This is a genomic window from Kitasatospora sp. NPDC088160 (assembly GCF_044741445.1).
In the GTDB taxonomy this organism is placed as follows: domain Bacteria; phylum Actinomycetota; class Actinomycetes; order Streptomycetales; family Streptomycetaceae; genus Kitasatospora.
Map to the genome: position 1 here is coordinate 154,740 of NZ_JBIUSS010000006.1, position 84,873 is coordinate 239,612.

At 71.4% G+C, this 84,873-nt stretch carries 83 protein-coding genes and 5 pseudogenes; 45 read left to right on the forward strand and 43 right to left on the reverse strand.

The window, feature by feature from the left end:
- The 3 genes and pseudogenes from ACIOGZ_RS11115 to ACIOGZ_RS11125 all read right to left on the reverse strand — a co-directional run.
- Positions 1-1,626, reverse strand: a pseudogene (locus tag ACIOGZ_RS11115) (hypothetical protein); the annotation flags it as partial.
- A 55-nt stretch (positions 1,627-1,681) separates the two neighbouring features.
- Entirely contained in the window at positions 1,682-1,957 is a 276-nt protein-coding gene (locus tag ACIOGZ_RS11120; protein ID WP_363627717.1) for a hypothetical protein, read from the reverse strand.
- Between the two features lie 5 nt (positions 1,958-1,962).
- Positions 1,963-2,223, reverse strand: coding sequence for a hypothetical protein (locus ACIOGZ_RS11125; RefSeq protein WP_400985651.1), 261 nt, complete (start codon positions 2,221-2,223; stop codon positions 1,963-1,965).
- A gap of 464 nt (positions 2,224-2,687) precedes the next feature.
- On the opposite strand from ACIOGZ_RS11125, the gene ACIOGZ_RS11130 reads away from it, so the two are divergent.
- Positions 2,688-3,674, forward strand: coding sequence for a LuxR C-terminal-related transcriptional regulator (locus ACIOGZ_RS11130; RefSeq protein ID WP_363584338.1), 987 nt, complete (start codon positions 2,688-2,690; stop codon positions 3,672-3,674).
- 61 nt (positions 3,675-3,735) lie between these two features.
- Here the strand turns inward: ACIOGZ_RS11130 and ACIOGZ_RS11135 are convergent, their stop codons facing one another.
- Positions 3,736-4,683, reverse strand: coding sequence for an NAD(P)H-binding protein (locus ACIOGZ_RS11135; protein ID WP_400985824.1), 948 nt, complete (start codon positions 4,681-4,683; stop codon positions 3,736-3,738).
- Positions 4,684-4,778: 95 nt separating this feature from the next.
- A complete protein-coding gene (locus ACIOGZ_RS11140; protein ID WP_400985652.1) occupies positions 4,779-5,822 on the reverse strand; it encodes a helix-turn-helix transcriptional regulator in 1,044 nt (347 codons plus the stop codon).
- A gap of 96 nt (positions 5,823-5,918) precedes the next feature.
- Between ACIOGZ_RS11140 and ACIOGZ_RS11145 the strand changes: the two genes are divergently transcribed.
- Together ACIOGZ_RS11145 and ACIOGZ_RS11150 are read left to right on the forward strand one after the other, a co-directional pair.
- Positions 5,919-6,317 carry a VOC family protein gene (locus ACIOGZ_RS11145; protein ID WP_363584334.1) on the forward strand — a complete coding sequence of 133 codons (399 nt, stop codon included), beginning with the start codon at positions 5,919-5,921 and terminating at the stop codon, positions 6,315-6,317.
- Between the two features lie 184 nt (positions 6,318-6,501).
- Positions 6,502-6,975 carry a nucleoside deaminase gene (locus ACIOGZ_RS11150; RefSeq protein ID WP_363584332.1) on the forward strand — a complete coding sequence of 158 codons (474 nt, stop codon included), beginning with the start codon at positions 6,502-6,504 and terminating at the stop codon, positions 6,973-6,975.
- 311 nt (positions 6,976-7,286) lie between these two features.
- Here the strand turns inward: ACIOGZ_RS11150 and ACIOGZ_RS11155 are convergent, their stop codons facing one another.
- Positions 7,287-7,655 carry a hypothetical protein gene (locus ACIOGZ_RS11155; protein ID WP_063352503.1) on the reverse strand — a complete coding sequence of 123 codons (369 nt, stop codon included), beginning with the start codon at positions 7,653-7,655 and terminating at the stop codon, positions 7,287-7,289.
- A gap of 116 nt (positions 7,656-7,771) precedes the next feature.
- Positions 7,772-8,224, reverse strand: a complete 453-nt coding sequence (locus ACIOGZ_RS11160; protein ID WP_363584330.1) for an SRPBCC family protein — start codon at positions 8,222-8,224, stop codon at positions 7,772-7,774.
- Positions 8,225-8,603: 379 nt separating this feature from the next.
- On the opposite strand from ACIOGZ_RS11160, the gene ACIOGZ_RS11165 reads away from it, so the two are divergent.
- Entirely contained in the window at positions 8,604-9,638 is a 1,035-nt protein-coding gene (locus ACIOGZ_RS11165; protein WP_400806772.1) for a mechanosensitive ion channel family protein, read from the forward strand.
- Between the two features lie 37 nt (positions 9,639-9,675).
- Here the strand turns inward: ACIOGZ_RS11165 and ACIOGZ_RS11170 are convergent, their stop codons facing one another.
- Positions 9,676-10,446 (reverse strand): maleylpyruvate isomerase N-terminal domain-containing protein, encoded by a 771-nt coding sequence (locus tag ACIOGZ_RS11170; RefSeq protein ID WP_363584326.1) that lies wholly within the window; start codon positions 10,444-10,446, stop codon positions 9,676-9,678.
- Between the two features lie 204 nt (positions 10,447-10,650).
- Here ACIOGZ_RS11170 and ACIOGZ_RS11175 point away from each other — a divergent pair, with 204 nt between their 5' ends.
- Together ACIOGZ_RS11175 and ACIOGZ_RS11180 are read left to right on the forward strand one after the other, a co-directional pair.
- Positions 10,651-10,956: a GNAT family N-acetyltransferase gene (locus ACIOGZ_RS11175; RefSeq protein WP_350878943.1), complete on the forward strand. Its 306-nt coding sequence runs from the start codon at positions 10,651-10,653 to the stop codon at positions 10,954-10,956.
- Positions 10,957-11,072: 116 nt separating this feature from the next.
- Positions 11,073-11,813, forward strand: a complete 741-nt coding sequence (locus tag ACIOGZ_RS11180; protein ID WP_400985654.1) for an SDR family oxidoreductase — start codon at positions 11,073-11,075, stop codon at positions 11,811-11,813.
- Between the two features lie 85 nt (positions 11,814-11,898).
- Here ACIOGZ_RS11180 and ACIOGZ_RS11185 read toward each other — a convergent pair whose 3' ends face one another.
- From ACIOGZ_RS11185 to ACIOGZ_RS11195, 3 genes are all read right to left on the reverse strand, one after another.
- Positions 11,899-12,882, reverse strand: a complete 984-nt coding sequence (locus ACIOGZ_RS11185; RefSeq protein ID WP_363584320.1) for an alpha/beta hydrolase — start codon at positions 12,880-12,882, stop codon at positions 11,899-11,901.
- Positions 12,883-13,332: 450 nt separating this feature from the next.
- Positions 13,333-13,767: a hypothetical protein gene (locus tag ACIOGZ_RS11190; RefSeq protein ID WP_363627711.1), complete on the reverse strand. Its 435-nt coding sequence runs from the start codon at positions 13,765-13,767 to the stop codon at positions 13,333-13,335.
- A gap of 47 nt (positions 13,768-13,814) precedes the next feature.
- On the reverse strand, positions 13,815-14,237 hold the full coding sequence (locus ACIOGZ_RS11195) for a hypothetical protein (protein WP_363622628.1): 423 nt from the start codon (positions 14,235-14,237) through the stop codon (positions 13,815-13,817).
- Positions 14,238-14,462: 225 nt separating this feature from the next.
- On the opposite strand from ACIOGZ_RS11195, the gene ACIOGZ_RS11200 reads away from it, so the two are divergent.
- On the forward strand, positions 14,463-15,812 hold the full coding sequence (locus ACIOGZ_RS11200; RefSeq protein ID WP_400985655.1) for an LGFP repeat-containing protein: 1,350 nt from the start codon (positions 14,463-14,465) through the stop codon (positions 15,810-15,812).
- Between the two features lie 413 nt (positions 15,813-16,225).
- On the opposite strand, the gene ACIOGZ_RS11205 is transcribed toward ACIOGZ_RS11200, so the two are convergent.
- From ACIOGZ_RS11205 to ACIOGZ_RS11215, 3 genes are all read right to left on the reverse strand, one after another.
- Positions 16,226-16,393, reverse strand: coding sequence for a hypothetical protein (locus ACIOGZ_RS11205; RefSeq protein ID WP_363627709.1), 168 nt, complete (start codon positions 16,391-16,393; stop codon positions 16,226-16,228).
- A 97-nt stretch (positions 16,394-16,490) separates the two neighbouring features.
- Positions 16,491-17,297, reverse strand: coding sequence for an alpha/beta hydrolase (locus ACIOGZ_RS11210; RefSeq protein WP_363627708.1), 807 nt, complete (start codon positions 17,295-17,297; stop codon positions 16,491-16,493).
- Between the two features lie 159 nt (positions 17,298-17,456).
- Positions 17,457-17,819 carry a MerR family transcriptional regulator gene (locus ACIOGZ_RS11215; protein ID WP_363584314.1) on the reverse strand — a complete coding sequence of 121 codons (363 nt, stop codon included), beginning with the start codon at positions 17,817-17,819 and terminating at the stop codon, positions 17,457-17,459.
- Between the two features lie 77 nt (positions 17,820-17,896).
- On the opposite strand from ACIOGZ_RS11215, the gene ACIOGZ_RS11220 reads away from it, so the two are divergent.
- Both ACIOGZ_RS11220 and ACIOGZ_RS11225 read left to right on the forward strand, forming a co-directional pair.
- The gene (locus ACIOGZ_RS11220; protein WP_400985656.1) at positions 17,897-19,162 is read left to right on the forward strand and encodes an MFS transporter; all 1,266 of its coding nucleotides are present in this window, start codon (positions 17,897-17,899) and stop codon (positions 19,160-19,162) included.
- Positions 19,163-19,569: 407 nt separating this feature from the next.
- Positions 19,570-20,214: a restriction endonuclease gene (locus tag ACIOGZ_RS11225; RefSeq protein WP_400985658.1), complete on the forward strand. Its 645-nt coding sequence runs from the start codon at positions 19,570-19,572 to the stop codon at positions 20,212-20,214.
- 83 nt (positions 20,215-20,297) lie between these two features.
- Here ACIOGZ_RS11225 and ACIOGZ_RS11230 read toward each other — a convergent pair whose 3' ends face one another.
- Entirely contained in the window at positions 20,298-21,167 is an 870-nt protein-coding gene (locus ACIOGZ_RS11230; RefSeq protein WP_400985659.1) for a C40 family peptidase, read from the reverse strand.
- A 294-nt stretch (positions 21,168-21,461) separates the two neighbouring features.
- On the opposite strand from ACIOGZ_RS11230, the gene ACIOGZ_RS11235 reads away from it, so the two are divergent.
- From ACIOGZ_RS11235 to ACIOGZ_RS11255, 5 genes are all read left to right on the forward strand, one after another.
- On the forward strand, positions 21,462-22,340 hold the full coding sequence (locus ACIOGZ_RS11235; protein WP_400985660.1) for a phosphotransferase: 879 nt from the start codon (positions 21,462-21,464) through the stop codon (positions 22,338-22,340).
- Positions 22,341-22,536: 196 nt separating this feature from the next.
- Entirely contained in the window at positions 22,537-23,739 is a 1,203-nt protein-coding gene (locus tag ACIOGZ_RS11240; protein ID WP_400985661.1) for a hypothetical protein, read from the forward strand.
- Between the two features lie 185 nt (positions 23,740-23,924).
- Complete coding sequence (locus ACIOGZ_RS11245) at positions 23,925-24,854, forward strand: ADP-ribosylglycohydrolase family protein (RefSeq protein ID WP_400985662.1); 930 nt, start codon at positions 23,925-23,927, stop codon at positions 24,852-24,854.
- Between the two features lie 127 nt (positions 24,855-24,981).
- Positions 24,982-25,758 carry a hypothetical protein gene (locus ACIOGZ_RS11250; protein ID WP_400985664.1) on the forward strand — a complete coding sequence of 259 codons (777 nt, stop codon included), beginning with the start codon at positions 24,982-24,984 and terminating at the stop codon, positions 25,756-25,758.
- Positions 25,755-27,062, forward strand: a complete 1,308-nt coding sequence (locus ACIOGZ_RS11255; RefSeq protein WP_400985666.1) for a nucleotidyl transferase AbiEii/AbiGii toxin family protein — start codon at positions 25,755-25,757, stop codon at positions 27,060-27,062. The genes ACIOGZ_RS11250 and ACIOGZ_RS11255 overlap by 4 nt, the downstream gene beginning before the upstream one ends.
- A gap of 151 nt (positions 27,063-27,213) precedes the next feature.
- On the opposite strand, the gene ACIOGZ_RS11260 is transcribed toward ACIOGZ_RS11255, so the two are convergent.
- Positions 27,214-28,092 carry an alpha/beta hydrolase gene (locus ACIOGZ_RS11260; protein WP_363584298.1) on the reverse strand — a complete coding sequence of 293 codons (879 nt, stop codon included), beginning with the start codon at positions 28,090-28,092 and terminating at the stop codon, positions 27,214-27,216.
- A gap of 204 nt (positions 28,093-28,296) precedes the next feature.
- On the opposite strand from ACIOGZ_RS11260, the gene ACIOGZ_RS11265 reads away from it, so the two are divergent.
- On the forward strand, positions 28,297-30,306 hold the full coding sequence (locus ACIOGZ_RS11265) for a BTAD domain-containing putative transcriptional regulator (protein WP_400985826.1): 2,010 nt from the start codon (positions 28,297-28,299) through the stop codon (positions 30,304-30,306).
- Positions 30,307-30,380: 74 nt separating this feature from the next.
- Here ACIOGZ_RS11265 and ACIOGZ_RS11270 read toward each other — a convergent pair whose 3' ends face one another.
- Positions 30,381-32,537, reverse strand: a complete 2,157-nt coding sequence (locus ACIOGZ_RS11270) for a HelD family protein (RefSeq protein WP_400985668.1) — start codon at positions 32,535-32,537, stop codon at positions 30,381-30,383.
- A gap of 448 nt (positions 32,538-32,985) precedes the next feature.
- Between ACIOGZ_RS11270 and ACIOGZ_RS11275 the strand changes: the two genes are divergently transcribed.
- Positions 32,986-33,756: an oxidoreductase gene (locus tag ACIOGZ_RS11275; RefSeq protein ID WP_400985670.1), complete on the forward strand. Its 771-nt coding sequence runs from the start codon at positions 32,986-32,988 to the stop codon at positions 33,754-33,756.
- A gap of 146 nt (positions 33,757-33,902) precedes the next feature.
- Positions 33,903-34,475, forward strand: coding sequence for a dihydrofolate reductase family protein (locus ACIOGZ_RS11280; RefSeq protein WP_363627697.1), 573 nt, complete (start codon positions 33,903-33,905; stop codon positions 34,473-34,475).
- A 48-nt stretch (positions 34,476-34,523) separates the two neighbouring features.
- On the opposite strand, the gene ACIOGZ_RS11285 is transcribed toward ACIOGZ_RS11280, so the two are convergent.
- The 4 genes from ACIOGZ_RS11285 to ACIOGZ_RS11300 all read right to left on the reverse strand — a co-directional run bounded on the left by ACIOGZ_RS11285 (position 34,524) and on the right by ACIOGZ_RS11300 (position 38,051).
- Entirely contained in the window at positions 34,524-35,165 is a 642-nt protein-coding gene (locus ACIOGZ_RS11285; protein ID WP_400985671.1) for a nucleotidyltransferase domain-containing protein, read from the reverse strand.
- Between the two features lie 61 nt (positions 35,166-35,226).
- Positions 35,227-37,071: an ABC transporter ATP-binding protein gene (locus ACIOGZ_RS11290; protein WP_400806738.1), complete on the reverse strand. Its 1,845-nt coding sequence runs from the start codon at positions 37,069-37,071 to the stop codon at positions 35,227-35,229.
- Between the two features lie 193 nt (positions 37,072-37,264).
- The gene (locus ACIOGZ_RS11295; protein WP_363627695.1) at positions 37,265-37,480 is read right to left on the reverse strand and encodes a hypothetical protein; all 216 of its coding nucleotides are present in this window, start codon (positions 37,478-37,480) and stop codon (positions 37,265-37,267) included.
- A 226-nt stretch (positions 37,481-37,706) separates the two neighbouring features.
- Positions 37,707-38,051, reverse strand: coding sequence for a hypothetical protein (locus ACIOGZ_RS11300; protein ID WP_400985673.1), 345 nt, complete (start codon positions 38,049-38,051; stop codon positions 37,707-37,709).
- 360 nt (positions 38,052-38,411) lie between these two features.
- Here ACIOGZ_RS11300 and ACIOGZ_RS11305 point away from each other — a divergent pair, with 360 nt between their 5' ends.
- Positions 38,412-39,092, forward strand: a complete 681-nt coding sequence (locus ACIOGZ_RS11305) for a hypothetical protein (RefSeq protein WP_363584281.1) — start codon at positions 38,412-38,414, stop codon at positions 39,090-39,092.
- A gap of 115 nt (positions 39,093-39,207) precedes the next feature.
- Here the strand turns inward: ACIOGZ_RS11305 and ACIOGZ_RS11310 are convergent, their stop codons facing one another.
- The 3 genes from ACIOGZ_RS11310 to ACIOGZ_RS11320 form a co-directional block, all read right to left on the reverse strand.
- Positions 39,208-40,476 carry a ParB/RepB/Spo0J family partition protein gene (locus ACIOGZ_RS11310; protein ID WP_400985674.1) on the reverse strand — a complete coding sequence of 423 codons (1,269 nt, stop codon included), beginning with the start codon at positions 40,474-40,476 and terminating at the stop codon, positions 39,208-39,210.
- A complete protein-coding gene (locus ACIOGZ_RS11315; RefSeq protein ID WP_331744983.1) occupies positions 40,476-41,114 on the reverse strand; it encodes a ParA family protein in 639 nt (212 codons plus the stop codon). The genes ACIOGZ_RS11310 and ACIOGZ_RS11315 overlap by 1 nt, the downstream gene beginning before the upstream one ends.
- Before the next feature lie 519 nt (positions 41,115-41,633).
- The gene (locus ACIOGZ_RS11320; RefSeq protein WP_400985675.1) at positions 41,634-42,722 is read right to left on the reverse strand and encodes an alpha/beta fold hydrolase; all 1,089 of its coding nucleotides are present in this window, start codon (positions 42,720-42,722) and stop codon (positions 41,634-41,636) included.
- A gap of 245 nt (positions 42,723-42,967) precedes the next feature.
- Between ACIOGZ_RS11320 and ACIOGZ_RS11325 the strand changes: the two genes are divergently transcribed.
- The 3 genes and pseudogenes from ACIOGZ_RS11325 (at position 42,968) to ACIOGZ_RS11335 (ending at position 44,871) form a co-directional block, all read left to right on the forward strand.
- Positions 42,968-43,579, forward strand: coding sequence for a TetR/AcrR family transcriptional regulator (locus ACIOGZ_RS11325; protein WP_400985828.1), 612 nt, complete (start codon positions 42,968-42,970; stop codon positions 43,577-43,579).
- 133 nt (positions 43,580-43,712) lie between these two features.
- Positions 43,713-44,108 carry a hypothetical protein gene (locus ACIOGZ_RS11330; RefSeq protein WP_363627692.1) on the forward strand — a complete coding sequence of 132 codons (396 nt, stop codon included), beginning with the start codon at positions 43,713-43,715 and terminating at the stop codon, positions 44,106-44,108.
- Positions 44,109-44,352: 244 nt separating this feature from the next.
- Positions 44,353-44,871: pseudogene (locus tag ACIOGZ_RS11335) on the forward strand (winged helix-turn-helix domain-containing protein).
- A 260-nt stretch (positions 44,872-45,131) separates the two neighbouring features.
- Here the strand turns inward: ACIOGZ_RS11335 and ACIOGZ_RS11340 are convergent.
- The 3 genes from ACIOGZ_RS11340 to ACIOGZ_RS11350 form a co-directional block, all read right to left on the reverse strand.
- Positions 45,132-45,635, reverse strand: coding sequence for an SMI1/KNR4 family protein (locus ACIOGZ_RS11340; RefSeq protein ID WP_400806722.1), 504 nt, complete (start codon positions 45,633-45,635; stop codon positions 45,132-45,134).
- Between the two features lie 2,123 nt (positions 45,636-47,758).
- Positions 47,759-48,040, reverse strand: a complete 282-nt coding sequence (locus ACIOGZ_RS11345) for a hypothetical protein (protein ID WP_363584271.1) — start codon at positions 48,038-48,040, stop codon at positions 47,759-47,761.
- Positions 48,041-49,024: 984 nt separating this feature from the next.
- Positions 49,025-49,342, reverse strand: coding sequence for a hypothetical protein (locus tag ACIOGZ_RS11350; protein ID WP_400806719.1), 318 nt, complete (start codon positions 49,340-49,342; stop codon positions 49,025-49,027).
- 770 nt (positions 49,343-50,112) lie between these two features.
- Here ACIOGZ_RS11350 and ACIOGZ_RS11355 point away from each other — a divergent pair.
- Positions 50,113-51,618 carry a hypothetical protein gene (locus ACIOGZ_RS11355; RefSeq protein ID WP_363584267.1) on the forward strand — a complete coding sequence of 502 codons (1,506 nt, stop codon included), beginning with the start codon at positions 50,113-50,115 and terminating at the stop codon, positions 51,616-51,618.
- A 239-nt stretch (positions 51,619-51,857) separates the two neighbouring features.
- Complete coding sequence (locus tag ACIOGZ_RS11360) at positions 51,858-52,391, forward strand: hypothetical protein (protein WP_363584265.1); 534 nt, start codon at positions 51,858-51,860, stop codon at positions 52,389-52,391.
- A 66-nt stretch (positions 52,392-52,457) separates the two neighbouring features.
- Here ACIOGZ_RS11360 and ACIOGZ_RS11365 read toward each other — a convergent pair whose 3' ends face one another.
- From ACIOGZ_RS11365 to ACIOGZ_RS11375, 3 genes are read right to left on the reverse strand one after another with little or no spacing between them, the layout of a single operon-like run.
- A complete protein-coding gene (locus tag ACIOGZ_RS11365; protein ID WP_063352543.1) occupies positions 52,458-52,862 on the reverse strand; it encodes a DUF6009 family protein in 405 nt (134 codons plus the stop codon).
- Positions 52,859-54,463, reverse strand: a complete 1,605-nt coding sequence (locus tag ACIOGZ_RS11370) for a phage/plasmid primase, P4 family (RefSeq protein ID WP_363584263.1) — start codon at positions 54,461-54,463, stop codon at positions 52,859-52,861. The genes ACIOGZ_RS11365 and ACIOGZ_RS11370 overlap by 4 nt, the downstream gene beginning before the upstream one ends.
- Positions 54,460-55,545 carry a bifunctional DNA primase/polymerase gene (locus ACIOGZ_RS11375; RefSeq protein ID WP_363584261.1) on the reverse strand — a complete coding sequence of 362 codons (1,086 nt, stop codon included), beginning with the start codon at positions 55,543-55,545 and terminating at the stop codon, positions 54,460-54,462. The genes ACIOGZ_RS11370 and ACIOGZ_RS11375 overlap by 4 nt, the downstream gene beginning before the upstream one ends.
- Positions 55,546-56,549: 1,004 nt before the next feature.
- Between ACIOGZ_RS11375 and ACIOGZ_RS11380 the strand changes: the two genes are divergently transcribed.
- The 3 genes from ACIOGZ_RS11380 to ACIOGZ_RS11390 all read left to right on the forward strand — a co-directional run bounded on the left by ACIOGZ_RS11380 (position 56,550) and on the right by ACIOGZ_RS11390 (position 58,376).
- Entirely contained in the window at positions 56,550-56,792 is a 243-nt protein-coding gene (locus tag ACIOGZ_RS11380) for a plasmid mobilization protein (RefSeq protein ID WP_063352545.1), read from the forward strand.
- Complete coding sequence (locus ACIOGZ_RS11385; protein ID WP_400985677.1) at positions 56,789-57,160, forward strand: fic family toxin-antitoxin system, toxin component; 372 nt, start codon at positions 56,789-56,791, stop codon at positions 57,158-57,160. Before ACIOGZ_RS11380 ends, ACIOGZ_RS11385 begins: the two co-directional genes overlap by 4 nt.
- A gap of 262 nt (positions 57,161-57,422) precedes the next feature.
- Complete coding sequence (locus tag ACIOGZ_RS11390; protein WP_400985679.1) at positions 57,423-58,376, forward strand: ankyrin repeat domain-containing protein; 954 nt, start codon at positions 57,423-57,425, stop codon at positions 58,374-58,376.
- Positions 58,377-58,653: 277 nt separating this feature from the next.
- Here ACIOGZ_RS11390 and ACIOGZ_RS11395 read toward each other — a convergent pair whose 3' ends face one another.
- The gene (locus ACIOGZ_RS11395) at positions 58,654-60,267 is read right to left on the reverse strand and encodes a bifunctional 3-(3-hydroxy-phenyl)propionate/3-hydroxycinnamic acid hydroxylase (protein ID WP_400985680.1); all 1,614 of its coding nucleotides are present in this window, start codon (positions 60,265-60,267) and stop codon (positions 58,654-58,656) included.
- A 130-nt stretch (positions 60,268-60,397) separates the two neighbouring features.
- On the opposite strand from ACIOGZ_RS11395, the gene ACIOGZ_RS11400 reads away from it, so the two are divergent.
- Positions 60,398-61,318, forward strand: coding sequence for a LysR family transcriptional regulator (locus tag ACIOGZ_RS11400; protein WP_363584251.1), 921 nt, complete (start codon positions 60,398-60,400; stop codon positions 61,316-61,318).
- A 104-nt stretch (positions 61,319-61,422) separates the two neighbouring features.
- Here ACIOGZ_RS11400 and ACIOGZ_RS11405 read toward each other — a convergent pair whose 3' ends face one another.
- The 3 genes from ACIOGZ_RS11405 to ACIOGZ_RS11415 all read right to left on the reverse strand — a co-directional run bounded on the left by ACIOGZ_RS11405 (position 61,423) and on the right by ACIOGZ_RS11415 (position 63,373).
- Positions 61,423-62,367, reverse strand: coding sequence for an NADP-dependent oxidoreductase (locus tag ACIOGZ_RS11405; protein ID WP_400806700.1), 945 nt, complete (start codon positions 62,365-62,367; stop codon positions 61,423-61,425).
- A gap of 124 nt (positions 62,368-62,491) precedes the next feature.
- Positions 62,492-62,911, reverse strand: coding sequence for a VOC family protein (locus ACIOGZ_RS11410; RefSeq protein WP_363584449.1), 420 nt, complete (start codon positions 62,909-62,911; stop codon positions 62,492-62,494).
- Between the two features lie 111 nt (positions 62,912-63,022).
- Positions 63,023-63,373, reverse strand: coding sequence for a hypothetical protein (locus ACIOGZ_RS11415; protein ID WP_363584247.1), 351 nt, complete (start codon positions 63,371-63,373; stop codon positions 63,023-63,025).
- Positions 63,374-63,424: 51 nt separating this feature from the next.
- On the opposite strand from ACIOGZ_RS11415, the gene ACIOGZ_RS11420 reads away from it, so the two are divergent.
- Positions 63,425-63,796 (forward strand): hypothetical protein, encoded by a 372-nt coding sequence (locus ACIOGZ_RS11420; RefSeq protein WP_400985682.1) that lies wholly within the window; start codon positions 63,425-63,427, stop codon positions 63,794-63,796.
- Positions 63,797-64,023: 227 nt separating this feature from the next.
- Positions 64,024-64,452, forward strand: a complete 429-nt coding sequence (locus ACIOGZ_RS11425) for a hypothetical protein (protein ID WP_363584244.1) — start codon at positions 64,024-64,026, stop codon at positions 64,450-64,452.
- Between the two features lie 315 nt (positions 64,453-64,767).
- Here ACIOGZ_RS11425 and ACIOGZ_RS11430 read toward each other — a convergent pair whose 3' ends face one another.
- A complete protein-coding gene (locus ACIOGZ_RS11430) occupies positions 64,768-65,703 on the reverse strand; it encodes a LysR family transcriptional regulator (RefSeq protein ID WP_400985683.1) in 936 nt (311 codons plus the stop codon).
- Between the two features lie 702 nt (positions 65,704-66,405).
- On the opposite strand from ACIOGZ_RS11430, the gene ACIOGZ_RS11435 reads away from it, so the two are divergent.
- From ACIOGZ_RS11435 to ACIOGZ_RS11445, 3 genes and pseudogenes are all read left to right on the forward strand, one after another.
- Positions 66,406-67,518 (forward strand): DUF6192 family protein, encoded by a 1,113-nt coding sequence (locus ACIOGZ_RS11435; RefSeq protein WP_363584769.1) that lies wholly within the window; start codon positions 66,406-66,408, stop codon positions 67,516-67,518.
- A gap of 3 nt (positions 67,519-67,521) precedes the next feature.
- Positions 67,522-67,950, forward strand: a complete 429-nt coding sequence (locus ACIOGZ_RS11440) for a RacP protein (protein WP_363629849.1) — start codon at positions 67,522-67,524, stop codon at positions 67,948-67,950.
- A gap of 65 nt (positions 67,951-68,015) precedes the next feature.
- Positions 68,016-68,414: pseudogene (locus tag ACIOGZ_RS11445) on the forward strand (transposase); the annotation flags it as partial.
- A 20-nt stretch (positions 68,415-68,434) separates the two neighbouring features.
- Here ACIOGZ_RS11445 and ACIOGZ_RS11450 read toward each other — a convergent pair.
- Entirely contained in the window at positions 68,435-69,694 is a 1,260-nt protein-coding gene (locus ACIOGZ_RS11450) for an IS110 family transposase (RefSeq protein WP_400985684.1), read from the reverse strand.
- Between the two features lie 349 nt (positions 69,695-70,043).
- Here ACIOGZ_RS11450 and ACIOGZ_RS11455 point away from each other — a divergent pair.
- Together ACIOGZ_RS11455 and ACIOGZ_RS11460 are read left to right on the forward strand one after the other, a co-directional pair.
- Positions 70,044-70,445, forward strand: a pseudogene (locus tag ACIOGZ_RS11455) (transposase); the annotation flags it as partial.
- A 238-nt stretch (positions 70,446-70,683) separates the two neighbouring features.
- Positions 70,684-71,082, forward strand: a complete 399-nt coding sequence (locus ACIOGZ_RS11460) for a hypothetical protein (protein WP_363584775.1) — start codon at positions 70,684-70,686, stop codon at positions 71,080-71,082.
- Positions 71,083-71,092: 10 nt separating this feature from the next.
- Here the strand turns inward: ACIOGZ_RS11460 and ACIOGZ_RS11465 are convergent, their stop codons facing one another.
- The gene (locus ACIOGZ_RS11465; protein ID WP_400985686.1) at positions 71,093-71,617 is read right to left on the reverse strand and encodes a hypothetical protein; all 525 of its coding nucleotides are present in this window, start codon (positions 71,615-71,617) and stop codon (positions 71,093-71,095) included.
- A 158-nt stretch (positions 71,618-71,775) separates the two neighbouring features.
- On the opposite strand from ACIOGZ_RS11465, the pseudogene ACIOGZ_RS11470 reads away from it, so the two are divergent.
- From ACIOGZ_RS11470 to ACIOGZ_RS11485, 4 genes and pseudogenes are all read left to right on the forward strand, one after another.
- Positions 71,776-72,177: pseudogene (locus ACIOGZ_RS11470) on the forward strand (transposase); the annotation flags it as partial.
- A gap of 343 nt (positions 72,178-72,520) precedes the next feature.
- Positions 72,521-72,859 carry a hypothetical protein gene (locus ACIOGZ_RS11475; protein ID WP_400985687.1) on the forward strand — a complete coding sequence of 113 codons (339 nt, stop codon included), beginning with the start codon at positions 72,521-72,523 and terminating at the stop codon, positions 72,857-72,859.
- A 625-nt stretch (positions 72,860-73,484) separates the two neighbouring features.
- Positions 73,485-74,930 carry an NF041680 family putative transposase gene (locus tag ACIOGZ_RS11480; RefSeq protein ID WP_400985689.1) on the forward strand — a complete coding sequence of 482 codons (1,446 nt, stop codon included), beginning with the start codon at positions 73,485-73,487 and terminating at the stop codon, positions 74,928-74,930.
- 25 nt (positions 74,931-74,955) lie between these two features.
- Positions 74,956-75,567 (forward strand): cysteine hydrolase, encoded by a 612-nt coding sequence (locus tag ACIOGZ_RS11485; protein WP_400985691.1) that lies wholly within the window; start codon positions 74,956-74,958, stop codon positions 75,565-75,567.
- Between the two features lie 461 nt (positions 75,568-76,028).
- On the opposite strand, the gene ACIOGZ_RS11490 is transcribed toward ACIOGZ_RS11485, so the two are convergent.
- The 4 genes from ACIOGZ_RS11490 to ACIOGZ_RS11505 form a co-directional block, all read right to left on the reverse strand.
- Complete coding sequence (locus ACIOGZ_RS11490; protein WP_363584238.1) at positions 76,029-76,754, reverse strand: dienelactone hydrolase family protein; 726 nt, start codon at positions 76,752-76,754, stop codon at positions 76,029-76,031.
- Positions 76,755-76,986: 232 nt separating this feature from the next.
- Entirely contained in the window at positions 76,987-77,517 is a 531-nt protein-coding gene (locus tag ACIOGZ_RS11495) for a hypothetical protein (RefSeq protein ID WP_400985693.1), read from the reverse strand.
- Between the two features lie 165 nt (positions 77,518-77,682).
- The gene (locus ACIOGZ_RS11500; RefSeq protein ID WP_363625665.1) at positions 77,683-78,195 is read right to left on the reverse strand and encodes a protein phosphatase; all 513 of its coding nucleotides are present in this window, start codon (positions 78,193-78,195) and stop codon (positions 77,683-77,685) included.
- A 139-nt stretch (positions 78,196-78,334) separates the two neighbouring features.
- Positions 78,335-79,477, reverse strand: coding sequence for an AI-2E family transporter (locus ACIOGZ_RS11505; protein ID WP_400985694.1), 1,143 nt, complete (start codon positions 79,475-79,477; stop codon positions 78,335-78,337).
- A 413-nt stretch (positions 79,478-79,890) separates the two neighbouring features.
- On the opposite strand from ACIOGZ_RS11505, the gene ACIOGZ_RS11510 reads away from it, so the two are divergent.
- Together ACIOGZ_RS11510 and ACIOGZ_RS11515 are read left to right on the forward strand one after the other, a co-directional pair.
- A complete protein-coding gene (locus ACIOGZ_RS11510; RefSeq protein ID WP_400985696.1) occupies positions 79,891-80,472 on the forward strand; it encodes an STAS domain-containing protein in 582 nt (193 codons plus the stop codon).
- A gap of 12 nt (positions 80,473-80,484) precedes the next feature.
- Positions 80,485-80,991 (forward strand): ATP-binding protein, encoded by a 507-nt coding sequence (locus ACIOGZ_RS11515; RefSeq protein ID WP_363584230.1) that lies wholly within the window; start codon positions 80,485-80,487, stop codon positions 80,989-80,991.
- A gap of 8 nt (positions 80,992-80,999) precedes the next feature.
- Here ACIOGZ_RS11515 and ACIOGZ_RS11520 read toward each other — a convergent pair whose 3' ends face one another.
- A complete protein-coding gene (locus ACIOGZ_RS11520) occupies positions 81,000-81,284 on the reverse strand; it encodes a hypothetical protein (protein ID WP_363627680.1) in 285 nt (94 codons plus the stop codon).
- A 10-nt stretch (positions 81,285-81,294) separates the two neighbouring features.
- A complete protein-coding gene (locus ACIOGZ_RS11525; protein WP_363584226.1) occupies positions 81,295-81,618 on the reverse strand; it encodes a plasmid stabilization protein in 324 nt (107 codons plus the stop codon).
- A gap of 284 nt (positions 81,619-81,902) precedes the next feature.
- Here ACIOGZ_RS11525 and ACIOGZ_RS11530 point away from each other — a divergent pair, with 284 nt between their 5' ends.
- The 5 genes from ACIOGZ_RS11530 to ACIOGZ_RS11550 form a co-directional block, all read left to right on the forward strand.
- Positions 81,903-82,916 carry a SigB/SigF/SigG family RNA polymerase sigma factor gene (locus ACIOGZ_RS11530; protein WP_363584224.1) on the forward strand — a complete coding sequence of 338 codons (1,014 nt, stop codon included), beginning with the start codon at positions 81,903-81,905 and terminating at the stop codon, positions 82,914-82,916.
- Positions 82,917-83,020: 104 nt separating this feature from the next.
- The gene (locus ACIOGZ_RS11535) at positions 83,021-83,167 is read left to right on the forward strand and encodes a hypothetical protein (RefSeq protein WP_400806672.1); all 147 of its coding nucleotides are present in this window, start codon (positions 83,021-83,023) and stop codon (positions 83,165-83,167) included.
- Positions 83,168-83,216: 49 nt separating this feature from the next.
- Positions 83,217-83,579 carry an STAS domain-containing protein gene (locus ACIOGZ_RS11540; protein ID WP_363584222.1) on the forward strand — a complete coding sequence of 121 codons (363 nt, stop codon included), beginning with the start codon at positions 83,217-83,219 and terminating at the stop codon, positions 83,577-83,579.
- A gap of 197 nt (positions 83,580-83,776) precedes the next feature.
- Positions 83,777-84,013: a hypothetical protein gene (locus tag ACIOGZ_RS11545; protein ID WP_400985698.1), complete on the forward strand. Its 237-nt coding sequence runs from the start codon at positions 83,777-83,779 to the stop codon at positions 84,011-84,013.
- Positions 84,010-84,873: ANTAR domain-containing protein (locus ACIOGZ_RS11550; RefSeq protein ID WP_400985700.1), on the forward strand; the 864-nt coding region annotated here is incomplete at its 3' end. The genes ACIOGZ_RS11545 and ACIOGZ_RS11550, both read left to right, overlap by 4 nt.

Sequence of the window (84,873 nt, forward strand, 5' to 3'; positions counted from 1 at the left end):
GGCACCGGCGACGTTGCCGCTGGCAGACGTCACATAGACCGCGATGGTGCCGGACTGAGTGAACACCACACTCGGATCACTGGCCACACCCGTCGGGTCACCCGCATCAGCAACCGTGCCCCACGACCCGAACGGACCACCCGGAGTGTTCTGGTTGGTGCCCTGAATGGTCCCGGCGGTGGTGCGGGCGTAGACCACCATGAGGCCGCTCGGTGTCTGGAGCGCAGCGGGCGTGCCGACGAACCCACCACCCGTCGAAAGCTGCGCCCACGGAACGAAGGGACCACCAGGCGTGCCCTGACTGGCACCGGCGACGTTGCCGCTGGCAGACGTCACATAGACCGCGATGGTGCCGGACTGAGTGAACACCACACTCGGATCACTGGCCACACCCGTCGGATCACCCGCATCAGCAACCGTGCCCCACGACCCGAACGGACCGCCCGGAGTGTTCTGGTTGGTGCCCTGAATGGTGCCCGCGGTGGTGCGGGCGTAGACCACCATGAGGCCGCTCGGTGTCTGGAGCGCGGCCGGCTTGCCGACGAACCCACCACCCGTCGAAAGCTGCGCCCACGGAACGAAGGGACCGCCGGGGGTGTTCTGGTTGGTGCCGTACACGTTGCCGTCCGCACCGACCCGGTACAGGGCGATGGTGCCGTTGCTGGTGAGCACCGTCGAGTCGGCGGAGCCCCGGGCGGTGGAGGCCTGCGGCGCGATGGTGAAGACGCCGCCCTGGTAGGTGTGCTCCTGGCCGTCGATCTCGTTGGCGATCATCGAGATGTTGAACGTGCCCGCCGCCAAGGGGGCGGTGTCGAAGGGGACTTGGTAGTTGGTGGCGCCGCCGCTGGTGGCGCGGAAGCGGTTGTAGTAGCCGTTCGGGCCGGTGACCACGTAGTCGAGCCAGTTGATGACGCCGCTCTGCGTCGGGTGTGCCGTGAGGTTCAGCGTGCCGGACACGGTCTGGCCCGAGTTGAAGCCCCACAGCAGGACGTTGAAGTCGGCGGGAATGGCGGGAGCGAGGTTCTTGGAGCGCAGCAGCTCGAAGGAGGAGGTGGGGTAGCCGTCGATGGAGGACCAGTGGGTGTTGGCCGAGTACTCCTTGGTCGGGACGCTGCTGTTGTCCTCGGCGATGTACGTGAAGTCGCCGGCGGCCTGGTTGGTCCAGCCTGCGAAGAGGTTGATGTGCTTGCCGGCGACGGCGAGGGCGTCGCCGGGCTGGAGCTGGGACCAACTGCTGAGCTTGGTGCTGTACTTCGGGTCGTCGATACCGGGTGCGGGGTACGTGACCGGCGGGCTGCCGGGGAGTTGCCAGGCCATGTCGACGAGACCGCCGCAGTCGGTGCGGTACGGGCCGCCGACCGCGCTGTCGGAGAACGACTGCCCCTGGTTGTAGGTGACCCCGTGGGCGACCCAGTCCCGGGCGCGCCGGACCATCTGGGCGCCGGTGAGCTTGTTCCCGACACCGGTGCCGAGGGTGCCGGTGGAGGTCGGCGTCCTGTTGCCGTCCGGGTAGTAGGTGCCGTCCGCCGAGGCGGGGGAGGCGGTGAGAAGACCGGCGGCCACGGCGGTCGCGGCGAGCACGCAGACGCGGCGCAGGGCACGGGCAGGACGGGGCGTGCTGGGCATGGGGGTCCCCTTGGATGTGGGCGGGCGAGCGAGGGTCGGTGCGGGTCAGCGAGGGTCAGTGCGGGTGGACGGCGGCGGCGTACCGGCCGGCCGTTGCTGCGGTGAGGGCCCGGGCCAGCAGGTTCTCGGCCAGGGCGTGCGCGGTGGTCGGGCCGTCCGCGCGGACGAAGAGCACCAGGGCGATGCGGCCCCGGTCCGGTACGGCGCGGACGTGTTCGAGCCCGTGCTCCGGGGTGGCGTGCGCCCACAGGACGTCCTCGACGATCCGCGCCGCGGCGGTCGTGGTGGGCGCACCGCTGGTGTCCACGACGGTGGCCCGGACGGGGAGCACGGCGATCAGTCCCAGCCGATGCCGCTGGCGGACGGGCCGGCCACGACCGGCGGCACGGTGGTGGTGGAGCCGTCCCAGCCGATACCGTCCGCCGCCCCACCGTCCGCCGCCACGACCGCCACGACCCCCGGCACGGTGGTGGGACCGTCCCAGCCGATGCCCGCCGGCGCCGTGGTCGCGGCGGTGGCCGAGGCCGCGGGCGCCAGGATCCCCGACAGGGCGACGGTGACGGCGGCGGTGGCGAGCAGGCGGACGGTCTTGGACATGGCGGCACCCCAGGCGGCTTGTGTGGTGGGAGATCTGATCGAGGACCAGAACTTCGGGGAGGCTGTTCGGCGGTTGCCCCGCCGCTCTCCCGGTGACCACCATCCTGCTGGCACCGCCCGCGCCCCGGAAGGTGAGAACCCCGTCAGCAACCGGCCTGGCCGCTTCAGGACCCGGCGCCCCGGCGCCCGTCGCGTTGTTCGTGAGATCCCCGTGCCCACCACCGGCTCACAGCGGTCATGGTCACGGACTCCTTCGACAACCGCTTCCACTACGGACTGTCACGGCTGCTGCCCCCGAGAGCCTGAACCCGAGACCGGGAGGCGAGCGCGGGAGGCGAGCGCATCGAATCGGCCGGACCCCGCCCGGGGCAGGACTGCTTGTGGAGTCGAAGCCGGACTGGGATGATCCCGATGTGTCGCACGGCGGCACGGCACGTTCGACATCGCACCGGGGGGCTGCGCGCATGCTGGACATGCTGGGGTTGGACCGTGTCTCGGAGGCCGTCTACCGGGCCATGCTCGCCGATCCGCAGGGCGGCGTCAGGGAGTTGTGCGACCAGCTGGGCCTGCCCGAGCCCGCCGTACGGGAGGCCCTCGACCGGCTGGCCGATCTGCAACTGCTCCGGGCCTCCCGGGAGGCACCCGGGGTTCTGCTGCCGGTGAGCCCCGCGCTCGGCCTGGAGCTGATCCTGCGCCGCCAGGAGCAGGAACTGCTGCGCCGCCAGCAGGATCTGGAGATCGGCAAGGCCGCGGCCGCCCGGGCGATCGCCGAGTACGCCGACCTGCGGCCGAACACCCCGGTCGAGACCGCCGAGCGCCTGGTGGGCCTGGACGCGATCCAGGCCAAGCTGGAGATCCTCGCCCAGGCGGTCACCGGGGAGTGCCTGTCCGTGATGCCCGGCGGAGCACAGTCCCGGGCCAGCCTGGACGCCTCCCGGCCGCTGGACGAGGCGGCCATGCGGCGCGGGGTGGCACTGCTGACGCTCTACCAGGACAGCGTGCGGCACGATCCGGCGACGCTCGCCTACGCCCGCTGGATGACCGAGGAGAGCGGCCTGGTCCGCACCTGCCCGACGCTGCCGCCCCGGATGCTCATCTTCGACCGCCAGGTCGCCGTGGTCCCGATCGACCCGGCCCACACCCGGCTCGGCGCCCTGTGCACGCGCGAGCCCGGGATCGTCGCCTCCCTGGTCGCCCTCTTCGAGCGGACCTGGCAGGCCGCCGTCCCGCTCGGCGCCGACCGGCGCAAGGACACCGAGACCGGCCTCAGCGCCACCGAGCAGGAACTCCTGCGGCTGCTCGCGTCCGGCCTCACCGACGAGGCCGCCGGCCGGAACCTGGGCCTGTCGGCACGCAGCGTCCGCCGCCAGATGGCCGGGCTGATGGAGCGCCTCGACGCGTCGAGCCGCTTCGAGGCCGGCCTCAAGGCGGCGCAGCGCGGCTGGCTCTGAGCGGCCGCTCCCCCGGCACCCGGCCGGCTACGGTCGCCGGGCGGCTACGGTTGCAGGCCGGCTACGGTCGCCGGGCGAGCAGGTCCTTGATCACGGTGTCGAACCCCCGTGGGGGGCGACCGAGAAGCTCAGCGACGTCGTTCGTCGCCCGGTCGTACCGGTTCTCGCCGTGCAGCCTGGCCATCGTGGCGATGTGGTCGAACACGTGGTCCGGCAGGCCTTGGCTCTTGAGGTCGTGCTCCAGCCACTCCTGGTAGGGCACGTCGACGTAGGTCACCTCGCGGCCCAGGGCGGCGGAGAACTCGGCCGCGATGGCCGTCATGTCGCGGGATCGAGCCCCGGTCAGTTCGTGGACGCGGCCGGTCCGGGGGGCAGGATCGAGCAGGAGTGCGGTGACGACCTCGGCCACGTCGGCGGCCGCGACCGGTGAGGTCCGGGCCGAGCCGAAGGGGAGGCGGATCGTGCCGTCCCGCCGGATCGAAGCCGCCGCCACCTTGGTGAAGAGCGGATTCTCCATGAACACGGTGGGCCGGACGTGGACGACCGGCGCCCCGGACCAGTCGAGGACGTGTTCGGCGAGGTAGTGCAGTCGCTGCTGCCGGGACTCGGCGTCGCTGGTGAGGTCCATCTGCGAGACGGTCATCTGCGAGATGCTGACCAGCAGTTCCAGGCTGACGCTCTCCCGGGCGGCGACCGCCACCGTCGCCGCGGCCTCCAGGTAGGCGGACGACACGCTCATCCCGAAGTAGGCCCGGTGGCAGCCGGCCAGCGCCTCGACCACGTCCGCACCACGGGTGAGGTCACCGACCATCACCTCCACGCCGCCCATCGTCCTCAGGTCCGAGGCCCGTTCGTCGTCGTGGTGTACGAGAGCCCTGACGGGCACGTTGTGCGCCCGCAACCCCTCCAGGACCCTTCGCCCGACTCCGCCGACCCCACCGCCGGCGCCGGTGACAAGGACAGGTTCTACGAGCACGACGATTGCCTCCCACCTACCTGACCGGGACATCCGGTGCACTGCCAACGCTCCCGCGCCGGGAAGGTTCCGCGGGTCCTTGACGCCAGGGCGGGCGCGTCGGCGTCCGTGAGGGCAGGGCGGGCGCATCAGCCTCCGATCCGGTCCGGATCGCGGGCCTGGCGAGCGGAGGCGGCGAGCCGGTCGGCGAGCGCGATGACGAGGCCGCGGAGTTCGTCCGGCCGCTCGATGACGAACGGCCGGTCGAGCGAGGCGAGGACGGGGGGCAACCAGTCGAGCCGCTCCGCCCGCAGTTCGACGTGCAGCCACCGCTCGGTGTGCGGATCCGCTCCGTCCACGGACGCGGGCGCGAGCTCCTCGATGCTCGCGACACTGGCGGGGAGCCGGGCGCGGATCTGCTCGACCGTCCCGTGGATCCGCAGGGTCACTTCGTACCGGTACGCGGCCTTGGCGATCCCGGACAGGACGCGCTGGGCCGGATCGAGCCCGGCGGGCGGCTCGAACGAGCCCGGCAGGGGCCTCGCGTCCGCGATGCGATCGAGCCGGAAGGTCCGGTCCTGGCCGGCCCCGGGATCGATCTCGGGATCGGCGCCCGTGACGTACCACCGGCCCGCGTGGGTGACGATCCCGTACGGGTGCAGCGTGCGTTCGCTCCGCCGGCCGTCCCGGGCGGTGTACCTGATCGAGATCGGGCGGCGATGGCGCACCGCGTCGGCGACGGCGAGCAGGACGCCCGTCTCCGGGGTGGCCGCCTCGCCGGGCTCAGCCGTGAAGGCGAGGGATTCCAGGACGGCGTCGAGCCGACGGGCGAGGCGCTCGGGCAGTGCCCGGCGGATCTTGGCCGCCGCCGTCTCGCCCGCGGTCTCGGTCGCGGTCCCGGTCGCCGTCAGCAGCCCCGCCCTGCGGCCCGCGACGAGGCCGAGCAGCACGGCGAGCGCCTCGTCGTCGTTGAGCATGAGCGGAGGCAGGCGGTACCCGGGGGCGAGCCGGTACCCGCCGTAGCGGCCGCGGACCGCCTCGACGGGGATGTCGAGGTCGACCAGGTGGTCCACGTACCGCCGCACGGTGCGCCCGTCGACGCCGAGCCGGTCGGCGAGTTCGGCCACCGTCCTGATGCCGCCCGACTGCAGGAGTTCCAGGAGGGTGAGCACACGGCTGGTAGGTCGGCCCATGTCCACGAGCCTAGCGCTGATACCGGACCGATTCTGTCCACTATTTCCTCTACCGTCCGGAGTGCAACGACTTCACCGACCCGAGGAGAGAGCACCATGGACTTCGTTTCGATCCGGATCATCACGGACGACATCGCACGCCTCGTCGGCTTCTACGAGCGGGCCACGGGGGTACAGGCGCACTGGTCCACCGAGGACTTCGCCGAACTGCGGACCGCCGGCGGGACCCTCGCGATCGGCAGCACCCGGACCGTGGCGCTGTTCGCGCCCGGCTCCGCCCGTCCGGCCGACAACAACAGCGTGATCTTCGAATTCCTCGTCGCCGACGTGGACGGCGTGTACCGGAACCTGACCGGCTTCGTCACCGACTTCGTGACCGAGCCCACCACGATGCCCTGGGGCAACCGGTCGCTCCTGCTCCGTGACCCCGACGGCAACCTGGTCAACTTCTTCACACCCGTCACGCCGGCGGCCGTCGAGAGGTTCGCCCGCTGACGACAGCACGGCCGCCCCGGGCGGGAGCCGGTCCCCGCGGCACGCTCCGCACCGGCTCGCGGGCCCGGGCCGCCGCCGGGGGTGGTCGCGGGCGCAGGGCGGGTGCGGCAACCTGGTACCACCGCCCCGCCCGACCGCGACACCATGGGGCCCGCCCCACCGCCGATCCCCTGAGGAGCACGTCATGAACGACCGCACCCGCGAGCACCTGCTCGCGGCCATCGAGATCGCGGCCGACGCCCGGGCGCACGGCAACCACCCCTTCGGAGCGCTGCTGACCGACTCCGCCGGGAACGTCCTGCTCACGGCCGAGAACTCGGTGCTGACCGACCGCGACGTCACCGCCCACGCGGAGACCAATCTGGTGCGGCAGGCCTCGCGCACCCTGGCCCCGACGCAGCTCGTCGACGCCGTCCTGTACACGAGTACCGAACCGTGCGCGATGTGCGCCGGGGCGATCTACTGGAGCGGCATCCGCAAGGTCGTCTACGCGCTCGCGGGGGCGGAGCTGAACGCCATCGCGGGAGTGGACCCGGAGGAGCCGGTGCTCGACCTGCCGTGCCGCCAGGTCTTCGCCGCCGGCGGCAGCACCGTGGAGGCGTCCGGCCCGCACCTCTTCGAGGAGGCCTCCGCGGTGCACACGGGGTACTGGGGGTAACGCTCTGGCCCACCCCGGGACTCCTCTGTCCGGCTCCTCTGTCCGGCCCGTCAGTCCGGCGGCTCGGGCGGGCGGGGCAGGCCCGGCTCGGGCGGGCGGGGCAGGCCCGGCTCGGGCTCGGGCTCAGGCCCGGGCGGCGCGGGTGACGGCGTAGCGGGGCCCGGGAGCACCGGATCCGGCGGCGGCTCGGGCACGCCGGGCGGCAGCGGAGGATCCGGCACCACCGGCGGACTGACAGGTCCGACGGACTGGGACTGCGGCTGGGGCTGGAGCTGCGTGGAACCGTACGGCATGACTGCTGCTCCCTTTCGTCAGAAGATCCGACCGCCGTAGAACGGGTCGTAGTAGAGCCCGTAGCGGTCGCGGACGTCGGCCGACACGTCGGCCGCGCCGTCGTCGAGGCCGGGACCGTTCCTGATGTCGTCCTTGGACCGGTCGACGTACACCTTCTGCTCGCCGATCTCGATCCGGATCACGGTGCCGGCGGGCAGGAGCACCCGCCTGCCGAGGATCCACGGACCGGTGTCGACGACCAGGTGCTGGGCGCCGACCGCCTCGGACAGCTTGTCGATCTTGCCGATCGCTCCGTCGGTGGCCTCGACGTGGAAGCCGATGAGGTCGGTGCCCGCCGTGTGACCGGCGGTGTCCCGGAACTCCCAGATGTTGACGCGATCACTCACGACCGTCTCCTTCCGTCGTCGGGTCTGGCTGTCGGGTCCGGCTGTCAGGTCTGACTGCCTGATCGGGCTGTCGGATCGGGCTGCCGGTACGCTTCGGCTGCCCCCGATCCGGAGGTTCATGCCACCGTGTCGTCGACCGTGGCCCCGACCGGTCCGCCGCCCTCCTCGACGTGGCGCTTGAAGTCGGTCAGGTCGTCGATCACCCGGCGGTCGACGAACCCGAGCGCCTCGGCGAGGTGCTCCCAGAGCCCGTGCGGTTCGACCTCCAGCTGGAACATCACCCGGGTGGCGGCGTCGCCCACGGCGTGGAAGGTGACCACGCCCTGGTGCCGCACCGGGCCAGGGCCGCTGTCCCACGCCACGCGATCGTTCTCCACCAGCTCCGTGGTCACGGCGGTGAACTCGCGCGGGCCGGCGGCGGTCCGGACCACCCAGCTGGTGTCCTGGCCCGACCGGTCGACCCTGACCACACCCCGCATGAACTGCGGGAACTCCTCACACCTGACCCAGCTCTCGTAGACCGTGCCGAGCGGCGCCGCCACCTCGACGGACTCCTCGATCCGGTGCATCGCTCCTCCTGACATGTCGGTGCCCGCCCGGGCCGGCGGGCCTTCAGGCTCCGGCTGCCCCGTTCCCGGCCCGGTATGCACCCCGGCTGAACCCTCGACGCGGCCCCTCGGCTCGCCCCCCCTCACCCGTCTCCCCCGCCTCGTCCCCCTCGTCCCCCTCACCCGAACGGCCCATCGCCGTGACCGGGCCCCCACCTCACCTCCGGCAGGTGTGAATCCCGCCGAACGGGAAAACGGGCTCCGGGAAGCGGGCCCGGGGAAAGCCCGCCCACAGCGCCGGCCCGGGGAAGGCCGGCCCACAGCGCCGCGCTGCGGCCGTCGCGGAGGGAGAGCGAGCGTGTGGTGGAGCCTGTTCCGTCTGCTCCTGGCAGGTGCGGGGGTGGCCCTGACCACCTACGTCCTGGACCGGACCGCCGAACGGCTGGTCCGCAGATTCGCCCCGCACCGGCCGGGCAGCGTCATGCCGGGGATGCTGCGCAGTTGCCGGCGACCCCTGGTCACCGTGCTCGCCACCTCGCTGTCCCTCGCCGTCCAGCCGTGGGTCGGCGGTTCGCCGGAGACCCGGGAGCAGCTGCACCACCTCCTGGTCCTGCTGGCGATCGCCTCCGGCGGATGGCTCGGCGCCCGGGTGGTCGGGCTCGTCGTCGAAGGCGCCGTCCGCCTCGCCGTCCACCGCCGCGACCCCTCCTCGGCTGGCCGCGCCCGCACCCAGGCGGGCCTGCTCGGCCGGATCTGCCAGGCGATCATCGCGATCGCCGCCCTGGGCGCGATGCTGATGACCTTCCCCTCCGTGCGCGGCATCGGGACCAGTCTGCTCGCGTCCGCGGGCCTGGTCGGCGTGGTCGCGGGCATCGCCGCTCAGAGCGTGCTGGCCAACCTCTTCGCCGGGGTGCAGCTGGCCTTCGGCGACCTGGTCCGGATCGGCGACGTGGTCGTGGTGTCCGGCGAGTGGGGCACCGTGGAGGAGATCACCCTCACCGCGGTGGTGATCGCGACCTGGGACCAGCGCCGCCTGGTGATGCCGATGTCCTACTTCGCCGGCCGCCCGTTCGAGAACTGGTCGCGCCGCTCCAGCCGGATCACCGGCACCGCCTTCCTCCACCTCGACCACCGGGCCCCGGTCCCCCTGCTGCGCAAGGAGTTCGACGCGTTCCTCGCCGACAGCCCCCTCTGGGACGGCCAGGGCAGCGCCCTACAGGTCGTCGACACCACGCCCACCACCATCGTGGTCCGGCTCCTGGCGACCGCCGCCAACGCCGACGACGCGTTCTCCCTCCGCTGCCAGCTCCGCGAACACCTGGTGACGCACATCTGCGAACACCACCCCGAAGCGCTCCCCCGGGTGTCCGTCACCCCGGCGCCCCGGACCGAGCCTGACACCCCGCGCGCCCCCTTCCCCCCACCCGCCCAGTAGTCACTCAGTGGTCACTCAGTAGCCGCTCAGTAGCCGCTCAGTAGCCGCTCAGCAGGGCACGCACCCGTCGCAGCTCCTCCGGACCGACCGTGCTGTGCCAGCGGCCCGGGTCCGCCGGACGCCGCCCCCACAACAGCAGGACGCGCACCGCGGCGTCGCTCTCAATGGTGGCCGGGCCCTCGGGCGGGGCCAGGGCGATGGACGCGCCGCCGGCGTCCGCGGTCACCAGGACGTCGTCGGTCCCGGGGACGCGCAGGCGGGCCTCGACGCGCCCCCCGGGCCCGAGGTCGAGTCCGGCCACGCCCCGGGCCAGCAGCGGCCGGCCGACCAGCCGCACGCTGTGCGACGTCATCCACGGTTCGGCGAGCGCCTCCCGGGCCGTACGGTCGTCGCCGGTGAGGTCCCACCGGTGGAGGATCAACTCCTCGCGCAGGTGCTCGGCGAAGAACGGCACCGTCACGGTCCGGCCGGTCCACCGCACCTCGGTGTCCGGGGGCAGGTCGCTCTCCGCGGCCGCGGCGACCTCGGCCAGTTCGGCGCAGCGGGCGGCGAAGGCCTCCCACAGCTGCGCGTCGGACATCCGCCGGTACGGCTCCTCCCGATCGAAGCCGCGGGTCTCCACGGGCTCGCCCGCGTGGAAGGCGCGCAGGACGCGGGCGAGTTCCTCGGCGTTGCCGGTCTGGTGGGCGAGGACGTCCCGCACCGTCCACGCCTCGCACCACGTCCCGTCGTCGGGCCTGCGTTCCTGGACCGCCCGCACGAACGGGACGAGTTCCGGCAGGACGTCACTGACCTCAGCGGGAATCATGCGCCATGGGTATCCCGGCCGCCGCGCCGGGCAAACCTGCCGCCCGACTGTTCGGCTGCCGGATGCTCACCTGGCGCCCCAGCCTGTGTCCGTCGGCCCTCGTGGTGACCAGACGACAAATGTTGATTCTTAAACTATAGTAGCGGTGCCGCGCCACCCCGCCACCGGCCCTCCCGGGCCGCCCCCCACCTTGCGGAGGAAACCATGGACCAGCTCGTCACCGACAACACCGAGAAGTCGCGCTTCGAGATCCAGGACGGCGGAGAACTCGCCGGCTTCGCCGAGTACCACCGCTCCGACGACGAGATCGCCTTCATCCACACCGAGATCGACCCCCGCTTCGAGGGCCGCGGCCTGGCCGGCCGACTGGCACGCGCGGCACTGGACACGGCCCGCGAGCAGGCACTCGCCGTCCTCCCCTACTGCCCCTTCATCCGCGGCTGGATCACCAAGCACCCCGAGTACACCGACCTGGTCCCCGCCTCCCACCGCGCCCGCTTCGGCCTCTGAGCCGCCCGCCGGCCGGCGCCCCGGCGAGAAGCGGGAGGCCCCCGGCCCCGGATTGCCAACTCCCCTGCCGGAGAGGCGGCTTGCCGGACGCGACGACGCCTCGCACAATCGCTGTTATGTCCACAACCAACTCGGGAAGTCACTCCGCGCCGCCCCCGGCCCCGGCCCCAGGCAGGCGCGTGCTCCTGATCGGCGCGTCCCGGGGCCTCGGGCTCGCCCTCGCCCAGGAATGGGCGAGAGCCGGCTGGCAGGTCGTGGCCACCGTACGCGGCTCGGGCCGGACCGGGCTGCACGAGCTCGCCGACGCCCACGCCGGGCAGGTCGAGATCGAGACCGTCGACATCACCGAGCCCGAACAGGTCGCGGCGCTGAGCGCTCGCCTGGCCGGCCGGACCTTCGATCTGCTCTTCGTGAACGCCGGCGTCACGAACCAGCCCGAGGGCACGGTGGCGCAGACCTCCACCGAGGAGTTCGTCCGGGTCATGGTCACCAACGCGCTGAGCCCGCTGCGCGTCATCGAGGCCCTTCAGGACCTCGTCGAGCCCGCGGGCACGATCGCGGCGATGTCCTCGGGCCAGGGCAGCGTGGCCAACAACGAGCGCGGCGGCCACGAGGTGTACCGCGGCAGCAAGGCCGCGCTCAACACGTTCATGCGCAGCTACGCGGCGCGGCACAGCGGCGAACCCCGGCCCCTGGTCCTCATGGCCCCCGGCTGGGTGCGCACCGACCTGGGCGGCTCGGACGCCCTGCTCGGCATCGACGAGAGCATCCCGAACGTGGTCAGGACGCTCGACGCCCTCCGGAGCAGCCCGGGCCTGCACTACGTCGACTACCTCGGCCGAACCGTGGCCTGGTGAGCGCGGCGCTCCGGAGCACCACGGCGCGGATGGGCCGCGAGTTCGACCCGACCGTCGAGCCCGCGCAGCACCCTGCTCCCCTCGCTCAGGAGGGAAGGGACGCGAGCCAGTCGGTCAGGATCCGGTTGACCTCGGTGGGGCGTTCCTGCTGGACCCAGTGCCCGCAGCCGTCGAGGATGTGGCAGGAGAGCAGGCCGGGCAGGGTCGCGGGGTAGGCCGCGATCGCATCGGCCAGCCAGGTGGTGGAGGCGTCCCGGCTCCCGCCGATGAACAGGGACGGCTGGGTGACGGGGGCGCCGTCGAAGTCGGCGAGGTCCTCCCAGTCCCGGTCCATGTTCCGGTAGCGGCCCAGCGCTCCGCTCATGCCGGTTCGCTCGAACTCTCCGGCGTAGACGTCGAGTTCCTCCGCGCTGAGCCAGCCGGGCCGCCGTCCGACGGGGAACCGGTCACGAAGTGTCCCGCCACGGCTGACGAAGTGCGGGTCGGGCGCGCCGGGCGCCGGCATGGTGTCGGCGGACAGCGCGGCGTAGAAGCCCGCGAGCCAGCCGCGCACGTCCGGTTCGATCTCGGCCTCGGCCCGACCCGGCTCCTGGAAGTAGGAGACGTAGAACTCCTCGTCGCCGCCCAGTTGGGCGAAGACCTCGCCGGGCCTCGGTCCGCCCCGCGGGAGGTAGGGAACGCTCAGCAGCCCCACGGCGCGGAAGACGTCCGGTCGGATCAGGGCGGAGTCGGCGGCGATGGTCGATCCCCAGTCGTGGCCGACGATCACCGCGGACCGTTCACCCAGGGCGTGCACCACCGCGACGTTGTCCTCGACCAGGTCGAACATCCGGTACGCGGCCACCTCCTCGGGCCTGGAGGAGCGCCCGTACCCGCGGACATCGATGGCGACCGCGCGGTATCCGGCAGCGGCCAGCACCGGCAACTGGTGGCGCCAGGAGTACCAGGACTCCGGGAACCCGTGCAGCAGCAGGACCAGCGGCCCGGTGCCCTGCTCCACCAGGTGGATCCGGCCGGCGGGCGAGGGGACCAGCCGGTGAGTGGGGCCCGTGGTCCGCGACGGTGACATGTGTCCTCCTGGTATCTCGATCCGACGTACACCAAGTTCGGTTCGGCAAGCTGATGTTCGGCGGCACGATGCCGATGCGGTGCCGATTCAGGTGCCGACGCAGTGCCGATCATGCTGCGCGCGCACCGAGGAGGGCGAGGCCTGTTGCCATTTCGGCAAAGCGGCCCGCGCCCCGCCCGTGGCGATGCTCCGATCGGTCACCCCGATGGCCCGCACAGCTACGCCCTCGCGAGCAACGCGCTCAGCCGGCCACCGCGGTCTCCCCCGCACCCGCACCCGCACCCGCACGCACCGCCCAGACCGACGCGGTGTGCCGCTGTTTCTCTCCACCCGGGCACTGTCAGGGCATGGGGTTCTCCCGTGACATCGCCGCCGGTTCGTCGACGCCCCCAACCGGCCGGGTCGTCGTGGACGACCACCCGATCATGGGTGCAATCGTTCTCCGAGCCCCTACACCCTGGAGAAGACCCGCTGCGCGCTCCCCCGCGGCTGACCGCCCAGGCCGGCCACCGCGCCCTTTCGTTCCTCCTGCAGATAGATCTCGCAGTCACCACCGGGGTAGTAGTCCCGCAGCACCACGAAGACTCCCGACCCCGCGTCGTCCACACTCCCGGTCCGCCAACTCCCCTGGTACTCCCCCAATGCCACGCCCTGCCCGACGGGATCCTTCGCACAGAAGTACCCGTCGAGCCGCACCTCGCCGAGCCGCCCCCCCTCCCGCAGTTCGATCACCTCGTCCCGCGACGCCCAACGCCCCACGTAGTCCTTCGGATCCGGCCCTCCCGACCGGGCCTTCAGATACCCCGCCAAACCGGCGATCAGCAGGACACCCGCGAGCAGGACGGCACCCTCCCGGGACTTCAGGTACTTCCATCGACCAGCCACAGCTCCCCCTCGCTCGATGCCGCCGTACTCGAAATCACCGCGGCATCTCAGCCCTTCTCCATGACGAACCCCTTGGTCGCCAGAAGCCACAGGTCCTTCCCGTTGTCCATGGCCGTCAGCCAGATCCTGCAGTTGCCTCCCCCGTCCTTACGGGTCGCCGTCACATACACCCCACGACCGGCGTCATCGAGGTAGGACTCCTTCCAACTCCCCTCCAGTTCCGTCGGCTGCGCCGGATCGGCCGCCGCGCTGTTGCACACGTAGGCCGGCACCTTCGCGGACCCGACCCGTCCGTCCGGGAGGAACTCGAACACCGCCGTTCCACCGCTCCACCGTCCGACCGGGTCGGGCACCTCAGGCCAGGAAGGCCGGAACGTCAGCCACACGACCACGCCCACGCCGAGAACACCGAGAGCCCCACCCAGCACGCCGAAGAAGACGCGCCGTCCCCTCGCCACACGATCCTCCATCGAATACCTGATCGATCACTCTGCATGACATCAAACACCGAGGACAGTAGTGACCGGTGCCCCGTCGCAGCGAACCTTGAGCGCGTCTCACCGATGTTTGACGGACCGCGGGGGCCCAGTAGTTCTCGCGACTGGGCCTACCCGTGTGCTTCTGTCGCGCACCTGCCCATTCTTGACGCTTCGGACACTATCCCTCCCATTGGCATGTACGCGAGAATCACTCGGGTGAACATCATCAGCGAACACTCAACGCCCCGCGGACGAGCCCGCCGACAGGGAGCGAAGATCTCGCTCCTGCTCACCGCCCTTCTCGCCGGCTCCGCCCTCTGCCCGGCGACGGCCTCCGCCGCCGGGCAGGACCCGGAACAGATCTGTGGCCACACGGTCCAGGGCCGCATCCTGGAAAAGTACCGGGAGTACCGAACCACGCTCGGCTGCCCCCGGACCGACGAACAGACCGCTCCCGACGGGGTGGGCCGGTTCAGTGTCTTCGACGGCGGCTCGATCTACTGGAGCCCCTCCACCGACGCCCACGCCATCTGGGGCCTCATCCGCGACAAGTGGGCCGCCATAGGCTGGGAGAAGGGCTCCCTCGGCTACCCCACCAGCGACGAAATCTCCCTCCCCGACGGCGCCGGGAAGCGCCAGGTGTTCCAGGGCGGCTCGCTCTACTGGCATCCCACGCGCTCCAACGGCGTCCACCCCGTCTGGGGCCTCATCGGCCAGCGCTGGGGACAGGCGGGCTGGGAAGGCGGGGTGTACGGCTACCCCGTCACCGACGAACTCCAGCAGGAGGGCGTCACCCAGATGTTCGAGCACGGCCCCATCCGGTGGTCGCCGAACGAGACCGCGAACCCGCTGATCCCCCGCGCGAACGCCCAGTTCTTCCAGGGCAGCCCGGCCCCGGGCGATCTGAAGGAGAGCGCCACGCTGCTGCCCAAGGGCCCCGACCGGGGCGTCGTCGTGGTGCGCGGCTACATCGGCGACGACGGCAACCCGGTCAACCACGCCCTGGGCAACCACCGCCTGTGGAGCACCGAACCCGAAGCCAGCTCCAAGGTGGCCATCGCCTGGGACACCGCCACGGGCCAGGTCGGGATCTACGTCGACCAGTCCTGCGTCGGGGATCTGACGTGCCGCAATGCCAAGCCCCTGGTGCGTACCGAGCACGCCAAGGTGGTCCAGGACGACCGGACCCCGCAGAACGAGTACTGGGCGGAGCCCTACGGTGACGGCGGCATCCGGGTGGACGTGTCAGCGGTCAACTCGTTCGTGGACGTCCCGGGCTCGCAGTACGCGGATCTCGGCCGGATCAACGCGACGTTCCACATCTACCCGCACGGCTACGACGACAAGAACAAGAACTTCACCGGCTTCGACGTCGACACGAACAAGGACAAGTACCCGTCCTGGGAGGTCCTGCGCTACCCGCGCCTGCTGGAGAACTCCGGTTCCCCGCAGGCTCTGTGGCAGGGCGCCGTGTGGCAGGGTTCCATCACGGACCTGAAGGCCCCGCAGCACCTGTGCTACCGGAACGACCCGGACCACGCACCCGTCAACATGACCTGCAACTGATCAACGCGGGAGGCCGGTCCGTCCGGTCTCCCGCTCGGTCCGCCGGCACGATGTACGCCCTGGCGCAGTGGGCGCCGATTCCGGCGCTGCGGAGGTGGCCGGGCGCGGGCCGGCAAGCCTCGGTCAGCGCACGATGAAGGCCTCGGTGACGTGCACCGCGGTGCGCCTCCCTCCCCGACGGGAAGGAAGGGGCACCGCGCGTCACGGCCGGCCGCTCAGCACCGCATGGCTTCGGCCTTCTCCAGGGCGAGTACTTGGAGGCTCCGCGGTACGGCGACCGTGTGGACGGGGTGGCGCACACCGTCGCCCGCGAGAACAGCACCGGGTCTCGCAGGGAAGCACGTCATGCGACTCATTCTCCTCCTACCGTCCAACTCATCGCTGCCAGCGCCGGATTCACGATGACTGTGACCCTACGGTTCGTCGATGTCCTCGACCGCCCCGGGGTTGTCGTAGAGCGGCCGGCCCCACTCGTAGGCGGTGACCGTGGTGGCCGAGCCGGCGACGAGGTCGGGGTCCGGGCGGACGGCCACCGTGACGACCGGGTACCGCAGGAACCAGCCGGCCACCAGCGCGGCCACATCCGGGTGTTGCCGTCCGCCGAGGACGGCGTCTTGCCCGTGGTGTGCCAGGTGTGCGAGGAGTTCAGAAGTCTGAACGCCCAGAGCGCCGCCCCGCTCACTGGCGGGCAGGTCGGGGCAGTTCGTCGAGCCAGGCGCCGATGAGGCCCTGGACGGTCTCGGCGCACTCGACCTGCGGGTTGTGGCCGACGCCGTCGAGCACCGTCGCCGCCATCCGGGGGTAGTGGTCGAGCAGGGCGAGTTGGTCGCGCCAGCCCACCAAAGCGTCCTGCCGGGTGGTGACCAGCAGGTGCCGGCCCTGGTGCTCCGGCGCGCGGTGTTCGGGCCAGTGCGGCAGCAGGAAGTCGGCTTCGAGTTCGGCGGCGGCCGCCGGGTCGTGCGCGCGCCATCCCGGCCGGACGTACTGTTCGAAGAGCTTCCAGTTGCGCGCGGTGTGACGGGCCATGACGAGGCCGAAGAGTTCGCGGTCGGCGGGCGGGAGCCGGTCGAGGAGCTCGTCGTCGCGCTCGGACACGGTCACGCCGGGCAGGGTCCGGTCGGGGCCCCAGTGCACGACCGGTACGAGCAGCGCCGAGCCCAGGACCTGCGCCCCGAACCTCGCCGTCACCGCCCGGGCCAGCTGTCCACCGAACGACTGCCCGAGCACGGCGAAGGGCTGCTCACCCAGTTCGGCGTGGATCCAGTCGAGGACGGCGTCGGCCAGGGTGGCCGCCGAGGTCGTCCCCGGCAGCCGGGGGCTGGTGCCGTGGCCGGGGAGGTCGAGGTAGAGCCGCCGCCACCCGGGGCGGTCGGCGAAGGCGGGTTCGACGGGGAGCAGGACCCGGTGGTCGACGGTGTAGCCGTGGATCATGACGAGCGGTGTGCCGTCGCCGAATTCGAGGTGCCGGATGGCGGAGTCGGTCATGACGGAAGGGTCCAACCATCACACCAGTGGCAAGGTCAAGCCGACCGCCCGGCAGGCCGACAGGCCGACAGGCCGCCCGCGGCGCGTCCCGACGTCGGCTCACACCTCGGACGCACCCCTCAGGCTCACACCAACAGACACACACCTCGGGCTCACGCCTCAGGCCCGGCTCTTGACCTCGGTGAGGTACTCCCGGATGGCATCACGGTTACGGGTCAGGCACTGGATCCGACGGGTCATCCGCTCCGTCTCGGACTCCAGGGTGCCGATCATCTCCGGTGTGGCGTCGGCGAAGTGGATCGTCCGCGGGCTGTCCAGGCAGGGCAGGATCTGCCTGATGATCCGCGTGGGCAGTCCGGCGTCCAGGAGTCCGCGGATTTGCAGGACCCGGTCGACGAGGTAGTCGTCGTAGGCCCGGTAGCCGTTCGCCTCGCGGTGCGCGGTGATCAGGCCCTGCTGCTCGTAGTACCGCAGCAGGCGCGGAGGAGTGTCCGTCAACCGGGCGAGTTCGCCGATACGCATGTGACCACCCTCACGCCCGACCGGTGCCGTTCCGGGCTGGACCTTGACATGGATGTCAAGGATAGACGATCGGGCCCATGCCCGAACTTCACTCCCCCAGCCCCTCGAACCCGCCCGCCACCCGGCTTCCCCAACCCTCGGACCCGCCCGCCGCCCGGCTGCCCTGGCCCAGCCTGCTGGCCCTGAGCACCGCCGGATTCGTCACCATCATGACCGAGGCCCTGCCCGCCGGCGTGCTGCCCGCGATGAGTGCGGACCTCGGCGTCAGCCAGTCCGGCGCCGGGCAGTCCGTCACGCTCTACGCGGCCGGTTCCATCGCGGCCGCCATACCGCTGACCGCCGCTACCGCCGGCTGGCCGCGCAAGCGCCTGCTGCTGCTGTCCGTCGGCGGCTTCGCCGCGGCCAACGCCGTCACCGCGGTCTCGACGAACTACCCCCTCACCATGGCGGCGCGCTTCGCCGCGGGCCTGGTCGCAGGCCTGCTCTGGGCCCTGCTGGCCGGGTACGCCCGCAGTGTCGTCGCGCCGGAGCAGCGCGGCAGGGCGATGGCCGTCGCCATGGGCGGCTCGACGGTCGCCCTGTCGGTGGGCGTGCCCGCCGGCACCCTGGTCGCCGCGCTGGTGGGCTGGCGCACCACCTTCGGACTGATGAGCGCCGTCGCCGTGGCGCTCGCCGCCTGGATGCTCGTCGCGCTCCCGGCCGTCCCGGGGCGGCCCGGCCACGCCCGCACCCCCGTCCGGCAGGTGCTGCGCATCCCGGGGGTGGCGGCCGTCCTCACCGTCACGGTGGCCTTCGTCCTCGCCCACAACCTGCTCTACACGTACGTCGCGGCGCTGCTCGCGCCCCTGGGCCTCGGCGGCCGGACCGACACCGTCCTGCTCGTCCTCGGACTGTCCTCCCTGGTGAGCATCCTCGGTACCGGGGCGCTGATCGACCGCCACCTGCGCACCCTGACGGTCGCCGCCTGCGCCCTCCTCTCCGCCGCGGCCCTGTCCGTCGCCGCCGCCCTGCTCACCGGCACCTCCTGGCCCGTCTACGGCAGCGCCGCGGTCTGGGGTCTCGCCTTCGGTGGCGCCGCCACCCTCCTGCAGACGGCGGTGGCCGACGCGGCCGGCCCGGCCGGGGACATCGCCCAGTCCCTGCTCGTCACGTGCTGGAACCTCGGCATCGCCGGCGCCGCGCTCGCCGGCGGTCTCCTCCTCGACCACGGAGGCCCGAGCACGCTGCCCTGGTCCGCCCTGGCCCTGCTCGCCACCGCCCTGACCGTCACTGTCGCCGCCCACCGCCACGGCTTCCCCCGCCCCACCGGCCACCCGAGATCCCCAGTACCGCACTCACGCTGACACCGAACTGCATACACCCACTCCTGGTGACGACCCGAAACGCTCTGTGAGCACGCCAGAAGGCATGCGCGGCGGTGGTGGACTTCGGAAACCCGGCTCCCAGGCGACGCGCACGAGTGCTCCCGCTGCTCCGCCCTGGCTCTGCGCGCCCGCGCGTTTCGCCAGACCGGGCGCACCCCAGCGGTGGCGTCCCGACACCGGGCCTTCGGCCGCCGGGTGTTCAGCCTCCGGGTGGTCAGCCTCCGGGTGGTCAGCCTCCGGGGGTTCGGCCGCGGGGTGTTCGGCCGCCGGCCGCCGAGATCCGGACAACTCGGGCCCGCAACCGTCCGAATTCGCCGGGATCGTCGGCGGCCGGGCGGCGGCTGCTTCTACGCTCGCGTCCACACCGTGGTCCGAGGGGGGACGCCGTGGCCCGAAGGCCCGTACGACGACGCCGGTCCACTGCCGCCCGCCGCGCGCAACAGGCCCGGGACAACGCGCTGACGCTGGGCATCGCGGCTCTGGTCGCGGTCACCGTGGTGTCGTTCGTGCTGACGTGGCTGGCCCGCCACCTGCTCCTGGTCGCCGCGCTGCTGGCCACCGGCGTGGTGGTGGGCGCCGTCGTGCTGCGCCTGCGGCAGCTGGCCCGGCGGCGGGAGCTGGCTGCGCGCACGGCGCAACTGCGGCACATCGGCCCGTTCCTGAGCATGACTCCGAAGGCGTTCGAGCACGCGCTGGCGGACCTGTGCAGGCGGGACGGCTGCACAAAGGTGACGGTGGTCGGCGGGACCGGCGACCTCGCGGCGGACGTCCTGGCCACCACCCCGTCCGGGCAGCGGCTCCTCATCCAGGCCAAACGGTACGGGCCACGGACCTCCGTCGGCTCCCAGGACGTCCAGAAGGTCAACGGCACCTACCGCGACGTCCACCGCTGCGACCTGGCGGCCGTGGTGACGACCAGCTCGTTCACCAAGGCCGCCGCCGCGTTCTGCGCGAACGTCGGCATCCACGCCATCGACCGGCGGGCCCTGGCCCTGTGGGCCGAGGGAACCGGCAAACCCCCCTGGGCCTGACGCCTGACCGCCCGGGCCCGCACCGTCGTGGGGCTCGGGCGGCCTCGTCGCGCGCCTGCGCCGTCCTGGTGCGTGTGACGGGGTCAGGTGGTGCAGGTGGGGACGTTGTCGAGCCAGGCCGGGCCCTGGACGTAGATGTTGCTGATCCAGCCGCGGTAGTCCGGCAGGTAGGACCAGGCGTCGTTGACGTAGCCCTCGGCCTCGACCTTCTCGGCGTGCTGCTGGCACTGGATGCGGACCGTCGTGGGGCCGGGCAGGACGGCGACGGGCGGGTTGGCGGTCGACGGGGTGGGGCGGATGTTCACCCCGCTGTTCCAGGTCCGGCGGTCGGCGCCCGCGGGGACGTCCGGCGTGTAGCGCAGGGCGCCGGCGTAGTCGGCGGCCGTGTGGCTGGAGAAGTCGGAGACCATGAGGCGGGTGTCCGATTCGCGGGCCTCGACGATCTTTCCGCCGCCGAGGTAGATCGCCACGTGGTGGACGTGGGTCAGGCCCCAGAAGACCAGGTCGCCGGGGCGCAGCACACCCTGGTCGCGGCCGAGTTGCTGTCCGGGCAGGCGGGAGATCTCGGCGGCGTCCTGCTGCCCGACGACGTCGCTGCCGACGGCCTGGGACCAGGCCCAGCGGACGAAGCCGGAGCAGTCGAAACCGACCCGGAAGGGGTCGTTCCCGGAGCGCTCGGGGTCGCTGGGGTCGACCTGGCCGTACGTCGCGCCGGGGGTGGTGCCGTGCCCGCCGCCCCAGGTGTACCAGGTACCGGCGGCGACCTGGCCGCAGGCGGCGGAGATGGCCCGGCCGGCGGCCTCCGATATCGGGGCGCCCTGCGCGGCACACGCGGCGTCGGCCGGCCCGGCCGGGGCGTCGGCGCGGGCCGGGGGCGTCACCGCCGCCAGCAGGGCGACCACCAGGCAGACCAGCAGACTGGCCAGAGCGATACCACGAGTGTTCGTTCTCAACGGAGGTCCTCTTTCACCGAGCCGGGACGAAGCTGAACGGAACGGAACGGGTTACGGGACTGACCATCCTCCTGCGGAAGCCCGGCATCAACGCCCCTGCCGAATCGGACAGTTGAAGAAACACCGTCGCCCCGCCCCCAGACGGGCCCCTCGCTTGTCGGGGCAGAGGGCGTCCTGTACGCCACCTGTGAACGTTCGCCGCGCGCCGGTACCGTCCTTGTAACAGCGCGGTCCTGCGGGGCCGGTGTGGCCGCGATCTCGGGAGAGCAGCCGCGCTTGAGGAACACCACACACATGTTGAGGACCTTCACCAAGACGTTCGCGGACCCCCACACCCAGCAGCGCTCCCTGGCCCACCACCGCTGGATCGCCCGCACCAACCCCGACGTACGCATCCCCCACGTCGTCCACGTCCACCCCACCGCGATCGACTACGAGCACCTCGACGGCCACCACGGCACCCCCGACGACCTACTGACCCTGGCCGACCTCCTTGGCCACCAGCACACCACCGCCCACACCCACGACCTGCACGCCGCCCGCCTGAACGCACCCCACACCAGCGCCGACGACACCAGCGCCGACGACACCAGCCATGACCACACCAGCGGCGCCGTCACGACCGCCGACGTCACGACCGCCGACGTCACGACCGCCGACGTCACGACCGCCGACGTCACGATCGACGACTTCGCCGACAGCCGCCGCGAGCGCCTCCACCGGCTTCTGGCCACCGGCACCGTACCGTCCCCGCTCCTGACCCCCGGCGCGATCGACGACTGGCTGGAGCAGGCCGCCACCATGCCCGCCGCCTTCTACAAGGACGCCAACCCGCGCAACTTCCTCATCACCGACACCACCGTCGCCGTCGTCGACTTCGACTCCCTCACCCTCGCTCCCTTCGGCTACGACCTCGCCAAGATCATCGTCACCATCTCCATGACCACCGGCCCCCTGCCCGAGGACACCATCCGTCGGGCCGTAGCCGCCTACAACCGCCATCCCGAGCAGCGCGGTCTTCCCGGATGCTCCTGGCTCGAGTTCGCCGCATGGTGCGAGTTCCACCACATCCTCACCACGCCCCACCACGGCACCAACGGCTACCGGTACAGCTGGCACGCGATCAGGCCGGCCTGGACCACCGACATCCTTCGGAACTCCGACAACAAGTGAACACCGTGACGAACATCAGCATAACGCTCCATTCGGTCTATCAACCGACAATGTGACACATCTGCGTGGTGATCCGATTTCAGACGGTGATCGACACGTTCTCGACAGTCCCACCGATCCACTCATCGCGCACGGGCCCTTGCCGCCACGCTGTACCCGCCGCCACCCCTACGGGTGCGCGAGATCAGGAGGGGACATGGCGAGGGGCACCACCCACCAGGTCGAACTGCTACGCGCAGAAGTCGGGACGGCCCTTCAGGCCGGCCTGGAGGAGATCCGCAACCACACCGACAACCTGCGAGCCGAACTCACCGCGACGCTGGCGGCCGGCCTGAGCGAACACCGCGACGAGTTCCTCGAAGCGATCGCCAAAGAACAGCAGGAGGCCAGCCGCGCCCACCAGGACAACCGCAGCCTCCACCGCCAGTTGGGCAATCTGCGCAACGAACTCAGCACTCGGCAGAACAGCGGCCGCGCTCCCCTGGACGGCGGCCCCACCGAGGCGCCTCGGCCCGCCGTCGACTCCCCCGAGGCCGTGGGCCAGCCGGTGGAAGTTGCTCCGGAGATCGAGGGCCCGGACGAAGCCGCTCACCTGCCCGGCGGTGATGCCGGCAGCAGCAACTCCCCCGGTACCAACGAGCTCCCCGACGCCGAGCCCCCGGCATCCGGGCAGGCCGCACAGCACGCCACAGAGCAGGCCTCCCCCTCCGTGACCGGCGAGGCCGCGGAATCCGACAGCGAGGAGACAACCGTGTCCGAGACCACCCCTGCCGACGACGCGCCGACCGCCCCGCACGTCCTCGCCGAGGACCAGCTCAGCCAGATCGCGGCCGAGGTCGCCGCCCGACTCGCAGACCTGTTCCGCCCCTCCGGCCCCACGGAGCACGACACGAAGGTCGATCTGGAGGGCACGGAAGCAGTCGCGCCGGACCAAGCCGTCATCGACGACCTCCCGAGCGGCCGCGCCGACGACGTGTCCGGTCTCATCCCGGAGCCCTTCGTCTGGGAAAACCACGTCAACACCCTTCTCAAGGCCGCAGCCGTGAAGACCGTCGCGATCTCCTGCCACCCCGAGACCTGGGACTTCCTGGCCGCCCAGGCCGAGGGCGCCGACCACTTCTCGAAGCCGGTCAACGACGGCAACGAGGACACGATCCTGTCCGGCCCCAGCACCATCGCCCTCCTCAACGCCCTCCGGGAAACCGCCTACAGCGGAGTCGACAACGGCAACGGCACCAGCATCGGAACGTGGGCCCTCGCCGTCACCAGCTACGAGCGCATCGCCGCCGTCATCAACAGCACCCGCCCCGCCGACGAACAGGCCGGCAACGACCGCCTGCACCAGCCGCACATCGTCCTCGACGACCGCAGCACCGACAACTCACCCCCCACCGGCTGACCCGCCGACACAGCCGGGGCCTCGACCTCAGCGGACGGCACCCAAGATCGATTCCGCTGGCCGACGACGCTCGGCAACAAGACAACAGGTCACGGGCTCACCGGGATCAACAGCTACACGAACGACAGAACGTCACCAACCGCCTGCCCGACGCCTGGCACCGGCCGCACCGATAGCCTGCACGAATGAAGCGGATTCAGCGGACTGCTGGCGTGGTCGTCGGCTCGGCTGTGGGTGACGCGCTTGGAGCCCCTTTTGAGTTCGGCCCCCAAGGAGCGTTCTCCGCGCGGTTCCCCCTCCCCGGTGCCGGTGCTGAGATGTGCGGAGGTCGCGGCTGGGATCCGGGCGAGGCCACGGACGACACGCAGATGGCCGTGATGGTGGCGGAGTCACTGGTCCAGCGGGGAGGGCTGGACCTGTCGGACATCTTCGACCGCTTCCAGCGGTGGGCGGCATCCGAACCCAAGGACATCGGCTTGCAGACCGAGGACGTCCTCACCAACGGCATGCCCTGGGATCTGGCCGCCGCGATCCACTTCCAGGTCAACCTGCGGGCAGCAGGTAATGGCTCGTTGATGCGGGCATCGACATCCGCGGTCCACTTCGCACGTGCGGGACAGGCCGCCACCATGGATGCCGCTCGGCGCATCGCCGCCCTCACCCACGGCGACCGCGCCGCCTGGGAAGGCACCGCGATCTTCCACGAACTCATACGCGTCACGCTGGAAGACAACGACGCCCTCCGCGCGCTCCCTGACGTTCTGGCGCTCATCCATCCCGATCACCGCTCGCGGTACGCGACGGTCCTCGATCCCGACTGGCACCCGGACCAGGCAACCGAGTTCAACGGCGCCGTCTGGCCCTGCCTGGGGTCAGCGGTCTGGGCTCTGCGCACCACGACGAGCTTCGAGGGCGCGCTGCGCGCGGCCGTCGACCTGGGCGGCGACACGGACACCGTCGCCGCGGTCACCGGCGGGCTTGCGGGTGCCCGTTACGGACTGGACGCGATCCCCTCCCGGTGGACCGAGCCGCTGCACATCCCGCTACCGGGTTCCGGCGGACGGGTCCTGCAACTGTCCGATCTCCTTGATCTGGTGGACGGCCTCGGGGGCTGACCTCGCCCGAGAACCCGCGGCGCGCCACCGACCGGGTATGACGACAGGACCGCGACCGGTCCGGCGAAGGCTCGCTGCGTACCCGGGCGCGCGGGGCGTTGTCATAGGGGCTTGGCAGGATGCTCCCATGCTCGCCATCCGCCCTGACCAACACCGTGACGACCGGTCCGGTCCTCCCGACCTCCGGGGTGACTTCGAGGTGCACCTGACCGTGGAGCCCGGCGCCGCCGAGGCGCTGGCCGGGTGGGCCGACGGTCATGGCCTGAAGTTCACCCACATCCTGCTGGCGCGCGGTGCGGCGCCCTCGCAGCCGATGCTCACCCTGCGCGCCAACGGCTCGTTGGACGAGGTCGCTGCGGCGACGTCCCGCACCACGGGCCGGCTGGTTCGGGCCGGGTTCACGGTCCTGCGGACGAAGATCGAGGCCACTCCGTGGGCGGAGGGCGTTCCGGTCTCGGACGAGGACGCCGTACCGCACGGGGCGCGCCGGTACTTCGAGCACCACGTCAAGCTGCTGCTTCCGGGCCCGCTTCCCACGGCCGGCCTCACCTACCCCGCCCGCCTCGCGGACCTCGCCGAGTTGGCCGTCCGCCACGGTGCGCACCTGTCGCACAACCCGCGCCGGATACGCGACGACGGCCGGCGCGAGTGGTTCGTGACCCAGCGGTGCCGCCTGGTCGGCCTGAGCACCGCGGGCCGTCGGCTGGAGGCGCTGCTCCGCGGCCTTGCCGCCGGCGGTCGCGAGATGGTGTCGGTGGAGCGCGAGTTCGTCGCCGTGGACAGCGCCGAGGCCCTGGACGAGGGATGGATCAGCGAGCACGAGCAGAAGCACGAACGCGAACACGAACAGAGGCACGAGCACGAGCACCGTGCCGGACCGTACGGAGAGGGAGACCCGCGATGACCGAGGACCAGCCCCAGTCACCAGTGGCCTGGGAGGAACTGACATACGGGCCGTGGCAGGGTGTCCTGCTTCCCCGGCAGCCACCGCCGGAGGACGTCCGCGAGGACCGGGGCCTGCCCAGGAGCGTCCGGCCGATCGACGACGAGGCGGTGAGCCAGCAGCCGGTCTTCGACCCCGCCCTCGCCGGGTACACCCGGGCCCTGCGGCCCAGTGAACCCGCCTTCACCGACCCTCAGCTCGCCCAACCGTGGCTTGCCGCGCGGCGCGAGGCGCTGAACACCGTGCTGTCCGCCGTCGCCGGCTCGCAGTGGGCCGAGCACCTGGTCCTGCGCGGGAGCGTCCTGCTGCGGGCCTGGTACGGCGAGCAGGCGCGGGAGCCGGGGGACCTGGACTTCGTGGTCCGTCCGACGGACTGGCAGCTGGAGGACGAGCGCACGGACCGCATGTTCGAGGAACTCGCCGCCGACGCAGAACGGCTCTCGGGCGCGGTGCGGCTGCACGCGGACCAAGCGGTCAGCGACGAGATCTGGACGTACAGCAGGATTCCCGGGCGTCGGCTCGTCCTGCCGTGGTCGGCACCCGGCGTTCCGGGCGGGACCGTCCAGTTGGACTTCGTCTTCACCGAACACCTGCCCGTCCCACCGGAGTCCTACCAGCTCCCCGGCGTCACGGGCCGGTTGTTCGCCGCCACGCCACAGCTCTCCCTCGCGTGGAAGATCCTCTGGCTGGCCTCGGACAACCACCCCCAGGGCAAGGACCTCTACGACGCGATCCTGCTCTCGCGCACCGACGAGGTGCCCTACGACCTGCTGCGGCAGGTCTTCACCCAGTCCGACGAGACCTGGTCGCGCTGCCCGCTCCTCCCGGAGCAGATCGCCGGACTCTACGTCGACTGGGACGAATTCGCCAAGGACTACCCGCAGTTCGCCGGACCCCTGGAGGAGTACCCTGCGCAGCTGCTCGCCGGGCTCCACGCGACCTTCACCGACCACGGCGAGTACGCACTGCGCGCCCAGTGGCTGGCCCCGCTGATCGAGGAACTGCGGGAGGTGCTGGCGCGCGAGGGCATGGACGAGGTCCAGCAACGGATGTCCCGGCGGTACATGGCCCCGGACGACTCCCTGGTGATCATCCGCGAACTGCTCGGCGGCGGCCTCGGGGGCAACCTCGAAGACGCCCGCCGCGCCGTCGCCGCCCGCCTCGGCGACAAACCGGACCGGATGACCCGCATGCTGGCGGAGGCCGCCGCCCGCTACGCCGCCGAGCTCGCCGACGACCAACCGGCGGACGGCACCCACAACTGACACCGACCCGGGCAGTACCCGGCGCCGGAAGAGGAACCCGACCACCGAAAACCCAACTCGCCGACCGACCGTGGCCCGGTCGGTCGGTCAGTCAGTCGGTCAGTCAGTCAGTCAGTCAGTCGGCCAATCGGCGAGCCGGGGAACGGGAGGTTCAACGCGCCAGCAGCTCCCGGATCGCCTCCGCGATCTCGTCGGGCGCCTCCTCGGCCATGAAGTGCCCCGCTCGGGTCAGCCGGTGGTCGAGGTCCGGCGCCCACGCCTTCCACACCGCGGCCGCGTCGTAGCCCAGCTGCGCGCCCCAGTCCTGCTGGACGACCGTCACGGGCATGGCCAGCTGCGACCCCGCGTCCAGGTCCGCTCGGTCGTGCGTGACGTCGATGCCCGCCGAGGCCCGGTAGTCCGCGACGATCGACGTCACCGCCGCCGCGCTCGCCCGCAGGTACTCGGCACGGACATCCTCGGGAACGGCGGTCGCGTCATTGGCCCAGGAGTCGAGGAACGAGCCGAAGAACGCGTCCGCGCTGTTGGCGATCATCGCCTCCGGCAGGCCCGGCGGCTGCGCCATCAGGAAGAGGTGGTAGCCGACCGCCGCCGGGACGCCGTGCAGGACGTTCCACATGTCGAGGGTCGGCACGACGTCGAGGATGCCCAGGTGCGTGACGGTCTCAGGGTGGTCCAGCCCCGCCCGGAAGGCGACCAGGGCGCCCCGGTCGTGGCCGACGAGGGCGAAGCGCTCGTGGCCGAGGGCGGCCGCCAAGTTCACGACGTCGGCGGCCATGGTGCGCTTGGCGTACACCTCGGGGTCGGTGGCCGCCGGCTTGTCGCTGGCGCCGTAGCCCCGCAGGTCAGGGCAGATCACCGTGTGTTCGTCGGCGAGCCGCTCGGCAACGTGCCGCCACATCAGGTGGGTCTGGGGGAAACCGTGCAACAGCACGACCGGGCTGCCGCTGCCGCCGACGGCGGCAGCCAGCTCCACCCCGTCCGCGCCGGGCAGGCGGACGTGATCGAAGCCGGGAATGGTGAGCGTCATGAAGGGCCGTCCTTGTCGGTCGGGGGCTGACCGGACCAGCCTGGGCGACGGCGATCAGCAACGGATCAGTACCGGCCGCCAGTACCGGCCGCCAGTACGTGCCGGTCACTACGGACCGGTCGCTACAGACCGGTCGCTACAGACCGATCAGCAGCCGATCAGTTCGGTCAAGCGCAGCCGACCCCCGACACGGAGGATAGGGGCATACGAATCGACGTGCTCGGTGCCGTGCGGGCCCTCCGCGACGACGGCAGCCCGATCGACCTGGGCGGCCCCCGCCATCGTGAGGTGCTCGCCCGGCTCGTCGCCGCCGAGGGGCGGATGGTCACCACCGACACCCTCGTCGACGACCTGTGGACCGATCCACCGGCCCGCGCCGTGGGCGCTCTGCGTACGTTCGTCGCCGCGCTGCGCCGTGCCCTCGAACCCGACCGGCCGCCGCGCGATCCGCCGCGCGTCATCATCACCGAAGGGCCCGGCTACGCGTTGCGCCTGCCGCGCGAGGACGTGGACGTCCACCGGTTCCAGGACACCCTGGCCCGCGCCCGGCGCGGCCCCGGCACAGTGCCCGGCCCCGACGCGATGCCCGGTCTCGGCGCGGTGGCCCACCCCGACACAGCTACCGCCCCCGACACGCTGGCCGACCTCAGCGCGGCGCTCAAGGACTGGCGCGGACCCGCGTACGCCGATGTGACCGGCGCCGCATGGGCGCAGCGCGAGCGGACCCGGCTGGAGGAATTGCGGCTGGAGGGGGTGGAACTGCGCGCCCGCCTCCTCCTCGACTCCGGTGAAGGGGCCGGACTCGTCGCCGAACTGGGCGCCCACGTCGCCGAACAGCCGTGGCGCGAGCCGGCCTGGGGGCTGCTGGCCCGCGCGCTGTACCGCGCGGGCCGCCAGGCCGACGCGCTGGCCACCCTCCGCCGAGCCCGCGCGATGCTCGTCGATCAACTCGGACTCGACCCTGGCGCCGAACTCCGGCGTCTGGAGACGGACATCCTCAACGGGGCCGCGCCCCTCGAAGGCGCCCGTACCGGGTGGAGCGGCCCCGGCGTCCGACTCGGCCCGCGCACCACCGTGGATCTGGCCCGCACCCTCGCACTGGCGGGTGGCGACGCGCTCGTCCACTCGCGACGCGACCGCCTCGCCGCCGTTCAGGCCGCGGAACGCACGGGAGACCTCCTCCTGACCGCCCGGATCATCGGCGCCTACGACGTGCCCGCCGTCTGGAGCCGGGCCGACGACCCCGAGCAGTCCCGCGCGGTCGTCGCGGCTGCCGAACGCACGCTCACCGCGCTCGGCCCCGACGGCCCCGCCGACTTGTCGGCCCGCCTCCTGGCCACGGTCGCCGTCGAGAGCCGCAGCGCCGACCTGTCCACGGCCGAACTGGGCCGCGGACAGCAGGCGGCACAACAGGCGGAGGCGCTGGCGCGGGTCCTGGCCGATCCCGCCCTGCTGGTCTTCGCCCTCAACGGGGTGTTCCTGCAGTCCTTCACCCGCCCCGGCCTCGCGGCGGTACGGGACGGGATCGGCGCCGAGATCCTCGACCTGGCCGCCCGGCACGAGCTGCCGAACTTCGGCGTACTCGGCCGACTCGTCCGCCTCCAGTCCGCCTCGGCCCTCGGAGACCTCGACGCCGCGGCCTCGCACGCCGAAGCTGCCAACCGACTCGCCGCCACCACCGAGGCGCCCCTCGTCCCCGTCCTCACCGGGTGGTTCCGGGCCCGGGCCACGGCCGCCCGCAGCACCGAACCCGGCGGGCCGACCGCCGCCACGGCCGCAGCGCACTACCGGGCCGCCGAGAACGCCCTCCAGCGGGCCGGAATGCCGGGGCTGCACCGCGGCCTGTTCGCGCTCGCCCTCCTCGGACTGCGTCTGCTGCACGACCGGCCCGCACCCACCGACCCGCACCTCGACTGGGGCCCGTACCGGGCTTGGGCGCGCCCCCTCGTGCTGCTCGCCCAGGACCGGGTCGAGGAGGCCCGTACCGCGCTCGCCGCGGTGCCCGATCCCGCGCGCGACCACATGCAGGAGGCCATGTGGTGCCTGACCGCCCGCGCCGCCGTTCGCCTCGGCGAGCCCGGTATCGCCGCACGCGCCGGGGCTTTCCTGCGCGGTGCCCGTGCGGAGCATGCCGGCGCCGCCAGTGGAATGCTGACGCTGGGCCCGGTGGCGCGGTACCTGGCAGAGGCGGAGGCATGCGCCGGAGCGGGGTAGGCGATGCTGCCCGGGTACACCGCGCCCCGGCCGGCACCTCGCCGTCTACCGGGCCGGACCCGGCGCCGCCCGGCCTAGCCCGCGGTCCTGATCACGCACAGGCGGCGGGTGGCACGGGTGAGGGCGACGTACAGGTCGCGTTCGCCGGCCCGGCGGGCGGCGGTGATCTGGTCGGGGTCGACGACGAGGACGGCGTCGAACTCCAGGCCGCGCGCCTCGGAGGCGGGGACGAGGCGGACGTGTCCGGGCAGGCCGGCGGCCTCCAGTTCCGGCAGGCGGGCGTCCGCGCAGACCACGGCGAGGAGGTCGCCGGGGTGGGCGGCCGTCTGGGCGCGCAGTTCGGCCAGGACGGCGGCGGCGAGGCCGTGGGCCGGGGCGGTGAGGGTGCGCGGGGGTTCGCCGTGGCGGATGGCGCGGGCGCGGGCCTGGCCGGGGGCGATGCGGGCGAGCAGGTCGGTGGTGGCGGCGAGGATCTCCTGCGTGGTGCGGTAGCTGACGGTCAGGGTGTGCAGGTCGAAGCGGCTCCCGGTGTGCGGGTGGAGGGCCTCGTGCCAGTCGCGGGCCTGGGCGGCGGGGCCGGCCTGGGCGAAGTCGCCGACGACGGTCATCGATCGGGTGGGGCAGCGGCGCAGCACGGCGCGCCACTGCATCGCGGTGAGTTCCTGGGCCTCGTCGACGACGACGTGGCCCCAACTGCGCTGCGGGGGGCCGTCGAGCAGGGCGGCGGCCTCGTCCAGCAGCGGCAGGTCGGCGTCGGTCCACGGGGCGTCGGGGGCGCGCAGCAGGCGGGCGCGCTGGTCGTCGGAGAGGTGGGGCAGGTGGGCGGTGAGGGCGGCGGGGTCGGTGAGCAGGGCGCGGACGGCGTCGTGCGGGGTGAGGGCGGGCCAGTGGGTGTCGAGGACGCGGTCGAGGTGCGGGTCGTCCAGCAGGGCCGCGCGGACGGCCTCGGCGTCGAAGGTGCCGTCGGTACCCGCGGTGTCGCCGGTACCCACGGTGCCGTCGATACCCGGGGCGTCGCCGGTACCCGCGGCGTCGTGGGCACGTGAGCCGTCGAGACCGAGCCGGCGCAGATCGGCGGCGGCGACGCGGTCGAGGTTGAGGCCGGTGAGCTGGGCGACCTCGGCGTCGAGCTGGTCGAGGGTGTCGGCGGTGTCGCGTTCGAGGGCGCGGGTGAGGGCGTCGGCCAGCAGGTCCTTGAACAGGTCGCGGGCCCGGTTGTGGGCGAGGCCGTCGGCGGTGGCTGCGCGGGCGGCGGCGGCGAGGTCGGACTGCGGCAGGTGCACCTCCTCCTGGCCGACCCGTATGGCCAGGCCGTCCTCCGCCGGGGCCTGGTGGGCGCGGACCACTGCGGCCAGGGCGTCGGCGAGGGCGGGGTCGCCCTTGAGGCGGGCGGTCTGCGGCTCCTCGGGCGCCGCCGGGCCGGGGGTGGCGGGGGCGAGGTCGGCGCAGGTCGCCAGGGCGACGTCGTTCTCGCCGAGCGAGGGCAGCACCTGACAGATGTAGTCCAGGAAGCGGGTGTTGGGGCCCAGGACGAGGACACCGCGTTCGGCGGCGCGCGGGAAGGCGTACAGCACGTAGGCGGCGCGGTGCAGGGCCACCACCGTCTTGCCGGTGCCGGGGCCGCCCTGTACGACCGTCACCCCCCGGTGGCGGGAGCGGACGATCGCGTCCTGCTCGGCCTGGAGGGTGGCGACCGCGGCGCCCATGCGTCCGGTGCGCCGGGCCGACAGGGCCTCCAGCAGCGGGCCGTCGCCGATCACGTCCTCACGGGTGGGGTCGGAGCCGTCCAGCAGTTCGTCGCTGACGGCGGCGACGGTGCGGCCGTCCAGACGCAGGTGGCGCCGGCGTCGCAGGCCCATCGGGTGGACGGGCGTGGCCTCGTAGAAGGGCCTGGCGGCCTCGGCCCGCCAGTCCACCAGCAGCGGCAGTTCGTCCGCCTCGGTGTGCAGGCCCAGGCGCCCGATCCGCAGCGTGGTGCCGTCGGCGGTGTCGAGGCGGCCGAACACCAGCCCGTGGCCGGCGCCTTCCAGGCGGCGTACTTCCCCGGCCCACCGCGCGGCCGCCACGTCCCGCTCGTACACGGCCCCGGCGCCGTCGGCGGGCGCGGCGAGGGTACGGGCCAGTTCGACGCGCGTCTGCTCCAGGCGCCGGTCGTACTCGGCGCACACGGCCCCCACCTGCACGTTTTCCGCCTGCACCTGGCACTCGGCACGGTCATCGCTGTACGGCACGACGGGCCTCCTCTCGGGTTCGGGCCGTCACTATGCGGGGGCGGGCGGGGGAAAGTAAAAGTTGACGAACGTACCGCCGTTGCGCCCTCCGCCCCACGCTTCCCCAACTCTCGTCCTGTGCACCGAATCTGACGAAACATCAGCCAGAGGCGTACGAGTGGTCGCTGAGGACGTCGAGGCCGCAGGTCAGCGGCCGGCGGCGGCGCGCGACGGAACCGGCACGCCATAGGCCTTCCCTATAGCGTCTGCTGACACTTCGTCTTTGCCTCTCGCTCTTTTCCGGCCGTACCGTGAAACAGCTCGACGAGGCACCCACCACGATTTCCCTGAAGTATTCGCGCTCCCTGAGGAATTCGCACCCTGCGCGCCTGGTCGATTCCCATTCCGTCGAGCGGACGAACACCCGGACGAACACCCGGACGAACACGCGATCGAGAGGACCAAGGAAATGACCACGACCCAAAACGGACCAGGCACGCAGGAACTCGCAGGCAAGCGGGCCCTGGTCACGGGTGGTTCTCGCGGAATCGGAGCAGCCATCGTGCGCCAACTCCTGGACGCGGGCGCCAAGGTGCTCACGACCGCCAGGTCGGCGACGGGCACCGTCCCGGAGGAGGCCGCCTTCGTGGCGGCCGACGTGCGAACGCGGGCCGGCGCGGAGGCGCTCGCCACGGCCGCGCAGGAGGTGCTCGGCGGGGTGGACATCCTGGTCCACAACGTGGGCGGGGCGCAGCCGCACCACGGCGCCCTGGCCATCCCCGACGAGGAGTGGCAGAACGCGCTGGACCTGAACTTCCTGGCGTCGGTGCGGCTGGACGCGCTGCTGGCACCGGGGATGCGGGAACGGCGTTCGGGGGCGATCGTGCACGTCTCCTCGGCCGCCGTCCCCACCGTGGCACCGCCGTTCCTGCACTACGTGGCCGCGAAGGCGGCGCTGGAGGCCTACAGCCGGGGGCTGGCCGCCGAGCTGGCCCCGCACGGGATCCGGGTCAACACCGTGTCTCCCGGCCGGACCGCCACCCCCGGCGGCGAAGCGACGCGCGAGCAGTGGGCGCGCCTGGACACGGGGCCGGGCCAGGACACCACGACTCCCCCGCTGGGACGCGACGGCCGACCCGACGACATCGCCCACGCGGTGCTGTTCCTCCTGTCCGGCCGGGCGAGCTGGCTGACGGGGAGCAACCTCGTCGTGGACGGCGGCGAATTCCCCAGGGGCTGACGGCAACGCACAGCGGCCCCGGCTGGCGGCCTCGTTCGGCCGGCACGGCTACCTTGATCACATCGGCGGCCGACAGCAGGGCGTCCGATGCCGACCAGGTCGGCGAGCCCGGAAGAATCCAGATCCGAGACACCGAGGAACCAGAGATGCGTACCCTGATCAGCACCGCCTTCATCTCGCTCGACGGCGTTGTGGAAGGCCCGGGCGGGGAGCCCGGCTACCGGAACTCCGGCTGGACCTTCAAGGACATCGAGTTCCTTCCCGAGGCCTTCGAGATCAAGGGGCGGGAGCAGCAGGAGGCCACCGCGATGCTGCTGGGGCGGGTCAGCTACGAGGCGTTCAGCCAGGTGTGGCCCGACATGGCGGACTTCGCCGACTACAAGGTGATGCCGAAGTACGTCGTCTCCACCACCCTCACCGAGGACGACCTGGTGTCGAACTGGGGCGAGACCACGATCCTGCGCTCACTCGACGAGGTTGCCGCGCTGAAGCAGACCGAGGGCGGCCCGATCATCGTGCACGGCAGTGCGACCCTGAACCAGGCCCTCTCCGACGCCGGTCTGGTCGACCGCTACCACCTGCTCGTCTTCCCGCTCCTGCTCGGCGCGGGCAAGCGCCTGTTCAGCACCACGGACAAGGACACCCAGAAGCTGACGCTCGTCGAGCACGAGGTCTACCCCAACGGTCTGCAGAAGCAGGTCTTCGACGTCGTCCGCTGACGTTCCCCGCAGACCCGGAAAGCCCTCGCGCCAACGACTGCGCGGGGGCTACAGGTCCGCGAGCCAGGGATGCCCCGGGTGTACGCGGGCGAGCAGTTCGGCCAGGGTCCCGCGCTGGGCCGGGGTCATCAGCGGAACGGTCGTGTCGAAGTCCGCCTGGTCCTTCCGGCGGAGGTGCTTGGCCTTGAACAGCAGGACCAGCTCGGGCGCCAGGTACGGGATGCCACCTGCCGTGTGGCGGATGATGTCGCCGTAGGGAAAGCGGATCCTCTCATCGCGCCGGCAGATCCAGACGTCGCCGTCGTGCGGTTCGCGGAACACATCGAGCAGGTAGTCACCGGTGGCCGGATCGCGCAGCCAGGTCTGATGGGTGGCGGCCAGCACCCCCGGTGCGGCGTCCTCCCAGATCCGGCCGCTGCCCACCGCGTCGAAGACGTACCCGGGGAAGCGACTGCGGACCTCGGGAAAGCTCGCGGCCGGAATCGCGATCTCGATGTCCCCGTGCGCACGCGCCTGCCCGCCCCGGAAGAGGTCCAGCGCCCATCCCGCGGCCACACACCACGGCGTGCCGACCCCCGCCAACCGCCGCGCGACCTCGTCCGGCCTCCAGCACGACGACCACCTGTCGTCGAGGGCCGCGACCTCGTCGGCCGACAGCTCGATCCCACCGCCGGGCAGTTGCTCGCTCACGCGAGGAATCTACCAACAGGCCCGCAGGGCCGTGGCCGAGATCGGCACGCCCGGGCACGCCTCAGGGGACGGCCTCCACGGACTCGCCCGGCGGGTGGTGCAACCGGTGCAGGCCGGCGTAGGCGGAGCTGCGGAGGAGGAGCTCGGTGTGGGTGCCGTGGGCGACGATCCGGCCCTGGTCGAGCAGGACGATCTGGTCGGCGTCGCGGACGGTCAGCAGATTGTGCGAAATGATGATCGTCGTGCGATCGGCCATGAGCAGGCGCAACGGGCCCATGATCCGTTGGCTCGACTCCGCGTCCAGGGCCGTGGTGGGCTCGTCGAGGATGAGGACGGGGGCGTCCCGGACCATCGCGCGGGCGATCGCGAGGCGCTGACGCTGGCCGCCGGAGAGCAGCCGGCCGCGCTGGCCGACCAGGGTGTCGTAGCCGTCCGGGAGCCGGGTGATGAACTCGTGGGCGTCCGCCGCCCGGGCCGCCGCCAGGATCTCGGCCTCACTCGCCTCGGGGCGCCCGTAGGCGATGTTCTCCCGGACGGTGCCGTGGAAGACCAGGGTCTCCTGGAGCACCACCGCGACGTTCTCGCGCAGGTCGGTGAGGGCGAGGTCGCGCAGGTCGAGGCCGTCGAGCCGCACCGCGCCGTCGTCCGGGTCGTAGAAGCGCAACAGCAGCTTGGCGACGGTGGACTTGCCCGCGCCGCTGGCGCCGACCAGGGCCAGCGTCTCCCCCGGCGCCACCTCGAAGGACACCTCCGACAGTGCGGGCGCCTCCACGTCCGGGTAACGGAAGGTGACGTCGTCGAACTCGATCCCGCCCCGGGCGCGGCCGAGCGGCCGGGGGGTGGCGGGATCGGTCACCTGTGGACGCTGGTCGAGCAGTTCGATGATCCGCTCGGCGGCGGCGGAGGCCGCGTAGAAGGTGTTGCCGAGCCCGGACATGCTCTGGATCGGGCCGTAGAGCCTGCTCAGCAGGGTGAGGAAGACGATGAGGCCACCGAAGGTGAGCCGGCCGTGCACGAGTTCCCAGGCCCCGAGGCCCATCACCACCAGGCCGCCGAGCAGTTCGACGAAGTCGACCGTCGGCCCGTAGAGCGCTCCGATCCTGGTCGAGGCCATCGCCGCGTGGTACCGGCCGATGCTCTCGCGCTGGAATCGGGCGTGCTCCCAGTCCTGGCGGTTGTACGCCTGGACGAGCGCGATGTTGCCGAGCGACTCCTCGGCGACCGCGCTGATCGAGCCGCTGCGCCGGCGGCGTTCGCGCGAGGCCGCCCGGATCAGCTTCGCGAAGCGGCGGGCGGTGAGGAAGAACAGCGGCGCGGCGACCAGCGCGACCAGGGTCAGGTCCCAGCGCAGCACCAGCAGCAGGCCGACGTAGATGCCGAGCCGCGCCACCTGGCCGAGCGCGTTGACGATGCCGGAGAGCAGGAAGGTCTCGACCGCGTCCACGTCGCCGGTCACCCGGGACAGCACGTCGCCGAGCCGCCGGCGCTCGAAGAAGCCCAGCGACAGGCCCTGGATGTGCCGGAACACGTCCGACCGCAGGATGAGCAGGAAGCGTTCGCTGACCCAGGTGGAGATCACCCGGCGGGCGAAGCCCAGTACTCCGGAGAGCAGGGTCAGCCCCGCATAGGCGAGGGCGATCGGCAGGAACAGGTTCAGCCGGTGCGGAATGAGCATGTCGTCGATGACGATCTTGAACAGCCAGATCTCCATCGCCTCGATCGCCGGGCCCACCGCGACCAGGGCCAGCAGCACCACCAGCCACCGGCGGCCACCCTTGGTGTAGGGCCAGAAGCGCCGGAAGATCGCCATGAGCGGGACCGGCGGTGCCGCGGCGACCACATCGGAGGTCTCGGCGACCGTGAGCAAGCGTCGCAGAGCCGACCGAAGGCTGTGTTTCCTCGTCATCTCACGGTCTTCTCGCTCGTCCCCGAGCCCAGATCACTTCCGGATTGAGAGGAACTCCCGATCAAAGAGGCCCTGCTCCGGGAATGGAAGGTCTCCACACGCACGGCCGGCGCGGGCCCGCGTGGGGTCGCTCCCGGCCGACACGGCAAAGCCGGGCACACGTGCCCGGCCCGCTCTCACAGGGAAGCGATCCTTACCACCGGCCTCCGTAGCCGCCTCCGTAGCCGCCGCGGTCGCCTCCGTAGCCGCCGTAGCCGCCACGGTCGCCGCCGAAGTCGTCACGGAAGTCGTCGTAGCCGCCGTAGCCGCCACGGTCGTCACCGAAGTCGCCGTAGTCGCCACCGCGACCACCGCCGCCCCAGTCGTCACGGAACCGACCGAAGGACTGGAACTGTCCGAGGAATGACATGAGCAACCTTCTTTCGAAGTCCCCCTCGCTCCATCGTCATCCTCACCTCCGCAATGCACAAGCATCGAGTGCGCTAAATGTGAAAATTTGATGATTTTTCCGGATTGTCCAAATCGGCAGCCGCCTGCTTCGATTTCCTGGTCAAGAATCCCCCAAGAAACCGTGTGTGACGAGCCGCCACCCGATCTGCCGATTTCAGGGTGAACCATTGCTCCCGAGCAATCATTCACCTCAGGCAATAGCCATACAGCCATGCCGGGAGCGACCAGTTAGCGCAGCCCCAGGGCAGTAGCGGTACCACCGGTGTCGGACAGTCCGCGCCATAGCCTTCGCGCCACCCGAGGTACGCCTCCAGTACGGGCGGTTCGTCACGGTACTCGGTGAGGGACAGGGCACCGCCCCAGCGGCCGAACCCGCCATCGGCGACCTCGAGATAGATCCGTCTGAGCAAAGGCGGCATGGGGTGCCCCACAACTGCTTCGAGCCCGGACACAGCCTCCGGAAGCGCAGGCGAAGGACGCCCTCCGGCATTCTGCTCGATGAGCCGCTTGATGATCTCGTCCTCCGTCACAGGGCCTTCGTATCAGACACCACCGACACTGCGGTGCCCTGGCCCGAGCCCGCGGACGGATCGCTGACGGTACGGCTCGGGGCCCTCGAAGCTCGGTGGACGTCACCGTGACCGTGGCCGTGTTCGAGACCAGCGGCGGCCGCGTCAGCCGCATCTGGGCCGTCCGCGACCCGGAAACTCCGCGCGTGGACCGGGAACGAACAGACCTGACCGCACGCCACGGCGGAACGCACCAGCCGACACATCGTCAAATCGCCTTCCCCATGCGAACTTTCGGGCGGCCGAAACCATTCTCCGTCACCACCCGAGTCCGCGACGAGGCCTCCTCCGGGAGCACCGTCGTGGGTTATGGTCGGTCCCATGCTGACGGAGTGGGCCTGGATAGCAGCGAAGCTGGTGACGACTCCCGAGACGAAGATCAAGGTCGTCGACTACGGATACCGTCCGTTCGGAACGTACGCCGAGGCACGTCGCAACCTCCTGGAGCACCTTGAGGACGAGAAGTCCTGCCAGGACTTCAAGGACGCCGCGCGCCTCCTGCGGGCGAACCGGAAAGCGACCAGCGTGGTGTACAGCCCGCTCATCTGGCTGATCCACGATCTCCCCCAGGGAGATGACAGCAAGAGAGCGAGCTACCAACTCATCAAGCGGCTTGAGCCGAGCCTGACCGAGCAACTCCTGCCCGGTCTGGCGACCTCACAGGTCAGCCGGCACGCCCGCCTGGGCGTCGCCCTGCGGGTGCTCAGCGTCGAAGAGGTTTGCGTTCTGATGCGCTGCAAGCCGCAGAAGGCGAGGGCCCATACGGAGATCTGGCTGTCCGGTCGACTCAAGATGCGCACCCAGCACGTTGCCCGCGGCACGGTGTGCCGCAGCCACCGGGACGCCGCCTGCACCGCCTGCCGCGGTGGCACCCAGTGGGAGTGGGCGAAGCCGTTCCTGGCGAGCGACCTCGTACAGCACCTGCTGTCGTACCGCATGAGGTGCTACCTCCCGTACGACGGGACGCCCGTGCCGCCCGGGACGTACGAAGCCGGACTATGAGCAACGCCGTTCGGACGGCCAGGGAGGTCCACGCCTCCCTCCCGCACGCACCGGCGAGGGATGCCGATCCGGTGCCCGCCCCGTGCGAACGACGGGGCGGGCACCGGAGGTCGCGTCAGCTGTTGGTCGTCAGCAGACGGTTGGCCAGGGCGTCGGCGAGGCGGTAGGCCTCGTCGGCCGAGAGGGTGCGGCAGATGGCGTCGGCGAGTTCCTCGACGTCATGCCAGTCGACATCGCCGAGCTCCGCGGACGGCGTGGCCGTCGGCTGCTCGGCCGGGGAGGCCTCGGCTCGCTGTTCCGGCATCGGAAGAGGCTCGGAATTTTCCGCGGAAAATCGCTCGGCGCTCGGAGCGGACTCCGCACTCGGAGCGGACTCCGTGCTCGGAGCGGGCTCGGTGCTCTCCCCCGCGCCGGCACTGACGGGCTTCGACCGGGTAGCCGAAGCCGACGGTTCCACCGGCGACGGTTCCACCGGCGACGGCGTGACGGTGGCCGTGGACGCAGCCGTGGTCGCGCTCTCCGCAGGCCCACTCGCGGATGCGACGGGTCGCTGCGGCGCGGCCTGAGGAGTCACCCCGTCAGCGGAGGCCTGAACCGCCGCCGCTCGGGCCCCCAGCTTCGCCGCCCGCTTGGCCGCGACGGCGTCGGCGTCGGCCTGGAGCAGCTGCTCCAGCTGCTCCGTCTGCTCGGCCAGGGCCATCGCCTCGATGCCCTTGACCGATCCCAGACGGCGGGCGACGTTGATGGAGATGCCCTCCTCGCCCCGCGCCTTGGCCCGCACCTGCCGCTGTAGCTCGGGGTGGAGCTTCAGCAGGTTCTTGCGGTGCGAGATCCAGCTCTGGGACCAGCCCTCCGACTCGGCGGCCTCCTTGGCGGTGGCGTACTGCGCCACGATGAGCAGGACCGCGTTGGCCTCCTCGATCGGGTCGAAGTCCTTGCGCGCCATGTTCTCGTCGAGCGCCGCGCGCAGCAGGGTCGCCTTGGAGTCCGCCACCGAGTCGTCGACGACGACGAGCAGTTGCTCGCGCCCGTACAGCGCGGCAGCGGCCCGGCGCCGGTTGCCGTTGACGATCACCACGTCCTGAGGGCCCGCACCGAGCAGGCCCTCGTCCTCCGGCCAGAGCCGGAGGTACGCGTCCGGGGTGACGGCGAGGCAGCTCTGCAGCTGGCGGTCCTTGATGCTCGCCAGGTCCGACAGGTCGCCCAGGTCGTCGCGCGGGTTGCGCGGGTTGGGGAGGCAGTTGGCGGTGGGGACCCACCGGGCCGGAGAGTCCGGCCCCGTGGGGACCCACGGGGCCGGAGTCTCCTGGTTGCTGACCACCCCGGGGGCGTCGACGACCGGGTCGGCCGCCATCGAGGCGAAGGAAACACGACGGCCGGCCATCAGCGACCCCCGTACCCGAGTTCGAGGGACAGCCGGAAGAAGTCCTCGCGGGCCCGGTAGGCGGTGCCGCTCTCCTTGTACTGGGTGACGACCGTTCCCTCGGCCACCGCCCGGGAGTGGATCTTGTAACGCCTCAGGACCGTCTTGGCCCGCGGCCACCCCTTCGCGGCGATGTACGCCTCGGTGTCCTCCAGGTCGGCGCGGCCGTCCCGGGGGTCCCAGTTGTTGATGACGACCCGGAAGGGGATGTCCATCGGCTCGATGACCTTCTGGATCGTCCGCGCCGTCGGGTCGAAGCACAACGGCTCGGTGATCATCGGGACCAGGACGTCATCCGCTATCTCCAGAGCACTGCGCAGGATCTCCTCGTCGGCCAGGGTGCCCGGCGTGTCGATGAAGATGTGCTCGTACTCGTCCTTCTCGCCGAGGACGTCGAAGGTGCACGCCGCGAGGTTCACCGTGGTCGTGGTCTTGCCGACGCCGCCCTTCTGGTTGGCGATGACGTGGACCTTGGCACCGGTCTTCTTGAGGTGGAGCAGCTGATCGGCCTGGTCGTGCGCCGCCATGAAATCGAAGGGCAGGTTGTCCCCCACCCGCTCCGCCCAGACGACGGCCGATCCCTGAGGGTCAGTGGACACGACAAGTACAGATGGCTTCATGATGTTCCGTTCTCTCCGTGGGCTTCCCGGGCCGCTTGCCCGGTACTGCGGATGCCCGCCGATCAAAGCCGGTGACGGCGGACTGGAACAGCATTCCAGATGATCAGGCCTGATGCCGACACGACCCGCGTGTCATGAAGCACAATGTCCGTTTCGCTGAGCCCCTGATTTCCGAGAACCTCCCGGATATCCCCGGCGACCCGGCCCCGAATCCCGCCATCGCAAGAGAGCGTGACGCACGGACAGCGGCATCGGGACTGCGCCGCTGCCGGGGACGCATTCGCCTTCACCGGCCGCCCCGAACAGCCGTGCGCCCACGCGCAGCCCTGGCGCATTGGAACACCGCGCCGCCGTTTCCTGACAGTTCAACAGATCACCGCAGTTCACTATCCGGCACCGCGGGCCCTGGTCAAGAAACGGCAAAGGGCATCACCGCTCCGCCGCGGGCCGGAAAGAAGCTCCTCCCCCGCAAGCACGGGGTCAGTCGGAAGAGAGCGGTCAGTGGTCATAGCGGTCAGCATCCGACGCCTGCCGACGGGCGTTCGAGACGGGCCGGGCATCGATCGTCATGGCCGTGTACGCGGCGTCGACCTCACCGGTCAGGATGGTGGGGCCGACGCGTGCCGTGGGGGCACCCTGGGCGCCCGCTCCGTCCCGGTACGGGGCCAGGAACGCGGTCAGGGCGGTCAGCATCGCCTGCGGGGCCTCCTCGGCCGGGTAGTGGCCGCAGTCGGGGAGGACGAGGCCCTGCACGTCGTCGGCGGCGAGCTCCATCGTCTCGCTGACGGAGGCGCCCAGGTTCTCCGCTCCTCCGATCGCCAGGACGGGCAGGGTCAGCCGTCGAGTCCTGCGCTCCTGGTTCTGGGCGATGGTCGTGTCGAGTGCGCGGTAGAACTCGAAGCCGGCTCGCAGGGCTTCCGGCTCGGCGGCGAGGGTGTCGACGTAGTGCTGGACGGCGTAGTCGGGCAGTGCCTTCGCGGACTTCGTGGCGAACTGGTGGCCGAAGTAGAGGTGTTCGCGTCCGCTGACCAACTGTTCGTTGACGTCGGTGAGGCGGTTGAAGGCGAAGTGCCAGAGGCGGTCGTTGGCCTCCCGGCTGCCGAGGAGAGGCAGCGAGGGCGACAACCCCGGGATCGCGGCCTCGGCGACGGCCAGGCGGTCGAGCCGGTCAGGATGGTCCGCAGCCAGGGCGTAACCGGTCCACATCCCGACGTCGTGGCCGACCAGGGCGAACCGCCGGTGCCCGAGCGCGTCCATCAGCGCCACCAGGTCGCGGGCGAGCGTGCCGGTGTCGTACCCGCCCGGGGGTTTGTCGGACAGTCCGACGCCGCGCGGGTCGACCGCGACGACCCGGAAGTCCTGCGCCAGCGCGGGCATCAGGAGACGCCAGGCGTACCACGTCTGGGGCCAGCCGGCGACCAGCAGCAGCGCAGGCCCTTCGCCGCCGGTGACGGCGTGCAGGCGCAGTTCGCCGGTGTCGACGTAGCGGCTGGTGAAGGTGTCGGCGAAGCCGGCCGGGAGGTTCGGCACCTGGGAGACGAAACCGCGGCCTTCGGGCGTGGGCGGGCGGGTCGGCGACAGACTCATGATCATCCTTCGGAGGCACGGGGTTGACGGGTTCGCCGAGACGGCGGGAACCGCCCGGTCCGGCCGGCGGCTGACGGCCGGTGGCCAGCGGCTGGCCCCGGCAAGTCTTCGGATCCGGGAACCGCCTGCCTGCACGCTAGCCATCTTGGACTGATCAGTCAAAGATGACTGACCGATCGGTCCAAGATGCGGGTAGGCTCGTCGCGACGACGTGGGACAGCGGAGAAGCAGGAGAGGTGCACACCGTGTCCGGCCGGAAGCAGTTCGACATCAACGCGGCACTGGACCAGGCCATGCAGGTGTTCTGGCAGCGCGGGTACGCCGACGCCTCACTCGATGCCCTCGGTTCGGCCACCGGCCTGGGCCGCGGCTCCCTCTACGGCGCCTTCGGCAACAAGGACGCCCTGTTCGGCCAGTGCCTCGACCGCTACGCGTCGATCTACGGCACGCAGTACGAGCAGGCGCTCGCGGCGCACCCCGGTGATCCGGTGCGCGCGGTCGAGGCGTTCTTCGGCGTCGTCCTGGGCCGCATCGCCGACCCGTCGGTCCCCTCCGGGTGCCTCATCGCCCAGTCCGCCGCGCAGTCGCCGACGCTCAAGGAGGAGAACAGCGCACAGGTGCGCGGCCTGCTCGACGTACAGCGTCAACGGGTACGCACAGCCTTGGCGGACTCCTCGGCCGACACCCGGACGCTCGACGAGCTCGCCGTATTCGTCGTCGCCGTCAACCAGTCGCTGGCCGTACTGAGCCGGGCCGGCGCCCCCGACGCCGAGCTGCGCTCCGTGGCCCGGCTCGCCTGCACAACGGTGGCCGACACCCTCGCCCGGGCAGTGCCCGAGGACCTCACCCGCGACTGACGAGCGCGCAGGACGAATGCAACAGCCACCCCGCCATCGACATCCCGACGCTACGACGGCCCGGTCACGGACCGGACCGCAGGCAAGCACGACGTCGAACTGACCGAGCTCTACCGGGCATTGGAGAAGCACCATGCACCCCTGCGCAACGCCTGAGGCCCGGACGAGGCAGGCGGTGTGGGCGGCGTGGGCGGCCCCGGTGCTGGTCAACGTCGCGCTGGGGTTCGCCGCCATGGTCCCGCTGATGTTCACGCTGGTGTTCTTCCTCAACTACCCGCTGGTCTGGCTCGGGCTCGGGCAGCGCGAACCCACCGAGAACGACGGCCCGATGGTGTGGGTGGTGGCCGGCGTCGTCGTCTGGACGGTCTTCGGCCTGCTGTGGTGGCTGGTCAACCTCGGGCTCCGCAGGCTGGCCGGCCTACGGGGCCGCCGTTACTGGTGGGTGAGTGCCGGACTGCTCCTGGTGCCCACGCTCGTCTTCTCACCGTTGCCCGCCGGCCCCTGGACCGTGCTGCGCTGGCTGGCCTGACCGAGCCGTCCCCGGCCCCTCCCCCAACCGCACCGGTACCCGTGCCCGTACCCGGGCCCGTGCCGCAGCCGACGGCCCGTAACACCCGGACGTCCGCTGGCAGCCGATAGCGGACACCGTCGATGACAGCGGCGCGATCTGAACCAAGCCGGTGCCCGGCACCAACCCCCGCCCCCGTCCGCGTCGGCCGGATCGAGAGCGTCCGAGTCCAGGCCGCGCGGCGCTTCCACTACGACATCGCCGCATGCTCTACCGGCTGCTGTACGCCGCGGGCGCCGCGACCGCCTCCAGCTCGCCGAACAGGTCGACGCGGCCCCGTCGTTGGTCAGCTACCACCTGCGCAAGCTGGCCGAGCACGGCTTCGTGTCCGAGGCGAGCGGCCGCAGTGCGGACGGCCGCGAGCCGTGGTGGCAGATGGCTTCCGAGGAGGGCTGGGGCTTTGGGGACTCGGACTTCGCGGGCACGCCCGAGGGGGCCGCCGCAGTCGGCGCGGTCACCCGCGGCATCGTCGAGACCCGGACCTCCCCGTACCGCGCGTACCTGGACCAGGGCGCCGCCTGGGGCAAGGTGTGGACGGACTCCACGTTCAGCTCCGAGTGAGATGATCGACCCGACCCCGGCCGAACTCGCCGAGCTGAACGGCGAACTCGAGGCGCTGGGACGACGCTGGCGGAAGCGCGGCAAGGCCGCCAAGGGAGCCGGCGACACCGAGGGCCGCGAGCACGTGTCCGTGCACCTCTACGGCTTCCCCTTCCGCCCCTGACGCCACCGTCATATCGCACCCGATGCCCAGACACCCGCAACTGGCCGTCACGGCGGGCCTCGTGCGAGATGTGATGACACACCGCATCGGGGCTCTTCAACCAGATCATGGGCAACACCGAAGACCAGCCTGCCCAGTTCAGGTGTTGCGTCCCCGATGCCCGAACAGGACTCCCGCAAAGGGCTTGCCACTCAACCGAGTTCCGCTCTTTCGGTGAGATCTATCATTCAACTACCTTGGCACAAAAGCGAATTGGCGACTTAGCCGGCTCGACGTGGTCGCGGCCACCGTGGTGCAGCATCGCCTGGGCGACGGCATGGAGCCAGGGTGGCCAGGCTCGGCCAGCCGGCGGAGTAGGCCGAGCCGTCATGGGCAGCCCTCCCGAGGTGGTTGTGCCACAGGCCGGGCCCGGCGTCGATGAAGTGCTCGTCGCCGTAACGGCCGGCGAACGGGGCCCACCGCGCTCCCCACCACGGGGCGTCCCGCTGGTCCGGATCATCGGCGTCCCAGATCCTCATCCGCATGGTGCGGATCTCGACGATCCTTTCCATGGAGTACAGGGGGCCGCGCGGAAGGACAGCGAGGTAGGCGTCGTCTCCGCCATGGCACAGCAGCGACTCGCACAGATCAGCGGGGATCTCGAACCCGAGCCGCTCCTCGGTGCGCCCGACGGCTTCGGGCGATGCGGGCGGGTGACGCTCGGCCAGGCTGGCCGATGCGTTCTTCGCCGGCCAGACGTCAATGAGGTTCCAGGGCTCGGTCACCGAATCCCAGAGTCTCATGCCACCACGGCGGGCGGGAGTCATCCCCGCGCACCGGGCTCCCCTCCCCGCGAGGCGCCCAGCTCTGGTGGACGACGCTCCGCTACGCCCTCAGGCCACGTCCCGCCCTCTCCCCCACATCCGGAACTTCGGGTCGATCACCCGACACGTCGCGAAGGCTCGACCGTCGACGTGGCTCACCTCGGCCACCGAATCCGAACCGCCTCCTCTCTTGTTTATACGAACTAAATACCGAAGGACCCGGCCGCCGCGGGAAAGCTACGGTCGGCGTGCCCAGCACCACGTCATCCGAAAACAGCGCCGTACCGAGATTTGTTTATTACCGGTCTTCTGGTGTCTTTTGTGTTCAGGCCCTTGAACGTGAAGTGGCCTGCGACGTGCAAATCGCCTCTGACCGCTGAGGAGTCGGCTCCCGAGGCCTCGAAGAAGCCACTCGCGCTCACACCCGCGCCGGACGGGTGCCGAACATCGCACCCGCTTCTCCTTCCGCCGGAAGCTCGTCCCCGGCTCCGCCATCTCCTGGCCGGCCAGCTCGACCTCAGGCGTACCGCAGCTCGCTGCGGCCGCTTGGCAAGTTGGACCTTCACCCGCCCCCCTTCCCCTCCGGTCCCCTGACTTACCGTCGGCCCGGGTTCGTGGCAGCACCGAGGTACCGACCGTCGGCGCCACCGCCAGACTGACCGCGGCTGCGGCCGCCGTCGGAAAGCCCGTCACGAGACATCGCTTCAGCGACTACGCCGATGACGATGACGATGACGATGACGGGCGCTACTTCGTCCAGGAGCTGACCTTCGCCGATGCGGATGCGATCCTCGCCATGCCGAGGGCGCTGTGCCCACGGCCAGCTGACGGGGCTGCCTGCCGATGCAGATACGGAGTCTGGAGTACCGGCTCGTGCCTCTGCCACGACCGGGCGAGCCGGCACTGATGCGGGAAGGCGGTACAGAACCTGTGGCTGCACGGCCCGGATTGGGACGACGTCGAGACGAACCTGACCGGACGAGGCGGCGCCCGGGAATCGAACCGACCCACGACCTGGGCCGCAGTCGGATCGAGGACGCCGAGCCGATTTGACCGCGCGCTCGACCTCGTTCCGACGCTGTACATCTTCATGTCGAAGCCCGCAGGCCAGCCTCCTCGGCTGACTCGTCGCCGACGGTTGGCCCGCTGATCCTTCTTCTCCGGGATGGTGTGCTTGAATCTGGCGCCTTCGCAGGTAGCGACAGTTGCGGCGGGAGCCGTACGCCCTTGGCGCCACCAAGGCAGTCGGGGGTGTGCGCGGATGACCATGCCGGAGCCCTTGACCCCGATGCGTTGGAGGACCGACATCAGCTGTGGCATGCCGCCCCACTGGCCGGGTCCTCTCCGAGGTATGAGCCGTACGGTCGAGATCGGGAGGTGGCGGTCCTGCCCCGGTGAGCACTTTCGGGGGGCCATCGGTCCGGTCGGATACGAGCTGCTGGTTCGATCGTGAAGGCAGAGGCGCCGTAAAGCAGGTCAAGCGGCGGACGTAGTGATGGCGAACTCGACGCCGCTGTGGATGTCCAGAGCATCGCTTTGGCCGATGGCGCATCGGATTTTCCGCGGAAAATTCAGAGTCCCTCGACGAAGCCCACGGATCGGCCATCCCCTGCATCGTCCGTTGCTGGCATCGTCCATTGCCGTTGCCGTTGCCGTGGGCACGATGGATGTCCGTCGAGAACTCTGACCGGCCTCCGCGAAGAAGCTCGGAGAGAGCCAACCCGGACGGCATGGGTCAGTGGTACGGAAGCCCCTTTGAATGAGCCGGAACCCGAGTCCGAGCCGTGGCTGTGCAGCGCGTGAGCGTGCGCTTGCCAGTCGGCTGGTCCGGATGCTGATGCTGCTCCCCCATCGAAGCCCTCGCATTTTCTGCGGAAAATTCCTCGACTGAGCGGTAGACAGATCGGGCTCCGCGATCGCTGTGTCCCGGTTCCCAGCAATCGGCCCACCCTCGCGACACAGGAATTGCCGACGGCTTCGACTCCCCTGCGGCCTCCTACGGGGGAGCGCCTATCACGACAAGTGGGGGTCCTCTCCCCCACTGAGGCACGCTGTGAAAGTGATCAAGCCGATCGCCTGATACGTCACAACCCCTGGATGGCTTCGCCCAAGTCGGAACCGTAGGCGGCCCAACAGATGACCGAGCCGTCGAAGTCGAGCTCGCCCATGTACCAGTCGTCGTCCGCTCGTACGAGACACAGGCCGTGGAAGGCCAGGATGACGTCGGGCCGGAGTGAGACGTAGTCCGCGCGGCCGTGCTCCTCCACCACGACCAGTCGTTCGAGGGTGAGCAGGGCGGCTTCAGGATCCCCTGATGCGGAACACACTCGCTCGATCGTCCAGCCGTCCGGCAGTCCATCGTTCACCGCCACATGATCGCAGCGGGTGGCGTTTCGCAGCTACTCGTATGAGGCGGCGATCACCACGGTTGCCTCGTAGCGGACAGCCGACTCGTGGTACCCCGTCGCCACCGCACGCGGTGTTGCTTGAGCGCGGTAATCATCCTCGTCGGACCTGGGCGACGTCCGTCGCCGGCGCCGAGCTTCGTTCGGCTACAGATCCGGTAGGTCTCCTCCAGGATGGTGCGACGGATGCCGCGCCTACACAGGTAGGCGCGGTTCGCCCGGGAGCCACAGAGCCTGTCGACGCGGGCCGTGACAGGACGCGTACGCGGTCATCCGTCACCGAGGCGAAGACCAACAGCGGCTTTGCCCCTGCCCGACCGCCGACGAATTTTCTGCGGAAAATCGCCGGGCCGCGCCCCCTGGCCCCGGACGCAGTCGTGCTGTCCGGAGCTCACCGCGCGACGACTACCCATCTGCTTATGCCGGTCGCAGGAGCGCCCACCGCACCGGTTCTGGTAGGCGACGCCGATGGACACTGCCACGATGACGAACATTCATCGTGGGCCACACCCATCCAGTCCGAGGTAGACGCGCCGTTTCCTCCATGCTGGATCAGCCACCTCAACGGCTCCCCCACATAAAACTGAGCTCCCGTCACAACCGCAGGCCAATGATGCGGCTCCGCTGGCCCGCCCCCCAGGTCCGGCCGGGCAAGCCCACAGGGTCGTTCGTCAGCCGGCCGAGTGCCACTCCCTTCGGACTGCGGTGGACCACGCTGAGAAATTTTCCGCAGAAAATTCGGCGGACCTCGGGAGGGGTACTGGGGCGGCCCGGGGGACTGCTGGGCTCGCCCACAGGGTCGTTCGCCAGCCGGCCGAGTGCCGCTCTCTTCGGATCTCGGTGGACCAGGAAGCCAGGCTGCTGAACCGAGGCGCGAAATTTTCCGCAGAAAATTCGGGGGCCTCAAGGGAACACCGGGACGGCTCGGGGGATTGATCGGCTCCCCTAGATGACGTCACATGCCGTCCGGACCCACTCCAACGGCGTGCGTTCGCCATGCTGTGCCAGCGGCAGATCGCGCGAATCCATGAGCCCGATGCCAGCCAGCGCACACAGCTGCACTGCCGACCATCCCCCGGCGCGGCAAGAAGTGGCAGAAGCTGCTGCCCCATAGCTGTCCTGCGCGTGGAGAATTTTCTGCGGAAAATCGCTCAGCCGCGGTCCCTTGGCCGGGACACCATTGTGCCCGTGCCGAACACAGGAGCGCCCACCGCACTGGTTCTGGTAGGCGACGACGGCGGGCGCTGCCAGGATGACGACCATCCATCCTCAACCACGCCCGTCCAGGTCGGGACAGAATCCCGCTTCCTCCCCCCCGCCAAACCGACAGCTTCGACAGCTCCCCCACCCACCGCTGAGCCCCACCACAACCGCAAGCCGATGCTGGAGCCCTCAGCCGGAATGGACCGACGCGTTCTGCCCGAGCTCGCCCGCAGGATCGTTCGCCAGTCGGCTGAGTGACGATCCCTTCAGACCGCCATGGACCAGACAGCCGGAGTGCTGAACCACGCCGCGAAATTTTCCGCAGAAAATTCGATGGCCCTCAGAAAGCACACCGGGACGGCCCGCCGGTTGCTCAGCTGACATACCGCCTGCGCCGGTAGCAAGCGACGGCACAGCGCGGCCCGAACCGGGGGAGGATCGCGGGGGAGTCGCGGAGAACCCGGCTCACCGCGAGCCCCCGCCTCGCCCGCGACGTCGAGAACGACCGCCCCAGGCCGTGTCAGTCGACCTGATCCACTGCGGCCCAAGCACGACCGAAGGTCCGCCAGCGGGCCGCCGCTTCCGCAGCGCCCAGTCCGAAGGCGCAGAATTTTCTGCGGAAAATTCAGAGGGATAGCTGAGCCAGCGGGGGAGCGGCAGCCCGATCCAGATGACGCGTCGGCCCCACTCGCTCACTGCCTCCTGAATTTTCCGCAGAAAATTCAGGAGGCAGCAAATGGTCGATCAAAGTCGGCAGCTTCGGTTCGGTGGGCCGTCAGGTTCGACGAACCCTGTCGACGCGGCGTCGTATCCACTGCCACGATGTCCCGATGTCCTCCTCTCTTCTCGCGGAACCGTGGCTGCGAGGCGTCGCGGCCAACCGGGCTGCGCCGTCCGAGGTTCTGCTGCGTCTACTGGCCCCGCAGGGGCGCGTTGCCTGGACGGCCCTCTGCCAGGAACGCGCTCTTCCCCCCGAGGTCGTCGAGGCGGTGCTCGCACACCCTGAGCAGACGGTCCGCCGCGCCTTCGCCCGCAACCGGCACGCCGTTCCCGAACAGCGCGGCCGACTGGTCGACGACCCCGATGCCTTCGTCCGCGCAAGCCTTGCCGCAGGTCCGCGCCCACGTCTGAACAGGGCCGAGCCGCTGCCCGACGACGTCCTGGAAATCCTGCTGACCACCCGCGACGAACACCGCCGGGAGCAGTTGCTCAGCGCGGACGAGATCCGGCAGGAGCTGGCGTTCTCCGGGCAGATCCGTGCATCGTTCCGCCGTAGGATGCTCGACCACCCGAACCCCGTGCTTCGGGCCCAGGCCGCCAGCCTGTGGCTGTGGCTGACTCCCGGCCAGCGCGACGCGCTCCTGGCCGACCCGGATCCCACCGTCTCGGAGACCGCCCGTGACCGCCGCCGGATCCTGGACCCGGCGGCGATGGAAGCGGAGCTGCCGGAACGCGCCTGTCACTCCCGGAATCTTCTGCTCATCAGCTACGCCGTCTCCCACGCCGTGGCCGAGCAGTGCCTCGCCGAACGGCGCGACCTGTGGTCGCTTGCCCGCAACCCCCATACGCCCGGCGACATCGTCGCCCGCCTCGCCCACGACCCCGATCCGGACGTGCGCAAGCAGGTGGCCGCCAGAGCCGACCTGGACCCGCCGCTCCTGACGGAACTGGCCCAGGACCCGGACAGCGCCGTACGGGCCCGGGCCCTGCTGCACCCGTTGCCGCGGACCTGGCCGCAGCGCGCCGCCATCGACCGGGTCTTCGGGCACGCCGTCGAGGACATCGGCGCTGTCGGCGAGATGTTCGTCGAGCCGGGGACGAGCTGGTACGAGGCGTGCGCCGCGTCTGCGGATCCTCGGCTGCGCCGAGTCGCCGCGACCTGCCCCCTGCTGTCGGCGGAGCTGGTGCACCGTCTGGCCGAGGACCCCGACGCGGACGTGCGCCACCTGCTGTCCTTCAACCACCCGCTGGCACCGCCCGCACTCGTTCTCGACGCCTTCATCGCCGCACCGCGCCAGCGGCCCTATCTGCTCACGCTGCCCCGCCTGCCCCGCACCGGCCTGGACCACCTGCTCGACCACGACGACCCGGACGTCCGCGCCCTGGCCGCCTCCGACGCCGGCCTGGACCAGCTGCCCGTCCATCTGCTCGCCGACCCCGAACCCCGCGTCCGTCAAGCCGCGGCAGCCAATCCGCGCCTTCCTCTCGACCTGCTCTCGGCTCTGCTGAACGATCCGGAGCACGCGGAAGGAGCCGCAGCCAACCCGAACCTGGCAGCTGACCGCCTCCACGAGTTGCTCGACCTCTGCGGACTGCCCGGAGCCGCAACCCGGTGAGGCCCCGACGGCCGCGAGGTTTCAGCGGCCGCTCCCGATGCCCAGGAGACGGAGCAACAGCATCGCGGCAGCGTCCGAACTACGTGCCGTCGCCTTGACGAACGTGTGGTCGTCGAACGAACTGGCGTGCCCGTGGCCAAGTCCGTAGCCGGAGGCGACGGCCCGGGAGCGCCCGGTTAGGCTGAAGCGGCACGTCAACGGCCGTGGGAGGCCGGGGACGGTCCTGAACGAGGGGGAGCATGAGCGAGCTCGACGACCTGCGGATGCGCCTGGCGGCACTGGAGACGGAGGTCGACCGGCTTCGGAAGGAGTCCGCCGCGTCGCGCACGGGGGCGGCGATGGCCGGCCGGGGCGGTGCGAAGGCAGCGAGAGCCGCGAAGGCGCGTACGTCGCCGCGCGGCCGCGCCCAGGGGGAGGACGAGACCGGCACGGGGGAGAGGCCGGGGGAGAGGGAGGCCGAGCCCGGTCAGGCGATGACCTGCCTCGCCGAGGCACTCGGTGTCCTGGGCGCCGGACGGGTCCGCCAGGTCGAAGTCCCGCAGACCCAAGTCCTCCGGGCCCGAGTCCTCCAGAGCGAAACCCTACGGATCCAAACGCTGCAAGCCGAAAAGCCCCGGGCCGAAGACCCGCAGACCGAGGTTCCGCAGGCCCTCACCCCAGCCCTGGAACACCCGGACCGCACGCCCCCGCAGCACGGCCGGTTCCTGGACAGCCTCCTGGCGGGGCAGTCGGCCCTCTTCGAGGAGAAGCGCCGCCCGGACGCCGAGCCGTAACCGCCGGACGAAAAGCAGCCGTCTGAGCAGAACGGCGTGGGTGCGAGTGCACCCACGCCGATACGGTCACGCCTTCGGAAGCGTTATCCCCAGTTCGAGCATCGCCGGCGAGGCCGGGCCGCCCTCGGAGCGCTCGGTCTTGTACCCCTTGACGCCGGGGGCGACGGTGCGCGGGTCGACGGCCTCGGAGGGGGCGCCGGTGGAGTAGAGGCCCTCGGGGTCCTGGTCGCGGTCGTGCGGCAGGAGCCAGAAGACGCGGCGGCGGAAGGTGCCGGAGGCCCGGGAGGACCTGGCGTCGGGACCGAGGATGGCATAGCCGACCATGCGGCCGTCGCGGTGGTAGGCGGGGCGGCCGCGGCGGGTGGTGAGGCGGTCCAGGGACTGGCGCACGTAGTCGAGGTCGGTGGTGTCCTCAAGCCAGACGAGATCGGTTTCGTGGGCGAGCTCGGCCGGGTCGATCAGCGCGCTCACGCGTTCTGCTCCTCTGTGTCGTCGGTGATCAGGCCGATGCCCGGGTAGTACTTGCGACTGTTGGACAGGACCATCTCCTTGGGGGAGGTCATACCCAGTGTCTCGCGAACTCGTGCAGCGAACGCACGACCGGATACGGGATTGGCGCCTTCGAATCCGCACCAGCGGGTGTACGCGCCGAAGAGCTGGGACTGTTCGGCGCGCATGCCCTCGCCTGTGATGCAGGCCTCCTTGAGGAAGCGGCCCACGTGATCCTCGGTCTCGGCGTAGGCGGTGGTGGCGACCTGGACGCGCTGGGGGCCGGCGAGGTCCTTCTCGCCGGCGAAGTAGCGGCGGGCGCCGTCGATGAGCCAGGCGAGGATGCCGGGGCCCTCCTCGGCGACGAGGACGTGGGCCAGGTTGTCGATCTTACGTTCCTCGGGGACGACCCGTTCGAACGGGATCAGGCGCATGCGGCGCCAGAAGGCGAAGCCGCCGGTGCCGACCTCGGGGCGGTGGTTGCCGAGCAGCCAGAGCTTGTGGGTCGGTTCGAAGGAGAAGAAGTCCTGGCGCATCCGGCGGGCCTTGATCTTGTCGCCGCCGGTGAGGAGCTTCACCCGGGCCTCGTCGAAGCGGTCGCCGGGCTTGAGCTCGGAGCAGACGATGATGCGTCGGCCGTGGAGTTCGGCGAGGTCGGTGGGGTGCCCATCGAAGGTCTTGGCCATCAGGAAGCCGGGCGGGGCGGCGTCCGCGTAGTCGCCGAGGAGCTGGATCATGACGTCCAGCAGGACGCTCTTGCCGTTCTTGCCCTGGCCGTAGAGGAACGGCATGACCTGGGCGCCGACATCGCCGCTGATCGAGTAGCCGAGCAGCAGGTGGAGGAAGTCGCGGGTCTGCCGGCCTTCCTTGTCGTCGCCGAAGGTGTCGGTGAGGAAGCGGTCCCAGCGCGGGGTCCGCATCCGGGCGGGGGCCAGGGTGGTGGAGCGGGAGTGGTGGTGGACCTTCGGGTCGGGCGGGACGATGGCGCCGGTGCGCAGGTCGACCACGCCGCCGGGGGTGCACAGGGCGTAGGCGTCGGCGTCCAGGAGAGCGGCGTTGAGGACCATGCCCGGAGCGGACTTCGCCTGGGCGAGCATGGCGTTCATGCCCGAGGTGGAGAGGGCCCGGCGGCGGTGCCGACGCAGATCGGTGTTGGTGTAGACGCCGCGGGAGTCGTGGGTGGCGATGCTCTCGGCCATCTCGCCGGCGGCCCACAGGACGGTGTCGTCCTCGTCGAGCTGCCAGCGGTGCGCCGCCCAGCGATACCAGCCGAGGCCGGGGACGTGGCGGTAGTCGCCTCCGTAGAGGTGGACGAAGAGCTTGGCGTTGCCCCGGTCGGACAGCGAGTCGGGCAGGAGACCGTGCGCGCTCGCCTCCGGCCCCGCCGGGGCCTGCTTGCTCTCCTGAACAGGCTCGGGGGCCGGCGCAGGTTCGGCGGACGGGGTGTCGAGAAGGCTCTCCTGGACGGGGGTGCCGTGCCAGGGGGGCGGGGAGGCTGGGCCGGGGACCGGCGGGTACTCCAGGATCTGCTGGGCCGTGGCCACGGGATCGAAGACCGTCCTCTTGCGGGTGCTGTCGTTCATCCGCGTGCCTTCCCGACGTGCAGGGGCTGTCGGGCGCCGGCGGCGAGGCCGGAGCGGATGACGGCGGAGCTTTGCCTGTCCTGGCTGGGGCGGGCGGTGCGGGCCGCGTCCAGCAGGAGCCGCTCGGCGGCGGTGTGGGTCAGGTGACCGGCGGAGACCAGGCCTCCCATCGTGTAGGCGGCGCGGTTGAGTTTGCCGGTGAAACCGGCCCCCTCGGGGGTGGTGGCGCAGTCGGTGACGTCCTGGAGGACGGTGTCGAGGACTCGCTCGGCCCCGCGCTTGCCGCCGCCTGCCGCGACGACGGCCGCGCGGCCGCGGTCGGGGACGGACGGCTGGGAGGGGCGCGGGGTACTGGGCTGGTCCTTGAGGTGGCCGGTGCGGACGAGTTCGTCGCTGAGCCACTGGGGCAGGGGCGCGGGGGTCCTTGCCCCGGGGAGCGCGGTGTAGGTACCGGCGGTGGTCACGGTGCCGGGGGCGACGATGTATCCGCCGTGGGCGCGCACGTCGACCTGCCAGGCCAGGGCCCGGCCGTTGGAGGAGCCGGTGGAGCAGGCGAACCTGCGGGGGGAGTCCTCCTGGTACCAGATGTGCAGCCCACCGGAGGGGGTGCGCACGCGCAGGGTCTCCGTGTCCGTCGCAGGGTCAGGAGCCTGGCGCAGGGCCGCGAGCAGAGCGAGGGTGTGGTAGCCGTTCTCGAGGCCGTCGAGGTTGACGTTCTCGTGGATCGGAATCCCGGGCAGGATCCGGTCCCGGGCGGGGACGGTGCTGGGGTGGCTGTCGACGTCGATGACGACGAGACCCGCCGGGCCACAGGCGACCCCGGTACCGAAGTCCGGGTTGACGCGCCACCAAGCGGTGAGGACGTCCTGGTCGAGAGTGGCCGCGTGGAAGCCGTGGCACCAGCGACCGGCCGCAGGGCACGGGCAGTCGGCGGGACTGTGAGCCGGCTCCTGGCAGGGTTGGCAGTTGGCAGGCGGGGTCTTGCGACCTGGTGCGAGCGGGTGGACGGGCCAACCCTGGACGGCGCACCAGCGCGCGACGGCCAGCGCATCCGGCTGGCGAAACGCTCGGTCGCTCCCCACGGCCTTAGGCGCCGTCACGCTGGTCCCTCTCCCCATGGTTGGTAGCTGCTCGGACTTGAGTCGCTCGTTCAGTCGCTGAGGGCAAATAGCCAGGTCAGGGCACTGGTGGGCGCCGGATCAGCGACTGAAGCGACCGAAGTCCAGAAGATAGCTCACACAGACTATCCGAGCGAGGACGTGGGGACGCGAACTGCCGGAGTCTGCGGCGAAACTCAGCTACCGAAACCCAAGTCAGCGACCGACCCCGTTCAGTCGCTGGTTTCGGTCTCCCAGCATTTTCGCAGGTCAAAGCCGCTTTTAACAGCAAACAGCGACTGAAGCGACTGTAGCCCGGGTCTATAACGCGCACACGCACAGGGGAATGTCGTCATATACCTGACCTTGAGTCGCTTCGGTCGCTGACGGGGTGGGTGAACCTGTCCTGACCTGGGGTTTTTCCCAGCGACTGAACCCCAGCGACTGAAAGCGACTGAGTCTCTCGGGCACTGTTCCCCGGCGTGTCGCCGGACCAGGTTCTCGTGGAAGTCCCCAACTTGGGTCGCTTGGGTCGCTTCAGTAGCTCCGCCGCAGGGCCGGGAGAGTCGCTTCGATGCTGTGACCTGGGACTATGTCCGCAGGAGCGATCAGTGCCTGAACACTTCCAGCACTGAGTCGCTGAGTCGCTGAGTCGCTCGGGTCGCCCCTGCCCTCCGAGGACAGTGCCGTTGCCCTGCTGTCCCGGTACGCACGGCCTGTTTGTGGCACCGAATCCGGTTCGGTCGCTGGGGGCCTGAGCCGGCGGAGGGCCCGCAGCCCCAGGACATGACCCGGCAGGGCAGCTACTGAAGCGACCCAAGCGACCGAGTTCCCGACTTGGTGGAGAAAGCAACGGGTCCGAGGTTCCGCCGACCGACGGCCGAGTTCGTTGCTGAGGTCGTGCTGGAGTCCGCCGGGGCGGTCCGTGTTGCCCGACACGCCGTCCTCAGACTTGTAGCGGGGTGTACGCCGAACTACGATTCGCCGGTATGAAGCAGCTGAACGTGCGACTGGACGACGCCGTGCACGAGGCGCTGGAGCAGCGGGCGGAGGCCGCCGGGCTGAGCCTGACGGACTATGCGCGCAAGGTGCTGGCCGAGGAGGCGGACGAGCGGCGCGAACGGTTCCTGACAGCTGCGGCGCACTTCGCGCCGACGTGGGCGCCGGCGTTCGAGGCCGAGTTCGGGCCCTACCCGCAGAGCACCCGTGGCGCCGCGGCGGACGCCGCGTGATCCTCCAGATAGACCGGGCGTGGCTGCTTGACATCGCCCACCAGCTCCTGCCCGCCGATCCGGACGTCACCGACTACGGCACCCTCGCCGCCGCGGTCGCCCGCCACCTGGACGAGGTCATGGACGTGCCGGTGTACGGCGAGGTGCACCAGCGGGCCGCGGCCCTCATGCACCAGCTGATCCGTGTCCCGGCCCTGGAGTTCGCCAACGAGCACTTCGCCGCTGTCGTGGCCGCCTCCTACCTCAGCGCCTCCGGGATCATCGTCACCGCGGAGCCCAAGCAGGCCGCTGACCTGGCCGCCCGCATCCGCGCCGGGGACGCGGACGTCCGCGAGACGGCGGCCGCCGTCCGCACCTGGTACCGCTGACCCCGGTCGACGACCGTCAGCCGGCATCTGGAAGGCGCCGGGCTCCCGGCACGGTCCTGCGGTCCCGCGTTTCCGGAGCATGACGGTCGGGCAGCCGGGGGAGCCCCGCGGCGCTGTCCGGTGACGAGTGGCGGTCACCGAGCGCACGGCCCCAGCAGTTACCGAAGGCACCGGACAGCGACTGTCAGACCGGCATGCAATCGTGTGTGGACGGGTGGCGCTCGCGGAGAGCCGCGCTGACGACGAACGAACGGGGGCCGCGATGACGGGCTGGGACGGTGTGACCTGGAACAGCTGGCGGGACCACGACGGCATCCGTGCGCGGCTCGACGCAGGAGCCGACCCGGACGTGTGGGGCGGGGGTCTCCGCCCCCTGCACCAGGCCGCGGGGTTCGGCTCGTCCGAGGTGGTGGCCGAACTGACGCGCCGGGTGTCGGACGTGGACGCGCTGGAGAACGGGACGACGGCCCTGTGGGAGGCCGTCATGGAGAACCGGCCGGACAACGCCCGGGTCCTCGTGGCCGCAGGCGCCGACCCGTGGCGGCCCCAGCTCGGCGGCTGGTCGCCCGGCCGCATCGCTCTGGCTGGGCCGGTCCCCGATCTGTTCCCCGTGCCGGACGGACAAGCCGGCCTGACGGCGACCGAGCAGGCCACCGTCCAGCGCGGGCGGCAACTCGTCCAGGCCCTGGGCCGTTTCCCCTACGAGGGCACCGGCCTCGCCTGCATCGCCGCCATCGACGCCGCCGAAGCGGTCCGTCGGCTGGACGCGACTCCGTTGGACGAGGAGTTCATGGAGGACTTCCTCGAGGACCCGAACGAGTACGACATGGACGAGAGCCTGCTCATCGCCGGTGTCACGACCGTGCCCGGTGGATGCGTCGTCACCCAGCCCTGGGGCTACACGCCGTCCACCCCGGGAGCGATGGCGCGGCTGACCGCCGGCACGGTCGGCTACGGCCTGTACGCCAACCCCAAGAGCGGCAACCAGGGCCGCATCGTCCGCGACGGCACCGTCGAAGCCTGGGACCTCCACCCCGGTGGCGCCCCCCTCCCGAACCACACCCCGGATGAGGTCCTGACCGGTTACCTCTACCACCACCACGCCGTCGCCCAGGCCTGCGCCTTCGCGGGCCTGCGCCCCGCCGACGCCCGCGCCGTCACCGGCCCCGCCGACAGTTGGATACGGCTGCCCGACGTCGACTACTGGGAGCGGTGAGGGCACTGACCCGTCCGTAGGCCCGGGCTGGGCTGGGCGGGTGGCGTCCGAGGGCCCACCGGTGTGGTGACAGGCCGTGGCGGTAGGCGGTGGCGGGAGGCTGGTGCCCCGTTGGCGGACGAGGAGAGCCTGTGAGTGGGCGAAGCCCTGGAGGTGACGACGACGCGTTGGCTGCCGGTGTCTGGGCGGCCCTGCTGGTGGGCGCGGGTTCGTGGGCTTGGGCGCGGTTCCGGGCGCGGAGCACGGCGTTGGGGGTCGGCTGAGCCGGGTTCCGGGCTCAGGCGCCGGGGGTGAGGAGGGCCAGTAGCTGGTTCGCCACCGCGTCCGCGTCCGGCCCGGCCGCGTAGACGTAGTTGTCGGGGCGCACGGCGGCAGCGGCGGCGCCGAGGTCGGACAGCCAGCGACGGTGGGTGCCGTCCGGGTCGGCGACGACGGCTCCGGCGGCAGCGCCTGTGGGGGTGGGGCCGAAGCCGACGACAGTGACGCCCAGGTCGCTGAGCCGGGCCCGGTTCAGCCGGGGGAGGGCCTGTTCGGCGACCAGCAGCCGGAAGCCTCCGCCGACGATGTCGTCGAGCAGGCCCGTCCGTCGGCCGTCGCTCACCCGGCCCTGGACGGACAGTCGGCCTCCGCCGGAGGCGAACAGGCCGGGGCCGAGGTCGGGCAGCCGGATCCGGTCCGGCTCGCGGAGCGCGCGCCGGTGGGCCGTCAGCGTGCGGTCGCGCTCGCGGGCGAGCACCGGGTCCCGCAGGGTGTGCTGGCGGCCGAGTTCCATGCTCGTGGCCGTCACGCCGCGTACATGCGGCTCCCGCTCGCTCTGGTAGGTGTCGAGCACCTCGGCGCCCCGGATGCCGCGCAGCACGAGATCCATCTTGAAGGCGATGTTGAGTGCGTCCCGTATCCCCGAGCAGAGCCCTTGCCCCAGAAAGGGCGGCATCTGGTGTGCGGCGTCTCCCGCGAGCAGGACCCGGCCGTCCCGCCAGCGCCTCGCGACCAGCGACTGGAAGGTGTAGGTGGCAGTACGGGCGATGTCGGCGTCGTCGCGGGACAGGTAGCGGCCCACGCGGGACCACACGCCGTCCGCCGCACGCTCCCGCCCGAAGTCGTCGTCATCGTCGAGCAGGAAGCAGAACCGCTGGCGTTCGGCACCGGTGGTGATGACGGTGGTCGGTCCCTCGGGATCGCCGATCTGCAGCATCGACGGCAGCCCCAGGTCGGCCGCGGGGCGCCGGAGGGTGAAGTCGCAGACCAGCCAGGGTTCGGAGAAGCCGAGGTCGTCCTGCTCGACGCCGAGGGTGTTCCGCACGAAGCTGTTCCCGCCGTCGCAGCCGATCACGTAGCGCGCCGCGAGGGTCGCACCGTCCGACGTGTTCAGGGTGACCTGGTCACGGTCCTGGGACAGGCCGGTGACCGTCGTGCCGAAACGGAGGTCGACGTTCGGCAGCGAGGTGCACAACGAGTGCAGCGCCGTCTCCAGGTCGGGCTGGTGGAACTGGTAGAGGTCGGCCCAACCGCTGGCGCCGACGTTGCGGAACACCTGTCGGATGAGGAGGTCACCCGCTCCGTTGCGCCACTCGTACGCGTCCTGTGTGCGCAGGGTGGGCGCCAGTTCGTCGACGAGTCCGAGCCCTTGGAGCGCGCGCATGATCTCGCCGTCGAAGCTGGCGGCCCGCGGGAGGCCGTACAGGCCGGGGTAGCGTTCGAGCACCACGACCGAGTGCCCGGCCTTGCCCAGCAGGGCCGCGAGCGTCATGCCGACCGGCCCGCAGCCGACTACGGCGATTTCGGCGGCTTCGGCGGCTTCGGTGAATGCGGTGACTTCGGCGGCTTCGGTGAATGCGGTGACTTCGGTAGGGGACGGCGTCCGGTTCTCAGGGTGCCTGTCGTTCGGCATGTCCGCAGCTCCTCGGGGGTGGGACGGAGGGTGTGGTGGCCACGACGTCAGTCTCGAACGCTCCTGACACGATGTCTAATGCATGCTTTGCACAGGGAGTTTGCGTCAGACGCAAACGAAGGGGGCGTCCGTGGCCGACCAGTTGGACCTCAACCTCTTGCGCGTGTTCGACGCGTTGATGGACACCGGCAGCGTGTCCGCGGCCGCGATGCGTCTTCATCTGTCCATTCCGGCCACCAGCAGGGCCCTGGGCCGGCTGCGACGGGCGATGAACGACCAGATCCTGGTGCGCGCCGGCCGGGGCCTCGTACCCACCCCGTTCGCCCAGCGGTCGGCCGCCAGGGTCAAGGCGCTGCTGGAGGCCGCGGCCGAACTCCGGGTGGATGCAGCGGGAAGCGACCCGCGATCGTGGCGGCGCACCTTCGCCATCCGGGTCAACGACGGACTCAGCCCCGTCCTCGCGCCCCGCCTCACCCATCGGATCGCCGCCGAGGCACCCGAGGTCCGCCTGCGGTTCGTCGCCCAGGACTCCAAGGAACCTGATCGGCTACGCGACGGCTCGCTCGACCTCGACATCGGCGTCGCCGACCCGCCCCCTCCGGACGTGCGCGCGCGAACGCTGTTCTCCGACCACTTCGTCGCCGTGGTGGCGGCACACTCCGATCTGGGAAAGGCCGCACGGCTGACGGTGGACGACCTGTGCGCCCACCCGCACATCTCCGCCTCCCGCCGGGGCCTCGCGCACGGGCCGCTGGACGAGGCCTTGCACCGCCTGGGCCGCTCCCGCCGCGTCGTCGCGGTGGTGCCCTCCTTCGCCGTGGCAGCCTTGATGGCGCTGGAGGGAGACGTCATCTGCCTCGGCCCCCGGGTGGTGGTGGAGCACCTCGTCGAGCGACAGGTGCCCCTCCGGTGGCACAAGGTGCCACTGGAAATGCCGGCGGCTGACATCGAACTGCGCTGGCACCGCCGACTCGACGACGATCCCGCGTCCCGGTGGCTCCGCCGCCACGTGCTGGAAGCCGTCGGACCGCTCGCCGCCACGCTGCGCTGAACCGGACGTGAGAACCGCCGGGACCCCCCGTCAACGCACCCGTCAACGCACCCGTCAACGCCCGTTCTGTGATCGCCGCCGCGGGTGCGATCCCCGCGATGCCGTCAGGAGAAGTCCAGTACCAGCCGGCCGCGCAGGCCGCCGGCCTCCAGCAGACGGTGGGCCTGGGCCGCCTTCTCGGCCGGCAGCACGTCGGCGACGTGCAGGGTCAGGGTGCCGTCCTCGACCTGGCGGCGCAGCGTGTTCAGCCGCTCGGTGTCGGTGATGCCGTCCGTCACCATCACCGGGCGTACGCGGATGCCGCGTTCGGCGGGGCCGGACCAGCCCCGCAGTTCGGCCAGCGTTCCGCCGTCGGCGATGGCGGGCACCGTCTCGGTGGTCTGTATCGAGCCGTCCACCAGACCGGGAACTCCCTCGGGTACCAGTGCGCGGATGCGGGCGGCGACCTCGGGTCCGCGTTCGACGACGTGGTCGGCGCCGAACCCGCGCACCCGATCGGTGTCGTGCGGGGCGGCGTCCGCGATGACGGTCAGCCCGTCGGCCTTGGCCAGTTCGACCGCGTATCCGCCGACGGCACCGGCCGCGCCGGTCACGGCGACGGTTCCGTCCGGCGGTACGGCCAGCGCGTCCAGGGCGAGGCGCGCGGTCATGGCGTTCATGAGCAGGGTGGACGCGGCAGCGAGGTCCACCCCCTCGGGGGCCGGCACCACCGAGGCGGCGGGTACGACAATCTGCTCGGCGTAGGCTCCGCCGTGCGCGCCGGTGAACAGCACGATGGCGACCACCCGTTGGCCCACGGCAAGCCGTTCGTCGGCCCCGGGGCCGAGCTGGTCGATCACGCCTGCGGCGTCCATGCCGGGCACGAACGGGGGCCGGCGCCCGGGCATGCGCGAGGCGTGACCGCCGCTCCGCAGCATGATGTCGGTCGGGTTCACGGCCGCCGCGTGCACCCGGATACGGACCTCGCCGGGGCCCGCCTGAGGTTCGGGCAACCGCAGGACGCGCAGCACGTCCGGACCGCCGAAGTCGTAGACACCAATGGCCTTCATACCCCGTGCAATGCGTCTGTTCAGCGCCGTATTCCCGCTCAACGAGGCCGGAGCGCAGCGCACTTCGCGTCGCCGCCCGGAGACCGGCGCATCGTCCCGGCCATCAACGAACGGCGGTGACCAGCTACTGCGGGGCAGCCGGCCGTTGCGCGGGGGAGCCGCAGGAGGACATCGCCGCGCGGTCGGCCGCACTGCGGAGAACACAGAATTCATTGCCCTCAGGGTCCGCGAGGACGGCCCAGCCGGCACCATCGGGTTCCCGGCGGTCGTCGACGAGGGTGGCCCCGAGGTTCAGCAGCCGCTCGACCTCCGCCTCGCGGGTGGTCTCCGGACGCAGGCACAGGTGGACCCTGTTCTTGATCGTCTTCGGTTCCGGCACCTGGTGGAAGTACAGCAGCTGGCCCTCCGGCAGCATCACCGCAGTCTCCGGATCACCCGGGCCGTCCTCCGGGTGCAGCGGACGACCGAGCACCTCACTCCAGAACCGAGCCAGCCCGTAGGCATCCGCACAGTCGATCGCCACGTTCTGCAACACCGAGACCATGCGCGCGAGCCTGCCCGAAGCACCGCTCGGTCCGCTACCGAATTGCGGCCGGGCAGCAGACAGCGCCGGCACTTTCGCCACGGGCCCCGGCTCGACCTACCCCGGCTCGGTTCACCCCGGCGGGGCCTCCACCGGGAAGTGGATCGGACTCAGCAGGTGCTGCGCCCGCTCGGGGCTCGGCCGGTTGGCCAGTCTGGGCACGATGGCCGTGCGCAGCTCGCCGATCAGCTCGGTCAGTTCCTCCGGGCTGAGCCAGAGTGCGTGCTGCCGGTAGCCCACCTGGTCGGCCATCGGGTCGGCCTGCTCGCGGTCGAGGTAGGCGTTGAACTCGGCCAGCAGGGCGGTCATCGCGGTGGCGAAGGCCTGCCGGTGATCTTCAGGGGTGAGCGAGCGGACCATCTCGGAGCCGACCACGGCTCGGTCCTGGCGCAGCCGGTAGTGCCGTTCTACCGCGCCTCTCACCCGCCGTTCCTCGGCGACCTCCAGGATTCCGCCGGCGACGAGTAGGTCGATGTGCCGGTAGACGGTGGCCTTGGAGGCCTCGGGGATGCGGTGGCGGCGCTGGCCCGGCAGGCCGCGCTGGTGGCCGGCCCCGAACTCATGCCCGACACACCGTCGGAGCTGCTGCCGTTCGGACTCTCCGCCGCCTACTGGCTCGACCTGCGCGCGTACGACCCGGTGGCCACGGCGACCGCGCTCGCGCGCCCGATGCTGATCCTCCAGGGCGGCCGGGACTACCAGGTCACCGTCGCCGACGACCTGACACGCTGGCAGGCCGCCCTGCGCTTCCGGACCCGTACGTTCGACCGGTCCGGGTGCTCGACGGTCTTCCGCGCCCCCCGAACGTACCGGGTCCGGAGGCGCCGTGCCCTCGCTGGCCGTTGAGGGGGACCGTCGGGTCCGACTGTCGTGTCCGTAGAACAGGAAGCGCCAAGTCCGCTCGTGTGCTTGGGTGTTGGGAACTCCGAGGCGTCGCCGACCGTTACAAGGCGGTGACGATCCGCTCACAACCGAAGCGTGGAGCGCGGCGTCCCTACAGATGACAGAGCCCGAATCGCGCCGACCGTGCTCTTCGGGCCGAGCAATCACCTCCCCTTGAAAGGGGTGCACCCGTGATCGTCTCCAAGCGGAACTCCCTGCGCCTGGCCGCCGTGACCACCGTCGCCGTGCTCTCCCTCGGGCTGGCGGGCACCGCCGCCATGGCGGCCGCCCCGGCCGCCTACCCCACGTCCACCACGCAGCAGGCCGCGGCGCAGCAGGCCGCCGCGCACGCCGGCATCACCGCCAAGCCGTCCGTCACGACCGTCCAGGCCTGGCAGCTGTTCCGGGTCACCGGCACCACCACCGGGCTCAAGGCGGGCACCGAGGTGACCCTGCAGCAGAAGCAGCACGGCAAGTGGGTCACCCTGCCGGCCTCCGTCCGCACCAACCACAACGGCTCCTACTCGCTCGGCGTGAAGCTCGGCATCAAGGGCCTGAACGAGCTGCGCATCGTCAGCGGAGACGTCGCCTCCCCCGTGTTCACCGTCACCGTGCGCTGACCCACGGCCTACGGCCCCCGCCGTCGGGCGGTGCGGTGCCCGCTTCCGAGCGGCCACCGCACCGCCCGACGCCGCACGTGGGAACCAACTTCGGTGCCGGGTTCGTGGTTGTGGCCGTCGTCCGGGTCTGCTGGAGTTTGACCGCTTGTCCCTTCCGCCGGGCCCTGCCTGCGTTCAGCTGAGGCAGGTGGTCGAGCGCTGTGACCACGGTGAACGACACGTCCGGCCACGGCAGGGCCGAGCTCCGCGCGTGGGACCAGGCCAATCCCAGGCCGGAGGCCGAGGACCAAGCTGATTGCGGGCGCGCGGTGGCGTTCAGCGTGGAAGGACCCAGTCCGGTGTCCAGGTGCCGGGGGCTTCGTGGCCGGTCGTGGTGGCGGCGAGGTGGGCGCGGAGGGTGGCCAGTGCTGGGTGGGGGTTGTCGCGGTGCCAGAGGAGTGAGTGCGGGTAGACGGGCGTCGGGTCGGTCACCGGGATGCGGCGCAGGCCGTGGTCGGCGGGCCAGACGAGGCGGGTGTGCTCGCCCATGAAGGTGGCCAGGGCCGGAGTGTCGGCGATGGTGTCGAGGAGCGCGTCGGAGCCGAAGTTGGGGCCGGTCGCCTCGATGGTGAGGCCGAACTCGGCGACGAGGTCGTCGTAGTAGGCGCCCCACTCGGTATCGGGGACGATGCCGGGCATCCAGATCCGGTGCCCGGCGAGCTGGGCGACGGTCACCGACCGGGCGCCCGCCAGCGCGTGGGCGGGACCGGTGAGGAGCTGGAGCGGTTCGTCGATCACCCGGACGGACTCGATGTCCTCGGGAAGGGGCCGGCCGGGCGCGACGACGGCGCGGAAGGACGCGTCGATCGCACCGGAGCGGATGGCGTTGACGGCCGTCTCGATCTCGAACAGCATCATCACGTCGAGATCGATCTCGGGGTGCGCGCGGTGGAAGCCGCGCATCAGGCCCGACGCCGAGCCACGAAGGTTGATCACGTCGACGCGCAGCGGACGGCGGCCGGGGCGCACGGACTCGACCGCGCGCTCGGCGGCGCGCAGCAGCTCGCGCGCGTGGGGCAGGAAGGCCTGCCCGTCGATGGTGAGCTCGGCCCCGCGTGCGGTGCGGGTGAACAACCGCACGCCGAGGTTGCGTTCCAGCGCGGCGATGCGCTTGGAGACGGCCTGCTGGGTGACGGCCAGCTCGGCGGCGGCCTCCTGGAACTGCCCGGCGTCGGCGGCGGCGACGAAGGTCCGAACGGCGTCGAGGTCCATGGCGGCACTCTATAGGTACAACTGGTGGTTGTGGCTTGGCGGTCCTGTGGTTGTTTGATCCTTGAGGATGAGGCGCGCTTTGATGCTTCCGATCGCTGATCGGTTGTGCGGAGGGGGATGGCCGTCGGTCCGCCGAATCGTCTCCCGCGCCGACCGGGTGCCGCCAAGGTAAGTACCTGTGTCTGAACCCCCGATCCGGGTAGCCTGGAGCCCTAGCCTGGGCTGGTGTCCGAGGACAGCGGGCCGGTTGGTGAGCGGTGGTGCGAGGCTGCGACGTACGGCTGAGGCCGGAGTCGCGGCCCGGTACGCGTTTCTGCTCGACGGCGTGTCGTGCCAGGCAGTGGCGGGTGGACCAGCGGCTGCGGAAGCGGGTGGCGGCCGAGCTGAGCGGGGCCGGCCGGGTGGAGTGCCCGGAGTGCGACGCGTGGTGGGTGGCCGGGGTGGATCGGCGTTCGAACGCCCGGTACTGCTCGCGGCGGTGCGTGATGAGGGCCTGGCGGTCTCGGAACGAACCGTTCGGCGAACGGTCACAGTGACCGTTGAGCGAACGCCGAAACGGTCACGATTCGCTCAACTTCGTTCATCCGCAGGCTAGTTGTTGTGATCACCACATTCCGGGCCGGACTCTGCTGCACGGAAGCGGACCGGTCCCGTCACGGCCAACTGCCGTGCCTGGTCCGCGAGTTGGTGGTGAGATTCCACATGGCTCAGGAGATAGCGGAGAAGGTCGGCTGCGTCAGCGCCGACCGATACCAGGAGATCGTCGCCGAGCTGCGGAAGCTGGTCGAGACGACCACCCGCGCGCAGTTCACGATCGGCGACTACGCGCTGGAGATCGAGCCGATGCGCGAGGTCGGCGGCCAGGAGCACAGCGACGAGATGTTCTCCGTCAAGAAGTCGCTGGCCCGGGTGGCCGACGACGTCGGCCTGACCTACTCGCAGGTCAGGCGGGCGAGGTGGACCTCTTCGCGGTGGCCCAAGGACCGCCGGCAGGCCGGCGTCTCCTTCACGGTCCACGAGGTCCTGGCGGGGATCGCGGACGAGCGGGAGCGGTTCGAGGCGATCCTCAACCCACCGCAGCCCCGGGGAAGGTGGACGGCGGACGACGCCAAGCGCAGGGTCGGCCGGCAGGTCGATGTTCCGGTGACCCCGCAGGAGAAGGTCAGCGCGATCCACACCCTCGCCCAGGACGAGGAGGTCGCCGCGGTGGTGACCGGCGACCTGCTGCGGCGTCCGGGCGTGGTCGCGCAGGTCAAGCCGGAGGACAAGGTCCGGGTGGTGGAGGAGCTGACCCGCGACGACGAGGTCGCCGCGGCGGTCGCCCCCAAGTTCCTGCACCGGCCGGCGGTGGTCGCCCGGGTCGCCCCGGCGGAGAAGGTGAGGGTAGTCGAGGAGCTGACCCGCGAGGACCACGTCGCGGCGGAGGTGACCACCGGGCTGCTGCGGCGCCCGGACGTCGCGGCCCGGGCGATGGCCGACGACACCGCCCGCCACCAGGTCAACCACGCCCAGGTCGAGCGGGGGCGGCAGGCCCGCGAGCACTTCGAGGAGAACAGCCCGATCGCGCCGGTGATCCGCAAGATCGACCGGTCGGTGGAGTTCCTGGACCTGGTGACGGCCTGCCACGCGTTCGTCGCCGCGGCCGGGCGGGTCGTCCCGGGCCTGCGCGACCGGCAGCTCGGCGACGACGAGCAGTCGGTGATCCGGGAGAACTGCGCGCGCGTGAGGGCGACGCTGGACTGGATCGAGACGGCGGTCGACACCGGGAAGGTCGACATGGACGGCGAGCTGGCCCGCCTGCTCCAGGGTGAGTAGGCGATGCCCCGCGCCTCCCGGCGCAGGTCGGCGGCGGCCGAGCGGCACGCCGACACCGTTCGCAAGGTCCTCTTCGAGGCCCGTCCCGCCGGGCTGACCTTCGACCAGCTCGGCCGGGCCTCCTCGCTCAGCGCGGGTCAGGCCCGGGCGGGGCTGGCCTGCCTGCGCGACACCATCGCCGAACGGGGCTGGCCGCCGCTGATCTGGACGAGGGCGGACGGCTACCGGTTCTGCTCCGACCCGGTCGAGTTGCAGGCATACGAGGCCGCGGTGATCCGCGAGAAGCTCACCGAGTTCCGCCGGTTCATCACCGGTGTTGTCGCCCCGCACTTCGCCCTCCAGCCCAAGGGCCGGTGGGTGAAGCACCTGAACACCCAGATCAGCTCGGTGGAGTCCACGCTCGAAATGATCGCGGACTACAGCGATGCCTGACCGCCCTGGTCCGGCCGGCGGAGCCGGCCGGACCAGGGCCTTCGTCTTGAGGGGAGGGAACGAGGTTGGCCCGGCGTCGCTGCTACCCGTCGGACACCTTCGACGACGAGTGGGCGCTGATCGAGGCGCTTCTGCCGGTTCCGGCCTGCGAGACGAAGGCCGGCGGGCGGCCGGAGAAGCACCCGCGTCGGGAGATCGTGGACGCGATTCGGTACGTCGTGGACACGGGCTGCAAGTGGCGCGCGCTGCCGAAGGACTTCCCGCCCTGGCGCACGGTTTTCGGCTTCATGGCGCGCTGGGCGGCGGCCGGGGTGATCGGCCAGATCCGTGACCAGCTCCGCGCCCGGGTCCGCCGGGACATGGGCCGGGCGCCGGGCGCGGTCGCCACGATCATCGACTCGCAGTCGGTGAAGGCCGCCGAGACGGTCGGCAAGGACAGCCGGGGCTACGACGCGGCGAAGAAGACATCCGATGCGGAAAATCGTCAAGCCGCCAGGGACAGGTGGACTTCTCGTGGCGTGGGGAAGGCGATGTCCTCGCTGAAGTGCGTGCGCCGGGTGAGGCAATGGTGGAGGCAGCCGATCATGCGGCTGAAGAGGTTGCGTTGGGCGGCGGTGTGCCGGTCGCCGGCTTCGCGGCGGCGGTCGTAGTGGGCCCTGGCGCCGGTTGAGTGGGCCATCGCCGAGAAGGCCCACATGTAGCCGACCCCGGCCAGCCGCTGGTTCTTGACCCTGCGGGCCATGACCACCGTGCTCCTGCCGGAGGCCCTGGTGATCGGGGCCGCACCCGCGTAGGCCTTCATGCCCCTGGCGTTGGCGAAGCGGGAGCGGTCGTCGCCGATCTCGGCCAGGACGCGGGCGCCGCTGAGGGGACCGAGGCCGGGGAAGCTGGTGATGATCTCCGCGTCGGGGTGCTCCTCGAAGGCCTCGGTGGCGGCTTCGGCAAGGTCCTCGGCGCTGGTGCAGGCGGCATCCAATTGACGCAGGAGCGCGAGGGCCTGCCGGCCCATAGCCTGTTCAACCAAAGGGAGTTGGCGCATCTGCGGCGATCGGAGTGCGGCGTGGAGACGCTCGGCCTCGGCGTCGATCGTGTTCTTGCGGCCGGCCTTCTTCAGCAGGGCCCGCAGCTGGGCGCGGGTGAGCTTGGATGCCTTCGCCGGGGTCGGTGCCGCGGCGAGGAGGACGCGGGCGATCGGGTGGAAGATCCCTTCGCGTCGGTGGCCCACGGCCGCCAAGAAGCCGGGGAAGTACTCGCGCAGGTGCGACGTCAGCTTGTTGCCGGCCTGGGTGCGGTCCCAGACCGCGTTCTGCTGGGCACGGGCGAGCACGGCGACGGCCTGGACGAGCTCGCTGTCCGCGGGCAGCTGCCGGTGGGCGTCGGCGTCGGTGCGGAGAATGTTCGCCAACACCAAGGCGTCCAGGTGGTCCGACTTCTTGCGCGCGACGGTCCGGCGCTCGCGGTAGCGTGCCGCGGCCATGGGGTTGATCGCGTACACGGGGCGGCCTGTCGCCCGCAGCGCGGCGACCAGGAGGCCGTGCGAGGTCTCGATGGCCACCGGGATCGGGTTCTCCGCCGTGTCGCCGTGTTCGGCGAGCACCTGGAGAAGCTCGGTCATGCCTTCGACGCTGTCGTCGATGCGGGCCCGGGCCTTCAGCGCGCCCGATTCGTCCACGATGGCTATGTCGTGGTGGCCGCTGGCCCAGTCGATGCCGCAGAACACTCTCTCTTGCTCCAGTTCTCTCATCTGCTTCCTGCGTTTTAGCTGATCAAAGCCGTGCAGGGCATGCGTCTCTCTAATGGAAGGGCTCATTGGCCCGACATCCGATTAGCCGTTCATGACCCCAGCGACCTGCGGGGCCCTCAGTCTCGAACGGAGCTGGTGGCTCCCGATCACGTAAGAGGTGGTCCCCGCAGGAGGCTTGAACCATGATCATCATCGGTCATCAAGGGGATGGTGCTCGTCGTCAGCGGCGAGCGTCAGCACACGTCAGTCTTCTTTGAGGGCTCACGGGCCCGGATCAACGGAGGACGTTGTGCTGACGCCGGCGGCCGGCGACGAGCGGGCTCCAGTCGTGCCACCTGCCGCCCATTAGATCAACGGCAGGAAGCGGCACCTGGTGGTGGACACGAAGGGCCTGCCGCTGTTCGTGATGGTCACCCCCGCCGACATGACCGACCGCGACGCCGCGAAGGAGGTGCTGTTCCGGCTGCGGCTGATGCACCCGGAGATCACGATCGTCTGGGCCGACTCCGCCTACGCCGGGCAGCTGGTCGGCTGGGCGAAGAAGTACCTGAACCTCACCATCAAGACGGTGAGCCGGCCCAAGGACGCGAAGGGGTTCGTGGTCCTGCCGCGCCGTTGGGTGGTCGAACGCTCGCACGCCTGGGTGATGCACGCCCGCCGGCACGCCCGCGACTACGAACGCCTCGTCCAGCACTCCGAGTCGCTGATCACCTGGGCCGCGATCACCCTGATGACCAGGCGCATCACCAAGCGGCAGTCCAGGCGCTCGGGCCAGCCGGCGTCCCGCGAGGCCCAGCGGGACTGATCGTTCTCGGAGTCGGCCAACCGATCGCCACCCGGAGCCGCCGGAAGAACCGGCCGACCCCTACTCTCCCACGACCTCCCGGCGCCGGTCAGCCGGTTCGCCGACACCGGGGCCGCTTCCTGCCCGATGATGTGATCCATCCGACGAGCAGGGTGAACGGGCGGACTTGGGGGAAGGGCCACGCATGGAGATCATCAGCAGCACCGGCTTAGGCCGGCCCTGGCCCGAGCTGATGCCCGACCGCCGTCCGGCCCTGGTGGTCCCCGCAGCCCCCGGTCGTCCCCTGCTCGCCGAAGACGGCTGGGCCCCGCACGACGACGTCCCCGCCCTCACCACCGGTCAGCAGTGCGCCTGGTCCACCGTCCTGGACGGCTACCGGCTGACCGTTCGTCGCCCGTGCGGCCTGACCTGGTTCGACGGCGAGATCGCCGCCACCCGGGAGTGGCGAAACCGCGTCCACGTCCACGGCGCGCTGCTGCTGATCTCCGGCCCGTTCACCAGCGTCTTCGATTTCCGGCCCGTCGCCGCGGCCGGCCGCCTTCTGCTCCTCACCACGCCGGTCCGGCCCGCGGCCGGCACCTGACCGTCTCGGTTCAGTCGGGTTCCTCTTCCGCGTCGCCGATCTCCGCCCGCAGGTCGTGAATGCTCCGCAGGATCTCGATGAGGGCCGCCTCCGTCCGGCCGAGACCCCGGCGGACCCTGTCCACGTCGCCGGCCTCGAAGTGGAGGTGGGCGCCGAGCGCGTCCACCGCGACGGCGATCGCCATCGCCGACGCCATCCGGCCCGGGGGCGTCTCGTCCTGGTCAAGGCCCATGAGCTGCACGCCAGTGCGCTGCAACCGGTTGATCAGCGCGTTGGTCGACACCGCAGAGCCGGGGCCGGCCTGGTCCATCCACCCGAGCAGCACCTCGGCCTGGTCCTGGTCGACCCCCAGCCTCGTCGCGGCGGTGACCTCCAGTTCGACCCTGGCCAGCAGCACGCCGAGCAGCCGCCGGCGGTTTCCCTCCTCCGGACCCTGCGGCCACAGTTCAGGATCGAGTACGGGCTCGTCCCCCAGCGCGACCAGGGCCGCATAGACCTGCTCGGCGCTCACCGGGAACTCGCTCTCGACGCTCACCCGGCCCAGCCTCCCCGGTCAGCAGCGCGAGCGCGCGGACCCACGCCCGAGACACCACCCGTTCGATTCCCGGCCCAGCCGAACGCTTCGCACACCCTCAGAAACAGGTACTCAGCGACTTCACACACATGAAGAACACGGAAGTGCTGGCTCAAGATAACGGCCGCAAGCGCCACCTGGTCGTGGACACCCACGGCCTGCCGCTGTTCGTCATGGTCACCCCGGCCGACATGACCGACCGCGACGCGGCGAAGGAAGTGCTGTTCCGGCTGCGGCTGATGCATCCGGAGATCACGATCGTCTGGGCCGACTCCGGCTACGCGGGCCCGAAGCTGGGCGGCTGGGCGAAGAAGTACCTGAACCTGACCCTCAAGACCGTCGGCCGGCCGAAGGGCGTGAAGGGCTTCGTCGTGATCAAGCGCCGTTGGGTGGTGGAGCGGTCGATCGCCTGGATCATGCACGCCCGCCAGCACGCCAGGGACTACGAACGGCTGATCCAGCACTCCGAGTCGTTGATCACTTGGGCCGCGATCACCCTCATGACCAGGCGCATCACGCAAAGACAGTCCCGCAGGGCCGGCCAGCCCAATCCCCGCGCCCCGATCGGGCACTGATCATTCTCAAGTTCCCCGTCGGGAACGCGGCCGGGAAGAACCCGAGTCACCGGCCGGCGCCTCACTCTCCCACGGCCCCGGGCGGCCTGTCAGAGGATTCGCCGCGCTGAAGCAAACACCCGGCGGGTGATGTGATTCGTCGCCTCACTTTCCTGATGGTCAAGGCCAGTTGATTTTTTGGGCTTAAGGAGTGAAATCATCGCAAAACGCGCAAAGAGGCGTCCGCACTGAGCGATAGCAAGCGTATTCCCCGGGACTATGACACAAAGTCTCACACTGAGGAGAAATTGTGATCAAGAAAATGGCGGTCGTCGCGGCCGCTGTCACCGGTCTCGTGCTCACGAACGCGGGTTGGGCTGTCGCCAGCTCAGGCGGCGATCACGGGCACGGCGGAAACTCCGGAATCGCCTGCGTCGTCGGCGACGACGCAGGATTCTCCAACAACTGCGGCAACACGTACGTCTACGCCCCCAGCGTTCTGGGCAACCTGCTCAGCCTGCTCTCGCCTCCCCCCACTGGTGGTGGCGGTGGCAACAATGGCGGTGGCAACAATGGCGGTGGCAACAACGGCGGTGGCAACAACGGCGGTGGCAACAACGGCGGTGGCAACAGCGGTGGCAACAGCTGACCCGGCCCCGCCCTGGCATGTTCTGCCTTGGCCTCCCCTGGACCGGTGAGCAATCGGGTTAGGGTGCTCAGGCCATCGGCCCCAGCGCCAGCCCTCCGTCGATGGGCCGCCGCTGGGGCCGGCTGCTGCCGACTTCGCGTCCTCGCCGAGCTTCGATGTCCAGGGCCCAGGGCCCAGGGCCCAGGTCACACGATCACAGACTTCAACCAGTACCCGGACCGCCCCCCCTGGCTGACCATCCGCCGGCCCGGTGGCCGCCTGACTTGGTTCGACGGCGATATCGCCACCACCCGCGAGTGGAGCCGTACGGTCCGCGCGCACCGCACTCTGCCGCTGATCACCGGCCCGTTCACCAGCGTCCTCGACTTCCAGTCCGCCACCACAGGCCGGTTGTTCCTCCTCCCCACCCCGCTCCAGGTCGCCGACGGCACCTGAGATCATCCCTGTTCGATTCCTGACCTGGGCAGATGCCGCCCGGATGAATGAAAACAGGCTCTAAGCTTGTTGTTTAACCTCGGCGGTCACTCGACCTGCTGATCTGCGGTTCTTCCCGGGACAGTGGAGACGGCCGTTCTCCACGCTTCGAGATGTCGAGTCACGAAGCACGAGAGAACGGCCGCTGCCCATGAGTCTCCCCCTCGACCCGCCCGCATGCCAGGCATTGGCTCTCCTGTCCCGCTTTCGGGTTGAGTTCTACGAATGCCTCTACGCCCGCGCGGACTCACTCTTCGAGCTCACCGATGCGGTGCTGTGCACGGACGGGCCGGTGAAGACCCTCGTCGAGCTGTCGCTCACGGCCGAGCACCGTCGGGGGCATGGCGCCCTGTATGCCGCGCTGGACCGGGGCTGGCTGGAGCCGGCCCGGCTGCGTCGCATGCTGGCCGGCCTGCCGCTGCCGAAGGCGGCCGACGGCCGGATCGTGCTGGCCGTCGACGTGAGCAACTGGCTCCGCCCCGACGCCCCCACCAGCGACGACCGGCTCTTCTGTCACGTCTACGGACGTGGCGACCGCAAAACGGACCAGCTCGTTCCCGGCTGGCCGTACTCCTTCGTCGCCGCCCTGGAAACAGGCCGTACCTCCTGGGTCGCGCTGCTGGACGCCGTGCGCCTCGGGCCGGCCGACGACGCGACCGCCGTCACCGCCGCCCAACTACGCGATGTCGTAGAGCGGTTGACACAGGCCGGACACTGGCAGCCAGCCGACCCGGAGATCCTGATCATGATGGACTCCGGCTACGACGTCGCCTACCTCTCGCACGCTCTCGTGGACCTTCCGGTCGTGCTGGTCGGACGCTTGCGCTCGGACCGCGTCATGCTCCGAGACGCAGGCCCCACACGCTCCACCCCGAGGGGCGGGCGCCCGCGTCGACACGGCGGCGTCCTCACCTTCGCGAAGCCCGAGAGCTGGCATCAGCCCGAGGTCACCACGGTCACGGACACCACCCGTTACGGCACCGCGGAGGCGGTCGCGTGGGACCGGATGCACCCCAGGCTCACCCATCGCGGCCCCTGGCTGGACCACGCAAAGGAAGAACTGCCGATCCTGCACGGGACATTGGTGCGACTGAAGGTCGATCGCTTGCCGGGCGACCGGGATCCGAAACCGGTCTGGCTGTGGTGCTCGGCCACCGCCGCCACCGGCGCGGACGTGGACCGCTGGTGGCAGTCGTTCCTGCGCGGATTCGACCTGGAACACACCTTCAGACTCATGAAGCAGACGCTCGGCTGGACCGCCCCGAAGATCCGCCACGCCGACAGCGCTGACCTGTGGACCTGGCTCATCATCGCCGCCCACACCCAACTCCGTCTGGCCCGGCCGCTGGCCGAGGACCTCCGCCGCCCCTGGGAACGGCCCGCCGAGCCCCGCCGTCTCACCCCCGCCCGGGTGCGGCGGGGGTTTCGCAACATCCGCCCGACCATCGCTCGCCCCGCGACAGCACCGAAACCGTCCAAGCCGGGCCCCGGACGGCCGCCCGGCTCGAAGAACAAGCAGCGGGCCACGCGTCACGACGTCGGAAAGACGGTCAAACGCGCCGAATCGATCAAGGAACACCAAGCCCGACGAGGATAAATTCCAAGCTAAGGAGAGAACTCGCGTGAGTACTGCCCCTGCGTCTGCCCCCGCGCTTGACCCCGAGCACACCGCTCTGCTCGTCCTGGACTGCCAGCCCGCGATCCTGGCCGTTCTGCCCGAGGGCGGGGGCCGGGAAGCCCTGCTCGACCGTGTGGAAGCGGCGATCGCCGACGTCCGCACCAGCGGCGCCACCGTCGCCTACGTGCGCGTCGGCTTCACCGAGGCCGACTGGGACGCGATCCCGGCCACCAACAAGTCCTTCGCCCCGCTGGCCCGACACCGCGTCATGCACCACGAGGACCCTGCCACGGCCGTCCACGAGCGCCTGGCCCCCCGGGACGGCGACCTCGTCGTGCGCAAGACCCGCTACGGCGGCATGTCCACCACCGACCTCGACCGGCAGCTGCGCGAGCGCGGCATCACCACGCTGGTCGTCTCCGGCATCAGCACCAGCGGCGTCGTCCTGTCCACCGTCCTCGACGCGGCCGACCGCGACTACCGGCTCTACGTCCTGTCCGACGGCGTCGCCGACCCGGACACCGAAGTCCATGACGTCCTGCTCCAGAAGGTCCTCCCCTCGCGGGCCCACATCATCGACACCGCCGAGCTGCGCACCCTGCTCCGGGCCGACTGACTCGAACCGCCGAACCGCCGAACCGCCGAACCGCCGAACCGCCGAGCCGCCGAGCCGGAGACGGGAGCGGTGTCAGCCGGACACCGCGCGCGCCCGGCGAGCACACTTCCACCGTGCCCCCGTGCCCGAGGGTCGTGGTACTCGGCCGGCTGCGGGCTCTCCCCGGTCCCGGCGGCCGCCGCGGATCCGCAGGTGTTCATGTGGGCCCTCGGGAAGGAGGACGCGAGCGCTGCCGAGACGGCGCTGATCCGTTTGGCGGCGATGACCGGCGGCACGCGGCCCGCCCAGGGAGCCGGCTGGGGCTGGGGCCGTGGAGACCGGGCGGGGAGTCCGGACCCGGTTCACCAGCTGTTGAGCCGCTGGTTCGAGGGCGATCACATGGTGCGTCAGATCGCAGAGCCCGACGCTTGACTCGCCGGGCAGGTCGGGTCCGCCGACCGGGTCGCTCCGGTACGGCCGGGTCACTCCGTTACGGGCAGGCACTCGGTGAGCAGGCCGACGATGTCGCGCCAGGCGCGCTGAGCGTGCCGGGGGTGGTGGCCGACGCCGGGGAGCACGGTGTGGCCGACCGTCGGGTGGTGGAAGGCGTGCAAGGCGCCGCCGTAGACCACGAGGCGCCAGTCGACGCCCGCGGCCTGCATCTCGGCGGCGAACGCGTCCCGTTGTGCGGGCGGCATGATCGGGTCTTCCGATCCGACCCCGGCCCACACCGGGCAGCGGATGCGCGCCGCCTCGCCGGGTCGGCCCGTGGTCAGGGCGTTGACCGTCCCGATCGCCCGCAGGTCGACGCCGTCGCGCCCGAGTTCCAGTGCGATCGCGCCGCCGGTGCCGTAGCCGATGGCGGCGATCCGGTCGGGGTCGGTCCGCGGTTCGGCGCGCAGCACGTCGAGCGCCGCGTGGCCGATGCCCCGCATCCGGTCGGGGTCGGCGAGCAGGGGAGTGACGTGCGCCAGCATCTCCTGCGGGTCGGTGAACCAGCGCCCGCCGTTGATGTCGAAGGCCATTGCCACGTAGCCGAGTTCGGCGAGGGCGTCGGCCCGGCGGCGCTGGAAGTCGTTGAGCCCGGGCCCCTCGGGCCCGACCAGGACCGCGGGTCGGCGGCCGGTACCGGCCGGGAGCGCGAGGTGCCCGATCATCGTGAGGCCGTCGGCCGGGTACTCGACCGTGTGCGTGGTAACCGTCGTCATGGGACCGGACTGTAGTGAGCGTCGAGCCCGGGCGGGCCGGTTTTTCGCCGGCGGCAGAACGGCGCGGGTGTGCCTCGGATGATGCGGCGATGCCAGTGGTGGGACCGGGCTCGGGGGCCGGTCCCACCACGGACGGCGGTCGGCGGGAGGCGGATCGGCGGGTTCGTCTCACGCGACGTCGTCGGCCGCCCGCGCTTGCACCGTCCGCTCCGTCATCCGCTCCAGGCTCGTGTCAGTATCCGGCCGGGGCGTCCTCGATGTCCGAGATGAGCTTGGTGCTCAGGTCGCTCTGCACGGCCAGCTCGGTGTGCGTGGCGTTGGGGCCGGTGCCCCAGGTGAGCGTGACGGTGGTGAACAGGTGGCCGGCTCCGGAGTCGTGGTACCGCACCTCCCAGTGGGTGGGCACGTCCTGGGCGCGGAGGACGCCGTCGGCGTGGTTGGCCTGCTCCCAGGCGGCCAGTCGCTGCTGGAAGTCCTCCGTGAGGTAGTGGGCGCGCAGGCCGTCCGACAGGTTGTCGGTGCCGTCGGAGACGGCGTCGATGTAGGCGCCGTAGAAGTCGGCGACCCGGTCGACCGCGGAGTCCGGGCTCCCGTCGCGGACCGGGTCCCCCGGCGCCACCCGCTGCCCGACCGCCTGCTCGGTACGGGTCGGGGAGACGGGGTGCTGCGGGCCGGCCGCCGTGGCCTGCGGCGCGGCCGCCGCCAGGATCAGGCCGACCGTGGCGGCCGCCGCCAGCAGTCCGCGTCGAACACTCAGCTTCATCGTCAGTCTCCCTCGTCATGCCAACGGGTCGAGCCCTGGGCGGGTCACCTGGCAATGCGCGGACCGTCCGGGCCGGATCACACCAATCACCTGCTCAACGACGCCCGGCCCGGAAGGGAACGGGCCGCGCGAAATTCCGGCGCAGATCCGACCCTTCGGCGCTGGTCAGGTGCGGGCTTCGAGTCCGGCCAGGAGGTAGGCGACGTCCAGTCCTGTGTTGAGGTACTGCTCGAAGGTCCGGTTGTTCAGGGCCCAGGGCGATCGCTTCTGCCGGATGAGGGCGATGGCGGTGACGGCGTCGTGGCCCAGCTCGATCAGGGTCTGAGCGACGACGAGGCCTGAGCGGTTGTAGCCGGAGTGGCAACGCACGAGAACGGTTCGGTCGTTCCGTACGGCCGCAGCGGCAGTGACGGCCAGCTGTCGGACCGAGTGGAGCTGCTCGGCAGTCAGTGGGCTGTCGGGGATTTCACTGATCAGATGGTCGACTCCGGGGCTCGGCCCGTGGCCTGCTCGGGTGAACAGACTGATGACCAGGTCGAATTCGCGACCGACAACGGCGGTCTGCGCCTCGCCTTCAGGGCCGGCCCAGAAGTGTCCGCCCAGCCATAGCTGCGGCCTGACCTCGTTCCACGGCGCCTGCGGTTCGGGGGCATCGCGGTCCTTCTGGCGCGTCTTCATGGGCGCTCCTCTCCGGGTGGACCAACGACACGGTCGGACGGATGCGTTCCCTGCCCATTCCGATGCGCTGACGGCGGCCCCGTAGACGCAGGCGGTGCCGAGGTGGCGAGGTGGCGAAGGTGTCGTGAGGTCCGGCCGGTCACTGGGTGCCGCGGCCGGGGGCGGGTCGGTGCGGGGGTCGGCGTTCGTCGCGTTGGCGGTGCGGCTGCCCGTGGTGTGCCGTCGGGGGGCTGGTTCGTGGGCCCGGGCGGGGTGGTGGGCCGTGGTCGCGGAGTTCGCAGATCACCGCCCAGGCGACCGACACCACCGGCACCGCGACCACCGCGCCGAGGACACCGGCCAGCACGGCGCCGCCGATCACCGACAGCGCGACCGCCACCGGGTGGATCCGGACGGACCAGCCCATGACCAGCGGGTGCAGCAGATGGCCCTCGATCTGGCCGATGACCACGATCAGCCCGAGCACCAGCAGCGCGACCACCGGGCCGCGGGCCGCCAGGGCGACCAGCGCGGCGACGGCCAGCGCGATGGGGGAGCCGATCAGCGGGACGAGCGCCGCGACGAACTCCAGCATGATCAGTGGCAGCACGAGCGGCACCCGTAGGACGGCCAGCGCGACGCCGACCAGCACCGCGTTGGTCGCCGCCACGATCAGCACACCCCGGGTGTAGCCGGCGAAGGTGCGCCACGCGGCGTGCCCCGCGCGGTCCCAGGCAGATCGTGACCGGGCCGGGAGCTGGTGCTGCGCCCAGCACCACATCCGGTCGCCGGAGTGGAGGAAGAACACCGAGCAGAACACCGCGAGCGCCAGCCCGGTGAGCATTTCGACGACCCGGCTCGCCCCGCTGAGCGCGGTGCTGAGCAGCGCCGAGCGGTGGGCGGTGACGAACTCGCCGAGCTTCGCGCGCAGGTCGGTGACGGTGCCGGCCCGCAGGTGGAAGGGGGCGCCGGTGAGCAGGCGGTCGATCCGCCCGAGGCCGCCGCGCAGTTCGGTGCCCAGCCGGCCCCACTCGCCGACGACGGTCGTCCCCACCAGGGCGAGAACGCCGCCCACGACCACGATGGCGCACACGAGGACCAGCAGGACGGCGATCGAGCGGGGCAGCGCCCGTGCCAGCAGGTCGACGAGCGGCCGCAGGACCGAGGTGATGACCAGCGCCAGGAACACGGCGATGACCGGCAACTGGAGCCGGCCGAGGACGGAGACGGCCAGGTAGGCGGCCACCCCGAGCAGGAGCAGCCGCCAGGTGTACCCGGCGGCGGTCCGCAGCCCGGCCGGCACGCGGCCTCCGGACCCGTCGGACACGACGGGGCGCGCCCGGGGCAGGACCACCCGGGTCGGGTGGCGCCGCCGGGCCGGTCTCGCGCCGTTCACTCGCACGGGCGGCCTCCCTGGCGTCTGCCGGCTTCGTCCGGCGTCGCGCGGCTACCCGGGCCGACGGGCCGGAAACGGGAGAGGGTCCGGAAACGGCCGAGGGTCCGGAAACGATCGAGGGTCCGGAAACGATCGACGGGCCAGAAGCGGTCGGCGGGCCGGAAACGCTCGCGTCCACAGCTGCGCCGTGAGCGCGACCAGCAGCGCGCTGCGTGGCCCGCCACGTACACCGCCGCGGCGGTCAGGAACAGGCCGACGTGCCCGACGGTGGAGAACGCCGGCACACGTGTAGCCACCGTGGCTGCGGGCACACGCGGGGCATGGATGAGGAGCGGGTGGTGAGCCCGGCCCTGCCCGGGCCGGCGGCCCTGCCCGGGGCGGCGGTCCGTCCGGCCCGGGCCGTCCGCGCGACCCGAACCGCCGCGCGGGACGGCGGCCGGGACGGCAGGACTCCGCCGCGAACGGACCGGGAGCCCGCCGTGTCACGGCCGGCCGAGCAGCCCGGCGGGGGTGAGGGGGAGCAGCAAGTCGGCGGCCTGCGCGTCGCGGTGCGCCGGGAGGGCCGCGCGCGGGTGGTCTCCCTCGGAGGTGAACTGGACCACGGCAGCGCGAACGGTCTGTGGACGGCGCTGTCCCGTCCGGTGGCCGGGGGCGAGGAACGGATCGTCGTCGACCTCACCGGCCTGCGGTTCTGCGACTCCACCGGGCTGAACCTGCTGCTGCGCTCACGCCTGGACGCCGAGGCGGCCGGCCTGCGGCTGGGACTCGCCGGTCCGGGGCCCGTGGTGGCGAGGCTGTTCGCGATCACGGAAGCCGACACGGCGCTGCGCATCCACCCCGACCTCGACGCCGCTCTGAAGACCGCGGACCCGCCGCAGCGCGGCTGCGACGACGTGGAGTGAGGAGAACCCGGCATGAAGAGCCCCGGGGAGGGAGCGTTGCCGAAGGACTCCGGCCGGAGGGCGACGGCTTCCGGCCGGCGGCCGAGTGGCTCCGACCGGACCAGGCGGCTCGTGCTGGTCGGCAGTGAGAGCGCGGTCCAGCGGTCCCGGGACTTCAGCCGTGCGGCGCTGCTCGCCTGGCACTGGCTGCCCGCGCCGGATGCCGGGCGGCTGGCGGCGGCGGAGGACGTCCTGCTGATGGTGTCGGAGCTGGTCACCAATGCGTGCCTGCACGCGCCCGGCGGCCCCCGGGAGCTGCGGCTGGGCTGGGACGGCGAGCGGCTGCGGGTGGAGGTCTCGGACGCCAGCCCGGCCGCGCCGCGGCTGCGCCCGTTCGCGGACCCGGGCCGTCCCGGCGGCCACGGCCTGCGGGTGGTGGACCGGCTGGCGCGCGACTGGGGCTGCCTGCCCGAGGGCGAGGGGAAGCTGGTCTGGCTGGAGGTCGCGTCCCCGGTGGACCCTGGCGCCCTCCAGGGCTGAGCGGGGTCTCAGGCCTGACCGGGGTGCGGCTGGGGCGGCGGTGCCGGATCGGGGTCGGAACCGGGGCCCGGGAACGGGTCGGGAGTGGGGAAGGGCGGGATCGGCGGCGGTGCCGGGTCGGGGTCCTCGCCCGGCTTCGGGGCGGGGTTCGGGTGGGGGACCGGCTCGGTGTCCGGGCCGGGGGGAGCCGGGACGGTCATCATCACCGGCGTGGTCGTCATCAGCGGCATGGTCATCCTGACCGGCGTGGTGGTTCTGACCGGCATGGTGGTTCTGACCGGCGTGGTCGTCATGACGCCCTCCTCAACGGCCCAGCGCGTGCGACAGCTCGCGCTTGTTCATCTTCGAACGGCCCTTGACGCCGCGCTGCCTGGCTTCGTTGTAGAGCTGGTCGTAGGTCGGGCCCCGGGCCCCCGTGTGCGAGCGCTGCCCGCCGCGGCGGCCGGAGGAGATGTCGTGGAGCGAACTGCGGCTCGCGGTCTTCGACTCGCCGTGCCGGGCGCGTTCCTTGTTCACCGTGCGGGCGGCGATCTCCTCGGCCCGCTTCTCGGTCTCGCCCCGGTCGAGCGCGCTCTCCTTGATGTGCTCGTACTGGCGCTCCCGTTTGGGGCTGGATCCTCGGGGCATGGCGGCGCTCCTTTTCGTGACGGCAGGGCGTTGCCCGAGCGCGTGTACCCGTAGGCAAGGTAATAAACCGCCCAAAACATGAATCGGAAGTCGTGTGTCGGGTAGAGAACGCATGACGCGGCCGTGGATCGCAGCCAGTCGCGTCCGCACCCTCACCGGGTGCCACCGGGACCGTCGCCCGACGACACCGGGCCCAGGTCCTCCGGAAAAGCAGCCCCGTCGCGTTCGGCGCGAGCCGCTCGCGGCGCCGGGCGTTCGCCCCGATGCCCCAGGAGAGAGCCACCGTGTCCACCACGCTGGAAACCGGTCGCCCCACCGACCGGACGGCCGCCCCGCCGTCCGGCCTTCCGCCCGACGTGCCACCCCGCCCGACGGACGCGCAACTGCGCGCGATGGGCAAGTACGAGGCACGCGAACTCAGCGACGCGCTGTTCGAGCGCCTGGCCGCACTCGCCCGCGAAACGCATGCGTACAGCTACGTGCGCGGCACGATCATCGAACTCAACATGCCGCTGGTGCGCTTCATCGCCGCCCGCTTCCGCCACCGCGCCGAGGACATGGACGATATCCTCCAGGTCGGCACGATCGGCCTGATCAAGGCGGTCGACGGCTACGACCCGCACCGCGGCGTCGAGTTCGTCACCTACGCCATCCCCACCATCGCCGGTGAGATCAAGCGCTTCTTCCGTGACACCTCCTGGCCGGTCCGGGTCCCGCGCGGCATGCAGGAGCTGTACCTGACCGTCGCCCGCGGATCCGACCGGCTGGAGCAGGAACTCGGCCGCCTCCCGCACCCCGACGAGATCGCCGAGGACCTCCACATCACCGTCGAGCAGGCCGCCGAGGGCTTAGTCGCAGGCCGCGTCTACCGGCCCGACTCGCTGGACGCTGCGCGCGAGCAGGACCTCGACGAGAGCGGCAGCGCCATGCTGGACCGCATGGGGGCCTGTGACCCCGGCATCGAACTCGCGGATTTCCGCACCGCCGTGCGCCCCCTGCTCGCCCGGCTGTCGTGCCGCGATCAGACGGTGCTCAAGCTGCGCTTCTGGGACGGCTGGACCCAGTCCCAGATCGCCGAGCGCATCGGCGTCTCCCAGATGCACGTCTCCCGCCTGCTCACCGCCACCCTCACCAGCCTGCGCGAGCAGCTGGAGGACCGCGACGCCCCCGGCTGGGCGGACGAACCCGCAGGTCCGGCCGAACCCAGGGGAGCGGAGGACGGGGGAGCGGAGGACGGGAGAGCGGACGACGGCGGAATGACCGACCAGGGAGCCGCCGAACCCGAGGCGCCACGCTGATTTCTTTCCCTCCCGGGCGTTTCCGGCCCCCCGCAGCGGATAGCCGCGCTGCGGGGGGGGCGTCCTGGACGAAGCGTGATGAAGCGTGACGAAGGAGGAACACCGTGTCCCCGAAGGTTTCCGACCACGTCCGGATCGAGCGGCCGCTCTTCGACGGCACCCGCGATCCGGCGGGCGGCACCGTCACCCCCGGCGCGGACGGCGCCCCCGGCCACGGGCTGCGCCTCGCACCCGCCCGAGCGGATGCGTAGCGCACGGCGTGAACCGACCGGCCGGCCGGTGACGGAAGGAGCCGACACCATGACCCGCCGACCACCGACCGGCCGTGCCCCGGGGCCGGGCGGGTTCACCGCACGGGCCCGGCCGTGGGCCGGCGGCACCGTCCTCGCGCTGTACGGCGAACTCGACCTCGACTCGGTCGGCGCCCTGCACACGGCCCTCGACGCGGCCCTGGCCGCGCCCCTCACCGTCATCGTGCTCGACTGCGCCGACCTGGAGTTCTGCGACTCCACGGGGCTCAACTCGATGCTCCGGGCCCACGCCCGCGCGGCCGCCGAGGGCAGCCGGATCGAACTGGCCCGCCCCCGCCCGCTGGTCCTGCGGATGCTCGAACTGACCGGGGCCGTCGAGGTCTTCGCGCTGCGGGACGTGCCACCGGAGTGAACGCGCGGCCTGCCGCCCCGGGCCGCACGGGCGCGGGCCCCGGCCCCGGGCCCCGGGCCCCGGCCCGCCGGACCGACACCTGTCCTGCCTGCCGCCCTCCGGTGGCACAGTGGAAACAGGGCGGCGGCCCGCCGCCCCGGGGTCGGGACGTCCGGTCGGGCACCCCGGCCGTGCGGCGGACCCGGGCGGTGGAACGGATGGACGAGCGGTCGGCACCCGACGCCGACCCGGCCGAGCAGGCCCCGCGGCACCTGCTCGCCGGGCTGACCACCGTGCGCGACGGGGACTTCGCCACCCGGCTCGCGCCCGAGCAGCCCGGCATGCTCGGGGAGATCGCGACGAGCCTCGCCGGCGGCGCCGACGACCACGTCACCGAACCCGTCGACACCCGCCACCTGCTCGGCCGGATGCAGTACTGGCTGGACACGCCATGACCGCCGGGCACGAGCCCTCGGACACCACGGCCCGGGCCCTCGCCGAGACCGTGCGCCGGCTCCAGAGCGCCGCCGCCCGGGTGCAAGCCGACGCCCGCGCCCGCGCCGTCGTCGACCTGGCCACCGGGATCCTGGCCGAACGCCTCGGCCTGCTTCCCGCCGAAGCCGCCGCCTGCCTCGCCGGGCTCGCCCGGGAGGCCGCCGTGCCCGTGGCGGCCCTGGCCGCCGACATCGCCGGGGTGTCCGGGCAGGCACCCGGGCAGGCACCCGGACCGCTCGCGGGCACAGCCGACCCTGCGTCGCCCGACCCCGTGACGCCCGCTCTGGCCGCCGTCCCCGATCTGCAAGGCGCCGCCGAAGCCGTCCTGGAGCAGACGGCGGACGCGCTCGGCGCGCACGCCGTCGCGCTGTGGCTGCGGCTGCCGGGCGGTGTGCTCGCCCTCGCCGCGCACGCCGGGCTGCCCGCCGCCGAGGCCGACGCCTGGAGCCGGGTGCCACCCGGCGTCCCCACCCCGGCCCAGCACGTCGTGGTCGGCGGCGTGGAGCTGTGGCCCGGCGATCCGGAGGCCGCAGGCCCGTCGGTGGGAGCCGGCTCGGCCCGGGCCGTCCTCCCGCTGATCGACGCGGGCCGCCGCCGGGGCGCGCTGGAGGTCCTGTGGCCCGCACCCGGCCCCGCCCCCGCGCTCGGCGGGCCCCAACGCCGCCGGCTCCACGCCCTCGCCGACCTCTGCGCGACCCTCCTGGCCGACGTCCGCACTCCCGCTCCCGCTCCCGCTCCCGCTCCCGCTCCCGCTCCCGCTCCCGCTCCCGCTCCCGCTCCCGCTCCCGCTCCCGCTCCCGCTCCCGCTCCCGCTCCCGGT

Coding starts and splice junctions, on each gene's coding strand:
- ACIOGZ_RS11125 (WP_400985651.1), bottom strand. CDS start 2,223: ATGTCCAAGACCGTCCGCCTGCTCGCCACCGCCGCCGTCACCGTCGCC.
- ACIOGZ_RS11130 (WP_363584338.1), top strand. CDS start 2,688: ATGCTGGACATGCTGGGGTTGGACCGTGTCTCGGAGGCCGTCTACCGG.
- ACIOGZ_RS11135 (WP_400985824.1), bottom strand. CDS start 4,683: ATGTCCCGGTCAGGTAGGTGGGAGGCAATCGTCGTGCTCGTAGAACCT.
- ACIOGZ_RS11140 (WP_400985652.1), bottom strand. CDS start 5,822: ATGGGCCGACCTACCAGCCGTGTGCTCACCCTCCTGGAACTCCTGCAG.
- ACIOGZ_RS11145 (WP_363584334.1), top strand. CDS start 5,919: ATGGACTTCGTTTCGATCCGGATCATCACGGACGACATCGCACGCCTC.
- ACIOGZ_RS11150 (WP_363584332.1), top strand. CDS start 6,502: ATGAACGACCGCACCCGCGAGCACCTGCTCGCGGCCATCGAGATCGCG.
- ACIOGZ_RS11160 (WP_363584330.1), bottom strand. CDS start 8,224: ATGCACCGGATCGAGGAGTCCGTCGAGGTGGCGGCGCCGCTCGGCACG.
- ACIOGZ_RS11170 (WP_363584326.1), bottom strand. CDS start 10,446: ATGATTCCCGCTGAGGTCAGTGACGTCCTGCCGGAACTCGTCCCGTTC.
- ACIOGZ_RS11175 (WP_350878943.1), top strand. CDS start 10,651: ATGGACCAGCTCGTCACCGACAACACCGAGAAGTCGCGCTTCGAGATC.
- ACIOGZ_RS11180 (WP_400985654.1), top strand. CDS start 11,073: ATGTCCACAACCAACTCGGGAAGTCACTCCGCGCCGCCCCCGGCCCCG.
- ACIOGZ_RS11185 (WP_363584320.1), bottom strand. CDS start 12,882: ATGTCACCGTCGCGGACCACGGGCCCCACTCACCGGCTGGTCCCCTCG.
- ACIOGZ_RS11195 (WP_363622628.1), bottom strand. CDS start 14,237: ATGGAGGATCGTGTGGCGAGGGGACGGCGCGTCTTCTTCGGCGTGCTG.
- ACIOGZ_RS11210 (WP_363627708.1), bottom strand. CDS start 17,297: ATGACCGACTCCGCCATCCGGCACCTCGAATTCGGCGACGGCACACCG.
- ACIOGZ_RS11215 (WP_363584314.1), bottom strand. CDS start 17,819: ATGCGTATCGGCGAACTCGCCCGGTTGACGGACACTCCTCCGCGCCTG.
- ACIOGZ_RS11220 (WP_400985656.1), top strand. CDS start 17,897: ATGCCCGAACTTCACTCCCCCAGCCCCTCGAACCCGCCCGCCACCCGG.
- ACIOGZ_RS11235 (WP_400985660.1), top strand. CDS start 21,462: ATGTTGAGGACCTTCACCAAGACGTTCGCGGACCCCCACACCCAGCAG.
- ACIOGZ_RS11240 (WP_400985661.1), top strand. CDS start 22,537: ATGGCGAGGGGCACCACCCACCAGGTCGAACTGCTACGCGCAGAAGTC.
- ACIOGZ_RS11245 (WP_400985662.1), top strand. CDS start 23,925: ATGAAGCGGATTCAGCGGACTGCTGGCGTGGTCGTCGGCTCGGCTGTG.
- ACIOGZ_RS11250 (WP_400985664.1), top strand. CDS start 24,982: ATGCTCGCCATCCGCCCTGACCAACACCGTGACGACCGGTCCGGTCCT.
- ACIOGZ_RS11255 (WP_400985666.1), top strand. CDS start 25,755: ATGACCGAGGACCAGCCCCAGTCACCAGTGGCCTGGGAGGAACTGACA.
- ACIOGZ_RS11260 (WP_363584298.1), bottom strand. CDS start 28,092: ATGACGCTCACCATTCCCGGCTTCGATCACGTCCGCCTGCCCGGCGCG.
- ACIOGZ_RS11275 (WP_400985670.1), top strand. CDS start 32,986: ATGACCACGACCCAAAACGGACCAGGCACGCAGGAACTCGCAGGCAAG.
- ACIOGZ_RS11280 (WP_363627697.1), top strand. CDS start 33,903: ATGCGTACCCTGATCAGCACCGCCTTCATCTCGCTCGACGGCGTTGTG.
- ACIOGZ_RS11290 (WP_400806738.1), bottom strand. CDS start 37,071: ATGACGAGGAAACACAGCCTTCGGTCGGCTCTGCGACGCTTGCTCACG.
- ACIOGZ_RS11295 (WP_363627695.1), bottom strand. CDS start 37,480: ATGTCATTCCTCGGACAGTTCCAGTCCTTCGGTCGGTTCCGTGACGAC.
- ACIOGZ_RS11305 (WP_363584281.1), top strand. CDS start 38,412: ATGCTGACGGAGTGGGCCTGGATAGCAGCGAAGCTGGTGACGACTCCC.
- ACIOGZ_RS11310 (WP_400985674.1), bottom strand. CDS start 40,476: ATGGCCGGCCGTCGTGTTTCCTTCGCCTCGATGGCGGCCGACCCGGTC.
- ACIOGZ_RS11320 (WP_400985675.1), bottom strand. CDS start 42,722: ATGAGTCTGTCGCCGACCCGCCCGCCCACGCCCGAAGGCCGCGGTTTC.
- ACIOGZ_RS11330 (WP_363627692.1), top strand. CDS start 43,713: ATGCACCCCTGCGCAACGCCTGAGGCCCGGACGAGGCAGGCGGTGTGG.
- ACIOGZ_RS11350 (WP_400806719.1), bottom strand. CDS start 49,342: ATGGTCGTCATCCTGGCAGCGCCCGCCGTCGTCGCCTACCAGAACCAG.
- ACIOGZ_RS11355 (WP_363584267.1), top strand. CDS start 50,113: ATGTCCTCCTCTCTTCTCGCGGAACCGTGGCTGCGAGGCGTCGCGGCC.
- ACIOGZ_RS11360 (WP_363584265.1), top strand. CDS start 51,858: ATGAGCGAGCTCGACGACCTGCGGATGCGCCTGGCGGCACTGGAGACG.
- ACIOGZ_RS11370 (WP_363584263.1), bottom strand. CDS start 54,463: ATGAACGACAGCACCCGCAAGAGGACGGTCTTCGATCCCGTGGCCACG.
- ACIOGZ_RS11380 (WP_063352545.1), top strand. CDS start 56,550: ATGAAGCAGCTGAACGTGCGACTGGACGACGCCGTGCACGAGGCGCTG.
- ACIOGZ_RS11390 (WP_400985679.1), top strand. CDS start 57,423: ATGACGGGCTGGGACGGTGTGACCTGGAACAGCTGGCGGGACCACGAC.
- ACIOGZ_RS11395 (WP_400985680.1), bottom strand. CDS start 60,267: ATGCCGAACGACAGGCACCCTGAGAACCGGACGCCGTCCCCTACCGAA.
- ACIOGZ_RS11405 (WP_400806700.1), bottom strand. CDS start 62,367: ATGAAGGCCATTGGTGTCTACGACTTCGGCGGTCCGGACGTGCTGCGC.
- ACIOGZ_RS11410 (WP_363584449.1), bottom strand. CDS start 62,911: ATGGTCTCGGTGTTGCAGAACGTGGCGATCGACTGTGCGGATGCCTAC.
- ACIOGZ_RS11430 (WP_400985683.1), bottom strand. CDS start 65,703: ATGGACCTCGACGCCGTTCGGACCTTCGTCGCCGCCGCCGACGCCGGG.
- ACIOGZ_RS11435 (WP_363584769.1), top strand. CDS start 66,406: ATGGCTCAGGAGATAGCGGAGAAGGTCGGCTGCGTCAGCGCCGACCGA.
- ACIOGZ_RS11440 (WP_363629849.1), top strand. CDS start 67,522: ATGCCCCGCGCCTCCCGGCGCAGGTCGGCGGCGGCCGAGCGGCACGCC.
- ACIOGZ_RS11450 (WP_400985684.1), bottom strand. CDS start 69,694: ATGAGAGAACTGGAGCAAGAGAGAGTGTTCTGCGGCATCGACTGGGCC.
- ACIOGZ_RS11460 (WP_363584775.1), top strand. CDS start 70,684: ATGGAGATCATCAGCAGCACCGGCTTAGGCCGGCCCTGGCCCGAGCTG.
- ACIOGZ_RS11480 (WP_400985689.1), top strand. CDS start 73,485: ATGAGTCTCCCCCTCGACCCGCCCGCATGCCAGGCATTGGCTCTCCTG.
- ACIOGZ_RS11490 (WP_363584238.1), bottom strand. CDS start 76,754: ATGACGACGGTTACCACGCACACGGTCGAGTACCCGGCCGACGGCCTC.
- ACIOGZ_RS11495 (WP_400985693.1), bottom strand. CDS start 77,517: ATGAAGCTGAGTGTTCGACGCGGACTGCTGGCGGCGGCCGCCACGGTC.
- ACIOGZ_RS11500 (WP_363625665.1), bottom strand. CDS start 78,195: ATGAAGACGCGCCAGAAGGACCGCGATGCCCCCGAACCGCAGGCGCCG.
- ACIOGZ_RS11510 (WP_400985696.1), top strand. CDS start 79,891: ATGGATGAGGAGCGGGTGGTGAGCCCGGCCCTGCCCGGGCCGGCGGCC.
- ACIOGZ_RS11515 (WP_363584230.1), top strand. CDS start 80,485: ATGAAGAGCCCCGGGGAGGGAGCGTTGCCGAAGGACTCCGGCCGGAGG.
- ACIOGZ_RS11520 (WP_363627680.1), bottom strand. CDS start 81,284: ATGACGACCACGCCGGTCAGAACCACCATGCCGGTCAGAACCACCACG.
- ACIOGZ_RS11525 (WP_363584226.1), bottom strand. CDS start 81,618: ATGCCCCGAGGATCCAGCCCCAAACGGGAGCGCCAGTACGAGCACATC.
- ACIOGZ_RS11540 (WP_363584222.1), top strand. CDS start 83,217: ATGACCCGCCGACCACCGACCGGCCGTGCCCCGGGGCCGGGCGGGTTC.
- ACIOGZ_RS11545 (WP_400985698.1), top strand. CDS start 83,777: ATGGACGAGCGGTCGGCACCCGACGCCGACCCGGCCGAGCAGGCCCCG.